The 88,661-nt window shown below is 31.1% G+C and carries 84 protein-coding genes; 39 read left to right on the forward strand and 45 right to left on the reverse strand.

Features of this window, described 5'->3' with window-relative positions; translation table 11 throughout:
* Positions 1-135: 135 nt before the first annotated feature.
* The 10 genes from K8Z87_RS09195 to K8Z87_RS09240 form a co-directional block, all read right to left on the reverse strand.
* A complete protein-coding gene (locus K8Z87_RS09195; protein WP_227477206.1) occupies positions 136-378 on the reverse strand; it encodes a DUF6095 family protein in 243 nt (80 codons plus the stop codon).
* Positions 368-1,186 (reverse strand): N-acetylmuramic acid 6-phosphate etherase, encoded by an 819-nt coding sequence (gene murQ, locus K8Z87_RS09200; RefSeq protein WP_227477207.1) that lies wholly within the window; start codon positions 1,184-1,186, stop codon positions 368-370. Before murQ ends, K8Z87_RS09195 begins: the two co-directional genes overlap by 11 nt.
* 135 nt (positions 1,187-1,321) lie before the next feature.
* A complete protein-coding gene (locus tag K8Z87_RS09205; protein ID WP_227477208.1) occupies positions 1,322-2,137 on the reverse strand; it encodes a DUF4249 domain-containing protein in 816 nt (271 codons plus the stop codon).
* A 3-nt stretch (positions 2,138-2,140) separates the two neighbouring features.
* Positions 2,141-4,516: a TonB-dependent receptor gene (locus tag K8Z87_RS09210; protein ID WP_227477209.1), complete on the reverse strand. Its 2,376-nt coding sequence runs from the start codon at positions 4,514-4,516 to the stop codon at positions 2,141-2,143.
* Positions 4,517-4,616: 100 nt separating this feature from the next.
* On the reverse strand, positions 4,617-6,839 hold the full coding sequence (locus K8Z87_RS09215) for an NADP-dependent isocitrate dehydrogenase (protein ID WP_227477210.1): 2,223 nt from the start codon (positions 6,837-6,839) through the stop codon (positions 4,617-4,619).
* 839 nt (positions 6,840-7,678) lie between these two features.
* Positions 7,679-8,029, reverse strand: a complete 351-nt coding sequence (rplS, locus tag K8Z87_RS09220; RefSeq protein WP_227477211.1) for a 50S ribosomal protein L19 — start codon at positions 8,027-8,029, stop codon at positions 7,679-7,681.
* A gap of 180 nt (positions 8,030-8,209) precedes the next feature.
* On the reverse strand, positions 8,210-8,887 hold the full coding sequence (trmD, locus tag K8Z87_RS09225) for a tRNA (guanosine(37)-N1)-methyltransferase TrmD (protein ID WP_227477212.1): 678 nt from the start codon (positions 8,885-8,887) through the stop codon (positions 8,210-8,212).
* A gap of 338 nt (positions 8,888-9,225) precedes the next feature.
* The gene (locus K8Z87_RS09230) at positions 9,226-9,846 is read right to left on the reverse strand and encodes a tRNA (guanine-N1)-methyltransferase (protein ID WP_227477213.1); all 621 of its coding nucleotides are present in this window, start codon (positions 9,844-9,846) and stop codon (positions 9,226-9,228) included.
* Positions 9,847-10,039: 193 nt separating this feature from the next.
* Positions 10,040-11,488: a glyceraldehyde-3-phosphate dehydrogenase gene (locus K8Z87_RS09235; protein ID WP_227477214.1), complete on the reverse strand. Its 1,449-nt coding sequence runs from the start codon at positions 11,486-11,488 to the stop codon at positions 10,040-10,042.
* 130 nt (positions 11,489-11,618) lie between these two features.
* The gene (locus K8Z87_RS09240) at positions 11,619-13,031 is read right to left on the reverse strand and encodes a trypsin-like peptidase domain-containing protein (protein WP_227477215.1); all 1,413 of its coding nucleotides are present in this window, start codon (positions 13,029-13,031) and stop codon (positions 11,619-11,621) included.
* A gap of 125 nt (positions 13,032-13,156) precedes the next feature.
* Between K8Z87_RS09240 and dapF the strand changes: the two genes are divergently transcribed.
* The 5 genes from dapF (at position 13,157) to K8Z87_RS09265 (ending at position 17,176) form a co-directional block, all read left to right on the forward strand.
* Positions 13,157-13,936: a diaminopimelate epimerase gene (dapF, locus tag K8Z87_RS09245; protein ID WP_227477216.1), complete on the forward strand. Its 780-nt coding sequence runs from the start codon at positions 13,157-13,159 to the stop codon at positions 13,934-13,936.
* Positions 13,930-14,454: a GNAT family N-acetyltransferase gene (locus K8Z87_RS09250; RefSeq protein ID WP_227477217.1), complete on the forward strand. Its 525-nt coding sequence runs from the start codon at positions 13,930-13,932 to the stop codon at positions 14,452-14,454. The genes dapF and K8Z87_RS09250 overlap by 7 nt, the downstream gene beginning before the upstream one ends.
* A gap of 2 nt (positions 14,455-14,456) precedes the next feature.
* The gene (gene mltG, locus K8Z87_RS09255) at positions 14,457-15,500 is read left to right on the forward strand and encodes an endolytic transglycosylase MltG (protein ID WP_227477218.1); all 1,044 of its coding nucleotides are present in this window, start codon (positions 14,457-14,459) and stop codon (positions 15,498-15,500) included.
* A 3-nt stretch (positions 15,501-15,503) separates the two neighbouring features.
* Positions 15,504-16,409 carry a DUF2279 domain-containing protein gene (locus K8Z87_RS09260; RefSeq protein WP_227477219.1) on the forward strand — a complete coding sequence of 302 codons (906 nt, stop codon included), beginning with the start codon at positions 15,504-15,506 and terminating at the stop codon, positions 16,407-16,409.
* A gap of 107 nt (positions 16,410-16,516) precedes the next feature.
* Positions 16,517-17,176: a peptidoglycan-binding protein LysM gene (locus K8Z87_RS09265; protein WP_227477220.1), complete on the forward strand. Its 660-nt coding sequence runs from the start codon at positions 16,517-16,519 to the stop codon at positions 17,174-17,176.
* Here the strand turns inward: K8Z87_RS09265 and K8Z87_RS09270 are convergent.
* From K8Z87_RS09270 to dnaA, 3 genes are read right to left on the reverse strand one after another with little or no spacing between them, the layout of a single operon-like run.
* Positions 17,173-17,886, reverse strand: coding sequence for an SAM-dependent methyltransferase (locus K8Z87_RS09270; protein ID WP_227477221.1), 714 nt, complete (start codon positions 17,884-17,886; stop codon positions 17,173-17,175). The two genes, K8Z87_RS09265 and K8Z87_RS09270, sit on opposite strands and share 4 nt — an antisense overlap.
* Positions 17,887-17,918: 32 nt before the next feature.
* Positions 17,919-18,374 (reverse strand): low molecular weight protein-tyrosine-phosphatase, encoded by a 456-nt coding sequence (locus K8Z87_RS09275; protein ID WP_227477222.1) that lies wholly within the window; start codon positions 18,372-18,374, stop codon positions 17,919-17,921.
* 12 nt (positions 18,375-18,386) lie between these two features.
* Positions 18,387-19,814: a chromosomal replication initiator protein DnaA gene (gene dnaA / locus K8Z87_RS09280; protein ID WP_227477223.1), complete on the reverse strand. Its 1,428-nt coding sequence runs from the start codon at positions 19,812-19,814 to the stop codon at positions 18,387-18,389.
* 200 nt (positions 19,815-20,014) lie between these two features.
* On the opposite strand from dnaA, the gene K8Z87_RS09285 reads away from it, so the two are divergent.
* On the forward strand, positions 20,015-20,422 hold the full coding sequence (locus K8Z87_RS09285) for an acyl-CoA thioesterase (protein WP_227477224.1): 408 nt from the start codon (positions 20,015-20,017) through the stop codon (positions 20,420-20,422).
* Here K8Z87_RS09285 and K8Z87_RS09290 read toward each other — a convergent pair.
* From K8Z87_RS09290 to K8Z87_RS09315, 6 genes are all read right to left on the reverse strand, one after another.
* A complete protein-coding gene (locus K8Z87_RS09290; RefSeq protein ID WP_227477225.1) occupies positions 20,417-21,028 on the reverse strand; it encodes an IMPACT family protein in 612 nt (203 codons plus the stop codon). The two genes, K8Z87_RS09285 and K8Z87_RS09290, sit on opposite strands and share 6 nt — an antisense overlap.
* Positions 21,028-21,639 (reverse strand): HAD-IA family hydrolase, encoded by a 612-nt coding sequence (locus K8Z87_RS09295; protein WP_227477226.1) that lies wholly within the window; start codon positions 21,637-21,639, stop codon positions 21,028-21,030. Before K8Z87_RS09295 ends, K8Z87_RS09290 begins: the two co-directional genes overlap by 1 nt.
* A gap of 134 nt (positions 21,640-21,773) precedes the next feature.
* Positions 21,774-22,355, reverse strand: a complete 582-nt coding sequence (locus tag K8Z87_RS09300) for a lysozyme inhibitor LprI family protein (RefSeq protein ID WP_227477227.1) — start codon at positions 22,353-22,355, stop codon at positions 21,774-21,776.
* A 59-nt stretch (positions 22,356-22,414) separates the two neighbouring features.
* Entirely contained in the window at positions 22,415-22,972 is a 558-nt protein-coding gene (locus tag K8Z87_RS09305; RefSeq protein ID WP_227477228.1) for a hypothetical protein, read from the reverse strand.
* A 134-nt stretch (positions 22,973-23,106) separates the two neighbouring features.
* Positions 23,107-24,114 carry a bifunctional diaminohydroxyphosphoribosylaminopyrimidine deaminase/5-amino-6-(5-phosphoribosylamino)uracil reductase RibD gene (gene ribD / locus K8Z87_RS09310; RefSeq protein ID WP_227477229.1) on the reverse strand — a complete coding sequence of 336 codons (1,008 nt, stop codon included), beginning with the start codon at positions 24,112-24,114 and terminating at the stop codon, positions 23,107-23,109.
* Between the two features lies 1 nt (position 24,115).
* Positions 24,116-24,574 (reverse strand): LEA type 2 family protein, encoded by a 459-nt coding sequence (locus K8Z87_RS09315; protein ID WP_227477230.1) that lies wholly within the window; start codon positions 24,572-24,574, stop codon positions 24,116-24,118.
* Positions 24,575-24,634: 60 nt separating this feature from the next.
* Here K8Z87_RS09315 and K8Z87_RS09320 point away from each other — a divergent pair, with 60 nt between their 5' ends.
* The 5 genes from K8Z87_RS09320 (at position 24,635) to K8Z87_RS09340 (ending at position 29,510) form a co-directional block, all read left to right on the forward strand.
* Positions 24,635-25,126: a GNAT family N-acetyltransferase gene (locus tag K8Z87_RS09320; protein WP_227477231.1), complete on the forward strand. Its 492-nt coding sequence runs from the start codon at positions 24,635-24,637 to the stop codon at positions 25,124-25,126.
* Positions 25,127-25,136: 10 nt separating this feature from the next.
* Positions 25,137-26,009 carry a peptide chain release factor N(5)-glutamine methyltransferase gene (gene prmC / locus K8Z87_RS09325; RefSeq protein WP_227477232.1) on the forward strand — a complete coding sequence of 291 codons (873 nt, stop codon included), beginning with the start codon at positions 25,137-25,139 and terminating at the stop codon, positions 26,007-26,009.
* Positions 26,006-26,587 carry an LOG family protein gene (locus tag K8Z87_RS09330; RefSeq protein WP_227477233.1) on the forward strand — a complete coding sequence of 194 codons (582 nt, stop codon included), beginning with the start codon at positions 26,006-26,008 and terminating at the stop codon, positions 26,585-26,587. The genes prmC and K8Z87_RS09330 overlap by 4 nt, the downstream gene beginning before the upstream one ends.
* A gap of 29 nt (positions 26,588-26,616) precedes the next feature.
* Complete coding sequence (ligA, locus tag K8Z87_RS09335; RefSeq protein ID WP_227477234.1) at positions 26,617-28,611, forward strand: NAD-dependent DNA ligase LigA; 1,995 nt, start codon at positions 26,617-26,619, stop codon at positions 28,609-28,611.
* Positions 28,612-28,775: 164 nt separating this feature from the next.
* Complete coding sequence (locus K8Z87_RS09340; protein ID WP_227477235.1) at positions 28,776-29,510, forward strand: hypothetical protein; 735 nt, start codon at positions 28,776-28,778, stop codon at positions 29,508-29,510.
* A gap of 20 nt (positions 29,511-29,530) precedes the next feature.
* Here the strand turns inward: K8Z87_RS09340 and K8Z87_RS09345 are convergent, their stop codons facing one another.
* A complete protein-coding gene (locus K8Z87_RS09345) occupies positions 29,531-30,442 on the reverse strand; it encodes a bifunctional metallophosphatase/5'-nucleotidase (protein ID WP_227477236.1) in 912 nt (303 codons plus the stop codon).
* 6 nt (positions 30,443-30,448) lie between these two features.
* Positions 30,449-31,207 (reverse strand): 5'-nucleotidase C-terminal domain-containing protein, encoded by a 759-nt coding sequence (locus K8Z87_RS09350; RefSeq protein WP_227477237.1) that lies wholly within the window; start codon positions 31,205-31,207, stop codon positions 30,449-30,451.
* Between the two features lie 70 nt (positions 31,208-31,277).
* Here K8Z87_RS09350 and K8Z87_RS09355 point away from each other — a divergent pair, with 70 nt between their 5' ends.
* The 14 genes from K8Z87_RS09355 to K8Z87_RS09420 all read left to right on the forward strand — a co-directional run bounded on the left by K8Z87_RS09355 (position 31,278) and on the right by K8Z87_RS09420 (position 44,162).
* Positions 31,278-31,796: a DUF6913 domain-containing protein gene (locus K8Z87_RS09355; RefSeq protein WP_227477238.1), complete on the forward strand. Its 519-nt coding sequence runs from the start codon at positions 31,278-31,280 to the stop codon at positions 31,794-31,796.
* 6 nt (positions 31,797-31,802) lie between these two features.
* Positions 31,803-32,687, forward strand: a complete 885-nt coding sequence (dapA, locus tag K8Z87_RS09360; protein ID WP_227477239.1) for a 4-hydroxy-tetrahydrodipicolinate synthase — start codon at positions 31,803-31,805, stop codon at positions 32,685-32,687.
* A gap of 108 nt (positions 32,688-32,795) precedes the next feature.
* On the forward strand, positions 32,796-33,605 hold the full coding sequence (locus K8Z87_RS09365) for an outer membrane protein assembly factor BamD (RefSeq protein ID WP_227477240.1): 810 nt from the start codon (positions 32,796-32,798) through the stop codon (positions 33,603-33,605).
* Positions 33,606-33,616: 11 nt separating this feature from the next.
* Positions 33,617-33,946, forward strand: coding sequence for a DNA-directed RNA polymerase subunit omega (locus K8Z87_RS09370; protein ID WP_227477241.1), 330 nt, complete (start codon positions 33,617-33,619; stop codon positions 33,944-33,946).
* 6 nt (positions 33,947-33,952) lie between these two features.
* Positions 33,953-35,164, forward strand: coding sequence for a bifunctional phosphopantothenoylcysteine decarboxylase/phosphopantothenate--cysteine ligase CoaBC (gene coaBC, locus K8Z87_RS09375; protein WP_227477242.1), 1,212 nt, complete (start codon positions 33,953-33,955; stop codon positions 35,162-35,164).
* Positions 35,157-36,044 (forward strand): type IX secretion system protein PorD, encoded by an 888-nt coding sequence (gene porD / locus K8Z87_RS09380; protein WP_227477243.1) that lies wholly within the window; start codon positions 35,157-35,159, stop codon positions 36,042-36,044. Before coaBC ends, porD begins: the two co-directional genes overlap by 8 nt.
* Before the next feature lie 76 nt (positions 36,045-36,120).
* Entirely contained in the window at positions 36,121-37,773 is a 1,653-nt protein-coding gene (gene recN, locus K8Z87_RS09385) for a DNA repair protein RecN (protein WP_227477244.1), read from the forward strand.
* Between the two features lie 34 nt (positions 37,774-37,807).
* Complete coding sequence (locus tag K8Z87_RS09390) at positions 37,808-38,317, forward strand: hypothetical protein (protein ID WP_227477245.1); 510 nt, start codon at positions 37,808-37,810, stop codon at positions 38,315-38,317.
* A gap of 6 nt (positions 38,318-38,323) precedes the next feature.
* Complete coding sequence (locus K8Z87_RS09395; RefSeq protein WP_227477246.1) at positions 38,324-39,145, forward strand: enoyl-ACP reductase FabI; 822 nt, start codon at positions 38,324-38,326, stop codon at positions 39,143-39,145.
* Between the two features lie 81 nt (positions 39,146-39,226).
* Positions 39,227-40,231 carry a glycosyltransferase family 2 protein gene (locus tag K8Z87_RS09400; RefSeq protein ID WP_227477247.1) on the forward strand — a complete coding sequence of 335 codons (1,005 nt, stop codon included), beginning with the start codon at positions 39,227-39,229 and terminating at the stop codon, positions 40,229-40,231.
* Positions 40,228-41,196 (forward strand): CdaR family protein, encoded by a 969-nt coding sequence (locus K8Z87_RS09405; protein ID WP_227477248.1) that lies wholly within the window; start codon positions 40,228-40,230, stop codon positions 41,194-41,196. Before K8Z87_RS09400 ends, K8Z87_RS09405 begins: the two co-directional genes overlap by 4 nt.
* A complete protein-coding gene (coaE, locus tag K8Z87_RS09410; protein ID WP_227477250.1) occupies positions 41,197-41,805 on the forward strand; it encodes a dephospho-CoA kinase in 609 nt (202 codons plus the stop codon). It abuts the gene before it with no gap.
* Positions 41,806-41,918: 113 nt separating this feature from the next.
* The gene (locus K8Z87_RS09415) at positions 41,919-43,454 is read left to right on the forward strand and encodes a sensor histidine kinase (protein ID WP_227477252.1); all 1,536 of its coding nucleotides are present in this window, start codon (positions 41,919-41,921) and stop codon (positions 43,452-43,454) included.
* Positions 43,455-43,457: 3 nt separating this feature from the next.
* Positions 43,458-44,162 (forward strand): response regulator transcription factor, encoded by a 705-nt coding sequence (locus tag K8Z87_RS09420; RefSeq protein WP_227477254.1) that lies wholly within the window; start codon positions 43,458-43,460, stop codon positions 44,160-44,162.
* A 38-nt stretch (positions 44,163-44,200) separates the two neighbouring features.
* On the opposite strand, the gene miaA is transcribed toward K8Z87_RS09420, so the two are convergent.
* From miaA to K8Z87_RS09465, 9 genes are all read right to left on the reverse strand, one after another.
* A complete protein-coding gene (miaA, locus tag K8Z87_RS09425) occupies positions 44,201-45,124 on the reverse strand; it encodes a tRNA (adenosine(37)-N6)-dimethylallyltransferase MiaA (protein WP_227477255.1) in 924 nt (307 codons plus the stop codon).
* Entirely contained in the window at positions 45,117-45,971 is an 855-nt protein-coding gene (locus tag K8Z87_RS09430; RefSeq protein WP_227477257.1) for an ion transporter, read from the reverse strand. Before K8Z87_RS09430 ends, miaA begins: the two co-directional genes overlap by 8 nt.
* A 24-nt stretch (positions 45,972-45,995) precedes the next feature.
* The gene (locus tag K8Z87_RS09435) at positions 45,996-47,951 is read right to left on the reverse strand and encodes a hypothetical protein (RefSeq protein ID WP_227477259.1); all 1,956 of its coding nucleotides are present in this window, start codon (positions 47,949-47,951) and stop codon (positions 45,996-45,998) included.
* A gap of 84 nt (positions 47,952-48,035) precedes the next feature.
* The gene (locus K8Z87_RS09440) at positions 48,036-49,985 is read right to left on the reverse strand and encodes a DUF3857 domain-containing protein (protein WP_227477261.1); all 1,950 of its coding nucleotides are present in this window, start codon (positions 49,983-49,985) and stop codon (positions 48,036-48,038) included.
* Between the two features lie 2 nt (positions 49,986-49,987).
* Positions 49,988-51,352, reverse strand: a complete 1,365-nt coding sequence (locus tag K8Z87_RS09445; RefSeq protein ID WP_227477313.1) for an exonuclease domain-containing protein — start codon at positions 51,350-51,352, stop codon at positions 49,988-49,990.
* A 68-nt stretch (positions 51,353-51,420) separates the two neighbouring features.
* Complete coding sequence (locus K8Z87_RS09450; RefSeq protein ID WP_227477262.1) at positions 51,421-52,080, reverse strand: YggS family pyridoxal phosphate-dependent enzyme; 660 nt, start codon at positions 52,078-52,080, stop codon at positions 51,421-51,423.
* 2 nt (positions 52,081-52,082) lie between these two features.
* The gene (locus tag K8Z87_RS09455) at positions 52,083-53,321 is read right to left on the reverse strand and encodes a DUF1015 domain-containing protein (RefSeq protein ID WP_227477263.1); all 1,239 of its coding nucleotides are present in this window, start codon (positions 53,319-53,321) and stop codon (positions 52,083-52,085) included.
* A 63-nt stretch (positions 53,322-53,384) separates the two neighbouring features.
* Entirely contained in the window at positions 53,385-54,275 is an 891-nt protein-coding gene (locus K8Z87_RS09460; RefSeq protein WP_227477264.1) for a 3-hydroxyacyl-CoA dehydrogenase family protein, read from the reverse strand.
* 84 nt (positions 54,276-54,359) lie between these two features.
* Complete coding sequence (locus tag K8Z87_RS09465) at positions 54,360-55,319, reverse strand: Gfo/Idh/MocA family protein (RefSeq protein WP_227477265.1); 960 nt, start codon at positions 55,317-55,319, stop codon at positions 54,360-54,362.
* Positions 55,320-55,486: 167 nt separating this feature from the next.
* Between K8Z87_RS09465 and K8Z87_RS09470 the strand changes: the two genes are divergently transcribed.
* Positions 55,487-56,128 carry a protein-L-isoaspartate(D-aspartate) O-methyltransferase gene (locus tag K8Z87_RS09470; RefSeq protein ID WP_227477266.1) on the forward strand — a complete coding sequence of 214 codons (642 nt, stop codon included), beginning with the start codon at positions 55,487-55,489 and terminating at the stop codon, positions 56,126-56,128.
* Between the two features lie 4 nt (positions 56,129-56,132).
* Here K8Z87_RS09470 and K8Z87_RS09475 read toward each other — a convergent pair whose 3' ends face one another.
* The 3 genes from K8Z87_RS09475 to smpB all read right to left on the reverse strand — a co-directional run bounded on the left by K8Z87_RS09475 (position 56,133) and on the right by smpB (position 59,071).
* The gene (locus K8Z87_RS09475; RefSeq protein ID WP_227477268.1) at positions 56,133-56,630 is read right to left on the reverse strand and encodes a GNAT family N-acetyltransferase; all 498 of its coding nucleotides are present in this window, start codon (positions 56,628-56,630) and stop codon (positions 56,133-56,135) included.
* The gene (locus K8Z87_RS09480) at positions 56,630-58,465 is read right to left on the reverse strand and encodes a Xaa-Pro dipeptidyl-peptidase (RefSeq protein WP_227477276.1); all 1,836 of its coding nucleotides are present in this window, start codon (positions 58,463-58,465) and stop codon (positions 56,630-56,632) included. The genes K8Z87_RS09475 and K8Z87_RS09480 overlap by 1 nt, the downstream gene beginning before the upstream one ends.
* 147 nt (positions 58,466-58,612) lie before the next feature.
* Positions 58,613-59,071, reverse strand: coding sequence for an SsrA-binding protein SmpB (smpB, locus tag K8Z87_RS09485; RefSeq protein WP_227477277.1), 459 nt, complete (start codon positions 59,069-59,071; stop codon positions 58,613-58,615).
* 91 nt (positions 59,072-59,162) lie between these two features.
* Here smpB and K8Z87_RS09490 point away from each other — a divergent pair, with 91 nt between their 5' ends.
* Complete coding sequence (locus K8Z87_RS09490; RefSeq protein ID WP_227477278.1) at positions 59,163-59,921, forward strand: DUF6503 family protein; 759 nt, start codon at positions 59,163-59,165, stop codon at positions 59,919-59,921.
* Here the strand turns inward: K8Z87_RS09490 and K8Z87_RS09495 are convergent.
* From K8Z87_RS09495 to clpB, 5 genes are all read right to left on the reverse strand, one after another.
* Positions 59,907-60,419, reverse strand: a complete 513-nt coding sequence (locus tag K8Z87_RS09495; RefSeq protein ID WP_227477279.1) for a SixA phosphatase family protein — start codon at positions 60,417-60,419, stop codon at positions 59,907-59,909. The two genes, K8Z87_RS09490 and K8Z87_RS09495, sit on opposite strands and share 15 nt — an antisense overlap.
* 22 nt (positions 60,420-60,441) lie before the next feature.
* Positions 60,442-60,984, reverse strand: coding sequence for a GNAT family N-acetyltransferase (locus K8Z87_RS09500; protein ID WP_227477280.1), 543 nt, complete (start codon positions 60,982-60,984; stop codon positions 60,442-60,444).
* 43 nt (positions 60,985-61,027) lie between these two features.
* The gene (gene deoC, locus K8Z87_RS09505; RefSeq protein WP_227477282.1) at positions 61,028-61,672 is read right to left on the reverse strand and encodes a deoxyribose-phosphate aldolase; all 645 of its coding nucleotides are present in this window, start codon (positions 61,670-61,672) and stop codon (positions 61,028-61,030) included.
* A 336-nt stretch (positions 61,673-62,008) separates the two neighbouring features.
* Positions 62,009-62,866, reverse strand: coding sequence for a TraB/GumN family protein (locus K8Z87_RS09510; protein ID WP_227477283.1), 858 nt, complete (start codon positions 62,864-62,866; stop codon positions 62,009-62,011).
* A gap of 217 nt (positions 62,867-63,083) precedes the next feature.
* Positions 63,084-65,690, reverse strand: a complete 2,607-nt coding sequence (gene clpB, locus K8Z87_RS09515) for an ATP-dependent chaperone ClpB (RefSeq protein ID WP_227477284.1) — start codon at positions 65,688-65,690, stop codon at positions 63,084-63,086.
* A 206-nt stretch (positions 65,691-65,896) separates the two neighbouring features.
* Between clpB and ytxJ the strand changes: the two genes are divergently transcribed.
* Positions 65,897-66,286 (forward strand): bacillithiol system redox-active protein YtxJ, encoded by a 390-nt coding sequence (gene ytxJ / locus K8Z87_RS09520; RefSeq protein WP_227477285.1) that lies wholly within the window; start codon positions 65,897-65,899, stop codon positions 66,284-66,286.
* Positions 66,287-66,392: 106 nt separating this feature from the next.
* On the opposite strand, the gene K8Z87_RS09525 is transcribed toward ytxJ, so the two are convergent.
* Positions 66,393-66,767 carry a thiol-disulfide oxidoreductase DCC family protein gene (locus K8Z87_RS09525; protein WP_227477286.1) on the reverse strand — a complete coding sequence of 125 codons (375 nt, stop codon included), beginning with the start codon at positions 66,765-66,767 and terminating at the stop codon, positions 66,393-66,395.
* A 254-nt stretch (positions 66,768-67,021) separates the two neighbouring features.
* Between K8Z87_RS09525 and K8Z87_RS09530 the strand changes: the two genes are divergently transcribed.
* Positions 67,022-68,803 carry a DUF885 domain-containing protein gene (locus K8Z87_RS09530; protein ID WP_227477288.1) on the forward strand — a complete coding sequence of 594 codons (1,782 nt, stop codon included), beginning with the start codon at positions 67,022-67,024 and terminating at the stop codon, positions 68,801-68,803.
* Positions 68,804-69,025: 222 nt separating this feature from the next.
* Here the strand turns inward: K8Z87_RS09530 and rlmH are convergent, their stop codons facing one another.
* Both rlmH and K8Z87_RS09540 read right to left on the reverse strand, forming a co-directional pair.
* Complete coding sequence (gene rlmH / locus K8Z87_RS09535) at positions 69,026-69,499, reverse strand: 23S rRNA (pseudouridine(1915)-N(3))-methyltransferase RlmH (RefSeq protein ID WP_227477289.1); 474 nt, start codon at positions 69,497-69,499, stop codon at positions 69,026-69,028.
* Positions 69,500-70,399, reverse strand: coding sequence for a hypothetical protein (locus K8Z87_RS09540; protein ID WP_227477291.1), 900 nt, complete (start codon positions 70,397-70,399; stop codon positions 69,500-69,502).
* Between the two features lie 89 nt (positions 70,400-70,488).
* Between K8Z87_RS09540 and nadC the strand changes: the two genes are divergently transcribed.
* The 4 genes from nadC to priA all read left to right on the forward strand — a co-directional run bounded on the left by nadC (position 70,489) and on the right by priA (position 75,310).
* Positions 70,489-71,346 (forward strand): carboxylating nicotinate-nucleotide diphosphorylase, encoded by an 858-nt coding sequence (gene nadC / locus K8Z87_RS09545; RefSeq protein ID WP_227477293.1) that lies wholly within the window; start codon positions 70,489-70,491, stop codon positions 71,344-71,346.
* A 26-nt stretch (positions 71,347-71,372) separates the two neighbouring features.
* Positions 71,373-72,350, forward strand: a complete 978-nt coding sequence (locus K8Z87_RS09550) for a YihY/virulence factor BrkB family protein (RefSeq protein WP_227477294.1) — start codon at positions 71,373-71,375, stop codon at positions 72,348-72,350.
* Positions 72,347-72,772 (forward strand): DUF2147 domain-containing protein, encoded by a 426-nt coding sequence (locus K8Z87_RS09555; protein WP_227477296.1) that lies wholly within the window; start codon positions 72,347-72,349, stop codon positions 72,770-72,772. The genes K8Z87_RS09550 and K8Z87_RS09555 overlap by 4 nt, the downstream gene beginning before the upstream one ends.
* Before the next feature lie 87 nt (positions 72,773-72,859).
* Positions 72,860-75,310 carry a replication restart helicase PriA gene (priA, locus tag K8Z87_RS09560; protein WP_227477314.1) on the forward strand — a complete coding sequence of 817 codons (2,451 nt, stop codon included), beginning with the start codon at positions 72,860-72,862 and terminating at the stop codon, positions 75,308-75,310.
* On the opposite strand, the gene K8Z87_RS09565 is transcribed toward priA, so the two are convergent.
* Complete coding sequence (locus K8Z87_RS09565; protein WP_227477298.1) at positions 75,307-76,005, reverse strand: LytR/AlgR family response regulator transcription factor; 699 nt, start codon at positions 76,003-76,005, stop codon at positions 75,307-75,309. The genes priA and K8Z87_RS09565 overlap by 4 nt on opposite strands.
* 197 nt (positions 76,006-76,202) lie before the next feature.
* On the opposite strand from K8Z87_RS09565, the gene rpsF reads away from it, so the two are divergent.
* The 5 genes from rpsF to K8Z87_RS09590 all read left to right on the forward strand — a co-directional run bounded on the left by rpsF (position 76,203) and on the right by K8Z87_RS09590 (position 78,810).
* Positions 76,203-76,541, forward strand: a complete 339-nt coding sequence (rpsF, locus tag K8Z87_RS09570) for a 30S ribosomal protein S6 (protein WP_227477299.1) — start codon at positions 76,203-76,205, stop codon at positions 76,539-76,541.
* 2 nt (positions 76,542-76,543) lie between these two features.
* Positions 76,544-76,840, forward strand: a complete 297-nt coding sequence (gene rpsR, locus K8Z87_RS09575; RefSeq protein ID WP_227477301.1) for a 30S ribosomal protein S18 — start codon at positions 76,544-76,546, stop codon at positions 76,838-76,840.
* Between the two features lie 13 nt (positions 76,841-76,853).
* A complete protein-coding gene (gene rplI / locus K8Z87_RS09580; RefSeq protein ID WP_227477302.1) occupies positions 76,854-77,303 on the forward strand; it encodes a 50S ribosomal protein L9 in 450 nt (149 codons plus the stop codon).
* A gap of 89 nt (positions 77,304-77,392) precedes the next feature.
* Positions 77,393-78,286: a glycerophosphodiester phosphodiesterase family protein gene (locus tag K8Z87_RS09585; protein ID WP_227477303.1), complete on the forward strand. Its 894-nt coding sequence runs from the start codon at positions 77,393-77,395 to the stop codon at positions 78,284-78,286.
* 53 nt (positions 78,287-78,339) lie between these two features.
* The gene (locus tag K8Z87_RS09590; protein WP_227477304.1) at positions 78,340-78,810 is read left to right on the forward strand and encodes a DUF6495 family protein; all 471 of its coding nucleotides are present in this window, start codon (positions 78,340-78,342) and stop codon (positions 78,808-78,810) included.
* Positions 78,811-78,820: 10 nt separating this feature from the next.
* Here the strand turns inward: K8Z87_RS09590 and K8Z87_RS09595 are convergent, their stop codons facing one another.
* A complete protein-coding gene (locus K8Z87_RS09595; RefSeq protein WP_227477305.1) occupies positions 78,821-80,071 on the reverse strand; it encodes an ABC transporter permease in 1,251 nt (416 codons plus the stop codon).
* A 236-nt stretch (positions 80,072-80,307) separates the two neighbouring features.
* Here K8Z87_RS09595 and hisS point away from each other — a divergent pair, with 236 nt between their 5' ends.
* Positions 80,308-81,675 (forward strand): histidine--tRNA ligase, encoded by a 1,368-nt coding sequence (gene hisS, locus K8Z87_RS09600; RefSeq protein WP_227477307.1) that lies wholly within the window; start codon positions 80,308-80,310, stop codon positions 81,673-81,675.
* Positions 81,676-81,737: 62 nt separating this feature from the next.
* On the opposite strand, the gene K8Z87_RS09605 is transcribed toward hisS, so the two are convergent.
* Complete coding sequence (locus K8Z87_RS09605) at positions 81,738-87,866, reverse strand: LamG-like jellyroll fold domain-containing protein (protein ID WP_227477309.1); 6,129 nt, start codon at positions 87,864-87,866, stop codon at positions 81,738-81,740.
* 183 nt (positions 87,867-88,049) lie between these two features.
* Positions 88,050-88,661, reverse strand: a 612-nt coding sequence (locus K8Z87_RS09610; protein ID WP_227477311.1) for a T9SS type A sorting domain-containing protein, incomplete at its 5' end; no start/stop codon positions are given.

Below are 88,661 nucleotides of genomic sequence, written 5' to 3' on the forward strand. Positions count from 1 at the left end.
ACCTTTCCGAACAGAGAAGTTAAGCCCGTTTGCGCCGATGGTACTACTATTGTGGAAGAGTAGGTCGCCGCCTTTTTTGAAAGTCCTAATTACAATCGTGATTAGGACTTTTTTTCGTTTATGGCTTTTTTTGTTTTAGGAAGATTTTCTTTTGCCAAACATACTATCCATAATTGTACGAATACCCTTGAAACCAAAATATACAGCAGCACTACATATTAATATAGATATAATTAATAGAGGAATAAATAAAGGCTTTTCCTTGTTAGATAATGAAATATAAAATAGAGTTGGTCCCGCAAACATTAATAACAGGCAAATACCCATTGTTTGAAGACCTTTATTTAAAATATCCCTATCTGTTTTTTTAGTTTCCATTTTTATAATGTTTTAATGCTTTACGAACATTACCGTACTTGTTTAATAATGTTGATGCTTCTTCTTTAGAGATATTTAATTGATCTACGAGCATCTGTGTACCACGATTTACTAACTTATTATTACTCAATTGCATGTCTACCATTTTATTGCCTTTCACTTTTCCTAATTGAACCATACTAGACGTGGTTATCATATTTAGTATTAGTTTTTGCGCAGTACCAGCTTTCATGCGAGAACTGCCTGTGACGAATTCTGGACCAACAATAGCTTCAATAGGAAATTGGGCTGCGTGACTTAATGGACTATTATTATTACAAGTAATACAACCTGTAATGATATTATTTGTGTTACATAATTTTAATGCATGAACCACATAAGGAGTTGTCCCTGATGCAGCTATACCAATTACAATGTCTTTTTTAGTTATGTTATACGATTTTAAATCTTGCCAGCCTTGAGTTGTTGAATCTTCTGCAAATTCTACAGCTTTTCTAATTGCAGTATCTCCACCAGCTATAAGGCCTATCACTAGACTATGAGAAACACCAAATGTAGGAGGACATTCGGATGCATCTAGGATACCCAAACGACCACTTGTGCCAGCTCCTAAATAAAATAATCGGCCTCCTTGTTTTAATTTTAAGATTACTTGTTGGGTTAGAGCTTCTATTTGTGGTAATGCTTTTTCCACAGCTAAAGGAACGGATTTATCTTCATTATTAATATTGGTTAATAATTCTGATAGCGACATGTTTTCAAGATTATTATAATGAGAATCTTGTTCTGTAGTTTTGATAAAATCCATAAATCAAAAATAGTAAATTTTGTTTGCGTTAGCGATGGAAGTGACATCCTTTTATAATACTAAATTCTTAGTATTGTAAAAGATATAACGGACAGCGCGATCAAGGTTTAAAAACCTTGAAACGCCCAAATTATGTTATTGAATTGTATAAAGGACTTCGTCAGCTTCAGAAAGTCTGAAATACCCAAAAGGGAAATTATCTGGATTGGTTTGATTGATACAATTGCCTCTAATGGTGGCTGGTTGTGTTTCAAAAGGACCACCACTATCGTCACTTCCTTGTAGTAAGAGAATAAACATAAAGTCGAAAAATCGCTGAGAAACCCCATAACTTCTGATGGTTACAAGATCTCCTTGTTCTAAACCTTCTTCTGAGTAAAAACCAAAAATTTCATTGCCATCGTTAAATCTATCATCATAAACCTCTAAAGTTGGCACTTGTGAAATCGGATCGAAAAACTCAAAGAAGTAAAAGTTTTCTATGTTAGCAGGATCTGTATAGAAGGCTTTTAATTCTATATCGTCACCTAGAAATCCTCCATCATCTTTTTGTTCAATACGTTCTATAGGTACTACGGATTTTAAGGTTTCTGTGGCTGTATATATTTCTTCATTATAGATAATGATTAAATTGTAAATGGCTTCTATTACAGGAATAAAATTAGAATTTCTGTAAATACCTGTGGATTCTTCTTCGATAAAATTAAAAGTATTGCCATCGGTATCCGTTATGGTTACTGTAGCTCCATTTGCAGGCGGAACAACGTCATCAAAAAATGGTGCTGTTAATGATAGTTTTATACTTTGCTCATTTCCTGCTGTATTTCTAAACCAATTTATAGAGGCGTCTATTACTAAACGTGGCTCTGCTTCGTTAAGTTCAATTTCTATAACATCTTCGCAGGTTGTGAAAAGTAAAAAAGTTGCTAAAAGTAAGATCCCTTTTTTCATGGTTTAAAACTTAAAATTATATGCTATTGATGGTACAATACCAAAAATAGCAAGTCTATTTGCCTCATTAACTCCTGTAGTTCGGTTTTCTCTAAAAGTAATGGATGTGGCATTTTTACGATTGTATATGTTATATACACTAAATACCCATTCTCCTTTTATCTTTTTATCGGCTTTATATTTTGGAGTATAATTTAAAGAAAAGTCAAGACGATGGTATGCAGGTAGTCGACTAGAATTACGTGCTTCAAAAACAGGAACTGTTAATCCATTAAACTGAAATTGTCCGTTAGGAAATGTAGCTGGTTGACCTGTTTGGAACAAAAAGTTTGACGATAATTTCCACCTATCGGTAAATTCATAGTTTCCTGTTAAACTTATATCGTGTGTTTTATCAAAAGCAGTTCTATACCATTCACCATTATTTATACCAGTTTCTAGAGGTGTTCTTCCTGGTGTACGCTGTTCTGATCTTGATAGCGTATAGGCTAACCAACCTTTAAATTTACCTTCGTTTTTACGTAATAATATTTCTAGTCCGTAGGCTCTAGCTTCTCCATTTAATATGACTTGCTCTATAGCATTATTAGCAATTAAATCTGCGCCGTCTATATAATCTATTCTATTCTGAATTTTTTTATAAAAACTTTCTACCTCTAAAGAGAAAAGGTTGTCTTTAAATGTTTTGAAATAGCCTATAGCAACTTGATCTAACAGTTGTGGTTTTATAAAGCTTCCACTAGGCGACCACACATCTAAAGGTGTTGGCGAACTGGTATTAGATAATAAATGTAAATATTGACTTAGGCGATTATAGCTCGCTTTTACAGAAGATGTCTCGTTTAATTGATACGCTAATGCTAATCTAGGTTCTATATTAGAAAACGATTCTATAACATCACTTCTGCTAAAAGATTCAGTACCTATAGGATCTGCTTTCTCATAGATTTGGAGTTGGTTATTAAATATTACGGGATTATCATCTTCATAAACATTTAATTCGTCTTGCCCTAAACGATGAAATGTACTAAAACGCGTTCCGTAAGAGACAGAAAGACGATCATTTAGCTTATGTTCTGCGTCTATATATATAGCATTTTCAAAAGCAAATTTATCGGTAAGCTTAAAAGGATTAATACCAGATTCTGGAACCGTTGGGTTGATTTCTCCTGGATTGAATTTATAATAGATGCTATTTAAACCATATTCAAGCTTAAAGTTATTATTGATATAGTGTTTTAGATCGTACTTAATATTAAAATTTGTGATGCCAGACGTCCAATCGAATTGCACAAAATTTAGTCTTAAATCATAATCGTAATCCGAATAAATCAATGATAAATTAGAGAAGAGTTTATCTGAAAACAAGTGATTCCATCTAAAATTAAGTACAGAATTACCATATCCGTTTTCAAAGCTATCAGCAATTTCAAAAACATCTCTACCAAAATAACCTGATAAATAAATATTGTTATTTTCATTTAGACGGTAGCTTAATTTGGTGTTTAGATCGTAAAAAAAAGCAATATTATCAATATCGAAAATAGGTAAAAATAAATGCGCATAACTGCTTCGGCCTCCAACAAGAAATGACCCTTTTTCTTTTTTTATTGGACCTTCAAACAAAAGTCTACTTGATACTAAACCAATACCTCCATTAGCATGAAAAGCTTCATTATTTCCTTCTTTTTGATAAATATCTAATACAGAAGATACGCGACCACCATATTTTGCTGGGATTCCGCCTTTATATAATTTAATATCTTTTATAGCATCTGGATTAAATACTGAGAAAAAACCAAATAAATGCGAAGAATTAAAAATGGTAGCTTCGTCTAATAAGATTAAATTCTGATCTGCTGATCCACCGCGTACATTAAAACCTGAAGAACCTTCACCAGCATTTGTAACACCAGGTAAAAGAGTTATAGATTTTATAACATCGACTTCTCCCAAAACCACAGGTAATTGTTTAATAGTTTTAATAGATAAACTATTAATACTCATTTGTGGTCGTTTAATGTTTAATTTTTCTACATCTTCTTTAATTACAACTTCATCTAAACTTTCTGCAGATTCTGTAAGTTTATAGTTTATTGTTTTATTTGAAGTAAGTTCAATAGTCTCTGTAATAGTTTTATAACCGAGATAACTAATTTGAATGGTATATGTACCTTCATCTAAAGTAATTGAGTAGAAACCATACTCATTAGTTACAGTTCCTGTCCCTAAATTAGGAATTATAATATTAACACCAATTAATGTTTCAGTTGTTTTAGCATCAGTAACGCGCCCACTTAGGGTGAATTTATTTTGAGCTAAAACTGAAGTATAGATACATAGAAATGTAATAAAAAATCCGAGTAGATTTTTTTTCATTAACATCTTTTTTTAGTAGAACTCATTTATATTGTTTTTATTTTTATATGAATGAGTTCTTTAAAAAAAAGCTTCATTTTTATATGAAGCTTTTTTTGAACTATGAATTTAATATTGAATTTAATAGATTACTTGGTCGCATGGCTTTAGATACCAAATCTTCATCTGGATAATAATAACCATTGATATTTACTGCAGTAGCTTGAATGTTATTTAGTTCGTTTACTATATTTTCTTCATTAGATGCTAATGCTTCATAAATAGGTTTAAATTCAGCACTTAAATCACTGTTTTTATTTTGATTAGCTAATGCTTCAGACCAGTATAATGCAATATAAAAGTGACTTCCACGGTTATCTATTTCATTAACTCGGCGTGAAGGTCCTTTTTTGTTTTCTAATAATTTTTCAGTAGCATCATCTAGAGTTTCTCCAAGAATTCTTGCTTTTTCATTATTTGTAAAATCTGCATAATGCTCAAGAGAAACAGCTAATGCTAAAAATTCGCCTAAAGAATCCCAACGTAAATGGTTCTCTTCAATAAACTGTTGCACATGCTTTGGTGCCGATCCGCCAGCTCCAGTTTCAAATAAGCCACCGCCATTCATAAGTGGTACTATAGATAACATTTTTGCACTAGTCCCTAATTCTAAAATAGGAAATAAATCCGTCAGATAATCACGTAATACATTTCCTGTTACAGAAATAGTATCGTTTCCATCTTTAATACGCTCTAAAGTAAACGCTGTTGCTTTAATAGGAGATAAAATTCTAATATCTAAACCAGATGTATCATGGTTTGGTAAATATGCATTCACTTTTTTAATAAGTTCAGCATCGTGAGAACGATTTTCATCTAACCAAAATACAGCAGGTGTTTGTGAAGCTCTAGCACGAGTTACGGCTAACTTAACCCAATCTTGAATAGGAGCATCTTTAACTTGGCACATTCTCCAAATATCTCCAGCCTCTACATTATGACTTATCAATACATTTTCTGAAGCATCTACAACTTCTACTGTTCCGTTAGTTGCAATTTCAAATGTTTTGTCGTGAGAACCATATTCTTCAGCTTTTTGAGCCATTAAACCCACATTAGGGACAGTACCCATTGTTGTAGGATCGAAAGCTCCATGTGTTTTACAAAAATCTATAGTTGCGGTATATATACCAGCATAACTACTATCTGGTATTACGGCTTTAGTATCTTGTTGTTTGCCTTCAGCATTCCACATTTGTCCAGAAGTACGAATCATTGCAGGCATAGAAGCATCAATAATAACATCACTTGGCACATGAAGATTTGTTATACCTTTATCTGAATTGACCATGGCTAAATCTGGACCATTCTCTAATGCAGTAGCAATATCTGCTTCAATTTCTTGACGTTTAGATAGTGGTAAATCTTCTAAGCGTTCTAAAAGGTTACCAAAACCATTATTTACATCTACACCGATTTCATCAAATGTAGTGCTATGTTTTTCAAATAAAGATTTAAAGTACGTTTTAACCGCATGACCAAAAATAATTGGATCAGAAACCTTCATCATCGTTGCTTTCATGTGTAAAGATAGGAGTATACCTTGAGCTTTAGCATCTTTAATTTCACGATCTAAAAATGCTAATAGGTGAGATTTACTCATTACAGTAGCATCAATAATTTCACCTTTTAAAAGTGATAGATTATCTTTTAAAACTGTTTTAGAACCATTAGTAGCAGTATGCGTAATTTGTACAGATGTAGCTTCTGTAAGAGTTACCGATTTTTCGTTATGTGCAAAATCACCTTCGCTCATAGTTGCTACATGCGTCTTAGAATGCGAAGACCATGCACCCATACTATGCGGGTTTTTTCTAGCATAATTTTTAACAGCTTTTGGTGCACGACGATCAGAGTTTCCTTCTCTAAGTACAGGATTTACGGCAGAACCTTTAATTTTGTTATAGCGTAATTTTATTGTTTTTTCTTCATCGTTTTCTGGCTCGTCAGGATAATCTGGTATTGCGTAACCTTTAGCTTGTAATTCTTCAATAGCTGTTTTTAATTGAGGTACAGAAGCACTAATATTAGGTAATTTAACAATATTAGCTTCGGGCTTTTTAGCAAGTTCACCTAGTTCTGCTAAAGCATCATTAACTTTTTGGTTGTCGTTTAAAAAATCAGGGAAAGCCGCTAAAATTCTAGCAGCTAAAGAAATGTCTTTAGTTTCTATGTTTATACCTGATGATTTTGTAAATACTTGAACAATAGGTAAGAGCGAACGCGTTGCTAATGCTGGTGCTTCGTCTGTTTTTGTGTAAAATATAGTAGAAGAGTTTGCCATATAATTTGCGATGTTTTTTGAAATAAAAGTGCAGGAATTATGCACCATGCAAATATACAAAAAAGATAAGGTACAAATGAGAATACTAAGTTAGAGAATAAAAATTAAGATATAATTACTATAAGTTTAAGGGTAGTTAGCTTATAAGATTTTCTACTAGAGAATAGACTTATGGTTTTATTGAAAACAAAAAGCCATATCATACAGTAAACTGCATTGACATGGCTTTTTTGAAACAGTGTTACGTGACCTATTTAGCTTCCACTAAAATGGTAGAAAGGAATAAACCTTCATCCTTTTCAGTTCAAGTACTTTCTGTTTCATCGAAACAATTCGTAATTTTCAAAATGTATTGAGCTATTACTACTATGTTTCATAAGATTTTTTCTTGATGTATTTTTATTTATCTTCTCGTTTGCACGTTAAATACGTCTAAAATACATTGCTCTTCTTTTTCGTATTTCCTTTCGGTAGTACTACTTTTTCAGAACTTTCGGTTTAATCTTTTAGTACCTACCTTAGCTTGTACTTTTTCATAAACGTCATGGCGTTTCACTAACACTTGCCTACACAAGCCGATTCACAACCTCAAAAAAATCTCATTATATAAAGAACGTTACTTTATAACAATTTAACATAAATTTAAAATTAAATTTAAAACCAAACGCTGTTTGTTGTTAATTGTTCAGCTAATTTATAATAAGATTGCAAAATTCCAAATATATAGAGTATTTAGATATGCACATTTTATAAACCATGTTTATTAACAATGGTTAATAACGAAAAAAGCCTTGAACAACATAATGTTCAAGGCTTTTAAGTCTATATAGAAGTTTAGATTATTTTCTAACTTCTTTAATTCTTGCTTTTTTACCAGTAAGACCTCTAAAGTAATAGATACGTGCTCTACGTACTTTTCCACGTTTGTTAACTTCAATTTTTTGAAGCGCAGGTAAATTTACAGGGAAGATACGTTCTACACCAATAGTACCTGACATTTTACGAATGGTAAACGTTTCAGTAGTTCCACTACCTTTACGTTGTAATACTACACCTTTAAAAAACTGAGTACGTGTTTTATTTCCTTCTTTAATCTCGTAATATACAGTGATGGTATCACCAGCACTAAATTCAGGAAAATCTTTACTAGTTACAAATTCGTCTTGTACAAATTTTACTAAAGAATTCATTTTCTTTTATTTATAATAGTTCATCTAAACCAACATTCACGATTCTCGCCAGAGGTTAATCTAAAATTGGGTGCAAAGATAGTTAATTTATTCAAAAACCAAATATAAAACCCTAAATTCCAAAATAAAGTAATTCTAACTATTGGAATTTGATTTTTTTGTATTGGAATTTCTTGAAGCTTATTCTTCAAGTAGATCTGGTCGTCTTTCTTTAGTGCGTTTATAGGCTTGTTCTTCTCTCCATTGTTCTATTTTTCCAAAATTACCACTGAATAGTACTTCAGGGACTTTCATACCATCATATTCTCGTGGTCTTGTATATATTGGTGGAGCCAATAAATTATCTTGAAAACTATCCGTTAGGGCAGAAGTCTCATTACCCAAAACACCAGGTATTAATCGTATTACAGCATCACAAAGTACAGCGGCACCTAATTCTCCGCCAGATAACACATAGTCGCCAATAGAAATTTCGCGTGTAATAAATTTATCGCGCACACGCTGATCTACACCTTTATAATGTCCACATAGAATTATAATGTTCTCTTTTAAAGAGATTTGATTGGCAATACTTTGATTGAGACGTTCTCCATCTGGTGTCATATATATAATATCACCATAATGGCGTTCAGCTTGCAGGCCAGTAATACATTTGTCGATAGGCTCTATAAGCATTACCATACCAGCACCTCCACCAAATTGATAATCGTCCACAGATTTATAATTATCTGTAGTGTAATCTCTTAAATTATGAAAATGTACTTCTACCAAATTAGCATCTATAGCACGTTTTAATATAGAAGCTTCAAAAGGGCTTTTTAAGAGTTCTGGTAATACGGTAATAATATCGATACGCATGATGCAAAGATGCAAAAAAATAGTGTAGAATTAAAGGTGACAATTTTAATATAAAAGAGGATTTTTAATAAGATCTATGACGCGTTTAAATATATTAAAACCACTTGTTTATAGCTACTTATGTTTATTTTTTGTATATTTAAAATATGGATATACTTAATGAACATATAGATATCATTCTTTTAATCGCTGCTGTTGCTGTGGGAATGTCTTTAGTTAGCTATTTAACTAAGGATAGTAGGAACTTTAGAAGCCGAAGAAATAAAAAAGCAAGAAAGCAGTTTTAGTTGTCTAAAAGGAACTTTAACTTTTTTTCTCAGCCTTTATATAAAAAACATTTACGCTTTATGCTTATTAATTTCGTCTTGTAATTGTCTACGTACTTTTTGTTCGCGTTCTAATGCGTTACGACGATGGTCTTCAAATTCTGTCTCTACTTCCGCTAATTTATGTTTTGCTTCTTTTGTAGAGCTATTGCTAGTATTAAATCGATAAATGAAAAACAGTAATAAAGCAAAAAGGCCACCGATAATACTCCACATTAATATATTATAATTGGCTTTACTCATTTGTAAACCAAACAATGCCATATTATCCTTTTCTTGGTTAGTTGTTGTTAATGTCTCATTAGTAGTATTAAGATTTGCCTTTAAATCTTTAATTTCTTTAGCTTGTGTTTCTACAATAGATTTTGTGTCTTCTAAGTTTTTATTTATAGATTTTAGACTGTCTAAAGTACTTGCTTTAAGTTCTGTTAGCCAATGGTATTCTACATTTTTGTATACTTTGTTATTGCCTCTATACGTGTAAGATTTACTGATAACATATTCAAACTGATGATCTAAAGAGCCTTCATTACGTTTTAACTGTGGTTGTTGAGTAGTTTCAGTCTGCGCATTTGTATGTTGAAAATTTACAAATAAAAGAAAGGCTAAAAGCGTTTTAACTAAGAATTTCATCTTAAAAATGGTTTAGGTCAATTAGTTATAGTTTTATTTTAAAACTAATTTAGAGTTAGTTTTAGTATATAAATTTTATAAAGGCAAGATACTAATTTAATTAGCACAATGACTTATAATTAAACAAATAGCCTTACAATTTTGTAAGGCTATTGATATACGTTTTATTTTTTATTTTGGATTAGACCAAAGTTTAATAATACGAATAACGTCTTACCTTAGATACGTATTTAGCCAAACGAATCACTTGATGACTGTAACCATACTCATTATCGTACCATATATATAACACTACATTCTTACCATCAGCTCTTACAATAGTTGCTTTACTATCATAAATTGCGGGAGCAGAACTACCAACGATATCGCTAGATACAAGTTCGTCGCTCATTTCGTATTTAATTTGCTCTACAAGGTTACCTTCTAAAGCATATTTTTTCATAATAGTATTAATACTTTCAACCGAAGTCTCTTTATCTAACTCTAAATTTAATATAGCTAAAGATCCATTTGGTACAGGAACTCTAATTGCATTAGAGGTTAACTTTCCTTCTAAAGATGGTAATGCTTTACTTACTGCTTTACCAGCTCCAGTTTCTGTAATAACCATATTTAATGCAGCAGCACGACCACGTCTGTATTTTTTATGAAAATTATCTACTAAATTTTGATCGTTGGTATACGCATGTATCGTTTCTAAATGCCCGGATTTAACCCCAAAAGAATCTTCTATAGCTTTTAATATTGGAGTAATAGCATTAGTTGTACAAGAAGCCGCAGAGAAAATATCGATGTTGTCAGGGTCATTTTCTAAATGATTTACCCCATGTACAATATTTGGAACTCCTTTACCTGGAGCTGTTAACAATACTTTACTTGCACCTTTTGGTACCAAATGTCTACTTAAAGCTTCCTTGTCTCTAAATACACCTGTATTATCTATAATTAAAGCATCATTGATGCCATGAGCGGTATAATCTATATCTTCAGGATTATTTGCCGAAATGATTTTTACAGTCGTTCCGTTAATAATTAAAGCTTCATTTTCTATATCTGTAGTTACTGTACCAGGAAAATCGCCATGTACAGAATCGTTGCGTAAAAGTGAAGCACGTTTTTCTAAAACGGTTTGATCTAGTTTGCCTCGAGTAACAATAGCTCTTAAACGCATTTGGTTGCCCTTGCCAGTTCTAGTCATTAATTCTCTTGCGACTAAACGACCAATACGTCCAAAACCATAAAGCACAACGTCTTTAGGGCTTATCCCATTATTATCTTCGGCATCCATAAGTTTATTAGACACAAAAGCGATAGCATTGCTGTATTTTTGGTCCTCTAAATGATACTCGTAAGTTAATTTTCCGATATCTAATTTTGCAGGAGGTAAATCGAGCTGATTGATTGCTTTAGCAATTTCTACTGAATCGAAAATTGAAATTGGCTTTTGTACAAACTCGCCAGCATATTCATGCAGATTAAGAATTTCACTAACATTTCTATCGATTAATTGATTTCTAAAAATCACTAGCTCAATAGATTTATCGTACCATAAATCGCTTACGATTTTAATAAATTCAACGGTAGCACGTCTACGGTCTGCTTGGAAAGCTAATTCCTTTTCATAAGTTTCATTAAAACTCATTGTGTTGTGTGTTTAAAATTTTGCGCAAAAATAATATATTTCAAACGTTTTCGAGATCGTTTTAACAAAAATAAAAACCCTTCAAGATAATTTATCTTGAAGGGTTTTTAATATAAATTTTTTTAAATGCCTATCTATCGAAGATAACCTCTTTCTTTTCAAGATTACGATTTATAAATTCTATCTTTTTAAGATTTTTAGTAAAATCAGAACCATATTTATTTTTAAGTACAGAAATATCATCGATTGATTTAATCTCCTTGTCATTTATGCCTGTTATTACATACCCGCTTGACATCCCAAGTTTTCTATATAACCATGCATTTTCTGTTTCAGTTACTATAACACCAGATTCTATATTATACTCTTTTTTAATCTCATTAGGGATATTTCTTAATTGCATATCCATGAAATCTATTATAACAACTTCACTTTTTGAAAGCGTAACAGGAATAACTTTGATCTCATCGTCTCTTAATACTTCAACATTAATAACATCATTAGGATTCTTTGTTTTTAGATACCCACTTAAATCAGAAAACTTAGAGATTTTAATATTATCTAAACGCTTGATAATATCACCTGTTAAAATGCCAGCTAAATCCGCTCCAGATTTTTCCTGAACCTCACTAACATAAAAACCTTCTGTAGCAGTAATTTTTAACTGCTCAGCTGCTTCACTATTTAAGGCGCCTCCAACAACTCCTAAAATACCATTTTGCACATCACCAAATTCCATAATGTCTTCCACAATTTTACGCGCAATATTACTCGGAACAGCAAAAGAATAACCAACATATGTACCTGTTCTAGAAGTGATAGCTGTATTAATACCAACGAGTTCGCCATTGGTGTTTACTAAAGCACCACCAGAATTCCCAGGATTTACAGCAGCATCGGTTTGAATAAATGATTGTCCACCAGATAAATCTCTAGCTTTGGCGCTTATAATACCTGCAGTAACCGTAGAAGTTAAATTAAACGGATTACCAACAGCTAAGACCCATTCTCCAATTTGTGTGGTATCAGAATCTCCAAATGTTATAAAAGGTAAATTATCCTCGGCATCTATTTTTAATAAGGCAATATCTGTCTTTTCATCAGTACCAATTAATTCAGCTGTGTAAGCTTTATTGTCATTAAGAGTAATTGAAATTTCAGAAGCTCCTCTAATAACATGGTTATTTGTAATGATATGTCCATCTGGAGAGATAATAACACCAGAACCTGCTCCAACATCTTGTTTTCTCTCAGAAGGACGACCTCTAATTATGTCTTCAAAACTAGTATAACCTCTGCTAGTAGTAGTGTTTTTAACATGCACTACCGCGTCAATTGTTTTATTTGCAGCTTCAACCAAATTTGGGCGTTCTGTATTTGTTAATACTGTATTGGTATATGTTGTAGGAACATAATTTGGTAATTGAGGTTTTGCAATTTCTATTATAGGTTTGTTTTCTTCTTCTATAAAAAGTTTATAACCGCCTAAGGTTAATAAACCACCTAAGGCCGAAACACCTACTAATGTTAAAATCTTCTTCATAATTTTCAGTTTTAAGTTTAATTATTTAACGAATAAATTTAAATATTTATTGAATGTTAAAATGAACTTTAACGATGATTTAACACGTTATATTCAGAGGGATTATCCTTATATTTGCATCGCATATGACACAGACATTTTACAAATATCAAGGCACAGGAAACGACTTCGTTATTATAGATAATCGGTCGCTTAAATTTAATAAAGCTAACATAACACTTATTACTAAATTGTGTGATAGACGTTTTGGAATTGGCGCAGATGGTTTAATACTTTTAGAAAACCACGATACGGCAGATTTTAAGATGGTTTACTTTAATGCAGATGGTAAAGAAAGTAGCATGTGTGGTAACGGAGGTCGTTGTATTACAGCATTCGCAAAGTTTTTAGGAATCGTTTCTAATACCGCTACTTTTGAAGCTATTGACGGAATGCATATTGCTGAGATTGAAGGAGACTTAGTTAAACTTCAAATGAAAGATGTATCAACGATAGAAAATCATCAAACACATTTATTTTTAGATACAGGATCACCCCATCATGTTCAGATGGTTTCAGATCTTGAAGCTTTAGATGTAAAACATAATGGTTCAACAATTAGGCATGGTCATCCATACAATGAAGCCGGATCTAATGTTAATTTTGTAAATAAAATATCGGATACTGAGTTTGGAGTCCGTACTTATGAACGTGGTGTAGAAGACGAAACATTCTCTTGTGGTACAGGTGTTACTGCGGTAGCGTTGGCAATGCATAATAGTGGACAAACCACTGCAGAAACCATTACACTGCAAACTCCTGGCGGTGAGTTAAAAGTCAATTATCTGCCTTCAGAAAATGGCTATACTTCAATTTGGTTAATTGGTCCTGCTAAGCAAGTATTTAAAGGTGATGTTCCATGCTAACACTTAAAGGTGATCATATTTATTTACGTGCTTTAGAACCTGAAGATTTAGATTTTATCTATAAAATTGAGAATGATGAAGAGATTTGGGAATTGAGTCATACACAAACACCATATTCAAAATTTTTAATTAAGCAATATTTAGATAATGCTCAAAAAGACATTTATGAAGCTAAACAATTACGTTTAGTAATTTCTAGTTATAAAAATGAAGCGATAGGCCTTATAGATATTTTTGATTTCGATTTTAAAAACAAACGTGCAGGCATAGGTGTATTGATTCAATCCGATGCTGATAGAGGTAAAGGTTATGGAAAAGACGCTTTATCACTTTTAGTTAACTATTGTTTTTTACAGTTGAACTTACATCAGTTATATTGTAATATAGCAGAGACTAATTCAGTAAGCTTGTCATTATTTGAAAACGAAGGTTTTGAAGTTGTGGGTTTAAAGAAGGAATGGAATTTTGATGGAAAAGACTATACAAATGAATACGTTTTGCAATTGATTAATTCATAATTATGTATATAAAAAAAATACTTTGGGCAATTGCCTTAATAGGATTAGTAATAGCAGGCTTTATTGCTAATTACATATATGGTGCAATGTTTAGCTCAAATACAGCATTTGAAGAAGATTATAAATATATTTTTATTTCTAATGAGGCTAATTATAATGATGTCCGTTTGCAATTAGAACCTTTATTAGAAGATATAAGTGACTTTGATGCTTTAGCAAAACAGAAAAAATATGTATCTAATGTTAGGCCTGGAAAGTATAAGATTACTAAGGGTATGAATAATAATGATATCATTAATAGTATACGAAGTGGTAACGTTCCTGTTAAACTTGCATTTAATAATCAAAACAGTTTAGAGAGTTTAGCCGGTCGAGTTGCTATACAAATAGACGCAGATAGCATAGCATTATTAGAAGCGATGACTGATTCAGAATTTTTATCTAAAAAAGGATTTAATAAAGCTACAGCATTAGGTATGTACTTACCTAATAGTTATGAGTTGTTTTGGAACACAACGCCTAAAGTTTTTGTAGAACGAATGCATAAAGAATACAATCGTTTTTGGAATGCAGGTCGTCTAGCCAAAGCCAAAGCACTTAATTATTCTCCAGATCAAGTAATGGCATTAGCTTCGATTGTATATGAAGAATCTAAACAAAAAACAGAACAACCACGAGTAGCTGGTGTATATATTAATCGCTTAAAACGAAGGATTCCATTACAAGCTGACCCAACGATAAAATTTGCAGCGTATCAATTGCCTCAATACAAAAACACTATAATTCGTCGTGTGTTGAATGTGCATAAGGACATTGATTCTCCATATAACACATATAAAAACGCAGGTTTGCCACCCGGATTAATAACTATGCCAGATCTATCTGCGATAGATGCCGTATTAAATTATGAAAAGCACCAGTATATCTATTTTGCTGCAGACCCTAAACGTATCGGGTTTCACCGTTTTGCAAAAACTTTAAGTCAACATAATATTAATGCTAGAAATTACCATCGCTATTTAGATCAACAAGGTATTAGAAAATAGAATTTGAGAATCATATTTCTTTATATAAGTTTTGGCTTAGTTGTAGCATCTGGCTTACAAGCACAATCCAAACTCAATACATTTTTAACTCCTAGCGATACTTTAAATAAACCAAGACGAAATACTATAGTTATTGCAGAAGCATCTATAGCAGCAGTAACACTAGTTGGTTTAGATCAGTTATGGTATGCTGATTTTGAGCGTTCTAGTTTTCAATTTAATAATGATAATAGCGACTGGTTACAAATTGATAAATATGGGCATGTTTTTTCATCGTACCAATTAGGTCGTTTAGGAGCCAATACACTCAATTGGGCAGGAGTTTCAAAAAAAGATCAACTTTTATATGGTTCTACATTAGGATTAGGGTTTTTAACTGCTGTTGAGGTTTTTGATGGATTTTCTGCAGAATGGGGATTTTCATGGGGAGATATGTTAGCTAACGTATCGGGTACAGCATTATATGTTGGTCAAGAGTTATTATGGGATGAACAACGGATATCATTAAAATATTCATTTAATAGAACTGAATTTGCAAGTCAAAACCCAAGTATACTAGGAGATGGTTTAACTGAAGAATTTTTGAAAGATTATAACGGGCAAACCTATTGGTTAAGTTTTAATGTTAATTCATTTTTTAAAACTGAATTTTTACCAGATTGGTTAAATATAGCAGCAGGATTTGGTGGTGAAGGATTGCTTTCATCAAACAGAGATAATGAAGATTTTCCCAATCAAAACCCGTATCGGCAATATTACTTAAGTTTTGACATAGATTTAACCCGAATAAAAACAAATTCTCACATCTTAAAATCGATATTTAGCGTTTTTAATACGATTAAAGTACCTATGCCGACCTTGGAGTACAACGGTAAAAATGGCTTTAGGCTGCATTATATCTACTTTTAGGCGACTTTTGTCGAAGGGTTGTCAATAACTTTTTTTTTGCCGTATATTTGCAGCGAATTTTGCAAGACCATAAACAGGAACAGAGTTTTGCATAAAAATTAGTAGTTATGAGAACAAAAATCATACATAATTTAGTCGTTCCTTTTGCAATATGTTTTTTAGTTGCATTAGCCCTTTATCCTGATACTACTTTAGACCCTCAAAAGTATTCTACTGAGGGACTAGAACTAGACTTTAATATTTCAAGCGATGTTGCAATGGTAGAACCGGTAGCAGAGCAAAAAGAAGAAGTTGTTTTTACACCTTATTTAGGCAAATCTTTTGAAGGTTTTAAAGAAGCCTTAGCATTTAAAGAATCTCAAGGCAATTATTTTACGGTAAATACTTTTGGGTATTTAGGTAAATATCAATTTGGTAAAGAAACTTTAAAAATGATTGGTGTTTATAATCCAAATCAATTTTTAGCAAACCCAGAGCTTCAAGAGAAAGCATTTATAGCATATTCTCAACGTAATAAATGGATTTTACGAAAAGATATTAGTCGTTTTGTTGGTAAAACCATTGCAGGAATTGAAGTTACTGAGTCTGGTATGCTTGCAGCTGCACATTTAGCAGGAGCAGGAAGCGTTAAAAAGTTTTTAAGAAGCTATGGTGAGAATAACTTTGCTGATGGTTTTGGTACTACAGTAAGTTACTACATGAAACGTTTTTCTGGCTACAATACGTCTTTTATTGAAGCTGATAGAAAAGCAAAAGTGAGCATTTAGTCTTTGTGAATAATAAAAATTGCTGGTCTTTTATGAAAATCTTCAGTGTTAGATTTCCATTCTAAAGCAGTTTTAGTTTTTATATACTCAGTAGGTAACGTTAAATCACATGCTACACACAATCTCGTGTTTTTGTGCAGCGAAGTCACTAAATCTTTTAGCATTTGATTATTCCGATATGGAGTTTCTATAAATAATTGCGATTGGTTTAATTCGTAAGAACGTTTTTCTAAAGCTTTAATACTAGATTTACGTTCGTGTTTGTCAATAGGAAGATATCCATTAAAGGTAAAACTCTGCCCATTCATACCAGAGCTCATAAGTGCTAGTATAATAGAAGAAGGACCAACAATTGGCACAACTTTAATATTATTCTCATGCGCTATACTCACAATATCAGATCCAGGATCTGCAATTGCAGGACAGCCAGCTTCAGATAATAAACCCATAGATAGCCCATTATGGCAAGGTTCTAAAAAAGAATTAAGCTCATTCTCTTGGGTATATTTGTTCAGTGTTTTTAGACGTAATGCAGATTGAGATTTACTTGGAGTGATGCGTTTTATAAAACGACGCGCCGTTTTTTCATTTTCTACAATATAATCATCAAGCTGTTCTATCACCTTTTTAATAGAAATAGGTAAAACCTCTAAAGGAGGATTATCTCCAAGTCGAGTAGGGATGAGGTATAAGATGCCTTTTTTCTCCATAATTCAAAGGTAATTAAAACCGTAATTACAATTTAGCTTTGCAATTCTTTAGCGATTATTTGACAAGTATCTTCAAGCATATTAAAAACATTACTAAAACCTGAATCTCCTCCATAATAAGGATCAGGTACGTTTTTGTTTGATAAAGAGGAATTAACTTCAAGTATAAGTTTTACTTTTCCTATATCAGTATTATTTCTTGCTAAAGCTATAATATTACTATAGTTAGATTGGTCCATAGCATATATAATATCGAAACAATCAAAATCTTCAACTTTAAATTGCCTAGCAGATTGATCACTAATATCTAAACCATGACTATTAGCAATAGTAATAGATCTAGGATCAGGTTGTTCGCCAACATGATATGCTGCTGTACCTGCTGAATCCACATAAAAGTTTTCAAGATTTAATTTAGATTCTAAAATACCATGAGCTAATGGAGAACGACAAATGTTTCCTAAGCAAACCATTAGAATTTTAGTCATGAAATATAAGCGTTATAAAGAGAGTTTTTTAGCTAAATCATCTACATATTTTCTAAATTGCTTATCTGTAGAAGATAAATTGTCTACAGTTTTGCAAGCATGTAATACTGTAGCATGATCGCGCTGTCCTATTTGAGAGCCAATACTTGCTAAAGATGCTTTAGTGTACTTTTTAGCAAAGAACATAGCTAATTGTCTTGCCTGTACAATATGGCGTTTACGTGTTTTAGACTGTAAAGTACCAACATCCATCTGAAAATAATCTGAAACGACTTTCTGAATGTAATCGATAGAAACTTCGCGTTTTGTATTCTTTACAAACTTTTCAACAATATCTTTGGCGAGATTAAGTGTTATCTCTTTTTTGTTAAAAGACGATTGAGCGATTAAAGAAATAATAGCTCCTTCTAATTCTCTAACATTAGATTTTATATGTTTAGCTACATACTCTATAATATCTTCTGGCATTTCAACACCATCTCTATAGAGTTTGTTTTTAAGTATTGAAACACGAGTTTCAAAATCTGGACTTTGTAACTCTGCAGATAATCCCCATTTAAAACGCGATAATAAACGTTGCTCAATATCTTGCATGTCAACAGGAGCTTTATCACTAGTTAAAATAACTTGCTTTCCGTTTTGATGTAAATGATTGAAAATATGGAAAAATACATCTTGTGTTCCTGTTTTACCAGAGAAGAATTGTGCATCATCAATGATTAAAACATCAATAATCTGATAGAAATGAATAAAATCATTTCTGTTATTCTTTTTTACAGAATCGATATACTGTTGCGTAAATTTTTCAGCAGATATATATAAAACTGTTTTCTCAGGGTATTTATCTTTAATATCAACACCAATAGCATGCGCTAAATGTGTTTTACCTAAACCAACACCACCAAATATTAAAAGCGGATTAAAAGAAGTGCCACCAGGTTTATTTGCTACAGCAATACCAGCATTACGAGCCAAACGATTTGAGTCTCCTTCTAAAAAGTTTTCAAACGTATAACTAGGATTAAGTTGAGATTCAATTTTTACATTTCTAATTCCAGGAATGATGAATGGATTTCTTAATTCAGGATTTTTATTATTGAAAGGAACATCAACATTTTGTGACTTTACAGTACTTCTGTTGGCACTAGGTATTTTTTCTGTAAAAGGTTGTTTGTTACCATAGGTGTTCTCCATTTTAATAACGTAAACCAATTTAGCATCTTCACCGAGCTCTTTAGTTAAAGCAACTTTTAAAATTTTAACGTAATGCTCTTCTAGCCATTCATAAAAGAATTTACTAGGCACTTGAATACTTAAAGCATTATTAGAAAACTTAACCGCTACGATGGGTTCAAACCATGTTTTGTAGGCTTGGGGTTGAATATTATCTTTTATAAAAGAGAGACAATTGCTCCAGACCGATTGAGCGGTTACATCCATAGTTAGATTAAAATTTTTAGTTGTTAGTTATTGTAAAAAAAAGGAGACGTTGAAATTCTCCTTGTGATTTTTCTACCAGACAAATATGTGAACAAAATTCTTAAAAAAAAAATGAAAACGATTAGAATTTTAAGAAATTTTTATGCATGTTTAAATCTTCGATGAAATTACAATTTTTTTATCTAATCTGCGAGTAATATATGAATAAAAATGAAACAGAAATACGAGTACGTTATGGTGAGACGGACCAAATGGGTGTTGTTTATCATGCAAATTATGCAAGTTATTTTGAAGTAGGAAGAACTGAGTGGTTAAGACAATACGGAATTACTTACAAATCTATGGAAGAAAGCGGCATCATGTTACCTGTAATTTCATTATCAATTAATTACAAAAACTCTGCATGCTATGATGATGTTTTAAAAGTGAAAACAACTATAAAGAAGCTGCCTAGAGCAACTATAGAATTTGATTACGAATTAGTGCACGAATCTGGAGATATACTCGCTACAGGAAATACAGTTTTAGCTTTTATAGATATGGCTAGGAAAAGGCCTACAAGGTGCCCAAAATACCTTTTAGACAAACTTGAAGATAACTCATTATAATTCTTTAATTGAAATTTGGTGTAGTGCATTAAAAATTTCAAAAATAGAAGAAGCATTACTTTTTCTAACTGAAATTGTAATACCACAACTCAGCTCTAATTCTTGATTAATAATATCAAGTTTTTTTTCTTTAATGATTCGCATTACAGTATTCATGTTTTTATATTCAAAAGCAATTAAAAACTTAGAATTTATAGTGCGCTCTATAATTTTAGATTGTTCTAAAGCCAATTGAGCAGAAGCTCTATAAGCATTGATTAATCCTCCTACTCCTAATTTTACTCCACCGAAATAACGTACTACAACAATTAAAACATTGGTGACTTTAAACGATTGTATTTGTCCATAAATAGGTGCGCCTGCACTATTATTAGGTTCTCCATCATCGTTAGCTCTAAATTTTATGTTTTTATCAGTTCCTAATTGATAGGCATAGCACCAATGACGAGCAGAATGATGATCTTTCTTTAAATCTTCTAGGCGTTGTTTTATATCGTTTTCTTCTTGTATAGGAAATGCATAACCCCAAAACTTACTGTTCTTATCTTTAAATAAAACAGCTTCACTCGGTGATTCAATAGTATTATAAGTATCCTTAATTTCCATTAAAAAAGATGTGCTTTGGTTTTGAAGAGATAAATAACATCTTCTTTGGTTTCATCAATATTCCAAACATTAAAGCCTAATTGTTTTGCAGTATCTGTATTAGGTTTTGTATCATCAATAAATAAACAATCTTTAGCTACTAAATGATTCTCCTTTAAAACAAACTGAAAAATATCAGCATTAGGTTTTCTAAGATGAATGTCTTGTGAGAGATAGAAGGCGTCAAAACACATTTTAAAATCATTATAAAACGGAACATTTTGCTTTATATAATTTATATGAAGGTCATTTGTATTACTTAATAGTATAAGTTGATAGTTTTTTTTTGAAGCTAATTTTTGTATAAATTCTAATCGATACTTCGGAAAATCTTTAATAATATAATTCCACGCATCTATAATGCTGTCTCGATTTAATTCAGGGAATTTATGAGTGTAAAAATCTAGAAACTGTGATGTAGATATTTTTCCGATTTCGTATTGAATATTTGTTTCAATCATATCATCTTCAAAAGTATCCATTTTAAAAAGCTGTAAAGCATTTTTCATTGCTCCACCTTTATCTAAATTGATAAATACATCGCCAAAATCGAAAATTAAAGTTTTAATCATAGCAGGTTTATATAGGTGTCAGTTTGGAAAGGAAATTGGATGTTTTTAGAACCAAAACTTAAGAAGTTAAATGTACAGAACTTTGAGCTAGAACCAAAACTCAAATTGAGTTTATATGGTGTTGTAGAAGATTTTTATTCAATGATTCTATTTATATAACTAATAATTTCTAGTAGTCGTTGCTCTGTTATTTCACAGAATTTTCCAGCTCTAATGTTAGATTGAATAGTTCCACCTCCAGAGTATTTCTCATTACTAATTATAGAGCTTAACTTTCTCTCAGTGTCACGGAATTTAATCCAGTTTCTTTGTGATTCAGCAAGAGTTTTTCCATCTTCAACCGATAATTTACTTTTAAGAATAGAATAATATTTATTCAATAGTTTGTCATAGTTTTTTTCTTCTTCGTAAACAGCGTTAGACATACCTTTAGAAGACCAATTGATTTCAATTTTTCGTTTTCTCAGTTCTTTAACTTTAAATATATCTACCTTTATTTCAATCCCATATTTAGTTGTGAATTCATCTTTATTTATAGTAAGAGAGTCTCTCAATTTTACAGCATCTTTTTCGATTTGAGAATGAATTGTTATTAACTCAGATTCACTAATTTCTCGTTGTCCAAAAGAGAATGATATAATTAATAAAAATAAAGCTAATGGTAAATAGATTTTCATTTGTTGAAGTTTACTATAATGGTTTTCGTAAATAAGCATAAACTTTTCGATTTAGCACTTACTAGTTATGTTTTATCCATGTTATTGCTAGTAGTTTTTTATTTATACTTCAATCCCAACTTGTCAAATCTCCATTTTGAATGTTCGCTTACAAAAGTCAAATGATTTTGATAAATAAAAGTCCTAATCGTTTTTTTTGCTAAATTAATTTTAGTAATAGTTGGTTGTTTTTCGTGATTGTTTTCTAAAAGTACCACTGTTGAATCATTCTGCCAAAATATATTTTCAACCCATTGTGAAGGTCCGCGAAATGCTATTCTATTAATAGTTTTATTTTTAATATCGACAACGTTGATTTCTTGGTCTGGTGAAAACAGTATTTCTTTCTTTTCGTTCAAAACCCAACTATAGCTGTCAAAATCTATGTATTTTTCTTTGTCATTTTTATAAATTAAGAAATCAGAATAGATTTGGTCAAAGTTTGAGTCAAATATGCCAAATATATTTCCTTGTATTATTTGCAAAGTGTCGTTTGATTTAAATTCAAATTTATTCAGAGAAAAATTAGGTTCAGAATTTTGGTAATAATTTACCCAATCGTTTAACGTGGCATTCGATTCTTTTGTCAAATCAAAATACTGCTTATTCAATTTCATTTCAGCAATTTTAGATTCAATTTTTTTCTTTTTATATTGAGAACAAGAAAACAATAAAATCAAAATAGTAAATATGTAGATTAGGTGTTTCATTACATTACTGGCAATTGCTATTATACGAAATGAATTTCAAATTAAGAATTATTCTCATAATGTTTTAAAGTATCGTTTGCAATTCGTTTTTCAGAAATTAAATTCCCTGAAAACTCAGGTGCTTTAATGCCATCATTAAAAGTTAACACTCCTTTAAAAACATAAGCTTCATCCCACAAGTTTTCGTTAATAAAGGTTTGAAGTGTTTGCAAACCACCTTCAATAATTACAGAATTGATATTGTTTTTGTACAATTCAGTACATATGCGTTGTGCTATGTCTTTAGGTTGTGGTAAAATAAAATTATCTAAGGTTATGGTTTTTGATTTATCATTAAAGATATTATGATTTGACGATAATTTTGATTGTCTATCAATAACAATACGTGTTGGATGTTCGCCAGTCCAATCTCTAACGGTTAAACTAGGATTATCTTCTAAAACAGTATTGGTGCCTACTAAAATAGATTGTTCTTCAGCTCTCCATTTATGTGCTAATTGCCTTGAGTACAAATTAGTAATCCAAACGGGTGCTTTTTTTGCTTTTGTTTTAGGCGAGATAAAGCCATTAGAAGTTTCGGCCCATTTTAAAATAACATAAGGACGCTTTCTATTATGAAAAGTAAAAAAACGTTTATGGTGTGCTTTGCATTCAGCTTCTAAAACACCAACAGTAACATTGCATCCGGCAGCTTTAAGTCTTCTAATTCCTTTTCCTGCAACTTCAGGGTTATCATCAACACAGCCAATAACTACATTAGGGATATTATGTTCAATAATTAAATCGCTACATGGAGGTGTTTTTCCGTAATGACTGCAAGGTTCTAGAGTTACATATAATGTTGCTTTAGATAACAGGTGTTTGTTAGTTACGCTTTTTATAGCATTAACTTCAGCATGAGAGCCACCATATGCACTTGTAAAGCCTTCTCCAATAATTTTATCTTTAAAAACAATAATAGCACCAACCATTGGGTTTGGGCGCGTTGTTCCCAATCCGTTCTTGGCAATTTGTATGCAACGTTTTATATAAACTTCATCAATATTCAAGCTATAATTTTAATTTAATGTTCTGTGTCTCATCAACTGCATATGTAGAACTGTAACCAAGGATAGTGTAATTGATTTTTCCTTTATATTGAATCTCTATTTTCTGAGCAATAATACTACTCAGTAAACCATTTAAACTTTTTTTGTCTATAATTTTATTGGTCTCAACTTTTACGGTCAACGGAATAGTAAAACGCTCTTTAGAAGGGACATCAAAAGGTTTAGAATTGATCAGAGCAACTTCAGAATCGTTAACGTAAAGTTTTAAATCTTTAGCTTGGAGTTGACCTCCAACATCATTTGGGTTATTAAAATGCGCATCTGCACTTACGGTAATTGTTTTGTTATCGACACTTAAAACTTTAATATTTTGAAGACCTGTATATTCTGGCGTTTCAGTAAATGTACAGTTAAAAAATAGTGCAAAAACAGTTAAAAATAAAAAAAGTCTTTTTGTCATTAAAATTGAATTATATGTATCTTGATACCGAAAATAAAGCTATAAAAGTAAGATAATAAAATGAGCAAAAATAATATGCTTATTAGAGAAATTCAACAACAAGACAATCCTAAAATTGCAGCAGCAATTAGAGAAGTTTTGTTAGAATTTGGAGTTCCAAAAATTGGAACTACGTATGCAGATGAGGCTTTAGATATAATGACAGAAACGTATTCTGGAGATCGAAAAAAATTCTTTGTAATTGCATCAGGAAACAATATTTATGGTGGTGCTGGTATTTCTCAATTAGATAATTACGATGGCAATGTTTGCGAACTTCAAAAAATGTATTTTAAACCTGAAGCTAGAGGTATTGGTTTAGGAAGTGAAATGATGGAAAAATGCCTTGATTTTGCAAAATCAACAGGTTTTGAAAAATGTTATTTAGAAACCATGCCTTATATGGATAATGCTCGCAAATTGTATAGAAAAGTTGGGTTTACTTCAATAGATGAACCAATGGGAGATACAGGACATTATCAATGTTCAGTTTGGATGATTAAAGATTTATAAATTTCGACTATTGAAACTCAAAGCCATTCAAAATACATTTCATTCTGCCTTAGATACTTTATATAATAAAAATGAAGTAGATCGTTTTTTCTTTATGCTTACCGAGCATTACTTTAATTTTACTCGTATACAACTGGTGTTAGAACCCCATTATAGTATAGACGAAAATCAACAACAGTTACTATTTTTGGCTTTAGAAGATTTAAAGCTTCAAAAACCAATTCAATATATTATAGGAGAAACTGAGTTTTATGAACTAAAATTTAAAGTGAACTCTAATGTTTTAATACCAAGACCAGAAACTGAAGAACTTGTTGATTGGATACTTAAAACAACTAAAACTATAAATCAGCCAATTACTATATTAGATATTGGTACAGGTAGTGGTTGCATTGCTATTAGCTTGGCAAAAAACTTACCTAATTCTAAAGTATATGCTTTAGATGTTAGTGAAGAAGCATTGCAAATCGCTAAAACTAATGCAGATTTAAATGCAGTAAATGTTGAGTTTATTAAAAGTAATATTCTAGAGCAAATACATTTTATATCTGAACAAGCTTTAGCTTTTGATATTATAGTGTCTAACCCGCCATATGTTCGAGAATTAGAGAAATATCAGATAAAACCAAATGTTATAGATAATGAACCACATTTGGCTCTATTTGTAGAAGATAATAATCCACTATTATTTTACGATGCTATTTGTAAACTGGCTGTTAATAAATTGAAACCAAATGGCAAGTTGTTTTTTGAAATTAACCAGTACCTTGGCAAAGAAATGTTAGAATTATTAGCCCATTATAATTTTGATCATATAGAATTGAGGAAAGATATTTACGATAACGATAGAATAATTAAAGGCATTAAAAAACAGAAAATTTGAAAAGTATAGCAGTGTTTTGTGGAAGTAGTGAAGGAAATGATTCTATAATTATTAATGAAGCATCAGTTTTAGGTAAAACATTAGCAGCACGTAATATTGCATTGATTTATGGTGCTGCAAAAATTGGAATTATGGGAGTAGTTTCTAAAGCGGTTAAAGAAAATGGAGGTGAAGTAATAGGAGTAGTACCACATTTTTTAAGCACAAAAGAAATTATTGATACTCAAATAGATGAATTAATTACCACTGAAACTATGCATGATCGTAAAGTGATTATGTACGATAAAAGTGATGGATTCATAATTATTCCAGGTGGTTTTGGTACTATGGATGAGTTGTTTGAAATTGCAACTTGGGGACAATTAGGGCTTCACACTAAACCCATAGGTATTTTAAACATTAATGGTTATTACGATGCGTTAATTGATCAGTGTAAAATGATGGTATCTCGTGGATTTTTAAAGCAAGAAAATTTAGATGCTATTATAGTAGATTATACTATTGATGGTTTGTTAGATAAAATGAATACTTATACACCTTTACCAGCTCCAAAATGGTTGAATAAGGAAAGATTATAAAATAATTTTGTGAATTAGTAGCAGATTCAATGACAACAGAACAAAAAATAAATACGCTACGCGAAGCGCTTCGTGAGCATAATTATAATTATTACATACTCGATAATCCAACAATTAGCGATTACGAGTTTGATATTAAATTAAAAGAACTTCAAGCTTTAGAATCTGAACATCCAGAATTTTATGATTCTAATTCCCCAACATTACGTGTTGGTGGTGCAGTTACAAAAAACTTTAAAACGGTTGTACATGATTATAGAATGTATTCTTTAGATAATTCGTATTCATTAGAAGATTTGCAAGATTGGGAAACTAGAATTAAAAAACTAGTGGACGGAGATGTAAATTATACTTGCGAACTAAAATATGATGGTGCGTCTATTAGCCTAACTTATGAGAAAGGCAACTTGTTAAGAGCAGTAACACGTGGCGACGGTATACAGGGAGACGAAGTGACGACTAATATTAAAACCATTAATACGGTGCCATTACAATTAAAAGGTAATTATCCAGACCGCTTTGATATTAGAGGTGAAATTGTTTTGCCATTTGATGGATTCAATAAAATGAATGAAGAGCGTATTGTTAATGGAGAAGAACCTTATCGTAATCCAAGAAATACAGCTTCTGGGAGTTTAAAACTTCAAGATAGCTCAGAAACGGCTAAACGACCTTTAGAGTGTTTGTTATATAATTTAAAAGCAAATAATTTACCATTTGAAACTCAATTTGAAGGCTTAGAATTTGCGCGACAAATGGGATTTAAAGTGCCAAAAGCAGCTAAGTTATGCCAATCCATTGATGAAGTATTTCAGTTTATACAGCATTGGGATAAAGCACGTCATGATTTACCCTATGAAACCGATGGAGTTGTAGTTAAAGTAAATAATTTATACCAACAAGACGAGTTAGGTTATACAGCTAAAGCTCCGCGTTGGGCTATGGCGTATAAGTTTAAGGCAGAACAAGTCTCTACACGCCTTAATGAAATTACGTATCAAGTTGGTAGGACAGGAGCTATAACTCCAGTAGCAAATTTAGAGCCTGTACAATTGGCTGGTACTACGGTTAAACGCGCATCTTTACATAACGCAGATCAGATTGAAAAATTAGACATCCGTGAAGGTGATGAAGTTTTTGTAGAAAAAGGCGGAGAAATTATCCCCAAAATTATTGCTGTAGATTTTGCAAAACGTCCAATAGATTCAATAAAAACAGATTATATAACCAATTGCCCTGAGTGCGAAACACCTTTACAGCGTATTGAAGGTGAAGCCAAACATTACTGCCCTAATTATAGTGGTTGTAATCCTCAAGTAATAGGAAGAATACAACATTATATATCTCGTAAGGCGATGGATATAGATGGTTTAGGAGGTGAGACCGTAGCTCTTTTAGTTAATGCGGCCTTAATTGTTAATTACGCAGACTTGTATCAGTTAACAAAAGAACAGGTATTGCCATTAGAACGAATGGCTGAGAAAAGTGCTGAGAATTTAATTAAAGGTATTGAAGCGTCTAAACAAATTCCTTTTGAACGTGTTTTATTTGCATTAGGCATTAGATATGTTGGAGAAACCGTAGCTAAAAAACTAGCAAAGCATTACAAAACTATTGATGCTTTAATGTATGCTTCTATATATGATTTAACGGAGGTTGATGAAATCGGTGAACGTATTGCTGAGAGCGTTGTAGAATTTTTTAGTGTAGAACAGAACAGACAAATAGTAGAACGTTTAAAGGATTTTGGGGTTCAATTAGAAATATCGTCAGAAAAACTAGCCAATCAAACCGAAAAACTCAAAGGTGAAATTTATGTTGTTTCTGGTGTTTTTGAAAGTATTTCTCGTAATGAACTTAAAAAACTGATAGAAGATAATGGAGGTAGAGTGGGATCATCTATATCGTCAAAAACTACTTGTTTAGTGGCTGGAGATAAAATGGGCCCAAGTAAACGAACTAAAGCTGAGGATTTAAACATTCCAATTATATCAGAACAAGAGTTTTTATCAAAACTATCTTAATATAGATATAAGAATTCCTTAATAAAACGTTATAGTACTCTTCTTTATAATTTATTTTCAATACTTTTTCTTACAAAAAAAATGCATTTCATCGATTAAATGCATTTTTATTCGTTTAATAGTATTTTTTTTATATGTTTGTTGAGCTAATAATTCAATAACCAATGATAATCAATAGAATAATTAAAATCATTTTAATAGTGTTAGGCATCAGTTTTGTTGCCTTAGAAGCGTTAGAGTATGCAATTGAAGCTTCTGGGGTAAGTGCTTTTATGTTTGTGTTATTAATGGTTTTATATTGTAGAGTTACTAAAATTAAAGAGCGACTGTTCTTTTCTTTTTTGCTTATATTTTCAATTGCACATTTTTATTCGTTTATAAGCTGGTTTTTACCTTATGAAGAAAATACTGTAGACTACGGATACTACCTCACTAATCTATTATATATGCTTTCTTATACCTTTTTAATAGCATTGGTTGTTAAAGAGATGAACTTTAAAAAGATCTTATCACGGTTTACAATAACAATTGTTATATTAATAATACTTAATGTGTTTTGTGTAACTTTAGTAACAGATACTGCTAGTAGTGTTTTAAGCTTGGCTCAGTATATTCTTGAGTTTACTTACAATGCAATAGTAATGTTGTTATTATCTGTTTCATTGATTCATTATATGAATAGAGATGATAATAAGTCAATGTTATTTTTAGTAGGTTCTATTTTTATTTTCTTTTCTGAAATGATTCAACTTGCCTACTATTATATTTCACATACAAATGATTTAGGTGCTATTTATTCGATATTTTTAGTATTAGCATTTACATTCTTTTATTTACAGTCTAAATTAGATCATGTAGGTTCAGTAGAAGATTATTTTAATGAAGGCCTAACTTCCTGAATTTTAATTGAAAACTGTAATTATACGATAATAGTTCTGCTATTTGCAATTTTTTCTTTTCCAGACTCAAAATAAAAGTCGATTCTACCAACATATAAACCATAGCAACCTACTTGGTTAATCAGTACATTTTCATTATTACTATTACGCTCTATAGTTGGTTTTTTTAAAAATGTATGGGTATGACCACCTATAATTAAGTCTATATCTTTTGTTTTTCTTGCCAATACTAAATCGCTAACTTTATTAGGACTGTTTTTATAATTATATCCTAAATGCGAAAGACAAATAATTAAGTCACATTGTTCATCTTCTTTTAGAATTCTAGACATGTCTTGGGCTTTTTCTATAGGATCTAAATAGACTGTCTCTTTATACATTTTTTTATTGACTAAACCTTCTAATTCAATCCCTAAACCAAATATGCCTATTTTAATGCCATCCTTTATAAAAATCTTATAAGGTTTAATATGTGTATCTAAAACGGTATTTGAGAAATCATAATTAGCATTTACAAAATCGAATTTTGCGTTTGGTAATTGCGCATATAATCCATCAATACTATTGTCAAAATCATGGTTGCCTATAGTTGCTAAATCGTATTTTAACATACTCATTAACTTAAATTCTAGTTCGCCCCCATAATAATTGAAGTATGGAGTTCCTTGAAAAATATCACCAGCATCTAATAATAAGGTATTCGAATTTTCTCTTCTTACATTTTCTATAAGAGTAGCACGCCTAGCGACTCCTCCTTTGTTTGCATTACGACCATCATTTGGGCCAAAAGGATCAATATGACTATGAACGTCGTTTGTATGCAGAATTGTTATTTTTTTTGTTTTTGCACTAAATGAAGACAAGGTTAATCCGCCTAGACCAATTAACGTACCGGCAGCTGTTGTTTGTTGTAAAAATGTTCTACGTTTCATATAGATTTATTTCTTTAAACGAGTAAATCGATTATCTATAGTTGGACTAAGCGTGTCAATTTTTTTAAAATGATCTATAAATAAATTTCTAAGTTTATAATCTAAGTTTTCAACACCTTCATTAGGTTTAAAAAAGGTCATTCGATCACCACCTTCATATAAAAAATCACTAGTAGCCACATAATAGGTTTTTGAATCGTCTATAGATTTACCATTGATAGAAGCTTCAGAAATATTGTAGTCTTGATCGAGTGTAAGCTTAAGTTTAGAAATTGGATGCGCCCTTTTTCTTTCAGCTAAAAAGCGAATCAACTCTTTTACCTTAATACCTTTCATTGCTATTATAACTACTTCATTATCAAAAGGCATAATTTCATAAGCAGTTCTTGCAGAGATATTTCCTTTAGAAATAATAGCACGTATACCACCATGGTTTAACAAAACCATATCTATAGAGTTGCCAGTTCGTTTTTTAAAAATAGGATTGCTTTCTAAATAGACAGCATCAGCCATAAAATTACCTATAGCAGTGTTTAGTTCTCCATCAGTTTTAGAATAAGTGTCAGATGCATAGGCAAGAACGTTATCTAAATCTTTAGTAACACGTTCTCTAAAGGGTTTTATAAAAGCTTCTATATCTGTTTTACTTTCAATACTATCACTAATAGAAATGCGTTGCCCTTCTATTTTATTTAAATGTACTTCGTTTTTACACGATAAAATAAAACCTAAGGCAGACCACAAAAGAAGATGTCTTAACTTCATCCAATAAGTTATGATTTGTTAACAATATAGTGCGCGTATTTTGTTAAATTTGCACAAAGGTTAAAGGTAAATGATTTTAAGAGCATTCAAAGAAAAATCAAACCAAAAATACATTAATAATTTATTAGCAACACGTAAAGCTAGTGTTAACGATAATAAAATTATAACTGTTGGAGTATTACTAAATGCTGAAGAATATGAGGACTTAGAAAATTTTAATATTTTTTTTAAATCCATGAATTTGAATTCTCCTAAACATAAAATTTTAATTTATTCAACATTAGATTCTGTAGTGCATAATCAATGGGATTCCTTTTTTGGACCAAAAGATATTGGTTGGAAAGGGAAGATAAAGAATATCGATTTACAATCTTTTATAGATGAAACTTACGATGTGTTAATCTCGTATTATAAAGAAGATATATTAGAGTTAAATCAAGTAGTAGCGATGTCTAAAGCTAATTTTAAAGTAGGCATATCTAATGCAGATGAACGTTTATATGATTTAATTATAGATGTAAAACCAAAACAGTTTCAACTGTTTAAAACCGAATTTGTAAAGTACTTAAACATTTTAAATAAACTATAAATTGCAATGACCAAATTTGTTGGCACTGGTGTAGCATTAATTACACCTTTTAATGAGGACTTATCAATAGATTTTGAAGCCTTATCTAGATTAGTAGAGTATAATATTAATAATGGAACAGATTACTTAGTGATTAGTGGTACTACAGGTGAGAGTGTTACCATTACTAAGGAAGAAAAAAAGAAAATTGTTAGTCATATTGTAACTGTCAACAATGGGAGAGTTCCTTTAGTATTAGGGATTGGTGGTAATAATACTGCTGCAGTTATAGAAGAGATTAATACAACAGATTTATCTCAAATAGATGCTATTCTATCTGTTTCTCCATATTATAGTAAGCCAACTCAAAAAGGTATATATCAACATTTTAAAGCTATATCTGCGATAGCTCCAAAACCAATTATCTTGTATAACGTACCAGGCAGAACGTCTTCTAATATGTTGCCAGAAACAACGCTGCGTTTAGCTAAAGATTTTGAAAATATTATAGCAGTTAAAGAAGCGAAAGGCGATGTTTCTCAATATTTACAATTAATTAAAAATAAACCAGAAGGATTTCATATTATTTCTGGAGATGATGATTTAGCTTTAACTGTTGCTTTGGCAGGAGGATCAGGTGTTATATCAGTTATTGGTCAAGCACTTCCAAAAGAGTTTTCACAAATGATTAGAAATGGTATCGCAGGCAAATCTAAAAAAGCATACGAAACACATTTCTCATTAATGGAAATTACAAGTTTAATCTTCTCTGAAAATAATCCTGCAGGTATTAAATCTGTACTTAATGCATTGAATATTAGTAGTGCATATGTGAGATTGCCTTTGGTTGAAGCGACTTCAGAGTTGGACAAAAAGATTAAAAACGCGTTAAATACTTTAGAAATAAGTTAAACTTATTTTAATTTAAGAATTTAAGTAGAATCTACTGTTATTTTAGCTTATAATATTTGTTTTTAAAATCCGTTAATAATGCATACTTTTGCTCCCTGTTTAAAATTTATGAAAAAAGTAATTTATATACTACTACCATTAATTTTGTTATCGTCTTGTAATGATTTTCAAAAAGCATTTAAGTCAGATGATATTGCATTGAAGTTTGAAAAGGGAACAGAATTGTTTGATGCTGGAGAATGGAAGAAAGCAAATCGATTGTTTGAACAGATTGTACCCAATTATAGAGGTAAGCCACAAGCAGAAAAATTATTGTATATGCATGCAATGAGTTTTTATAAAACAGAGAAGTATTTTATTTCTGGTTATCAGTTTGAGCGCTTTGCAAGCTCATATCCAAATAGTGAAAAACAAGAAGAAGCGGCATTTTTATCTGCAAAAAGTTATTATTATGAATCTCCTATATATTCTAAAGCCCAAGAAGAAACAACAAAAGCTTTAGAAAAGTTGCAGATATTTATTAATTCGTTTCCAAATTCAGAATATCTGACAGAGGCAAATCAACTTATTAAAGAACTCGACTTTAAATTAGAAAAGAAAGCTTTTGAAGTAGCTAAACAATATAATAGAATATACGATTATAAGGCATCAATAAAATCTTTTAATAATTTTCTATTAGATTTTCCAGGGTCAGAATTACATAAAGATGCAATGTATTACAGATTTTTAGCATCATATAATTTAGCTACTAATAGTATTGATGCTCTAAAAGAAGAACGTATTCAAGAAGCAGTAAATTACTATAACATATTTAAAAAAAATTACCCCAATTCAGAATATTTAAAAACGGCTGATGACTTAAAGAAAGATTTAGAAACAACAACATCAGTAACAGTTGCAAATAATACAAAAAGTTAATTATTATACTAATGGATTTAAAAAAGACAGACGCACCAGTATCTAGCGTTACTTACAACAGAAACGAAATAGATGCACAAACAGGAAATATATACGAAGCTATTTCTGTTATTGCAAAACGTGCCGAACAAATTAACACAGATATAAGAAGAGAGCTTGTCGATAAACTTGAAGAGTTTGCTACTTATAATGATAGTTTGGAGGAAATTTTTGAAAACAAAGAACAAATTGAAGTATCTAAGTTTTACGAAAAATTACCTAAACCACATGCTTTAGCAGTTAAAGAGTGGTTAGATGAAAAAATATACCATAGAAATACTGAGGATACAACTCAGGAATAACACTCAATGTCTATTCTAAAAGACAAAAACATTCTTCTAGGCATAACCGCAGGTATTGCTGCATACAAAACAGCAAGTCTAATAAGATTATTTATAAAAGCAGGTGCCAACATTAAAGTAGTGATGACACCTGCTTCTAAGGATTTTATAACCCCTTTAACACTTTCAACACTTTCTAAAAACCCAGTCTATTCTTCCTTTACTAATGAAGAAGATGATAATGCTGTATGGAATAATCATGTAGATTTAGGGTTATGGGCAGACTTATTTGTAATAGCTCCTGCTACAGCAAACACGTTATCCAAAATGGCAAATGGTGTTTGTGATAACCTTTTAATGGCAACTTACCTATCTGCTAAATGTCCTGTATATTTTGCGCCAGCCATGGATTTAGATATGTATAAGCATGAGAGTACTAAAAATTCATTTTTAAAACTAAATGAATTTGGAAATATAATGATACCCGCAACTCGCGGTGAATTAGCAAGTGGTTTAGTTGGTGAAGGTCGTATGGCAGAACCAGAGGATATAATCGATTTTATTGAGAACGATGTTTTAAACAAACTACCACTAAAAGGAAAAAAAATATTAATCACAGCAGGTCCGACGTACGAGGCTATTGACCCTGTTCGTTTTATCGGAAATCACTCTAGCGGCAAAATGGGTTTTGAAATAGCTAATGCAGCAGCTAATCTTGGTGCTGAGGTTGTATTAGTTTCTGGGCCTACGCAACAAACGATTAAGCATAGTTTAATTAATATTAAACCAGTTGTAAGTGCGCAAAGTATGTATGATGAGGTTCATAAATATTATAAAAATATTGATATAGCAATACTTTCCGCGGCTGTTGCCGATTATAAACCTAAACATGTTGCTGAGAATAAAATAAAAAAGAAAACTTCTACGTTTACTGTTGAGTTAGAAAAAACAAAAGATATTTTAAAATCTCTTGGGGAACAAAAAACAAATCAGCTTTTAGTTGGTTTTGCCTTAGAAACTAATAATGAATTAGAAAATGCCAAAGGAAAATTAAATTCTAAAAACTTAGATATAATTGTTTTAAATTCGTTGAAAGATAAAGGTGCTGGTTTTGGAGTATCCACAAATAAAGTTACATTTATAACTAAATCTAACGAAATTATAGAAAACGACCTTAAATCTAAAGCTGAAGTAGCTAATGATTTAATGCAATTAATATTAAAAAAACTAGATGCGTAAACTTACTTTATTATTTGTATTACTATTAACTTCGGTTATATCTGCACAAGAGTTAAATTGTACAGTTACAGTTGTAGCTCAGCAAACAGGTAACGATAATAATGTTGTTTTTAGAACATTAGAACGTCAACTTACGGAGTTTATAAATAATACGCAGTGGACTAATAAAAAGTTTTCACCTCAAGAGCGTATAAACTGTAGTTTTGTTATTAATGTACTCAATCATAGTAACGATGCATTTTCTACAACTTTACAGATACAATCATCTCGCCCAATATTTAATTCATCATACAGTTCAACAACATATGCCTTTAATGACGAAGATTTTGATTTTCAATATTTAGAATTTCAAAATTTAGTATTTAATCCAAATCAATTTGAGTCTAATTTAGTTTCGGTATTAACATTTCATATTTATATGATTTTAGGTTTAGATGCAGATTCTTTTAAGCTTAATGGAGGTGATGAATATTATAGAATAGCACAGACTATCACTAACTATTCTCAACAAGGGAATGTGGCAGGCTGGAGATTAGAAGATGGTCTTCAAAGCCGATTTGCATTGATTGATAATATTTTATCTCCTACATTTAAAGAGTTTAGGACAGCTTTTTATAATTATCATCTTAAAGGATTAGATATTATGAATTCTTCGCCTAAAAAAGGTAAAGAGGAAATAAGTAAGGTGGTTAATGAACTCCAGCCCATGCATAATCGTAGGCCAAACTCGTTTTTAATGCGAGTTTTCTTTGATGCCAAAGCAAATGAAATTGCCGATATTTTTAAAGGTGGACCAAGTATTAATATTACTCAAACAGTTGACCTACTCAATAGAATAGCACCACTGCATTCCTCTAAATGGAGGCAAATAAAATTCTAATTATCCTTTCTATAGATTTGTTTATTTTTATAAACTACAATGCGTAGCTTTGTAATGGTTTTAAAATTTACATAAGGTGTTAACAGGCTTAAGTATTAAAAATTATGCACTGATTGATGAGCTTCAAGTTTCATTCAATAATGGGTTGTCTATTATTACAGGAGAAACCGGAGCTGGTAAATCTATTTTGTTAGGCGGCTTATCTTTAGTTTTAGGAAAACGCGCAGATTTAAGTCAAATAAATGATAAATCTAAAAAGTGTGTTATAGAAGCTGTTTTTGATATTGCCAATTATGACCTTAAACTTATTTTTGAAGAAAAAGATTTTGATTACGAACCGCAAACTATTATTAGAAGAGAAATTTTGCCTTCAGGTAAATCTAGAGCGTTTGTTAATGATACACCAGTTACATTAGAGAACTTAGTTTTTGTTAGTGGTTATCTATTAGATATACATTCCCAGCATCAAACCCGACAATTAATTGGTGATAGTTATCAATTTATGGTTATAGATGCTTTGGCTAATAATAAAACCCTGTTAAAGGAATATTCTACGCTTTTACTTAATTATAAATCTATAGAACGGCGAGTTAAAGATTTAGAGCAATCTATGATTGATGCTAAAAAAGAATATGATTATAATCAATTTCTGTTTAATGAACTTAATGATGCACAGTTAAAATCTGACGAATTAGAAGATTTAGAAACACAATTTGAGCAATTAAATAATGTTGAAATTATAAGCGAAACATTGAGTTTAACAAAATCACTTCTAAATAATGAAGATATAGGTATTGTAGATAAACTAAATGAGGTAAAGCGTGCTTTAAATAGAATAAACGATTTTAATAAAGATTACAAATCTGTTGAAGAACGTATTAATAGTGTTGCTATAGAATTAGATGATATTCTTATAGAATTAGATGTTTTTGAAGAGAACTTATCATCTGACCCTGAAGAACTAGAAAAGGTGAATCAAAAGCTTCAAACCATTAATAATTTATTGCATAAACATTCGGTATTAGAAGTTTCAGATTTAATATTAATTAGAGATGATTTAAATCAAAAAATTTCAATTACTGAAAATCTTGATGATACTATAACAGAAGCAACAGCAGAGCTAGGAATTATTAAAACTCAATTGAAAAATATAAGTTCCAAGATTAGTGTTAATAGACAGGAAGTTATACCAAAGTTCACTAAAAATCTTGAAACAATTCTTTCAGAATTAGGAATGCCTAATGCCAAATTCAATATTGTAATAGAAAAAACAGAAAACTTTAAAGCTAACGGAATGGATGACCTCCAATTCTTGTTTATGGCTAACAAAGGTTCTCAATTTACAGAACTTAAAAAAGCAGCTTCTGGTGGTGAACTATCTCGTATAATGTTAGCCATTAAATCTATTTTGGCAAACTACATTAAATTACCAACACTTATGTTTGATGAAATAGATACCGGAGTTTCTGGTGAAATATCAAATAAAATGGGTGAGATTATGAAGTTAATGAGTAAAAATATGCAAGTATTTACTATTACACATTTACCACAAATAGCATCAAAAGGGGATTGGCATTTTAAAGTCTATAAAACCGATGTAGATGAGGTAACTCATACACAAATGAAAGCACTAAACTATGACGAACGTGTGGTAGAAATAGCACAAATGCTAGGTGGACTTAATGTGTCGGATTCTGCTTTAGCACACGCAAAGCAATTATTGAATTAATGGTATATTTGATGTTTATTCACAATTTAAAATTATGAATCATATAGAAGATTTATTTTTCGAAGCAGATTCATTACTTAGTGATGATAAAGTAATAGAATCTAAAAATTTACTGTTAGAAATCCTTGCAGATAGTCCTGATTATGGTAAAGCTCATAATCATTTGGGATGGATATACCATTACAAATTAGTTGATTTTAATAAAGCTGAAAAGCATTATAAACTTGCTTTAAAGTATAGTAAAGGATATTATGCTAGTTTTTCTAACTATTCATATTTTTTAATTGATAGAAATGACTATGATGAGATGCTTAAATTTGGTTCTGAAGCATTAAAAGTAAAAGAAGCAGATATAGGTTTAATATATAATCAAATGGCTAAATCCTATGAGCTTAAATTTCAATTAATGAATGTATATAATTTTTATAAAAAGGCTAAAATGAGTTGTACAGCAGCTAATTATATTGAAGAAATTAATTCATCAATGCACAGGGTACGTGAAAAAATGAGTTTCTTTGAAAAACTAACAATAATATTTAAATAATATAAAATGTCATATAATTTACTAAAAGGAAAAAAAGGAATCATATTTGGGGCATTAGACTCAAACTCTATCGCATGGAAAACAGCAGAACGTGTGCATGAAGAAGGTGGTGAATTTGTATTAACAAATGCACCAATTGCTATGCGTATGGGGCAAATTAACGAATTGGCTGAAAAAACAGGATCACAGATTATTCCTGCAGATGCAACTTCTGAAGAAGATTTACAAAACCTTGTAGAGCAATCTATGGAAATCTTAGGAGGTAAAATAGATTTTGTTTTACATTCAATAGGTATGTCTGTTAATGTACGTAAAGGAAGACCTTATACAGATCAAAAATACGATTGGACACAAAAAGGAACAGATGTTTCTGCAATGTCATTTCATAAAGTAATGCAAACACTATATAAAGCAGACGCAATGAACGAATGGGGTAGCATTGTTGCATTAACATATATGGCTGCACAGCGTGTTTTTCCAGACTATAATGACATGGCAGATAACAAAGCATATTTAGAAAGTATTGCCCGTAGTTTTGGTTATTTCTTTGGTAAGGATAAAAAAGTGCGTGTTAATACTATATCTCAATCTCCAACGCCAACAACGGCAGGTCAAGGTGTAAAAGGATTTGATGGTTTTATTTCTTATGCAGAAAAAATGTCGCCATTAGGTAATGCAACAGCATTAGACTGTGCAAATTATACAGTGACACTATTTAGTGATTTAACAAAACGCGTAACACTTCAAAATTTATATAATGATGGAGGTTTTAGTAATATGGGAGTAAGTGATGCAGTAATGGATGCTTTTGTAAGCGCTAATGAATAATCTAGATTAACAATAATTATAAAAGCCACCTAGATTTTAATTTGGTGGCTTTTCTTTTTTGGATTAGTTACATTTGTAGAAATGAAAGTATTAGAATATTCTTTTATAATACCAGTTTATAATAGGCCTAATGAGATTAAAGAACTATTAGAAAGTTTTTTAAAACTTAATGGTGATTTTTATTTTGAAATTGTAATTGTAGAAGATGGATCTTCAGAAACCTCTAAGTCAGTAGTAGATGTATTTAGTTCGCAACTAAATATATCTTATTATTTTAAAAATAATTCTGGCCCAGGAGATTCAAGAAATTTTGGAATGACTAATGCAAAAGGTAATTATTTTATTATTCTAGATTCAGATGTTATTCTGCCTGAAAATTATTTAATGAATGTAGATGATTTTTTAAATAACACCTATTATCACTGTTTTGGAGGGCCAGATGCAGCTCACCAATCATTTACCAATTTACAAAAAGCCATAAATTTTTCCATGACTTCTTTTTTAACCACAGGCGGTATTAGAGGAGGTAACGAAGTTATTGAAAATTTTCAGCCAAGAAGTTTTAATATGGGATTGTCTAAAAAAGCATTTGAAGACACTAGAGGTTTTGGTAAAATACATCCTGGTGAAGATCCAGATTTGTCATTACGATTGCATAAATTAGGATATAAAACAACATTAATAAAAAAAGCATCTGTTTTTCATAAACGGAGAATATCTTGGAAAAAATTTTACAATCAAGTTCATAAATTTGGGATGGTTAGACCAATATTAAATCAATGGCATCCTACGTCTAAAAGTGTAGTATATTGGCTACCATCATTTTTTTCATTAGGATTATTAGTAGCGTTATTCCTTTTAATTTTTAATATAGAATTTCTAGTTTATATCTATATCCTTTATTTTGGTTTAGCATTTATAGTATCTGTAGTGTCTAACAAAAGTATTGGTATCGCTTTTCAATCTTTATTAGCTATATGTATACAGTTTTTTGGTTATGGTTATGGGTTTTTTAAATCTACATTTAAAATAATGTTATCTAATAAAACGCCAGAACAACTTTTTCCTAAATTATTTTTTAAATGAAAAAGAAACGAGCTACATATAAGTTTGAGTTTTTTAAAGGAAAAGCGATTAAAAATTTTAGTGTATTCCTTATTGCGGCATTTTCATTTTTATTACTTACTAAGCTTTCAAATAATTATACAGAGAAGCTTGTATTTAAAGTAAACCTTTCAAACTTAAAAGATGAAATTGTTGTTTTAGATGATTCTAGTAATACCATTGAAGTATTTGTTAAGTCTAAAGGATTTAATCTTTTAAAATATACATTTTACAATCCTAAACCAATACTGTTAGATGGTAATAAAGATGTTATAAAAAAGGGTAAGACAATGTCATGGGGAGCGCTTAAAAACCTACATGTAATAAGAGAAAACTTAGGAGAGTCATTTGATATTATATCGATTACTCCAGATACCTTGACTTTTAATTTTGATATATTAGAAACAAAACAAGTACCAATTATTTTTAATAATGAAATTAACTATGCTTTAGGGTATAATGTATTAGGTGAGATAGAACTTTCTAATGATTCGGTAAAATTAATTGGTTCTCAAAGTCATCTTAAAACAATTAGCGAAATTGCAACCAACACATTGCAGTTAAGCGAAGTAAAAGAAAATATAGATCAAACACTTGGATTAAAACTTCCAGAGAACTCCAATATTAAAATAGTACCAGAAGAAGTAAACGTTAAAGGTGTTGTTAAACGTTTTACTGAAGGAAATATATCGGTTCCTATAGAGCTTATTAATGTGCCTATAGGAGTTAAATTAAATTATTTCCCTAAAGAAGTAGAGTTATCATATTATGTAGATTTAGAAGCATATAGTTCTGTAAAAGCATCAGATTTTAAAATTGTATGCGACTACAAGGATCTAAAAGATGAAGAGCAACGCTTTTTAGCAATTGAAATTTCAGAGACTTCTAATTTGGTGAAATCTACTCGTTTAAAACAAAATCGCATCCAATTTATTATATTAAAATAGATGAGTAAAGATTCTAAGACTATTAAGGTTGTAGGTATTACAGGTGGAATAGGAAGTGGTAAAACAACCATTGCTAGAGTATTTAATGCTATAGGCATACCTGTATATTATGCAGATGATGAAGCTAAAGCTTTAATGAATAGATCTAAAGTTATTCGAAGAAAGCTAATAGAATTATTTGGAGATGAAGCTTATGAAAATGAGAAATTAAATAGGGCATATTTGCGCACTCAGATATTTAATAATAGAACTTTATTGAGCAAAATGAATGCTATAGTCCATCCTAAAGTGGGATCACATTTTCAAAGGTGGCTAAAGAGGCAAAAAACGGCATATGTTTTAAAAGAAGCCGCTATTATATTTGAAAATAATTTAGAAAATCAATATGATTATATCATTACTGTTATTGCAGATGAGAATTCTAGAATTGAAAGAGTTATAAATAGAGATGGTATTACAAAACCCGAAGTTAAGGCAATACTAAAAAACCAACTGCCAGATGATAAAAAGGTAAAGCATTCAGATTTTGTTATAATTAATAACGATTTACCTGAAGCTAAAATCCAAGCCTATAAAATTCATCAGCAAATTCTAAAGAAGATACGATAAACTCTAAATTTTAACATTTGTGTTAATGTAAGGTTAAACCTAATTTAAGCTAAATGTTAAAATGTTAAATTTGACCGATGGGCAAGAAGCTATTCGTGTTGTTAGTAGTTTTAATGAGTTTATCACTCATTGGTATAATTTTTGTTCAATCGTATTTCATCAATAAGAGTTTACAAGATGAGCGTGAACAGTTTAAATTAAGTGTAAAACGTTCTTTAAGTTTCACTTCTAATGAAATAGAAGAGATTGAATTCGCAAACTTTATTGAAAAACTTCAACAATATAAAGTTGATAAAGAACCAGATTCTACATTATTGCGCAAGATATTTGTAACGTTAGACGATGAGGCGAATGATCAAACAATTGTGCATAGCAATATAGTAGTAGAAGAACGTTTTAGAAGCCCGTCATTGTTCTTTGAAATTGATGCAGACAGTATAGATTTATCAAGTTTTTCTAATCAACGTGTAACAGAAGTTTATAATAACTCTTCTTTATATGAAGGTTTAAGGTCACCGATAAAAAAGACTAACGAAGTTACTGAGCTACCGGAAGAAACCAAACGGTTAATGCAAAAAAACTCGTTTAAAGACTTAATTAAAGCGTACGATTATCCTATATACAAGAGGATTAATCAAGAAAAATTAGAAGATCTATTGCGTAAAAACTTGAGTAATCAAGGTATAGATATAGATTTTGAGTATGCTATTTATGATGAAGACCTATCAACTAAGATAAAATCAGATAATTTTGAAATCACTAAATCTTCTCGGGGCATAGAAATATTATTAGATGATAATAATGAAAGCCCTTATAGACTTTGGATAGACTTCCCAGGGAGAAATAAGTTCTTGGTATCTTCAATACTATTAATGATTGTACTATCCATAGTATTTACATCTATAATTGTTATCGCTTATTCTAGTGCTATTTATCAGTTAATTAAGCAACGTCAAATATCTCAGATAAAGACGGACTTTATTAATAATATGACGCATGAGTTTAAAACTCCAATAGCAACAATAAATTTAGCTTTAGACGCCATTAAAAACCCTAAAATTATTGGTGATGCTGAGAAAGTTAAACGCTATTTGGGTATGATTAAGGACGAGAACAAACGTATGCATGCGCAAGTAGAAAATGTACTTAGAATTTCTAAGTTAGAAAAGAATGAATTAAATATTAGTAAGGAACGGATAAAGTTACACGACTTAGTTGAAGATGCTATAACCCATGTAGAGTTAATTGTAGAAGATAGAAAAGGTTATGTAAAATTGCATTTAAATGCTGTTAAGTCATCAATATTAGCAAATGAAACCCATTTTACAAATGTGGTTGTTAATATACTAGATAATGCCATTAAATATTCTGATAATACGCCAGAAATAGACGTATATACAGAAAATGTAGGCAACAATATATTGCTTAAAATTGCCGATAAAGGAAACGGTATGTCTAAGCAAGTACAAAAAAAGGTGTTCGAAAAATTTTATAGAGAGCACTCAGGTAATGTACATAATGTAAAAGGCCATGGATTAGGTTTGGCCTATGTAAAAAGAATAATAGATGACCATCAAGGTCATATATCAGTTGAAAGTGAAAAAGGGAAAGGTAGTACCTTTATAGTAAGTCTACCATTAATATCATAAATTATGGAAGAACAAAACAAAAAGATACTTTTAGTAGAAGACGATCCAAATTTTGGAACAGTCCTTAAAGATTATTTGATGATGAATGACTATGATGTTGTTCATGCAAAGAATGGTATGGAAGGTTTTGAAAAATTTAAGAAGGATGATTACGATCTATGTATTTTAGACGTAATGATGCCTTATAAGGATGGATTTACTTTAGCTAAAGAAATTAGAGAAAAGAATACAGATGTTCCTATTGTTTTTCTTACCGCTAAAGCCATGAAGGAAGATGTTCTTAAAGGTTATAAAGTAGGTGCAGACGACTATTTAAATAAACCGTTTGATAGTGAAGTGCTATTAATGAAAATTAAAGCCATTATGCAACGTAAGGCTACAGATACAGTTGCAGATAGTAAGCAATTTGAATTCACTATTGGTAAATTCGATTTAAACTCTAAATTACGTTTCCTAAAGTTCAATGGAGGTGAACCAGAGAAATTATCACCTAAAGAAAACGAATTATTACGTTTGCTTGCATTGCATGAGAATGATTTAATGCCTCGAGAGTTAGCATTAACTAAAATATGGCGTGACGATAATTATTTTACATCTCGTAGTATGGATGTGTATATTGCTAAGTTGAGAAAATATCTAAAGTTAGATCCTAATGTAGAAATCTTAAACATTCATGGAGAAGGTTTCCGTTTGGTTATCAATAAATAATATATAAATACTAGTGTTAATTGAAAAAATCCAGTCTTTTAGGCTGGATTTTTTATGTTTTCAATTTCTATTGTAATATAATCTATAATGTCTTCAACATTAGTTTTATAGTCAAACCATTTTGTGGTATTATCTTTTTTAAACCAAGTTAATTGGCGTTTTGCAAAACGACGTGTATTCTTTTTAATCTCACTAATAGCAAAATCCTTTGTCCAATGTCCTTCAAAAAACTGAAATAACTCTTTGTAACCTACAGTATTTAGTGCATTTAAGTGTTTTTGGTTTAATAAGGATTTAGCTTCTTCCATCAAACCGTTTTCAATCATAATATCCACGCGTTCATTGATGCGATTGTATATGATTTCTCTATCTGCATCTAAGCCAATACTAATAGTTTTAAAGTTTCTTTTTTTATTAGGATTACTTAAGAAACTAGAATAAGGTCTACCAGTACCTATGCATATTTCTAAGGCTCTGATTAAGCGTTGTGGATTATCAATAGCAATTGAAGTATAACTTTTTGGGTCTAATAAATTTAATTGTTTTTGAAGCGGTAAAATACCTTCTAACTCTAATTTATTATTTAATTCTTTTCTGATTGAAGCATCCACCTTAGGGAAATCATCTAGACCATTAATAACAGCATTAGTATAAAGTCCAGAACCACCAACCATTACTGCAACAGAATGTTTTTTATATAATAATTCTAGGGTATTAATAGCATCTTTTTCAAAAGCACCAACATTATAAACCTCATAAATAGATTTATGCTGAATAAAATGATGCCTAACATCTTGTATTTCTTTAATTGAAGGCACTGCTGTTCCTATATTCATCTCTTTAAAAAACTGTCGTGAGTCTGATGATATAATTTCAGAATTAAAATACTTAGCTAAAGCTATGCTTAATGTTGTTTTTCCAATAGCAGTTGGTCCAACAATAGAAATTAAAAAATTATTCATTATAGAGTTGGTATCCGCATTTATGACAGAATTGCGCACCATCTTTGTGCGTATCATCTAAACAATTTCCGCAAGATTGAGAATTTAAAGGAATGTCTTCTTCACTAGAGTTATCATTATTTTTAAGAGAATGTGTGTATTCTGCAGATACAATTCCAGTAGGCACAGCAATAATACCATAACCTAAAACCATAACTAGAGATGCTATAAATTGACCAATCGGGGTTTGTGGTGTAATATCTCCAAAACCAACTGTGGTTAAAGTAACGATACACCAATATACACTTTTGGGTATATTAGTAAAGCCGTTTTCTTCGCCTTCAATTAAATACATTATAGTTCCTAAAATTATTGCGGTTATTATAACTGCAAATAGAAACACAGATATTTTGGCTTTACTCGCTTTTAAAGCATTGACTAAATTTTGAGAAGCTCCTAGATAACGTGCTAGTTTTAAAATTCTAAACACACGTAATAGACGTAAAGCTCTTAGAGCAACTAATGCATGTGTACCCGCAAATATTAACGATAAATACTTTGGTATTGTGGCTAAAAAATCGACAATACCATAAAAACTAAAAATATATTTAAAAGGTTTTTTTACAGTTACGATTCTAGCGATATATTCAAGCGAGAAAAGAATTGTAATAACCCATTCGGAGATGTTTAAAAAATTGTGATACTTGTCGTCAAAGCTTTTTACACTTTCTAGCATTACCAATATAATACTAGCAATAATAGCAATGAGTAAAATAACATCAAAACCTTTGCCTTTAGGCGTATCAGCTTCATATATAATTTCATGAAGCTTAGACCGCCAATTTTTATGTTCAGTATTAGAATTCATGTGCTAAATTTACAAAACTAAAAGTTATTGCTTTTCTAAAACCACAATGGTGTTATTTTGAACCTCTACAACTTTACTCATAAAGTTTTTTAAAGCTTCATAGTATTCTGCTCCGTATATGGGTTTGTCAAACTTAATTTTAAGAAAAACCATAAGTTTATTACCTTCTTGTTTGCATGTAAATAAGAAAGAACCAGACTTATTAGGAATAATAATATTTACTGGCTTAGGTATTTCTATAATTTTAAGATGATCCTTTAAATATATTTCAGCACTAAATTGATATATATCCTTATATCCAAAATCAATAGGGTAATTACGTTCTTTAAGCCTAAAAGGATTTTCTTTGAAAAATTTAAATAAAAAAGGATTAAAATAAATCTTGTTATTTATGAAATCGGGTTCATAAGTAAACTCTATAGTTTCATTAAATTGATCTTCAGATTTATTAACAGTATTAACCTTATGATCTTCAATGTTAATATTTGTGAAAGCATTTTTAAATACATCTAAGTAAATGTCTTCATCTTCAAAATATGCCTTTCTAATATCTTGGGAAGGGAATCCTGTAGTTTTATTTTCTAACTTACCATTAAAGACACCATCATCATTAAATGAGAGTTCAACTCTTTTTTGGTGTAAAGAATATTTAGATATATTTATATCTTCCCAAGTACTTAGGTTTTCAAAATCCATAATCCGTCCATATTGATTGAGACATCTAAAAGGTAATTCTCCAAAAGGTACATATTTATCGGTAGCATCTAAATAATATATTTTATCGTCAATTTTAACACGTACTATCAAATAATTAAAATCGGTGATTACAGGATACAATTTTGTTGGTAATCCATTATCTCGAGTTGAAATAAGCATTGGAGATGCATCTATATCATTTAAATTTAAAACATTATAGAGTAAGCTATTAATCTCATAAACACTCCCTGATTTAGTTTTAGTTAAAGGTTTTAGATTGTCATTAATAGATCTATTATTGTTATTCCAAGTATATGCATTAATCACATATTCATATATTGCTTTTGCTTTTTCATATTGATCCGTTATTTCGGATATATCTTTAGGAATAACACTTTTTAAATAACCTCTTTTCTTCAATAGTTCTCCAGTATTACTTTCTTTTATTTGAGTATCTACTATCTCCCAATTATTAGAAAATTTCTTTATTTTTCCGTCAGGAAGCTTTATAGATTCTAATTCATAGTCTAGTTTAGAAATATAGTTATCTTTTGAGCTAAGGAAACTCTCGCTAATAAATGGAGGGACATCATTTAGTTGAAATAATATATTTTCACATGCACTAACTTTAGAGCTAGTAAAGAAAGATTCACTAACACATTTTGGAGAAGACATTTTGTCCATATGACTCAACGTTAACCCTCCAACTAATTTAGTGTTATAAGTCCAATCTATCGGTATGCTAGATAAATATTCACTGGTTATTTTAGGGATATCGTCTTGAAAATACCAGGGTTTAAATTTGTATATAAAAGGTGATATAACTTCATATTTATAGGTTATTACTGAGCCTTCTTTTAAATTAGGAAGTGTAAACTTTACTATTGTACTTAGACCATCAAAATTTTCTACAAATATTTGATCATCTTTTAGTTTTGTAGCAATTATAGAATCGTTCTCAATATTATATGTTGTAGCTTCAAGATTTCTTATAGTTTCCCCGAGTCCGCCATTTCCAAAAAGTATTATAGAAACGTTACCATTTTCAAAACCATTTTTATTAAATAGTTTAATTTTTCTATTTACTTTTTGAGTTAGATTAAATCTACTCCTATTAATTGAAGTAATACCGTATTCATATATAACTACAGCGTTTGCGGTTGAATCTTTGTCATAAAAATTCATCTCTAAATCTGCTTTAGTTACTTTTAGTTGGTCTTCAAATTTCTGAGAAAACAAATTTATAGATTTAAGGAGTATACATAGTAAGAAAAATATTTTCATATAGAGATAGTTTAATTGTTTTGCTCTATCGTACTTTAGGTGAAATGTAAGAATTGGTCATTAACTATGATGCATGTTACGTAATTATTGCTTTTCTAAAACCACAATGATGTTATTTTGAATCTCAACAACCTTACTCATAAAGTTTTTTAAAGCTTCATAGTATTCTGCTCCGTATATAGGTTTATCAAATTTTATTCTCATAAAAATGGAAAGCTTATTTTCATTAGAGTTGAATGAGAATAATACAGATCCAGTTTTATTGGGTAGAGCAAGAGTCATTTTTTCAGGAAGCTCTATAACTTTTAATTTATTCTTTAAATCAATTTCTAAAACATAAGAATACGATTGTTTATAGCCAAAATCAATTGGATAAGTTCGTTGCTGTAACTTGAATGGATTTTCAGAATAAAACTTTATCAGAAATGGGTTTAAATAGACTTTATTTCCAATAAATTCATCTTCTAAAATGACATTTAATTCTTCATCAAATGATGTGCTATTTTTAGAAAGGCTAGTAATTCTATGTTCTTTTATATTTATTTGAGCATACTGATTTTTAAGACGTTCTAAATACTGACTAGGGTTTTCATAATAAGCTTCTCTTATATCATATGAAACATAACCTGTACTTTTATTTTTAATAACTCCACTCAATAAATTATTATCATTTAATTCTAATTTTGCAGATATTTGATAAGCGGAATAGTTTTTTGGAACTATATCTTCCCAATAGCTAGCATATTTAAAATCAAATAAACGTCCATATTGATTTAAACACCTATAAGGTAGTTCGCCAAAAGCTAAGTAAGGATCTGTAGCATCTATAAAGTATTCTTTTTCATCAATGATGGTTTTTAAAATCATGTAATTAAAATCGGTATTTACAGGGTATACTTTTGTTGCTAAACCATTATCTCGAGTGGATATTAAAATAGGATAGACTTCAAAATCTTGACTGCTTAGAAGATTCTCTAAAAAGATATTAAGCTCATACGCATTACCAGATTTGTCTTCTATTAATCGTTTTGTAGAAGCGTCATAGCGACCATATTTGTTATTCCATCTATAATCATCAAGAACAAATTGATAGATCGCTTTTGCCTTTTCAAGTTGTTCAGGTATATCTGTAATAGTTTTTGGTAAAAGGTCCTTTACAGCATTTTTCCTGTTTAGTAGTCTTCCAAAGTTAGGATCTCCCTTCATATCTTTATCAATATCATCCCAACTTTTGGTTAGCTTTTCAATTTGGCCATCAAAATGTCTTATAACACTTAACTCATATTCTATATGAGATAAATAGTTGTTACGAGTGGTAGTGAAATTTTCATCTTTATAGGCAGGAATGTTTTTCATTATATATTTAGTAACTGCACAATTAGCAGAAGCACCTCTGCCAGCTTCTAAACAATAATAATCTATATCGTTTTCTTGGCTAAATAAAGGAATTGAACCTACGAGTTTAATATTATATTCATAATTACCAGGTATACTCGTGTTATATTCACTATAAAGTACTGGATCTTGACCTTGAAAGTACCAAGGTTCAAATTTATTAATGAAACTTGTTGATTTAGTGTAGCTATAGGTAATGACACTTCCTACTTTAACATTTGGTAAAACCAATCTTACAATAGTCCAATTTTTAGTGCTTTCATCTTTAAATATAGCTTCTGGTGAAATTTTGGAAATAATAACTTCTCCATTTTCTATATTATAGGTCATTGCTTTAATGTCTTTAATAGATTCTTTTGAAGATTTATTACGATATAGAGGTATCTCAATTTCGCCTCGATTTAATCCATCGGTGGTTAAAATTTTAACCTTTTGTTTATATTCTATGTTTAACCAAAAAGTCTCTTTATTAAAAGAAGCGCTCCCATAATCGTAGATGGTTAATGCATTGGCCGTAGAATCTTTTTGGTAAACAGTAGTTTTTAATTCATCTCTTGTTACTTTCATTCCAAAAGTATAATCTTGCGAAAATGTCTGTACAGAACTAAATAATAGATATAGTAGAATTAATATTTTCATGGCTAAAACAGAATAATTTTTAATCTTTTTTTATTGCGCCTAACATAACTTTGTATAATGTGCTGATTGTCTTTGTTATTTTGCATTGGTGTAATTAAAGATAATAAAACATCTTTATTTAAAATTTGATGATTCAAATCAAAAAAACCTAAGCCTCTAAAAATACCATTTTCAATAACAACAACACTTTTTTCTTCAATCTCTCTTCCGCGATCAACAATAAGCATGTTTTTATTTTCATAGCTATAATGCTTTATAAGTGCATCTACTTTTTTATTATAATCTTCTGTAGATTCTTCTTGAATACATGCGCCTAAACACTCTTTTACATCATATTTAAAACAACTTGCATTGGTTTTATAAATGCCTGTTAGTTTTTGGCAGAGTTCAAAATCATCTACAACTTTAAACATAAAATGTTTAGCACTTTGGCGATTACTAAAAGTAGTAATAGGTAATTCTTCTCTGTTTGCTTTATCTACTTTAAGATTTCTATATCCATGATGATCTGTAAACTCATATAATGCATGTGTAAAAAGAGTTTTTCGTAAAGCTCTGTTTAATATGGGTTTATTTTTTTTTATTTCATTACTCTCTTTTAATAATGCAACAAGTTCGCTACCTGTTTTTTCGTAGGTTACGGAAGATACCAAAGCCTGTAATTTTTTAGACTTGGAATTGGTGCCGGTAAAATGCTGAGTAATACGTTTCTTTATGTTTTTGCTTTTTCCTATATATATAATTTCGTCAGCTTCATTATAGATATAATATACACCGGTTTCACTTGGTAAACTCTCAATTATGGTTTTTAAATTTGCAGATAACTTTGATTTTTGTTCAATTTTAATAGCATTTTTTATAATCTGCTTTTCAGTGTCTTTATTGAGCAGCATTTTAAAAAGTTTAATAGTTGCTTGTGCATCACCAGCAGCGCGATGTCTATCACTAACAGCAATACCTAAAGCTCTTGCTAATTTTCCTAAGCTGTACGATTCCATATCAGGAATGAGTTCTTTTGATAACTCTACAGTGCATAAGGTTTTACGTTTAAATGGAAAGCCTAAACGTTGGAATTCGGTTTTTAAAATGCGATAATCAAAAGAAGAATTATGAGCTACTAATATACAATCTTCGGTAATCTCTACAATACGTTTAGCAACCTCATAGAATTTAGGAGCATTTTTAAGCATATTAGAATTTATACCGGTAAGATTAACTACAAAAGGCTGTATTTCTCTTTCAGGATTTATTAAACTAATAAACTGATCTGTAATTTTGTGTCCATCAAACCGATAGATAGCAATTTCAGTAATTCCTTCTTCATTGTACTTGCCTCCGGTAGTTTCTATGTCTAATATTGCGTAAATAGTGAGCTATTATCGATTAAAAATTAATGGTAAAAGTTATGTGTTATTCTATAAGAATCAAAGAACTTTTAGTTATAATTTCTAGCTCCAAAAATACTGCTACCAACACGTACCATTGTACTACCGCAATCAATAGCTAATTGATAATCACCACTCATACCCATTGATATGATTTTGAGGTCTTTATTGTGTGTTTTTAAAATATCAAAAGTAGTTTTAAGGTTAATGAATTCATCTTTTATTTGTTTCATATTCTCAGTAAAAGTTGCCATGCCCATTAAACCAACGACTTTAATATGTTTTAAATCTATAAAATCATCGGATATAAGAACATCTAAAGCATCATTATTTGATAAGCCAAATTTACTATCTTCTTTAGCTATTTTAATTTGAAGTAGACACTTAATAATACGATTGTGTTTTTGTGCTTGTTTATTAATCTCTTTTAATAGTTTTAAACTATCCACACCATGAATTAAATCTACAAACTCGGCCATATATTTAACCTTATTGGTTTGAACATGTCCAATCATATGCCACTGAATATCTTTTGGCATTTGCTCATGCTTATCAACCATTTCTTGGATTTTATTTTCACCAAAAATACGCTGACCAGCATCATAAGCTTCCATTAAATCAGATACAGGTTTTGTTTTAGACACCGCAACTAGAGTAACATGGTTTGGTAGTTGAGATTTTATTTTAAGTAAATTGGTTTTTATACTCATTTTTAAAATTCATAAATGGTAACACCACTTCTTAATTTTGGTTCTATATAAGTGCTTTTTGGAGGCATTTTTAAACCGTCATCAGCTATGGCTTTCATTTGATCTATTGTAGCCGGAATCATACCAAAACCAACTTTAAATTCACCACTATCAACCTTACTTTTTAAATTTACAATATCTCTCTTACCACTTAAATAATCAATTCGATTATTGCTACGTAGATCATCAATACCTAAAATAGGTTTAAGAATTGTTTTATAGAGGAGTTGAGCATCTAGTTTATCTAAAGATGTTTTAAATTTATAATTAGGCTTTCTCAAGTATAAAGAATAAAACTCGCTATCTAAATACATGCTAAAATGATGTTTTTTAGACGGCTTATATGGCATTAACCCTCTATTTTCTATACGATACATAGCATCTAACTGAATTAAAAACTCTTCTTTAGTTAATCCGTTTAAGTCTTTGATAAGACGGTTGAATTCATGAAGTTTTAATTCAGACTCAGGAATAAGAAAACTCATAAAATAATTATAAGTTTCATTTCCAGTAGGTTTAGATGTTTTGGATTTTAAATCATCTTGTAATAATAAAGATGATGATGATCGATGATGGCCATCTGCTATATATAAAGTCTGCATTTGTGCAAAAGCTTGGATTATAGCGTTTAACTCATCTTTAGTATCTATTTTCCATAGATAATGCGTATCTCTATATGTGGTTGTAAATTCAAATTCAGCACGTTCTTTTTGAACGTTATTAATTATTTCTGTAAGACTTTCATTATCAGGATAGGTGAGTAGTACAGGTTCTGCATTAAACCCTACAGTTTTTAGATAATCTTTAAAAATAATTTCACGCGTTTCTATGGTGTCTTCGTGCTTTTTTATAATATCGTTTTTGTAATCCTCTACACTAGCAGCAGCAACAATACCATTAAAAACTTGACGATCTCTATCCACTATTTTGTAGATGTAAAATGAAGCCAAATCATCTTGGATAAAGACATTATCTTCTTTAAATTCAGAATATCTGTTTTTTACCAATTGATAACGCTCCTTGCCAGAAATTTCTTTATCGTATTTATAACCAGGGTTTACAATATGAAGAAATGAATAGGGATTATAATCTAACCTTGCTTCGCGTTCTGCTTGAGTATAACTTTGGTAAGAGCGCGAAGCCACTAAACTCACCTTGTCTCGTGTAGGCCGTACTGCTTTAAAAGGAATTATTTTAGCCATGTAGCTTAGTTTTAAATCCAGTATTCAATCTCTGACAAGAATGATTCTGAAGGTTTTGATTGTTTACTTAGAAAATTGCGAAGCAATTTTTTCGGCTTTTCTACTTTCAGAATAATCATAAAAACCTTCGCCTGATTTTACACCAAGCTTACCTGCATTTACCATATTTACTAATAATGGGCAAGGTGCATATTTAGGATTTTTAAAACCATCATACATTACATTTAAAATAGATAAACAAATGTCAAGACCAATAAAATCTGCTAATTGTAGTGGTCCCATTGGATGTGCCATACCTAATTTCATTACCGTATCAATTTCTTCAACACCAGCGACACCATTATATAAGGTTTCTATAGCTTCGTTAAGCATAGGCATTAAAATACGGTTTGCAACAAACCCAGGATAATCATTTACTTCTGTAGGTATTTTACCTAATGTTCGTGACATATCCATAATGGTATTAGTCACTTCATCACTAGTATTATATCCACGAATAATCTCTACAAGTTTCATAATTGGCACAGGGTTCATAAAATGCATACCAATGACCATTTCTGGTCGCGATGTCACTGCAGCTATTTGAGTTATAGAGATTGAAGATGTATTTGTTGCTAAGATGGTATCATCTGGGCAAGCTTCATCTAATTGCCTAAAAATATTTAGTTTTAAATCTAAATTTTCTGTAGCAGCTTCTACAACTAGGCTTGCATATTCCACACCAGCTGTGATATCTGTAAATGTTGTAATATTCCCTAAAGTTTCTACTTTATCGGCTTCAGTAATACGTTCTTTAGCTACCATTCTGTCTAGATTTCTAGTAATGGTATCGATACCGCGTTTTAATGATGCTTCACTAATATCTATAAGTTGAACTTTAAAACCAGATTGAGCAAAAGTGTGAGCAATACCGTTTCCCATGGTTCCGGCTCCTATAACTGCTACGTTTTTCATTTAAAAATTTATTTTTTATTCCCACGAAAGTGAGAATCTGTTATTATTTACTTTTTTCTTAAGAAAATCCCTTTTTCAAGGGAATTAAAACTGATTGATAATCATATTTGCCACACGCAAAGCTTCTGTACCATCGTGTAGTGTAACAATCGGTTTTGTATTATTATTTATGGCATCAGCAAATGTTTCTAATTCGTCTAAGATGGCATTGTTATTTGCTATTTCAGGGTTATTAAAATAGATTTGTTTTTTTACGCCTTCAGCATTCTGAAGAATCATATCAAAATCTCCAGGCTGTTCAGGTGCATCTTTCATTTTTACAACTTCACATTTCTTTTCTAAAAAGTCTACAGAAATATATGCATCTTTTTGGAAGAACCGTGTTTTACGCATGTTTTTTAATGAAATACGACTTGCTGTTAGATTAGCAACACAACCGTTTTTAAATTCAATACGTGCATTGGCAATATCAGGTGTATCACTAACAACAGAAACGCCACTTGCAGAAACATGTTTTACAGGAGAATTAACAACACTAAGTATTATGTCAATATCATGAATCATCAAATCTAAAACGACAGGAACGTCTGTTCCTCTAGGATTAAATTCAGCCAAACGATGTGTTTCAATAAACATCGGGTTTTCAATCTGATTTTTAACACCTATAAATGCAGGATTAAAACGTTCTACATGGCCTACTTGACCTTTTACATTATTTTCGGCGACTAAAGTCCGTAATATTTCTGCTTCTTCTACAGTATTGGTAATTGGTTTTTCAACAAAAATGTGCTTACCTTTAGAAATGGCCTGCTTTGCACAATCATAATGCGAAAGAGTAGGAGTTACAATATCTACAATATCTACAGCGTCAATTAAACCTTCAATAGTATTAAAATATGTGTAACCAAACTCTTCTACAACGCGTTTTGCATTTTCTACATCGGCATCATAGAAACCAATAAGTTCGTATTTATCAGATTGGTTTAATAATCTAAGATGAATTTTCCCAAGATGACCAGCACCAAGAACACCAGCTTTTAGCATACGTTTAGTTTTTCACAAAAATAGTTGTTTTGATTTAGTTTTTTTATAATGAAAATGTAAAATAATAGAGATATGATCTAGATGTTTAAAAATTAACTAGAATCTTTAAGCTTACACTTTGAACTTGTTTTGCTTTAATTTAATTTAGCTTTAACTAAACGATAGCATTGAAAGATACATTTAAGCATAAAGGTATGCGCCAGAAATTGGTTGACGTACTGATAAAAAAGGGAATTAAAGACGAAAAAGTATTAAGAGCTATTAGCGAAATACCGAGGCATTTATTTATGGATTCTGGCTTTTTAGATCATGCGTATCAAGATAAAGCATTTCCTATAGCGGCAGATCAAACAATCTCACAACCTTATACAGTAGCTTTTCAATCCGAATTATTAAAGATTAATTCTGGAGACAAAATTTTAGAAATTGGCACAGGTAGTGGATACCAAACAGCGGTGTTGTGTTTACTTGGAGCAAAAGTCTTTAGCATTGAACGACAAAAAGAGTTATTTAAAAAGACATCTAAATTTCTTCCTAAGTTAGGCTATAGAGCTAAGAAACTTGTTTTTGGTGATGGTTACAAAGGAATGCCTGAAGAAGCTCCATTTAAAAGTATTATTGTTACAGCCGGCGCTCCATTTGTACCTAATCCATTATTAGCACAGTTGGAGATTGGTGGACGTTTGGTTATACCTGTTGGTGAAGATGTGCAAACTATGACACTATTTATACGAAAAGGGTTGAAAGAATTTGAAAAACACGAACTTGGAGAGTTTCGGTTTGTTCCTTTACTAGAAGACAAAAATTAAATGCCTATGCAATGATTTTTTTCATAATATAATCATCCATAACATAACCATTGCCTATGTCTTGCACTACAGCATCTATAGTTTTGAAACCTGTTTTTTTATAAGCTTTAATGGAATTAGTATTGTATTTGTTTACCGTTAAGTAAATAGAATTACATTTTTGTTTTAAGGCTTGTAATTCAATAAAAGACATGGCAATTTTACCAATACCATGTCCTCTATAATCTTTAGACACATATATTTTACTCAAAAACAAAGTAGACTTTTCTTTTTTTATTGAAATATAACCTACGTTATTTTGGTGATGTATAATCTTAAAATACTGATAATCCTCTTCTTTAATCTGTTGTTGTATTGCTTGTGTAGATTGAAATTTATCTAGCATATATACTACTTGTTCTACACCAATGATAGGTGTATAGTGTTCATGCCAAATCACATTTGCTAATTCTGCAATAGTGTTGTAATCATCTATAGTTTTAGCACTACAAATCTCTGTCATTAATTACTAGTAGCCTTTTTTAATACGGTTTTACCTCCAACTACAGGAAGTGTTAAACTTGTTTTATTGAGTTGAATATTTAATTCGGTTCCAGGTTCTGGATGTAATGTAAATTCTGGATCACTAGAAAAAATCATTAAACCAATTTGTTGTCCTTTTTTAATGATTTGATCGTCGGGTTGTAAATCAAAATTCACAGTATAGAATTGTCCAGGCACCAAATCTTCTTCTTCTGTTAATGATTTATGGTTTTTAGGATCGGCCCAGTTTCTAGTAATTAAATTATCAGTAATTTTTAAATCTTCACCTTCTTGCCAAGGTAATGATACTAACCAAACAGATAAGTTTGCAGCAGATTTACTACTTGATAATGTAATGCTCACTTTTGATACTCCAGAAATATGAACGTCTTCTGTTAATGGGGCTGTTACATATAATAAACGGTTGTTAGAACTTTCCGCTTTAGCTAAAGCTTTTCCGGTATAGTTAACATTATCCGTTAACTTTTCTACTGTACTACTTGCTTTTCCAAGGGTTAGACCACCAACTCCATTTCCGCCTTCGGTTAAATTCAATGTAACATTTGATGCTTCAGGATTCGGATAATCTTTATATGCAGTAGGTTGCTGTCTATCGTCGTACTCTCTAACGATATAAGCTTTATTTTCAGCTTTATCTATACCATTATCAATACCGTGTAAATATTTAGTAAACCATTTGTTCATCATTGATGTTGGTGGAGGTCCACCATGACCATTTTGATGATAATAGATCATACTAGGTAAGCCCATTTCTTGTGCTTTTTTATAAATACGATAGCTGTGTTCTGGCATTACATTCCAGTCGTTAAAACCGTGAGACATGAGTAAAGCGGCTTTCATGTTTTTCATTTTTGGTAAATAATCACGATTGTGCCAAAAATCGTTCATATCTCCAGTTTCTCGATCCATGCCATTTTTTAATTCTGTATCACGAATGGTTTTATTATTGTAAGCGCGTTTGTCTTCATCTCCACTATGAACAAAATCGTAAAGCACATCAATGTCTTCGCCTAAATACCCACCTGGCGAGCGTACCAATCCGTTAGAGCGGTAATAATGATAAGATGAAGTATTTGGTGCAATAGGAATAATAACTTCCAAGCCTTCAACGCCTGTTGTCGCTGCAGCTAAAGGTAAAGTACCGTTGTATGATGTGCCTGTCATGCCTACTTTTCCTGTAGACCAAAAGGCTTTTACTTCTTCAGTTCCGTTACGTTCGGTAAAGCCTTTAGCCTTACCTGTTAGCCATTGTACTACTGCTTTTGGAGCTAATTCTTCGTTTAATCCACCAATGGTAGGTGCACCATCAGATAAGCCTGTTCCTGGAGACGAAGAATGCACAACGATATAACCTCTTGGCACCCATTTTCTGATGTGCGAATTTGAAATAATTGGACGCTTACCTCTACGCTTTACTTCTGGGTGATGACGCTCTTTTGCAGATGCTCCCAATTCTATTTTTACATCCCACATGGTTCCTGGTTCATCACCAGCAACTCCAGCAAAATATGGACTCGTCACATAAATTACAGGCAATTTTAGGTTTTCGGTTTCAGTTTGACTTGGACGTGTTACAGAAACATGCATACGATCTTTTTCGCCATCTCCATCCGTATCAAAATCGGTTTCTACCCATAAGTCATGGCGTAACCAATCTTCTTGATTACTGAATGCTTCTACAATTTGAGCTTCACCGTCTTTAAAAACGGGTTTTACTTTTTCTTGTGCACAACTTAAAATAGAAAATGCTAATGCAATAACTAATAATGAATTAGATTTTAGTAAGAGTTTCATGTGTAAATGGTTTTTATGTGTAAAAAATATCTTGCTAAAATTAATAACTTCTAGCAGATATATAATAGTCTATAACAGATAATTAAGATTAATTTGGTAAATATGCTTTAGGAATAAGATTTTCTTCAGGTTATTGTATCCTTATAATTATCGAAAATTTTTCTTAATCCGATCTAAATCACGTTTGTTATCTCGGTCCTTAATGGTTTCGCGTTTATCAAACAACTTTTTTCCTTTAGCTAACGAGATTTCTAGCTTGGCAAATCCTTTCTCATTTATATAAAGCCTTAGCGGAATTATAGTAAGTCCTTTGGCTTCAATATCGCGCTGTAATTTTTTTAGTTCTTTTTTATTGAGTAATAATTTGCGTTCAGCTTTAGGTTTATGGTTATAGTAATTACCATAAGCATATTCTTCAACAGTCATATTAATTACAAATAACTCGCCACCTTCATTAAACTCACAAAAGCTTTCAGCAATGGACGCTTTACTGGCACGAATAGACTTAATTTCTGTGCCAGAAAGTACAATGCCAGCCGTATATTTATCTAATATTTCGTACTGAAACCTTGCTTTTTTATTGAGTATGTTTACCGTTTTTTGCATGGTCGACAAAGGTATATAATTTATAATTATTTTAGGGTTATAGTGTTATCTATTGACTAGTTTTACGACTCAAATTTTTTAAAATCATACCATGAAACCTATCTATACTTTATTTATACTCGTATTATTTTTTAATTGCAAATCCGAAAAAACAGAAAAGGTATTAACTGCTGATGCAATTGTCAATACATCTATTGATATTTCAGGAGGTAATAAAGTCCCTAATTCTAAAATTAGTTTTGATTTTAGAGGACGCAAATATTTAGCAACCCGAAATAATGGAGCTTTTGTTTTAGGACGTGTAATAACTACAGAAACTAACGATTCTATTTTTGATTTGTTAAGCAATGACAGTTTTGAACGCTTTATTAATGATGAATTAATTACCGTTGCAGATTCTATGATTCCGAGATATTCAGCTTCTGTAAACTCTGTACATTATTTTTCTGTTTTACCTTATGGTTTAAATGATAAAGCAGTACATAAAGAGTTATTAGGAGAAGAATCCATAAAAGAAAAACTGTATTATAAAATAAAAGTAACGTTTTCTAAAGAAGGTGGAGGAGAAGATTATGATGATGAATTTATGTATTGGATTAGTAAAGATGACCACAAGGTTGATTTCGTAGCTTATTCTTATGCAGAAGATGATGGTGTTGGTATTCGTTATAGAGAAGCTTATAATGAACGAATAGTCAATGGAGTTCGTTTTGTAGATTATAACAACTATAAACCAGACGCTTCAGTAAAAAGTCTTTTAAATTTAGGACAATTATTTGAAGACGGAAAATTGCAATTATTGTCTAAAATAGAATTAGAAGCAATTACAGTAGATTTAATCGATAACTAATACCGTTGACGATTTAGTACTACCAGATACCGTTACAATATAAATATTAGAATTATTGTCGTCGGCAATAGGTCTATACTTTTCTTCACCAATTAAAGCATTAGTAAACATTGGAGTGGTATTGCTATGGCCAACAACCAATACGGTTTTGCCTTTAGTTTTAGTCATAAATTCTTCAATTTTTAAATCTCTAGGATCATAAAAACTAACTTCTAAATTATTAGCTACAGCTGTTGGTTTAGCAGTCTCTTTTGTTCTATTATAATTAGTAGAAAACACCATATCAAACTTCACATTTTTTAGCACATTACTCCAGTTTTCGGCACGTTTAACACCTTTTTCTATTAAATGTGGATCTCTATTAGTTTTGTCGTTTCTATCTTTTTCAGCATGACGAATTAAATAATATGTGGATGTATTCTCATTAGATTGATCTTGTTGCGCATTTATATTTAATGCAAAAAGAAGTACAAAAAGAAGAACGGTTAACTTTTTCATAAATTATTCATTTAATTTTCCTCTAAATTAAGGATTTATATAATATAATCATGCCTCTATATTTTTCATGTATACGCTCAAAATTAAGAACACGTGTGTTTTTGATGATGTAATTACATTTTTCATAAAATTTTAAAGCCTGTATTTGAGTATCCATGGCTTCTAACCAAATGCCACTTTGACCATTCTCTTTTGCTTTTTTATCTACCCAATCAAATAATACTTTAGCAACACCTTTGCCATGAGATTCTTCTCCTAAATAAATACGATGAAGATAAGCCGTGTTTTTAGAAAAAGAATGTTCTAAAGTACTATTGTACTTAAAACGGAGTATTCCGTTGAGGTTTTCTTTATAATACACAAAATAATATTCGGATTGTGGTTCGGATAATTCGTTTTGAAGATTAACCATGCTATAGCAAAAGTTCATATACCAATTACAATCTTCATTAACCCATAAATGCCTGTAGAATGGCGGATAAATGCGATGCATTAACTCATGCAATCTAGCCTGATCATCAAGTGTTATAACGCGAAGCTTTACATCTTTAGAAATCGATATCATAAATGTGCTAATTCTAACCCAAATATAATATTACTATACCATTCTAACTCGCTAGAGCTATAGCTACGCCAGCAGAAGTACCAATGCGTTCTACACCAGCATCAATATATTTACTAGCTGTTTCAGCATCACTAATACCTCCAGATGCTTTTATTTTAATGAAATTACGAACGGTCTTTTTTATAATCTTCACAGCAGTTAATGTAGCTCCACTTTTAGAGAAACCTGTAGACGTTTTTACAAAGTCCACTTTAGCATCTAAGCAAATTTCACAAGCTTTAACAATTTCATTTTTAGAAAGTTCACTGATCTCTAAAATAATTTTCAAGGGAACTTTTCCGATTGCAAGTTTTACATTACTGATGTCTTTAAGCAAACCTAAATAATTTCTGCTTTTTATAAGACCAATATTCATTACCATATCGATTTCGTCAGCGCCTTGCTCTATAGCTTTTTTTGCTTCAAATATTTTTGCATCTGTAGACATGGCACCAAGAGGGAAACCAACAACCGTGCATATTTTTATATCGGAGTGAAGTAATGCTTGCCTCGCTATTGGTACATAACTACTATTAATACAAACAGAGTAAAAATCGTGCTTTTTTGCCTCTTCACAAAGTTGAATAATTTGACGCTCAGTGGCATCACTGTTTAAAAGTGTATGATCTATATATTTATTTAATTCCATAACAATTAGATATAGGGTAAAAATTAAAAACTAAAACAATTCTCTAAAAAACAGAGGGATTACCAAGACAAGAATTAATACGTGTCTTTAGCTTTTGTTGGAATTAAATAGCTCGATAAAATTAACAATTTATCCGTTAAAACGCGTAAAAATCCATTTTTTTTACATGCATTTCATCGAAAACTTTGTTTTTAAATCCTAATGATTTGAAAATCAATTACGAAAAAAATCACTTTTTTAACGAAATTTATTTTTTTTTGAACGTTATCAATAAAAAAAGCCTTCTAAATGTTTATTAAAAGACTTTTTTAAGAAAATAAATATATGATTTAATTACTATTTAACAGCAGTTACAGTATAACCTGCTTTTCTAAGTAGGAGAATAACTCCATTCTCCCCAGCTAAATGTCCGGCGCCAACTCCATAAAATGTAGCTTGTTTTTTTGAAAGTTCCGAAATACGAGAAATCCACTTTTTATTTCTATTGACTAGTAATATATCTTGATGATCTGATAACTTAGAAGTGTCATCATCCATCATAACTTCCATTTGAGTAATATTTTCTGTATTGTACAACTCTAGCATAGTAGCAAAAGTTGTTCTATCATACTCTAAATCGTCTTTAGCTGATCTTAATAAATCAGCAACTTGATCTTCGTATGGGATATTATCAAAAACTTGTAATTGATCTTCAATAGTTTCTAAACCTAAAATTTCTTCGTTTTGCGCTTGTGCTACTTTTATGAGTTCTTGTTCAAAAGATTGCATTTGACAATCTAGTAATTTAGGATAGAGCATAGCAGTTAAAAAGAAAGGTTTCATATTCTGTACAATACCTAAAGAGACACCAGCATGTTTGGTTAATAATGTATTTATAGCTTCAAAATCTTCTTTAGAGACTAGGTCTTCTATTTTCTTTTCATCTTTCATATAAATACCACTAATCATTTTAGCCTGCAAGGAAGGATCATCCATATCGATCTCTAATACAACTTGAGAGGTTTCATCTAAAGCTTTTTTTACTTTATCGTTTAAAGTAGCATCACAAGTAATATGTATAGTTCCAAAAAGATAAGAGGGTTTTTCAAGATCATTACCCGAAATCTTCCATAATAAGGAATTTTCTAATTCTTGAGCATTAGTAGAGAAAAAGGACAAAAAGGTGGCAAATAGAAGTGATAATAATGATTTCATAACAATAATGGTTAAATGTTTTTTTTGAATAAGTGTTTAAAAAACATATAATGTTACAATTTGAGGTCGTTTATTTTTGAGATATAAAAATAAAAGCAACACTACTTATAAGCTTGGACGTCTCAAACTATTTCGTGTTGCTTTTAAAGCTTGCCTCTCGGCTAAGCCAACCAATCATTATAAAGACTATTTAGAAGCCATATTGTTACAGATTTAGTTAAAATTCTTCAGTAACAAGGTCACCTTGATTTCTAAAGACCAATTCTTTATCAAAAGCATCTAGTAAAATAATACTATCTGTAGTCACTTTACCAACTAATATTTCTTTGCTTAACTGGTTTAAAACTTCTTTTTGTATCACACGCTTAACAGGTCTAGCACCATATTCTGGATGATACCCTTTTTCAGCTAAATAGCTTATGGCTTCTTCAGTTGCATCAAAGGTTATACCTTGTTTAGCAATCATTTTAGTAATGCTCTTCAGTTGTAGGCCAACAATATCTTTAATATTAGCTTTGCTTAAAGGTGTGAATAAGATTGTGTCATCTATTCTATTTAAAAATTCAGGTCTTACCGTTTGTTTTAATACCCCTAAAACATCAAGTTTTGCTGTTTCCATTGCAGTATCAATATCTTTAATAGCTTCAAAACGCTCTTGTATAATTTGGCTGCCCATATTAGAGGTCATAATTATTATAGTATTTTTAAAATCAGCAATACGACCTTTATTATCTGTTAATCGACCTTCATCTAATACTTGTAACAGAATATTAAAAGTATCTGGATGTGCTTTTTCAATTTCATCTAATAGTACCACCGAGTATGGTTTGCGTCTTACAGCTTCAGTTAACTGACCTCCTTCATCATAACCTACATAACCTGGAGGTGCACCAACCAAACGACTTACAGCATGGCGTTCTTGATATTCACTCATATCTATGCGTGTCATAGCATTCTCGTCATCGAATAAATATTCTGCAAGAGCTTTAGCGAGTTCTGTTTTACCAACGCCTGTTGTGCCTAAAAACAAGAACGAACCTATAGGTTTTTCAGGGTTTTGTAAACCAGCTCTAGAACGGCGTACAGCATCACTAACAGCTTCTATGGCTTCTTCTTGTCCAACAACACGCTTATGCAACTCATCTTCAAGTTTTAATAACTTTTCACGTTCACTTTGTATCATTTTGGTTACAGGTATACCTGTCCATTTTGCAACAACATCAGCAATATCCTCGTATGTAACCTCTTCTTTTATTAATGCAGTTTCTTGTTGTTGAGCTAATTGTTTTTGAAATGTTTCAAGCTGCTTTGTGGCTTCTTTAATTTTTCCATATCTAATTTCAGCAACTTTACCATAATCGCCATTACGCTCGGCGCGTTCAGCATCTAATTTGTAGTTTTCAATATCTTGTTTTACAGTCTGTATATTATCAACAACTTCTTTTTCGCTTTTCCATTTTGCATTTAGGGCATTGCGTTCTTCTTTAAGGTTTGCTAATTCTGAACGTAAAGATTTTAGTTTAGACTCGTCTTTTTCACGTTTAATAGCTTCTACTTCAATTTCTATTTGCATAATTTTACGATCTAAGACATCGAGCTCTTCAGGTTTTGAGTTAATTTCCATTCGCAATTTTGAAGCCGCTTCATCCATTAAATCAATGGCTTTGTCTGGTAAAAAACGATTGGTAATATAACGCGTAGATAATTCTACAGCTCCAATAATGGCTTCATCTTTTATACGAACTTTGTGATGTGTTTCGTATTTTTCTTTAATACCTCTAAGTATAGAAATAGCACTTTCGGTATCAGGTTCATTGACTATAACTTTTTGAAAACGACGTTCTAAGGCTTTGTCTTGCTCAAAATATTTTTGATATTCATCTAATGTAGTAGCGCCTATAGCTCTGAGTTCGCCACGTGCTAAAGCTGGTTTTAAAATATTAGCAGCATCCATAGCTCCTTGTCCACCGCCAGCTCCAACAAGTGTATGAATTTCATCTATGAAAAGTACAATATCACCTTCACTAGTTGTTACTTCTTTGATTACAGCTTTTAAGCGTTCTTCAAACTCACCTTTAAACTTAGCGCCAGCAATTAACGCTCCCATGTCTAAAGCAAATATTTTTTTGTTTTTTAGGTTTTCAGGGATATCGCCATCAATGATACGATGCGCTAAGCCTTCAGCTATGGCTGTTTTACCAGTTCCGGGTTCACCAACCAAAATGGGATTATTCTTAGTACGGCGCGATAATATTTGTAATATTCTACGTATCTCTTCATCTCTACCAATTACAGGGTCTAGCTTCCCATCTTTTGCCAATTGGTTGAGGTTTTTGGCATATTTATTTAGCGAATTGTATGTGTCTTCTTGATTTTGAGAGGTGACGCGATCTCCTTTACGTAACTCTTCTATACTGGCTCTTAGTGTTTTTTCCGTTACAGCTTGATCTTTTAAAACCTGAGCAATTTTGCTTTTAGATTTAAAAATCGCTAAGACAAGATGCTCAATAGCTACAAAATCGTCATTCATTTTCTTTGCTACTATAGACGCTTCATTAACACTTTTTCCAGCTTCTCTTGAAAGCATAATGTCTCCACCAGAAACTTTTGAAAAACGTTTAAGCTCTTTATCTAGAATTTGTTCTAATAAAGCAACATTGATGTTTAGCTTCTTTAGCAAAAATGGTAAAACATTTTCATCAACATTAAGGATGCCTTTAAATAAGTGTTCGTTTTCTATGTGTTGGTGTTGTAAGCTTTGGGCAAGTTGTTGCGCTTGCTGTATAGCTTCTTGCGATTTGATGGTATAATTATTGAAATTCATAATCTGTTATAATTACTTATAATCGTTAAGAGAATTATTCTAATAAGCGATTTGTTTTCTAGCTCTATTTCAAATACCTTACCAACAGGTTTTAAGAGACAAAATGTCTGTTTAAAGCAATAATAACGTGACTTTTAGTCAGTTTGTAAGGATATAAATAAAGAATCGACTATGTTTGAAGTTCAATAATTTAAAGTACAATAACTATGGGAATATTTAGTAAAATGTTTGGAGGTTCTTCAGAGCCAAAAGAAGAGAAATCACTGCCTTGGATTCCGTTGACAAATATTCCTCAATTAGACGCTATTTCAAAAAAATCTAAAACTAAAACCCAAGTTATTTTTAAGCATTCTACACGTTGTGGAATTAGCCGTATGGTGATTAACCAATTTGTTGATTTTTATGGATTAGAAGAGAAGGATTTAGATTTGTATTATTTGGATCTATTGAACTATAGAGATGTATCTACTGAAGTTGGTTATAAGTTTCAGGTGATGCATCAGTCACCACAACTTTTAGTTATTAAAAATGGTGCTACAGTTGCACATGCTTCTCATGGTGCAATAAATGATATTGATTTACCAAAGTTTGTTTAAAAACTTTTTATATGAAATAAAAGTATAAAGGACTTATTATAAATTACGAAAACCTCAGTATGATAAACATATTGAGGTTTTTATTTTTTAATCATTTTAAGACTATTTATCTAAAATCTATAGTACAACTTCTAGATTGACCAAACCATTTTACTCTATTTTTAGATGCCGTTTTGTAGATGAAATCTCTTATTAAACGAGGAATAAAACCTAATAAAGCTGCAACACGTTTCCATTTTGGTATTTTAGAAACAATTCTTAAAAATCCATCAGAGTGTGTTTTTACACCATTATCATCAATAAGTATTACAGTATCTAATCGTTCAGTAGGATAACCATATTTAGTTAATAATTGTTGCCCGTAAGACGATTGAAAAGCTACAAATTGAAATAAATCTTCTGGCGCAAATTTTAATAACCAGCCCACAACACCATTGCAAAGATTACATTCTCCGTCAAAAATTATGATATCCTTTTCCATTATAATTTATGTTAATTAGTTTGATATTATTATAGACGAAAAAAGCTTCATAAGCTTTCAATGTTTAGAAAACTTTATGATTATTGTCAGATAAGTTGACCTTAAGGTTTTGTGTTTTGTAAGAATAAGATTAACAATTAAAAAACAAATAATTTTGACAATAAATTTTCAATCTGTAAATACAGATATCAATGAAGCACTTTCCTTAGTTTAAGGAATTATTACATACCTTTATCTCCTAAAATCTATTTTTTATGATACGTCGATTATTTGTTTTAAGTCTTGTCTTTCTCGTTGTTTTATCTTGTAAAAATGAAACATCAGAAACAGAAGTAAAATCTAACAATGCTGAATTTACTAAACTTTTAGAGGATTATAACCAAGGTGGTTATGAATTAGATCCTATGATAGCTACAAATGCAGGGAATACGGATTATAATACTGCTTTTCCAGATTTTTTATCTGCCGATTATAAGACTAAGAAGAAGACTTATTATGAGTCTTATAAAAACAAATTGTCTCACATAGATTTTGAGTCATTGAATAGTACCGAAAAAATGAGCTACAATGTCTTAAACTGGGATATCGATATTAATCTAGAGGCTATGACCTTTAAAAAAGATTTAATGCCTATAGATCAAATGTGGTCTAAAAATTTAGATTTTAACCAATTGGCTTCAGCAAGTAATGCGCAACCTTTTAAAACAGTAAAGAATTATAACGATTGGATGACGCGTGTCGATAATTATCTGGTTTGGTTAAACTCTACTATAGAAAATATGAGAACTGGCATGTCTGAAGGCTATGTATTACCAAAACCTTTGATAAAGAAAGTGATTCCTCAATTTGAAACATTAGCAACTGGGGAAGTTGTAAATCATTTGTATTACGCACCAATTAAAGTGATCCCAGATAGTTTCACTCAAGATGAGCGTGAAACAATAACAGCGGATTATTCTACGATGATTAAAGATAAGATTATGCCAGCACATCAGAGTATGGTTGATTTTTTAACAAACGAATATTTGCCAAAAGGAAGAATGTCTAGTGGAATAGATGCTACACCACTCGGAGCTGATTATTATAGTCATCAAATAAAACTGTATACCACTACTAATATGACAGCTGATGAAATTCATCAATTAGGATTAAGTGAAGTGTCACGTATTCGTTCTGAAATGGAAGCCATTAAAGAACAGGTAGGTTTTGAAGGAGATTTAAATGATTTTTTTGAACATGTAAGAACAAAAGAGTCTTTGATGCCATTCACAGAACGTTCGCAAGTTATTGCCTTCTATGATAGCATTCATGATGTTATGAAACCACAAATAAATAAGCTATTCGGAAAACAACCTGTCACAGCTTTTGAGGTAAGACGTACACAACCTTTTAGAGAGAAGTCTGCTGCTGCAAATTACAGTTCTGGTTCTTTAGATGGTACACGTCCAGGTATTTTTTATACACCGATACCATACGTTGAAAGTTATAATATATTTGATAAAGAAAGTTTGTTTTTGCATGAGGCGATTCCTGGGCACCATTTTCAGATAGCCTTGCAACAAGAAAACAAAGAATTACCAGATTTTAGAAAAACATTATGGTATAGCGCTTATGGAGAAGGTTGGGCACTTTATACCGAAGCTATGGGCAAAGAGTTGGGGTTATTTAAAGATCCGTATTTATATTTTGGAATGTTAAGTTCTGAGATACATAGAGCAATAAGATTGGTTGTAGATACAGGGCTTCACTCTAAAGGGTGGACAAGAGAACAAGCTATACAATATTCGTTGGAGAATGAAGCAAAGTCTGAAGCTTCGATAACTAGTGAAATTGAGCGTTATATGGCTAATCCTGGGCAAGCCTTGTCTTATAAGATAGGTCAATTAAAACTTATAGAATTAAGAGAAAGAGCAGCTAAGGCACTTGGGGATAAGTTTGATATTAGAGAATACCACAATCAGGTTTTAGAAACAGGTTGTATTCCACTGCAACTTTTGGAAGATAAAATAGATGCTTGGATAGCAGATTCTAAATAAATAGCTGTCTAAGTTTGATTAATCTATTGAAATTTAAGCAGTCGATTTCTAAAGTATAAACTCATTTTTGTATCCTGCAAGGTCTTTTTTGACCTTGTAGGTTTTTAAAAAGTTTAAGGCATACCTTCAGGTGTTTAAAACCTTGTAGGTAAAAATATAATGAATATCAGCTCATTAATAATAAAAATCAGATTAGATATAAAATATTAAAGAGAATGGACTTTATCTATGGTGATAAGGTTCATTTTTTAGTATTGTAAAACCACGATATAATTGTTCTATAAAGAATAATCTTACCATTTGATGAGAGAATGTCATTTTAGATAGGCCTAACTTTCCATTAGCACGTTGATAAACAGGATTAGAGAATCCATAAGGTCCGCCAATAACAAAAATTAGTGTTTTAATACCAGAGTTCATATGCTTTTGGAGATACTTTGAAAATTCAATAGAAGTATACTGTTTTCCATTTTCATCTAGTAGAATAAGAACATCAGCCTTCTGAGTTTTTGCCAAAATAAGCTCTCCTTCTTTTTCTTTTTGTTGAGATTCTGATAGATGTTTTACATTTTTTATGTCTGGTATAATTTCAAATTCAAAACGTGTATAATGGCTAAGGCGTTTTGTATAATCTTCAATTAACCCAATTAAGGCTTTATTATCTGTTTTGCCTATGGCAATGAGTTTGATTGTCATTTAGTATCTAGATGATATAAAGCAATGAGATTGATTAACTGTTACTCTTCGATTTCTTTGAATGTTATTTGTTTTTAAGCGTTTTTCTCTCTCTCTTTCTCTTTCAACCTGTGCTTGACCTATAGCAATTAATCTGTTTTTATTCTCTATTCTAGCTTTTAAAATAAAATTTGTTTCAAAAATTTGAGGATTAGTATCTATTTGATTAAAGTCAGAGATATACTCTCTCCAGTTTTTATTTAACATTTTTTCGACTTGATGTTCGGGTAAATAGCGATAATAGAAATAATGTCCATTAGGTTTCAATATTATTATACCTGAGGATTTATTTTTAAAAAATGTGTTTTTCAAAACTTTATTAATTTTTTGAAAACTATAATGTTTTATATTATAAGTGAAATTCTGATTTACAGAATAAAAATGTATTGCTAAAGAATTATTTCTTTTTAAAAACCGATTACATTTCTTTTGGATTTCATCAGTTGTTTTTCTGTTTTTTAAATACTTTTTATAGGATACATTGCCTGCTTCATCAAGAGATTTTCTGTGTTTCAGGGATTTAGAATACTCTTCGAAGCCCATAATAGTATCCTTATATGTAATAATTAAATTTTTGTTTAAATCAGTTGTATTATAAAATGATTTGAAAACACCTTGAATTTGAGTTAATTCTGTATCATCCAATTTCTTAAAATCATAATCTTTTATAAGGTATTTAATTTTAATTGAGTCTCTTAATACGATTTCTTCATGAAAAATTAAGGATTTTGATTTAACATAAAATTTAGCCATATCTATTTGGCTCATGTTTTCATCCAAATACAGAATAGGTTTATCAGTTTCTTGCGTTAAACTAAGCAAGGGAATAATTAATAATAAAAACAATAATTTAGTTTTCATTTATAGTTGAATAGATTGATAAACTAAATTTACAACTATATTTCAAATATCACCTTTCAATTCCTATTTTTACATCAAATAAGAATTAAATGATTTCAAAAGCAGAGTTTCAAAAAGAGATAGATTTAATTATAGCTAACGCAATTAGAGAAGATGTTGGTGATGGAGATCATAGCTCATTGGCGTGCATACCAGATACAGCTCAAGGAAAAGCGAAACTTTTAGTAAAAGATGATGGTATTATTGCTGGTATTGAATTTGCGAAACAAGTATTTGCTTATGTAGATGCTAACCTAAAAATAGAAACATTAATTGAAGATGGCTCAGAGGTTAAATATGGGGATATTGCATTTTATGTAGAAGGAGCTTCACAATCTATTTTAAAATCAGAACGGTTGGTGCTCAATGCTATGCAGCGTATGAGCGCTATAGCAACAAAAACTAAATCTTTTGTAGATTTACTAGAAGGAACAGGTACTAAAATTTTAGATACCAGAAAAACAACTCCAGGCATTAGAGCACTAGAAAAATGGGCTGTAAAAATTGGAGGAGGAGAGAACCATAGATTTGCATTGTATGATATGATTATGCTTAAAGACAATCATATCGATTTTGCAGGTGGTGTTGCAAAAGCCATAAATTTAACTAAGGCTTATCTTAAAGCTACTATGCGCGATTTAAAAATTATTGTTGAAGCTAGAGATCTTAATGAAATTAAAGAGATATTAGATTGTGGTGGAGTATATCGTATTTTAATAGATAATTTTAATTATGAAGATACACGTAAAGCAGTTAAGTTAATAGGAAACCAATGTTTAACGGAATCTTCTGGAGGTATTAATGAAAATACGATTAGGGATTATGCATTATGTGGAGTAGACTATATATCGTCAGGTGCGTTAACACATTCGGTGTATAATATGGATTTAAGTTTAAAAGCAGTATGATGTAATTCTAAGTTAGAAATCATTTTATGTCAAAATCAATTGAAGATAAATTAGATAAGATTCCGGTAGTAAATCAATCTGTAAAGGTTTGTAAAAAAATCAGGTTGCCAGGTTTTGAGGGTTTGTCTATTTACGATTTATTGGAGCTATATGTTATTGGTATTGTTAAAGGCACATTAACCACAAGAGCAAGTGCTATTGCATTTAGTTTTTTTACTGCAATCTTCCCTTTTTTATTATTCTTAATTATTTTAATCCCTTATATTCCAACTCTTATTCCTAATATGGATTTAGAAGTTTTTCAATATAATTTTAGAAGCTTTTTAAAGACATCCTTGCCTCCACAAACTTCAGATTTTTTTATGGATTCTATTTTCCAAAATTTAGAAGGTAATAATAAACAGGTAGGGTTATTATCTTCAGTATTTGTATTGTCTATGTTTTTAATGACTAATGGTGTTAATGCGGTGTTTTCCGGCTTTGAAAATTCGTACCATAAACAGTTAACACGTAATATTATTCAACAATATATGTACGCATTAGGTATCGCTTTAATACTCGCTATTTTAGTACTGATTACCGTAGCTTTTTTTGGGTATTTTCAAATTTATGTTATTAGTCCTTTGTATGAAAGTATTAATAATGAAGTATTTATGGAAGAATCGTCAAAAGGTTTAGGATGGATTACACCAGTAAAATATTCATTTTTTATTATAATGGTATATTTATCAACTGCGATATTATACTTTTTTGGTACTAAAGAAGGACGGAAAACACGTTTTTTTTCAGTAGGAGCTTTGCTAACAACTTTACTAATTATTTTAACTTCTTATTTATTTGGGATTTATATTGATGATTTTTCAAATTACAACAAGCTGTATGGTTCTATAGGTGGTCTATTAATTCTTTTACTATATCTATGGTTAAATGCTAATATATTACTTTTGGGTTATGAGCTTAATGCGACATTAAGAGGCTTAGAAAAAATCAATCAGTCAAAATGAAAAAGGTATTATTTATAATTTTACTAGTATTAATAGTTTTACCCTTAAATGCTCAATCTATTTTAGGGCAATGGAAAACCATAGATGATGAAACAGGTGAAGCTAAATCTATTGTTGAGATTTTTGAAAAAGAAGGCAAAGTATATGGTAAGATTATAAAAGTTTTAAATACTAAAATAAAAAATCCAGTATGTTCTAAATGCAAGGGAGAAAATAAAAATAAATCAATTATAAATCTACAAATTATAGCTGATTTATCAAAAAACGGGGATGTATATGAAGATGGTACAATACTTAACCCTAGTAATGGAAAAATATATAAATGTCGTATAAAATTAGAAGATAATCCCGATCGATTGCAGGTGAGAGGATACATTGCATTTTTCTATAAAACTCAATATTGGCATCGTGTTAAAAAGTGAAAAGTAAAAAAGCAAAAGTATAAAGTTATCAAGTATAAAGTTATTTTGGTAGTGTCTCTAATCTCTAATCTCTAATCTCTAATTTCTATCGATTTCATTGATGTCATATTACCTATTCCGCTTCAAAAAGCATTTACCTATCATATTACTGAAGCCGAATCTAAGTTTTTAAAACCAGGCATGCGTGTTGCAGTTCCGTTTGGAAAAAGTAAAATTTATACCGCATTAGTTTTTACAATTCACCAAAACCCACCAACAGCTTACGATGCTAAAACCATACATCAAATTTTAGATGATAAACCTGTAGTTACCACGACACAATTAAAACATTGGCAGTGGATTGCTTCTTATTACATGTGTAGTCTAGGAGAAGTAATGCGAGCAGCAATGCCAAATGCATTTATTTTGGAGAGTGAAACGATTATATCAATTAATAACTCGTCATCAGTTGAAGAACACAATTTAAAAGATGATGAGTTTTTAATAGTTGAAGCGTTACAGCATCAGTCTTCATTAAAAATTGGAGATGTGATGTCTATTTTAGATAAAAAACGTGTTTTGCCAGTAATAAAAGATCTCGTAGACAAAAATGTATTACAACTGCAAGAAGAACTCTACGAAAAGTATAAACCTAAATTGGTAAGGTATGTAAAACTACATGCTAATTATAAATCTGAAGAACATCTTCAAAACTTGTTTGAGCAACTAAAACGAGCTCCAAAACAACGCGATGTAGTAATGAACTTGTTTGTTTTAGAAACAGAATCAAATGCATCCATAAAAGTTTCAGAATTATTAAAGCGAAGCGGAGCTACTTCTGCAACTTTAAAAACATTAATAGACAAATCCATTTTAGAAGAATATTTTATACAGACAGATCGTGTTCAGTTTAAAGGAGACAATTCTTCTACAGCTAAAACACTAAATGATGCGCAACAAAAAGCGTTAACCGAAATAGAAGAAATTTTTAAAGAAAAATCAGTTGCATTATTGCATGGTGTAACATCATCTGGTAAAACAGAAATTTATATCAAACTTATAGAAACTGAGTTGAAAGCAGGAAAACAAGTGTTATACCTATTGCCAGAGATAGCTTTAACGACACAACTTGTTAATAGGTTGCAAAGTTATTTTGGTGAAAAAGTAGCTGTATTTCATAGTCGCTATTCGGGTAACGAGCGTGTTGAAGTTTGGCATAACATGCTCGAGAATTCTGAAAAAACACAAGTAATAATAGGTGCGCGCTCTTCGTTGTTATTACCATTTAATAATTTAGGCTTAATTATAGTAGATGAAGAACATGAGCAATCGTATAAGCAATTTGATCCAGCACCACGTTATCATGCTAGAGATGCAGCTATTGTGCTTTCTAATATATTTAGCGCTAAAACACTATTAGGTTCTGCTACACCAAGTTTAGAGAGTTATTATAATGCGTCTAGTGGAAAATATGGTTTAATAGAGCTTAATACACGTTATAATAATGTGTTAATGCCAGACATAGAGTTGATAGATCTTGCGGATAAGTATAAGCGAAAACGTATGAAAGGCCATTTCAGTGATCGCTTAATTGAAGAAATGATCGAGACGCTAGATGAAGGCTTTCAAATTATATTATTTCAAAATCGAAGAGGATTTTCACCAATTATAGAATGTACAACTTGCGGACATTCGCCACAATGCCCAAATTGCGATGTGAGCTTAACCTACCATCAATACAGAGATCAATTACGCTGTCATTATTGTGGATACAACTCAATAATGCCTAAAGCTTGCGAAGCCTGTGGAAATATAACTTTAGATACTAAAGGATTTGGAACAGAACAAATAGAGGAAGAAGTTAAAACCTTATTCCCTGATAAGAAAGTTGCACGTATGGATTTAGATACTACACGTGGAAAATATGGTTTCGAAAAAATAATTACAGCTTTTGAACAGCGCGAAATTGACATTTTAGTAGGAACACAAATGCTAACCAAAGGTTTAGATTTTAGATCTATAAAGCTCGTTGGTATTATGAATGCAGATAACCTGTTAAATTTCCCGGATTTTAGAGCGCATGAGCGTAGTTATCAATTAATGGCTCAAGTCTCAGGTAGAGCAGGACGTACAGATGTAAGAGGTAAGGTTTTAATTCAAACCTATAATCCGCATCATAATATTTTGCAACAAGTGTCTTCTAATTTATACAAAGACATGTATAAAGAGCAATTAGACGAGCGTTATAATTTTAAATATCCACCAATATATCGATTGATTAAAATAACTTTAAAACACAAAGATTACAATCGTGTAAACTTAGCTTCAGATTGGTATGCCAGATCATTAAAACAAGTTTTTAAACAAAACGTTTTAGGACCAGAATTTCCGCCTGTATCAAGAATTAGAAATCTATATCACAAAAATATATTAATAAAGATTCCTCAACCTCAATCTTTACCTAAAACAAAAGAAGCTATTAGTAAAATACACAATAGCTTCTTAAGTATTAAAGATTATAGGGCTGTTAGAGTAGTTTTAAATATCGATAATTATTAAGTTATGTTATTTAAAGCATCCACGAGTTGCGTTTTCTTATTACGACTCAAAGGAATTTCATATGCTCCAACTTCAACATTTTTACTGTTAAAGCGATCAATTTTATCTAAATTCACAATATAGGATTTATGAATTCTTAAAAACTTTCCTTCCGGAAGTTCAAGTTCAAAAGCTTTCATTGTAGATAATACAACTAAGCTGTTCTCTTCTGTTACTACTTTTACATAATCTCCAAGAGCTTCAATCCACTTAATGTCTTTAATATAGACTTTACGTTTTTTAAGATTGCTTTTTACAAAGATATGTTCACCTTCAGTTTCGTTAAAGTCTAATTTTAGCTTATGCTGCTCAATAGCTTTTTCAACGGCAGTATTAAAGCGTTCTTTAGTAATTGGTTTTTGAAGATAATCTGTAGCATCATAATTAAATGCTTTAAAGGCATATTCTGTTTTGCCAGTAACAAAGATAATTTGGGGTTTGTTGTTGAGTACATCTAAGAGTTCAAATCCATTAAGAACAGGCATCTCAATATCAAGGAAGATAAGATCTACCTTGTGTGTATTAAGACCGTTCTTAGTTTCTAACGCACTACTATATTCAGCTATAAGATTAAGAGAAGAATGATTTTCTATTAATTTTACAATAGAGAGGCGCTGGATCGCAGAATCGTCAACAACTACACAGTTTAATGTCATAACATTATCATTTTTAGGTTAAGATATCGACAATAGTACGAAAAATTCGGTTAAAAACCAAAAAACGCCGACAAAGTGTAAAGTTTAACATAATTTAATTTCAAAATTTAGCATTAAAAAATAGGCTTTAAATTGTTGGTGTAGTTATAATTATTGCGTATTTTTGCAGCCGTTTTTAACAATAAAAAATATTTTTTATGAATCATTATGAAACTGTTTTCATCTTAAATCCCGTTTTATCTGAAGATCAGATAAAGGAAACAGTAAAGAAACACGAAGATTTTCTAGTTTCTAAAGGTGCTAAGATGATTGCCAAAGAAAATTGGGGACTAAAAAAGTTAGCCTACCCAATTCAAAACAAAAAAAGTGGTTTTTATCACTTATTTGAGTATACTGTTGCTGGAGAAGTAATAGAGCCTTTAGAAGTAGAGTTTAGACGTGACGAGCGTTTTATGCGTTATTTAACTGTTAAGTTAGATAAGCATGCAATATCTTGGGCAGAAAGAAGAAGAGAAAGAAACAAACAAAACGCTTAATTATGGCATCAATAGATCAACAAGCAAAAGGAAAAAAAGAAGGAGAGATTAGATATCTTACTCCATTAAATATAGAAACCTCTAAACAAAAAAGGTATTGTCGTTTTAAAAAGGCTGGTATTAAGTATATCGATTATAAAGATCCAGATTACTTATTAAAGTTTGTAAATGAGCAAGGTAAATTATTACCAAGACGTTTAACAGGTACTTCTTTAAAATACCAAAGAAAAGTGTCTGTAGCTGTAAAAAGAGCAAGACACTTGGCTTTAATGCCATATGTAGCAGATTTATTAAAATAAATATATCATAACAATGGAACTTATATTAAAACAAGACGTTGAAAATTTAGGATTTAAAGACGATATTGTAACAGTAAAGAACGGTTATGGTAGAAATTTTTTAATTCCTCAAGGGCAAGCTATTTTAGCTACAATATCAGCTAAAAAAGTATTAGCTGAGAATTTAAAGCAAAGAGCTTTTAAAGAAAAGAAAGTTATTGATGATGCTAAAGCTGTAGCTGAAGCATTAGCAGGATTAGAAATAAAAATACCTTCTAAAGTTGGTACAGGCGACAAATTATTTGGATCTGTAAATAATATAGACTTAGCAGCGTCTTTACAAAATGCTGGTCAAGAGATTGATAAAAAATATATCAATGTTATTGGTGGTAATGTAAAACGTTTAGGTAAGTATAATGCTGTAATTCGTTTACATAGAGAAGTCACAGTTGATTTCCCTTTTGAAGTTGTAGCTGAAAAATAATATTAGACTTAAATAACACTTTATATAAAGAGGTAACTAATTAATTAGTTATCTCTTTTTAGTTTTGTCACTTAAAATTATTAGATATCATGAAAACAAACATAATATATGTTCTCTTAATTACTATCACGCTTTTTAATTGTAAAGGCAATATAGAGCCTAAACATAAAGGAGAAGTAGAAGTCGATGGATTTAAAGTTTCAAAACCGATTGCAGATTTTCGTTTTTCAAATAATAATGCTCCAAAAATAAGTGTGCATCGAGGAGGAAAAGGCATTCTAAACTATCCAGAGAATACATTAGAAACACTTCAGTATGTTAATAATAGAATTAATGGTATTTATGAAATAGATGTAGCCAAAACTAAAGATGGTGTTTTGGTATTAATGCACGATAACTCTATTGACAGAACAACTACTGGTAGTGGTTTAATAGCAAATTTAACTTATAAGGAATTGCAAACATATAATGTTGTTGATGATTACGGAAACAAGACGAAATATAAAGTGCCATTGTTTTCTGAAGTTTTAAAATGGTGTAAAGCAAATAATGTTGTACTAACTATAGATATAAAACGAAGCGTTCCTCAAAAGGACGTCATTGAGGCTGTTAAAGCTGTAAATGCAGAAAATGTAAGCATTATAATAACGTATAATTTAGAACAAGCTAAAAGTGCTTATGCGTTAGCGCCAGAATTACTATTATCAGTTTCTGCCCGTAATCAAGAAGAGTTAAATCGTTTATTAAATTCTAATATTCCTACGCAAAACATGTTGGCTTTTACTGGGACACGACTTTCTAATCCATCGCTTTTTAAGCAATTACATGACAAAAACATATTGTGTATGCTTGGCACACTAGGAAATTTAGATAAACAAGCAGAGGCTAGAGGAGATGGTCTGTATCTTAAGTGGATGGATGATGGTATAGATATTATAGCTACAGATCGACCATTTGCTGTAAACAATGCTATAAATAAATAAAATAAGAATCAAAAAGATTTCGTGCTAGATACGGAATGATAAATATATTTTTAATGAAATACGCTAGACTTTCAAAAGAACAGTTTGAAGAGTTGCACCAAGAGTTTATTAATTTTTTAGCAACTCAATCAGTAACAGCAGATGAATGGGTAAATTTAAAAGTAAATAAACCCGAATTAGCAGAGCAAGAATTAGATGTTTTTAGCGATTTAATATGGGAAGGTGTTCTAGGAAAAGTAAAGTATATAGAACACATATCTGCTCAGCAGTTGTATCTTTTTTATTGCGAAGAAAAACGAATACGTTTAATAGCATTAAAATTAAAAAAAGAAGATATTGATTTAACAACACCTAAAGGATTTCAATGGTTAAGAGAAAATTTATTATCTGATGATATAGAATTTTTTAATGCCAATAAAGAATATTCTAAGGATAAGCATCAAGATATCTTTAAGTTAATTCAAGAAGGCGGAAATATAACTAAAGGAGAATTATTTCAGTATTTCGATAAAATAATTAATTAATTAATTAATATTATTCGTATCTTAAAGATTCTATTGGGTCTAATTTTGAAGCCTTAGTTGCAGGATATACACCAGATATTACAGCAACAATAAAAGCAATACTTGTGGCCCATATCATAGCAAACCATGGAGTAGAGAAGTCAAGATCAAAACCTTTTGATATGCCCCAACCAATTAAAATACCTAATAAAATACCTATCACACCTCCAAGTTGCCCTATAATTACAGTTTCCATAAAGAACTGAAATGCAATGGTTTTACGCTTAGCACCTAAAGCTTTACGTACACCTATTTCACGAGTGCGTTCACTTACTGATACTAACATAATATTCATTAGTGCTATTGTAGATCCAAAGATGGTAATAATACTAATAATCCAAGCAGCAACGTAAAGATAGTTAGAAATGCTTCCAATTCTATTAATGAGGTCATCGCTCTTAACAATGGCAAAATCGTTAGTTTCAACAGGGCTAAGACTTCTAATATTTCTAAACGTTAATATAGCATCTTCTTGAGCGCCTTCAAGCATTTCATTTCTATCAACTCTAACGCTTAAATTATAATTAATAAAAGGAGATGTAAAAATAGAACGTGCTTTTTGTATAGGAATAATAACACGTAAATCTTGATTATTACCAAAAGTAGAACCTTTACTTTCTAAAACACCAACAACTTTAAATTTAGAACCTCTTAAACTTATGGTTTTATTTAAAGGGTTTTCATCAGGGAATAATGCTTTCTGTAAGTCACTGCCAATAACACAGATAGCATTACTATTACTAACATCAAAGACATTTAAACCACGCCCAGATTCAAGCTCCAAACCAGAATTAGATAAAAAATACTCATTAGCACCTATTACAGCGACTTCTGGATCTGTTTTTTTATTATTGTATTTTACTTCTGTTGAATTAGAACCAAAAAACCAAAATGCTGTTTGTGTTCCAGGAAAATCATAATTAGTGACAAACTCATTAGCATCTCTAAAACTAATCACCGGATTTATTTTTGTGCGTTCAGTCCTTCTAGAACCATTACCAACTCTAACGGTTAACCCATAACGTCGCATATTAAATGTATTGGCTCCCATAGAAGAGAAGTCACTAGAAATAGTGTTCTCTAGAGCAGATACGCCACTTAAAATGCCGACTAAAGCCATAATACCTATAGCTATAATTAAAACAGTTAAAATGGTTCTCAGTAATTGGCCTTTAATAGAATCTAAGGCTATTCTAATATTTTCTTTAACTAATGAAAACATATTTTCTGGTCTAAAATTTCTGTTGGTTTGCTATAAGACTACTTAAAGTCAATAAAGTTACTATAAAATTGAATTATCTTGACATTGCCTTTAAAAATTATAATATTTTTGTGAAGTATTTGACATAATTGTCACACTGAGCGCAGTCGAAGTGTCTAGATTTAATTTTCTTTTCGCTTTTTATTGCTTAGATATAGTTTTAATTAAAAAGACTCCCGTTTCCGCGAGAGATAAATATGGCACAAAAACCAAAAATACCTAAAGGCACAAGAGATTTTAATGCAGAAGAAGTTGCTAAACGCAACTATATAATGGAGACGATAAAAAAACAGTTTCAAGTTTTTGGATTTCAACCTATAGAAACACCAAGTTTTGAAAACTCTGAGACTTTAATGGGGAAATATGGGGAAGAAGGTGATCGCTTAATCTTTAAAATATTGAATTCAGGTGAGTATTTAAAAAAACTATCTGATGAAGATTACGCAGTAAAATCAGAATCTAAGTTTACATCTAAGATTTCTGAAAAGGCACTACGCTACGACCTCACAGTGCCTTTTGCACGTTACGTCGTGCAACACCAAAATGACATTGCATTTCCGTTTAAGCGCTATCAAATACAACCTGTTTGGCGTGCAGACCGACCACAAAAAGGACGTTTTAGAGAATTTTTTCAGTGTGATGCAGATGTTGTTGGTTCTAAATCCTTATGGCAAGAGGTAGAATTTGTGCAACTTTATGATGCGGTATTTTCAGCATTACAATTAAATGGTGTTACTATAAAAATAAATAATCGTAAAATTTTATCTGGTATTGCTGAGGTTATTGGCGCACAAGACAAATTAATTGACTTTACAGTAGCTTTAGATAAGTTAGATAAAATAGGAGAAGACAAGGTTAAAGAAGAAATGCTTAATAAAGGTATTCCTCAATCTGGGATAGATAAACTTCAACCTTTATTTTCATTAAAAGGAGATTTTATAGCTCAAATAGAAAGCTTAAAAACTATTTTAAGTACGTCTAAAGTAGGTTTAAAAGGAATTGAAGAGTTAGAGTTTGTTAACTCTACTATTGAAGAGTTAGGGCTTAAAACAGCTAAATTACAACTCGATGTAACTTTAGCAAGAGGCTTAAATTACTATACAGGAGCCATTTTTGAAGTTTCTGCACCAGATGGAGTAAAAATGGGTTCTATTGGTGGTGGAGGTCGTTATGATGACTTAACTGGGATTTTTGGATTGAAAGATGTAAGTGGAGTAGGTATTAGCTTTGGGTTAGATCGTATCTACCTAGTTTTAGAAGAACTAGAACTTTTTCCTACTACAATTAAAGAAAGTACAAAAGTGCTCTTTATTAATTTTGGTGATCAAGAAGCTTTAGCATGCTTAAAAGCGATTAAAGGGTTACGCTCTAATGGAATAAAAGCTGAATTATATCCAGATGTTGCCAAAATGAAAAAGCAAATGAATTATGCCAATCGGAGAAATATTCCTTATGTGGTTTTAATTGGTGATGAAGAATTAAAAACAGATACCTTCACGTTAAAACATATGGAATCAGGCGAACAATCTATAGTCTCACTAGACCATCTTATAGATCAATTCTAAAAAAATAAAAAATGCCTCACAAAGTGAGGCATTATAAGTTAAGAAAAGTAAGATTGGTAGAATTAGTTTATTATAATTTTTTTAGATACCGAACCGCTTTCAGTATTTAATTTAATAATATAAGTTCCAGGACTTAAGTTCCTAACGGTATATTCAGAGTAACCGCTCTCTGAAATTTCATTAAAGTGTTGTACAGACTGACCAAGAATATTATAAAGGGTCATATTTTCCATAGTAACACCATGTGGGTTCATTAAAATAATTTTGTTTGTTGAACTAGAATAACGTACATCCAATTGATCTCCTATATTATCAATAGGTAAATCTTCTGCAGTATCTTCTGCTGAGTCTTCATCGGTATTGTCTTCAGTTTCATCATCTTTATCATCTTGTTCAATGGGGTTTGTTTTAAATGTAATTTCAAACCTAGAGTCATAGTACCCTGTATTTAAAAACACTTTATAATCTCCATCTTTTATATTATGAAAATAATCCAATTCTTTATCATGTACAAAGATGTCTAAATTCTCAGGCACATTGATTAATTGATCAATTGTAAATATATTATCTCCATCTTCAGATGTGTAAAGCGCTAAAGGATATGCTATATCATCAGCAACACTGTTTGAAGACTGTATAACATAGAATTGTTGATCTTCAAGTAACCAGAATATATCTTCAGCTTGATATTCATAAGTTATACCATCATAACCCCAATCTACGCCAGGAGTAGTGTTTTCATCTATAGTTAATAATAATTGACGGTGTAAATCTGTAGCAGAATTAAATCCTAATTTTATTTTTATACGTTGATCTTCATTGTCAGAGTCGTTTCTTTGGAAAGCAGTAGTTTTACCTTTTTCATTAGAAGACCTTGCAAATAAACCATTAGTATTATTTTTTGGTTTAAAGACACGCTGTCCATTGTTAAAGTTAATGGTATTAGAACCTGCGCTAGTACCAATAACAAAGAAGCCTTGTCCTACAGGGATATATCTCCCAGGAGTATGTGTTGGTGTACCACCAGAATCAACATCCTCATCACTAATACCAAAGTTTGCAAATGGTGCTGATACTGAGCCTGCTAAATTATAGGTGGCATAACCACCTTGATACTCAGATAGTATATGGCTAAAACCTCCCCAATGCTCCCAGAAATAAAGTGTACCGCTAGTTGTAGCATCGTCTTCACCTGCACCAGTAATTATATAAACAAGGTGTCCATTGGTATCTGTAACTGGGTTTCCACTACTATCTACATGTACAAAATGTGAGTCTCCATTACTGTCTTCATAAATAGGATTCCCGTTACCATCTAAAATAGGATTATTACTTCCATCTAAACTTACATGATATAGATTTCCTTGAGTATCTATATATACTGGACGCCCATTACCATCTAAAATTGGATCACCATTGCTATCTAATGCTACTTCAATTAATCCTTCTTGAAAGAATATAGAAGGTCCATTATCAATTATAAATTGTCTAGCATCAATAGCAGAAGCATAAGGGTTACCAACTAGGTAATCATTTCCTTCATTAACAGTAAGGTTTATATCTGCATTATTAGGTTTTCCTAAAAATGTATAGTTCTGATTTCCAGTTGTATTAGGCCCAGGGCCTTTCATAGTAAAACCTTCTCCTGGTAAAATATTACCAGAACGTCTTATATGCTCCCATGCAGAAAAATCGCCATCGAGATTGTTCGCAAATTTCCATATCCAGTAATCCGCAATTTCTACTGGTGTTGATCCTGTAGAAGGATTACCATCAAATGTATTAGTTAAGAAATTAACATCGAACTGTCTATCTTTCATAATATCTTGTACCGCATACGAATAGGTGTTTACTCCAGAAGGTGTATTAGAACCAATAGGGGAAGACCAATAATTGTATCTAAATCTGTTTGGTTCACCTTGTTGATCTTTTTCTAGAAGGCCATCAGTGCCAACCACTAAATCACTATCTATAGTTTGTATCAATTGAGATTCTCCTTCAAGATCTATTTTACCATCTAGAGCTAAGTAATGTGTAACAGTAATTCCACTTCCAGTACCAGCAGTATTATCTCCCATGACTGTTAATTCATCATCAGGATCTCCATCCCCAATAAACATCCCAAGAACTGTTCGGTTGCCTTCATTGCCTGAAGGTAAACTAGAATTATCTAACGTAACATCATTATTAATACGTACAATATTCCAATCTGTAGTTCTAGAATTATCCAATAAAGATCTAGAACCAGGAATGGTTTGAACACTTCCATTAATCCAAGTAGCACTAGAATCCCAATCTCCATTTTGAATAGAGATATAAGGTAATGGTGCTGTTTGTGGTTGTATTGTGTTTATATTTTTAGGGAAACCACTATTTGTATTTTCTGATAGATCTTGAATTATATCTCCTGTCATAGGATAATATGCGCTTAAGTTAGACCATGATAAACCAGAAACATCTCTAGGAATAACAGAACCTCTTACTGCGCCTCCATTATCTTGGATTTCTTGATTCATCATTTCTCTAATCTGAATTTCTGTTAATGCAGTATCCCAAATACGAACTTCATCTATAAATCCATCAAAATTATTAAAAGAATCATCACAAGGAAAGTTACTATCAAACATAGCACCAATCATAAATTTATTAGTCGTGTCATCAGGTGCGTTTGCGACTGGACCAGAAATAGATTCTATACCATCAATATAAATACGAGCCGTACTTCCGTCATAGGTAGCCGCAATATGATGCCATTTGTTATCATTTATTCGATGAGAATTTGGGGATGTAATATTTAATTGTTCTACACCCGCATTATTGTACCAAGTTAAATTTGGAAGTCCATTATTAATTATGGCTAAATGGTAGCCTTGTAAACTGCTTGAGTTGATGTCTCTTTTAGAAACTATCGTATTGATAGATGCTACTCCGTTACTTTCATCAAAAACCCATGCTTCTAAAGAAAAGTTTCCTGTAATGTCTATGTTGTCTCCAAAATCGATGTAATCATCAACACCGTCAAAGTCAATAGGTAAATTAGAAGCTCTCCAATCACGGTCTGTTAAAGCATCTGCTATTGGGTGCGATGTAGCTTGAAGATTAGAATTAGTTGCACTAATTCCATTTATTGTATTATCAAACCCATCATCTAAACCATCATCATCTGTATCTACTCCTGTAAACAGACCTGTACCCGCATTAGGGGCGTCAGCACCATTTACAGTGCCATCACCATTGGTGTCATGTCCTTCTATTCTATCGTCTTCGAAGTCGTTATCAGAGTTGGTGTCTAAGTAGTCGGGGATACAATCAAAATCAGTATCAATAGGTGTTAATCCATTACCACCAAAAGCACCAGAGTTGTCAAAAATATCGATAATACCATCACCATCACTATCAGCGACCACATAGGTAATAAAACTAGCAGTTGTTTGTGCTTCTACATTATCTGTAATACCATCATCATCAGAATCTATATCTATAAAATCAGGAAATCCGGTAGCATCAAAATTCCCGTTTGGGTAGGTGTCTGGAATTCCGTCTCCATTACCATCAGGGCCTGTAATTAAAATACTACCTGCACCATCATTAATATCGTTATAACCATTACTATCGATATCAGTAAATCCATCAATTATGGCATTGGCATCACTATCTATTCCACCAGCTTCTATAAGATCTACAATACCATCATTATCACTATCTAAATCTAAAAAATTTAAGAAACCATCTTCATCTGTATCTCTATTTCCAAAATTTAATCCGGTATCGTAAATATCAGCAAGCCCATCATTATCAGAATCCGTTAAAACATCTACAATACCATTACCGTCGGTATCATAACCTCCGGCTTCTACTATATCTGGAATGCCATCATTATCACTATCTAAATCTAAATGATTAAGTTGGGTATCTCCATCAGTATTGTTTACAGAAACTGATTCCATAATTTGAAAATTATCTACCAATAATCCTGGAGCTCCTGATGTTGCTCCAGCACGACTTGCAATTAAACGAATAGTATCTACACCAGTCGCTGTGAAATTACGAGAATATGTATTTTTAGTAAAAGCTACAGGACTAGTAAACATAATCTCTTCTATAAAAACACCGTTTATAAACAAATTACCAGCGGCCATGTTAGCATCAGTGTTTCCAGAATAATCAAAAGAAAATTGATAAACTTGTCCAGGTGTAAGTGTAGTAATTGTTTGTTCAATACCATTAGGGAGAAACCCGCCAGCGATATAAGTAGGGTCAGTTACTAAAGGAGCTCCCGCTACTGACACATTATCATTAGGTCCACTTCCTAATATATCTATAAATTGATCTCCTGTTACAAAAGCAGAAACTGCAGGTAGGGCAGCAGGTCCAAAAGCAGCTATATTTGCAATATCTATATCTCCAATAATAGTCCATTCATTAAATACAATTGGTGCAGCTAAAGGTACAACACCTCCTAAGCCAATAATTACATTTGCTCCATTTAAATCAGTATCTGGCATCTCAAAAGAACTATTTACTAATCTATTAACAAATGTAGATTCTATAGTATCTAAAATACCATCATTATCATCGTCAATATCTGTAAAGTCAACGACACCGTCACCATCAAAGTCTAAAGATGAACTTGCTTGTACATCAAAAGTATAAGGATCTTCATCACTGTCATCATTATCAATAGATATCTCTGCTCGTATGTTTGCAGTATTTGCAGTTGGTGCAAATCTTACTACAAAAGTTAAATCAGTTCCGCCGCCAGCAATACTATTAGCAGTAGGTTGTGTTAATATAGAGAAAGCCGCATTACCAGAAATATCAACTAAAGGAGTCCCTCCTGTTAAATTTAAAGTTCCAGCACCAGTATTTTGAATAGTAAATGTGCGATCTAAAGTTGTTCCTGCTATTATTGATCCAAATTCGGTACCATCTCCAACAATAGGCGTTGTACTACCAGATGCAATATCCATTGCATTTCCTTGAATATTTATTTCTGCCCCAGTAGTAGACGTAGTCAAATCAGACAAGTCAACAATTTGTATTTCATGTAACATGGTATTACCGCTCCTGCCTGCAGAATGTGCTGCTTGTGTTGCAGAATTAAAATAATAATTTCTCCAACCTCTAGAATATGCAGTACCTGTACCAGAAGAGCGCGATGAACCAACAATTAATGCTTCGTTTATGTTTGCTGACAATGCCCCGGTTATATCTATGGGTGTTTCTCCTTGGGTATCACTTGTGTTTGAAAAACGAGTTACAGTTAAATTAGGATTAGACAAAACATGAACAAATTGTCTATTTGTACCTGCAGAATCATGATTTGCATGAAAATTCCAATCAACTCTTTGGTTGTTATTGCCTATAGTCATTACAGGCCAGTTATCGGCTATAGCATCATTTGTGCCACTTGCATTTGTGTCTCCTCTATGGTGGCTAAATATTAGTGCATTGTTCCAATTACTTACATTGGTAGCTGTACCACTACCATCTGCATTATTTCTTAATGTGATAGTCCCTGTGTCGTTGTTTACGTTGCCAGAATCTCCATGTAATACAGTCCAATTACTTCCTGTAAATTCTACTAAAGTGATATAAACAGTTACATTGTTTCCATTTGAACCTTTTTGAACTCGCATTGTAGTTGCATTATCTAAAAAAGCTATTGCTGTTCCAGAATCTGCATCATCTCCAGTTGAGTTATTCATTATACCAGTAATGAATGGAATACAACGTTCGGAATTTGTTATACCAGAAATTGCTTGAGTTAAATCATTTGTGCCTCCATTTAAGTTTATGGCAAAACGTCCTCTTACAATCATTTCATTTCCACCTCCAGGAGGTCCAATATATTCCCAAATGGATGTTCTAAAAGAAGCATTTGCATTAGTAGAACCAGATTCTCTGAAAAATGATAGTGTATTGGGCGCAGTAAGTTGTCTTGCACCAGCTAAATCATCACCTTCGGTGTTTGCAGTGCCAGTACCAGTATGAGTTTTACGGTTATTGTTAGCTAAAGCTACAGCATTATTTAATGTTACGGGAGTAATTACGGTAGATCCTCCATTTCTTCCTATATTATTCTGTAGATGTTGGACATTAAAATCGGGTGTTTGAGAAAAGGCACTCACCGATATTAATAAAGTAAATATAAGGGTGCGGAACCTTAATAATAAAGTAAAAGTTTTCATAAACGGTTAATTAGTAGTTTTGGGACTAAAAATTTAAGTTACAAACATAGTATGTTATTCTGTGAAATGCAATAATAATCGATGAAATGCACTTATATTTTTTAATTAATTGATTTTCAGTAGTTAAAAAAACAGTAAGAAATAAACTCTTACTGTTTTTTTATACTTTAATTCTTTTAAGTTCTAAAATTTAATTAATCTTTTATTGAAAATATCTCCATTATTAATATTTAAAATTCTAATTAGGTATAGAGCTTGTTCTAAGTTATTTAATCCATTTAAATTGATAGATCCATTATTTCCAATACTTACTTTGTTATATACTTTTCTACCATTTAGATCATAGATTGTAATATTAAACTCATCTCCAGAGTATTTTCTAGGTAATTTAATAGTTATAGCATCTTTAAATGGATTAGGTGAGATATTGAATAGATCTAATTCTTTATCGTCTGTGCTTAGTGTTGTATCTTCTACAGTTACCGTAGTATTACAAGTTGCTGTATTTCCGCTTTCATCCATTACAGTTAAAGTCACAATCACATCATTCCCTAAATCGGCAATTGTAAAAGTAGTTTGACTTACACTTAGAGTTACTGTTCCACAATTGTCAAATGAACCTCCGTCTATATCTGAAGCTGTAATGTCTATACTGTTACTGCCATTTAAATTAATTATAATAGATTGACATACAGGGGTAGGGTCTGTTGTATCTTGTAAAGTAATGACTTGTACAGAAGAAGCAGTTCTATTAGCCGCATCCGTAGCCGTCCACGTTCTAGTAATTTGATTAGC

The sequence above is a fragment of the Winogradskyella immobilis genome (assembly GCF_021887715.1).
In the GTDB taxonomy this organism is placed as follows: Bacteria; Bacteroidota; Bacteroidia; order Flavobacteriales; family Flavobacteriaceae; genus Winogradskyella; species Winogradskyella immobilis.

Coding starts and splice junctions, on each gene's coding strand:
- K8Z87_RS09195 (WP_227477206.1), bottom strand. CDS start 378: ATGGAAACTAAAAAAACAGATAGGGATATTTTAAATAAAGGTCTTCAA.
- murQ (WP_227477207.1), bottom strand. CDS start 1,186: ATGGATTTTATCAAAACTACAGAACAAGATTCTCATTATAATAATCTT.
- K8Z87_RS09205 (WP_227477208.1), bottom strand. CDS start 2,137: ATGAAAAAAGGGATCTTACTTTTAGCAACTTTTTTACTTTTCACAACC.
- K8Z87_RS09210 (WP_227477209.1), bottom strand. CDS start 4,516: ATGAAAAAAAATCTACTCGGATTTTTTATTACATTTCTATGTATCTAT.
- K8Z87_RS09215 (WP_227477210.1), bottom strand. CDS start 6,839: ATGGCAAACTCTTCTACTATATTTTACACAAAAACAGACGAAGCACCA.
- rplS (WP_227477211.1), bottom strand. CDS start 8,029: ATGAATTCTTTAGTAAAATTTGTACAAGACGAATTTGTAACTAGTAAA.
- trmD (WP_227477212.1), bottom strand. CDS start 8,887: ATGCGTATCGATATTATTACCGTATTACCAGAACTCTTAAAAAGCCCT.
- K8Z87_RS09230 (WP_227477213.1), bottom strand. CDS start 9,846: ATGAAATTCTTAGTTAAAACGCTTTTAGCCTTTCTTTTATTTGTAAAT.
- K8Z87_RS09235 (WP_227477214.1), bottom strand. CDS start 11,488: ATGAGTTTTAATGAAACTTATGAAAAGGAATTAGCTTTCCAAGCAGAC.
- K8Z87_RS09240 (WP_227477215.1), bottom strand. CDS start 13,031: ATGAAGAAGATTTTAACATTAGTAGGTGTTTCGGCCTTAGGTGGTTTA.
- dapF (WP_227477216.1), top strand. CDS start 13,157: ATGACACAGACATTTTACAAATATCAAGGCACAGGAAACGACTTCGTT.
- K8Z87_RS09250 (WP_227477217.1), top strand. CDS start 13,930: ATGCTAACACTTAAAGGTGATCATATTTATTTACGTGCTTTAGAACCT.
- mltG (WP_227477218.1), top strand. CDS start 14,457: ATGTATATAAAAAAAATACTTTGGGCAATTGCCTTAATAGGATTAGTA.
- K8Z87_RS09265 (WP_227477220.1), top strand. CDS start 16,517: ATGAGAACAAAAATCATACATAATTTAGTCGTTCCTTTTGCAATATGT.
- K8Z87_RS09270 (WP_227477221.1), bottom strand. CDS start 17,886: ATGGAGAAAAAAGGCATCTTATACCTCATCCCTACTCGACTTGGAGAT.
- K8Z87_RS09275 (WP_227477222.1), bottom strand. CDS start 18,374: ATGACTAAAATTCTAATGGTTTGCTTAGGAAACATTTGTCGTTCTCCA.
- dnaA (WP_227477223.1), bottom strand. CDS start 19,814: ATGGATGTAACCGCTCAATCGGTCTGGAGCAATTGTCTCTCTTTTATA.
- K8Z87_RS09285 (WP_227477224.1), top strand. CDS start 20,015: ATGAATAAAAATGAAACAGAAATACGAGTACGTTATGGTGAGACGGAC.
- K8Z87_RS09290 (WP_227477225.1), bottom strand. CDS start 21,028: ATGGAAATTAAGGATACTTATAATACTATTGAATCACCGAGTGAAGCT.
- K8Z87_RS09295 (WP_227477226.1), bottom strand. CDS start 21,639: ATGATTAAAACTTTAATTTTCGATTTTGGCGATGTATTTATCAATTTA.
- K8Z87_RS09300 (WP_227477227.1), bottom strand. CDS start 22,355: ATGCTTATTTACGAAAACCATTATAGTAAACTTCAACAAATGAAAATC.
- K8Z87_RS09305 (WP_227477228.1), bottom strand. CDS start 22,972: ATGAAATTGAATAAGCAGTATTTTGATTTGACAAAAGAATCGAATGCC.
- K8Z87_RS09315 (WP_227477230.1), bottom strand. CDS start 24,574: ATGACAAAAAGACTTTTTTTATTTTTAACTGTTTTTGCACTATTTTTT.
- K8Z87_RS09320 (WP_227477231.1), top strand. CDS start 24,635: ATGAGCAAAAATAATATGCTTATTAGAGAAATTCAACAACAAGACAAT.
- ligA (WP_227477234.1), top strand. CDS start 26,617: ATGACAACAGAACAAAAAATAAATACGCTACGCGAAGCGCTTCGTGAG.
- K8Z87_RS09340 (WP_227477235.1), top strand. CDS start 28,776: ATGATAATCAATAGAATAATTAAAATCATTTTAATAGTGTTAGGCATC.
- K8Z87_RS09345 (WP_227477236.1), bottom strand. CDS start 30,442: ATGAAACGTAGAACATTTTTACAACAAACAACAGCTGCCGGTACGTTA.
- K8Z87_RS09350 (WP_227477237.1), bottom strand. CDS start 31,207: ATGAAGTTAAGACATCTTCTTTTGTGGTCTGCCTTAGGTTTTATTTTA.
- K8Z87_RS09355 (WP_227477238.1), top strand. CDS start 31,278: ATGATTTTAAGAGCATTCAAAGAAAAATCAAACCAAAAATACATTAAT.
- dapA (WP_227477239.1), top strand. CDS start 31,803: ATGACCAAATTTGTTGGCACTGGTGTAGCATTAATTACACCTTTTAAT.
- K8Z87_RS09365 (WP_227477240.1), top strand. CDS start 32,796: ATGAAAAAAGTAATTTATATACTACTACCATTAATTTTGTTATCGTCT.
- K8Z87_RS09370 (WP_227477241.1), top strand. CDS start 33,617: ATGGATTTAAAAAAGACAGACGCACCAGTATCTAGCGTTACTTACAAC.
- coaBC (WP_227477242.1), top strand. CDS start 33,953: ATGTCTATTCTAAAAGACAAAAACATTCTTCTAGGCATAACCGCAGGT.
- porD (WP_227477243.1), top strand. CDS start 35,157: ATGCGTAAACTTACTTTATTATTTGTATTACTATTAACTTCGGTTATA.
- K8Z87_RS09390 (WP_227477245.1), top strand. CDS start 37,808: ATGAATCATATAGAAGATTTATTTTTCGAAGCAGATTCATTACTTAGT.
- K8Z87_RS09395 (WP_227477246.1), top strand. CDS start 38,324: ATGTCATATAATTTACTAAAAGGAAAAAAAGGAATCATATTTGGGGCA.
- K8Z87_RS09400 (WP_227477247.1), top strand. CDS start 39,227: ATGAAAGTATTAGAATATTCTTTTATAATACCAGTTTATAATAGGCCT.
- K8Z87_RS09405 (WP_227477248.1), top strand. CDS start 40,228: ATGAAAAAGAAACGAGCTACATATAAGTTTGAGTTTTTTAAAGGAAAA.
- coaE (WP_227477250.1), top strand. CDS start 41,197: ATGAGTAAAGATTCTAAGACTATTAAGGTTGTAGGTATTACAGGTGGA.
- K8Z87_RS09415 (WP_227477252.1), top strand. CDS start 41,919: ATGAGTTTATCACTCATTGGTATAATTTTTGTTCAATCGTATTTCATC.
- K8Z87_RS09420 (WP_227477254.1), top strand. CDS start 43,458: ATGGAAGAACAAAACAAAAAGATACTTTTAGTAGAAGACGATCCAAAT.
- miaA (WP_227477255.1), bottom strand. CDS start 45,124: ATGAATAATTTTTTAATTTCTATTGTTGGACCAACTGCTATTGGAAAA.
- K8Z87_RS09430 (WP_227477257.1), bottom strand. CDS start 45,971: ATGAATTCTAATACTGAACATAAAAATTGGCGGTCTAAGCTTCATGAA.
- K8Z87_RS09435 (WP_227477259.1), bottom strand. CDS start 47,951: ATGAAAATATTTTTCTTACTATGTATACTCCTTAAATCTATAAATTTG.
- K8Z87_RS09440 (WP_227477261.1), bottom strand. CDS start 49,985: ATGAAAATATTAATTCTACTATATCTATTATTTAGTTCTGTACAGACA.
- K8Z87_RS09450 (WP_227477262.1), bottom strand. CDS start 52,080: ATGAGTATAAAAACCAATTTACTTAAAATAAAATCTCAACTACCAAAC.
- K8Z87_RS09455 (WP_227477263.1), bottom strand. CDS start 53,321: ATGGCTAAAATAATTCCTTTTAAAGCAGTACGGCCTACACGAGACAAG.
- K8Z87_RS09460 (WP_227477264.1), bottom strand. CDS start 54,275: ATGAAAAACGTAGCAGTTATAGGAGCCGGAACCATGGGAAACGGTATT.
- K8Z87_RS09465 (WP_227477265.1), bottom strand. CDS start 55,319: ATGCTAAAAGCTGGTGTTCTTGGTGCTGGTCATCTTGGGAAAATTCAT.
- K8Z87_RS09475 (WP_227477268.1), bottom strand. CDS start 56,630: ATGACAGAGATTTGTAGTGCTAAAACTATAGATGATTACAACACTATT.
- K8Z87_RS09480 (WP_227477276.1), bottom strand. CDS start 58,465: ATGAAACTCTTACTAAAATCTAATTCATTATTAGTTATTGCATTAGCA.
- smpB (WP_227477277.1), bottom strand. CDS start 59,071: ATGCAAAAAACGGTAAACATACTCAATAAAAAAGCAAGGTTTCAGTAC.
- K8Z87_RS09490 (WP_227477278.1), top strand. CDS start 59,163: ATGAAACCTATCTATACTTTATTTATACTCGTATTATTTTTTAATTGC.
- K8Z87_RS09495 (WP_227477279.1), bottom strand. CDS start 60,419: ATGAAAAAGTTAACCGTTCTTCTTTTTGTACTTCTTTTTGCATTAAAT.
- K8Z87_RS09500 (WP_227477280.1), bottom strand. CDS start 60,984: ATGATATCGATTTCTAAAGATGTAAAGCTTCGCGTTATAACACTTGAT.
- deoC (WP_227477282.1), bottom strand. CDS start 61,672: ATGGAATTAAATAAATATATAGATCATACACTTTTAAACAGTGATGCC.
- K8Z87_RS09510 (WP_227477283.1), bottom strand. CDS start 62,866: ATGAAATCATTATTATCACTTCTATTTGCCACCTTTTTGTCCTTTTTC.
- clpB (WP_227477284.1), bottom strand. CDS start 65,690: ATGAATTTCAATAATTATACCATCAAATCGCAAGAAGCTATACAGCAA.
- ytxJ (WP_227477285.1), top strand. CDS start 65,897: ATGGGAATATTTAGTAAAATGTTTGGAGGTTCTTCAGAGCCAAAAGAA.
- K8Z87_RS09525 (WP_227477286.1), bottom strand. CDS start 66,767: ATGGAAAAGGATATCATAATTTTTGACGGAGAATGTAATCTTTGCAAT.
- K8Z87_RS09530 (WP_227477288.1), top strand. CDS start 67,022: ATGATACGTCGATTATTTGTTTTAAGTCTTGTCTTTCTCGTTGTTTTA.
- rlmH (WP_227477289.1), bottom strand. CDS start 69,499: ATGACAATCAAACTCATTGCCATAGGCAAAACAGATAATAAAGCCTTA.
- K8Z87_RS09540 (WP_227477291.1), bottom strand. CDS start 70,399: ATGAAAACTAAATTATTGTTTTTATTATTAATTATTCCCTTGCTTAGT.
- nadC (WP_227477293.1), top strand. CDS start 70,489: ATGATTTCAAAAGCAGAGTTTCAAAAAGAGATAGATTTAATTATAGCT.
- K8Z87_RS09550 (WP_227477294.1), top strand. CDS start 71,373: ATGTCAAAATCAATTGAAGATAAATTAGATAAGATTCCGGTAGTAAAT.
- K8Z87_RS09555 (WP_227477296.1), top strand. CDS start 72,347: ATGAAAAAGGTATTATTTATAATTTTACTAGTATTAATAGTTTTACCC.
- K8Z87_RS09565 (WP_227477298.1), bottom strand. CDS start 76,005: ATGACATTAAACTGTGTAGTTGTTGACGATTCTGCGATCCAGCGCCTC.
- rpsF (WP_227477299.1), top strand. CDS start 76,203: ATGAATCATTATGAAACTGTTTTCATCTTAAATCCCGTTTTATCTGAA.
- rpsR (WP_227477301.1), top strand. CDS start 76,544: ATGGCATCAATAGATCAACAAGCAAAAGGAAAAAAAGAAGGAGAGATT.
- rplI (WP_227477302.1), top strand. CDS start 76,854: ATGGAACTTATATTAAAACAAGACGTTGAAAATTTAGGATTTAAAGAC.
- K8Z87_RS09585 (WP_227477303.1), top strand. CDS start 77,393: ATGAAAACAAACATAATATATGTTCTCTTAATTACTATCACGCTTTTT.
- K8Z87_RS09590 (WP_227477304.1), top strand. CDS start 78,340: ATGAAATACGCTAGACTTTCAAAAGAACAGTTTGAAGAGTTGCACCAA.
- K8Z87_RS09595 (WP_227477305.1), bottom strand. CDS start 80,071: ATGTTTTCATTAGTTAAAGAAAATATTAGAATAGCCTTAGATTCTATT.
- hisS (WP_227477307.1), top strand. CDS start 80,308: ATGGCACAAAAACCAAAAATACCTAAAGGCACAAGAGATTTTAATGCA.
- K8Z87_RS09605 (WP_227477309.1), bottom strand. CDS start 87,866: ATGAAAACTTTTACTTTATTATTAAGGTTCCGCACCCTTATATTTACT.